Below are 110,752 nucleotides of genomic sequence, written 5' to 3'. Positions count from 1 at the left end.
ACACGGGTGGGACGTCCAAGACCGATCGGGTGTGCGTCGATACCGCGCGGGTATTGGCCGTGGTGAGTGCCGGATACGATGGCCCGGTGGAGACGCGGGAGTTGCGATACTTCGTCGCCGTCGCCGAGGAGTTGCACTTCGGGCGGGCGGCGCAACGGCTCGCGATGGCGCAACCACCGCTGTCGCGGGCGATCCAGCAACTGGAACGCCGGCTCGGAGTCGTTCTGCTGCACCGCACTACGCGCGCGATCACGTTGACCCCAGCCGGGGCGGTGCTGCTACGGGAGGCCCGGCTGGCGATCGAAGCGGTCGAAGCCGCCGAGCGCCGCACTCGCCGCGCCGCTGCCGACCGGCCCGGTGTGGTGCTGGCGACCAAGGCAGGAGCGTCCAGCGAACTGTTGTCGAAGCTGCTGGACGCCTACGCCGCCGACCCCTGCGCTGTCGCAGTCGAGGTGGTGCTGTGCGGGCCCGGCGAACCGGAAGCCCTGCTACGCAACGGGAGTGCCGACGTCGCTCTGCTCCACCGGCCCTACGACACGACGGCCGGATTCGATACCGAGGACCTGCACACCGAACAGCAGATCGTGGTCCTGCCCGCGGGACACCCCCTCGCCGACCGAACTCACCTGTCGATGGCCGAGGTCAACGCCCTGACGGACCTGCCCCTACCGCGATGGCCTCGACCCGATGGAAGCTATCCAGACGGCCCCGGCCCACAGGTTCGCGACCATACCCAGTTGACCCAGCTGATCACGCTCGGCCGGGCCTGCGCGGTCATGCCCGAGTCGCTCCGAACCCAGCTACGCCACGAGCACGCCATCGTGGCGGTGCCGGACGCACCGGCCGTCACCACCGTCATCGCCTGGCCACCACACAGCAGATCACAAGCCATCGCCGACCTCGTCCGCACGGCGACAAGCCTCTAGGCGATGGCATCCGCAAATGCCGCATACCGCGCGGTCAGGAACGTCCGCATCTGCCGATGGCAGCGCGAAGAGCTGGGCGACTGACGGCTGAGTGGTTGGGTCGCAGACAGTCTGCGAACATGATGTCGTGCTGGACATTCGCAACGACCCGGTTCTTTTCGACCTCGCTCATGACATCGATCAGCGTTGTCGGCTGAGTGGGTCCTTCGAGCTGCGATCGGGAATTGTTGCCGATGAGTACTTCGACAAGTACTTGTTCGAGGCCGATCCTCAGCTGCTGCGACGAATCACCGAACGGATGGTCGCACTGGTCCCAGAAGACACTGAGATGCTCGGTGGCCTCGAGTTGGGCGGGATCCCACTCGTCACCATGCTGAGCCAGTTGACCGGACTGCCCTCGCTGTTCATCCGAAAGGCAGCGAAACCCTATGGCACACAACAGCTTGCCGAAGGCGGCGACGTGCGGGACCGCCGCATCGTGCTGATCGAGGATGTCATCACTACCGGTGGAGCGGTCGTCGCCGCGACCGAGCAGTTGCGATCGCGGGGGGCGATCGTCGACACGGTCATCTGTGCGATCGACCGCTCGAACCCGGATATCAACCAGCTCCCGTCGGTGCAGGTGGCCGTGCGCCCCGTACTGACCAAACAAATTCTCGACACCGTGCATCAGCAGTAGGAGCAACCTGATTCGCGTCAGCGGGTGATCGTGCTGGCCGATTCGGTGAGCATGCTGCTCAGCCACTGCTGGGCGTGGCGGTGGTCAGGGGCCAGATGCTCGGCTAGTTTCGCTTCGCTCGGAGACAGGTCGGGCGCCCAGCTCGGGATCGCCAGCACCCGCATCCCTGCCGCATGCGCTGACCGAATCCCTGCCACCGAATCCTCCACTGCTATACAAGTATTCGGGTCGACTGCGAGCAGGGCCGCGGCATGCAACCAGGGCTGCGGGTGGGGCTTGGTTTGCGTCTGGTCCTCACGAGCGACCACGACCTGCAGGGAGCGGCGCAGCCCGAAATGATCGAGGGTGGCAGCGACAAACCGGCGTGGAGAAGCCGACACCACACCGGTCACCGCCCGGCTCGTGACCGCCCTCAGCAGCGCGTCCACCCCCGGGAGCAACTCGATGTGACCGGCCTCGAGCTGGTCGATCATCGCCCTCACGCAATCGGCGATGACCTGATCGACGGAATCGACACCACACACCCGGGCCAGATACTGGGCCCAGTCACCGTGGCCATGCGTCCTGTGTCGGTCGACATCGGTCCAGATATGGCCATGGCCGGCGGCGTATTGCGCCCAGCAGCGGTCCCAGGGCACCATGGTCGCGGCGAGAGTCCCGTCCAGATCGAACAGGACGGCCTCGACGTACTTGCTCATGAGGGAACGGGCGCCGTGGTTCCGGTGGCGGCGATGAGCTGATCGATCGAAATCAGCTTCAGCTCATGGGAATCGGCGAAGGCACGCAATGCGGGCAAACGCATCACCGCCCCGTCGTCGTGACAGACCTCGCTGATCGCCGCCACCGGGGACAGGCCGGCCAGCCGCATCAATTCCATTCCGGCTTCGGTGTGACCTTGACGCGCCGCGAGCCCGTCAGGATGTGCTCGTAATGGGAATACGTGGCCCGGCCGTTGAAGGTCTTCCGGCCGGGTCGCCGGGTCCGCCAGTGCGCGCAGGGTAGCGGCTCGGTCGGCCGCGCAGATGCCGGACACCACGCCCGCTACCGCATCGACGGTCACGGTGAACGCGGCCTGCTTGCAGTCCTGATTCATTGCGGTCATCGGCGGCAGCCCGAGCAGCTCGGCCCGCTCGACCGACATCGGCGCACACACCACTCCTCCGGTGTAGCGAATGAAGAACCCGAGCGTTTCAGGCGTGGCCAGTTCGGCGGCCATGATCAAGTCGCCCTCGTTCTCGCGGTGCTCGTCGTCGACCACGATCACTGGCCGGCCGGCGGTGATTTCGCTGATCGCATCATCGAGTTCATCGAAGAGATTCGCTCGGTCGTGTGTGCTCGCTGCAACGGTCATCATTGGCCTTCCTGTCCAGGTCATGGGAGTGAAATCACGCACTCAACACAGCAGGCAAGAATGAAAACCAAGATCATTGTGATCGTACGCCCCGGGGCTTGCGCACGCAGCCCCCATCAACCGCACGAAGCATCCGCTCGGCCGCATACTGCTGTTCCGGGCCTGACCTCGCGGAATATTTCGTTTGTTGTGCCGCCGCCGAGGGATGCCGTCGGCTAGTCGTCGGGGGACGCGCGGCGGTTGCGTTTGGTGACACCGCGCCGCTTCTTCGCGGAGATGCGTCGTTCCTTCGCTCCGCGCGAGGGCTTGGTGGCGCGGCGAACGGGTGGCGGGGCGGCAGCGGCATCGCGGAGTAGCGAGGCCAGGCGTTCGCGGGCGGCCGCGCGGTTCTGCAGCTGTGCGCGCTGCTCCGATGCGGCGATCGTGAGGACACCGTTGACCAGGCGGGTGGCCAGGCGGTCGAGCATCCGGGTGCGCAGCCACTCCGGCACCGAGGGTGAGTTGGCGAGGTCGAAGGACAGCTCTACCCGGCTGTCGGTGGTGTTGACGTGTTGCCCTCCCGGGCCGGACGACCGTGAGAACCGCTCGCGCAACTCGGACGCGGGTATCACCAGCCCCCGAGTCACGGTCAGGTCCTCTGCCATGATCCGACGCCACTCTCTCCGATCGAACAGCCACCTCGGCCGGGTCGGCCCAGGTCCGACTGGACAGTGACCTTGTCGTTCACGATAGCGATGACCTTGTCGGCGGGAAACAACCAGGCCGTCCCTTCGCACGCCAGGACAGTAGCGTGCAAGGGCGGCGCAAGGGTCCGCTGTCAGAGTCGATGACATGACGTGGCACAGCGGCCGACGAGCCGAGGGAAAGAACATTCTGGTGACCGGCGCCAACGCGGGCATCGGATACTTCACCGCCGAGCAGCTCGCGGCCAACGGTGCCACCGTGGTGCTGGGCTGCCGCGACACCACCAAGGGCGACCTCGCGGTACGCGCGATCCGGGCACGGGTTCCCGATGCTCGACTGCGGTGCGTGCGTCTGGATCTCTCGGATCTGTCCGCACTGTCGGTGACGGTGGGCGCCCTCGATGTCGACAGTCTGGACGCGATCGTGCTCAATGCGGGAATCCTGCTGTCCGGTCCCGATCGTCGCATGAGTGCTCACGGACACGAATTGATGTTCGCGACAAACCATCTCGGGCACTTCGCACTGGTCGCACATCTGGCACCACTATTGGCCGCGACAGCGAACAGCCGGGTGATCACGGTGGGCAGCTTCGCCGCACGGTCGGAGCGAATCGATCTCGGTGATCTGCAATCCGAGCACGACTATCGACCCAAGCGCACCTACGGGCGATCGAAGCTGGCCCAAATGCTGTTCGGTTTCGAACTGGATCGTCGCCTGCGCGCGAATGCTGCCGACATCGCCAGCATCGTCGTCCACCCCGGCGGTGCCTTGGACTCACTGACGCCGTCTCGGCCACCGCTGTTCGTTCGCACCACCGCCCAGCGCCTGCGCGGACTACCCGCGGGTGTTGCGCTACACGGTAAACACGCGGCGGCCACCACCATTGTCCGAGCCGTTCTCGACAGCGAGATAGACGGCGGGCAACTCTGGGGGCCGAGGGTTTTCGGTCTTCGAGGGCAACCGCATCGCGAAACGCCCCACGCGCACATGACCGACCACGACACTGCTGCCGAACTGTGGGCCGCCAGTGCGGCACTCACTGACGTCGATCCATTCGTGCGTCCTTCCGCACCGACTCGGCAGTGACCCATTTCGGTTCGGCACCGCGTTCAGCCACACGGAGTGGCGGCGTGCGATCGGGATGACCGCAGGGCAGACTTGGCCGGTCCAGAAGCTTCATCGCCCCCGACACCGAGGCAACGATGACATCGATTCCGGCCGGTATCTCGCTCGACACACTCTCCGAACTGCCCCGATTTCCAGCAGGAACATCGTTCGGCCCCGATATCGACGCCGCCAACGAGATTCTGCTGTCCGCCGCCGATGAGCAGACCAAACGCGCGGCGTTTCTGGACTGGGCGGCCCGGCACCAGCCATGTGTTTTCGGACGGATGGCCACCAAGTCCGGCACACCAGCGCGAGGATTGGCGATGGATCTGTGCTGGGTCGGCGAACAGACGCTCGCGGCCGGGCCGCACGCGATCTCAGCCCGCATCGCCGCAGACCGACGCACCTGGAAGGAGCGGGCCGCGCGCGGAATGAGCAGTGCCTTTCTGGTGATCTTCAACAGCCGGTGTCTGGCTCACGCCCGGCCAGGCCCCGCATTCGCCCGTCTGTGCACCGAACTGGCATCGCTGTACCTCACCGAACTGGCACCCGTGCGGCCCGACGTGATCTATACCGAGGCGATCCCGCTGCGCGGTAGCGACGGGGTGCTGCGCCTGTTCAAAGGCAGTGTGCAGCTGTTCCATACCGGTGCCCATCTGCGCCGTCATCACGACCGCCGGATCCCCGGTGGGGTGATGATCTCGGTGAACGGACCGGGACACTACGCCAATTCCCTTGTCACCCAAGGTATATGCGCGGACCTGACCGAATCTGCGCCCATGGTCCGACGTTTGGCCGCACGCTCGATAGGCGCGGGTGGTCTCGGTGACGAGCGCGCGCTGAGCACCACTTGGCACCGCGACCCCGACCCCGCCGCACGCGACACCGCACGCTGGTTCTCCGCCGCCTACCACCTCGACGTTCTGGTCCAATCCGACGTAGTCAGCGATCCCGGGGCGCGAACCGGCCCCTGCCCCGCGCACGAACAATGGTCCTGGCTGCATTTGGACTACATCGACGCCAGCGAAACCTCCCGCACCGACCCCACCCACGGCTGGTTCCACGGCGTCCGCATCCCCGAGGGCGAATTACACCACAACCCTTGGCCCCCAGTCGTTCCCATCGACGCACCCGACTTCAACTACTGACCGCCTCGCCCGAGCCCGAGCGGGCGCAGTCGGTGGACCTCACTCGCTCACCGCACGAACCGACTCGGCCGCCCACTGCCCGTGGTCGGCACAGCCCTACCTCCGAGCATCCGCGTTTCTGCCAGGCTTGCGTCGGGGCATCGGGGGCATCAATCGTGGCACCGGCGGTAGCGGTACAGAACTCGGTGAGGCCCGGAACGCCTCGATCATGAGGGCAGCGAAGCGGCGCGAGGCCGCGATTCCTGCTGCCGATGTGCCCGCATGGATGCCGTTGTTGGCCATGATCATGAGGATGAGGTCGTCCGCCACGATGTCGGGGCGCAGGTGGCCGGTGTTCTTGGCGCGGCGGATCAGTTCGGCGGCGCCGGTGAGCGAGGAGTTGCGGATCGCGGCGAAGTCCAGCGCGTGCGGGTAGGCGGACATGAAGGCTGCGGCGAATCCATGGTCGCGGGCTTGCAGCTCGCAGAGCTTCTCGACGGTGCGGCAGAAGCCGTGCCAGGGATCAGGGTCGGCGAGCCCTTCGTCCACGAGAGTCCGGCAGGCGAGCATCTGATCGGTGAACGCCTCGGCAACCAGCATCTCCTTGGTCGGGAAATGGCGATAGAGGGTGGCGGGGCCGACCTGGGCGCGCCGGGCGATCTCGCGCATCGGCACATCCAGGCCGTCGATGATGAACACCGCGCGGGCCGCATCGAGAATGCGTTCGCGGTTGTCCCTGGCATCCGAACGCAGGGTGTGAGGCAAACCAGTGGTCACCGCTCTCACTTTAGCTAAACGGACGGGGGCGTCCGTTACGGTCCCACTGGTCAGTTCCCCTCGAACAGAACACGGAGACGCCGATGAAAGCAGTAGTGGTCCAGGCATTCGGAGGTCCAGAGGTCCTCGCGGTGGTCGAACTCCCGCACCCGAATCCGGCCGCCGGAGAGCTGTTGATCACGACCGAGGCGATCGGTGTCGGCGGTGTCGACGCTCTTGTCCGAAGTGGCGCACTGGCCGCCTTCGGGATCACGCCAGGTCATACTCTGGGCCAAGAGGTCGTCGGCACTGTGACCACGGTCGGCGAGGGCGTCGACACAGGGTGGATCGGTCAGCGCGTGTGGGCGTTCACCGGTGAGGGCGGCGGCTATGCCGAGCGCGCCATCGCTTCCGCCGAGACGCTCGTTCCCGTTCCAGAGGCCCTGTCGGCTGTCGACGCGGTGACCCTCGGCAGCTCGGCCATGGTGGCCCACTTCGCGTTGCGCCATGCGCATTTCACGCACGGAGAGTCGGTACTAGTGCGTGGCGCGGCGGGCGGAATCGGCGTGGTGGCAGTCCAGCTCGCGGCTCGTGGCGGTGCGGGTGCGGTCGCGGTTACCACTTCCTCGCCTGCGCGCGGCGATCGCCTGCGCGATCTCGGCGCGACACATGTGCTGGACCGCGCCGGCTGGGGTGCGGACAACGCTCCCACGGGCTACGACGTCATCATCGACATCGCCGCCGGTGCGGATCTGCCGTCGTTCCTCACCAAGCTCGAGCCCAACGGTCGGATGGTGGTCGTCGGTGTTATGGCAGGCATGCCGCCCGCGGACTTCGGCGTGGAGATGATCAAGGCGTTCCGGCGATCGACGTCGTTCGCGACCTTCAGTGCCGATACCGTGCCCATATCCGACCGACGAGCAGCAACCGCCGAACTATTCGCGGCCGCGGTTCGCGGCGAGCTGAAAGCAGTTGTGCACGAGATACTTTCCCTGGAGCAAGCTGTGCTGGCGCACCGGAAAATGGACGCTGGCGAGGTGTTCGGCAGAGTCGTGCTCATTCCATCGGTCACCAAGCGTCGGTGAGATCGCTTGCTGCTCCGAACATCCTGTACGCGGCTAGGCGAACCTCGTAGTGAGCTCGGTCGCGATCTCATAGTGGCGCACGAGGAACGAGCGTTCGTCGAGCTTCTTGCGGCGCAGCCAGCCGGTCACCTCGGCGTTGCACTTGCTGGCGTTGCACGACCCACACGCGGGCACGACGTTGCCGAGCGTGTAGCGGCCACCGCCCGAGAGGGCCTGCACGCAGTCCTTCTGCAGCGAGGTGACGGGAGATTTGCAGTAGGCGCACCCACCCCAGGACGTTTTGAGCGCGTCCCACTGCGCGTCCGTGAGGTCGTGGGAGACGGCCGCCATCCGCTTCTTGCGCTTACGTGCGGCGCGGACCTGTTTGCTACCCCCAGTCGGCACGACGGTCACATTACGCGTTGCGATGATCAATTGGCCGGAGGCCGGGCCACTATTTCCGGCACAGTCCGCACCGTGGACACCGAGCCTGAGTCTGTTTCCCTATCCCCTGGGCCGTCGCGGACCGATGCCGCTCAGCAGGTGCTTGCTGCCGGCTTCGCGGCGAATCGGTCGGCCAGATAGGTCAGGGCCGTCGGCATTCCCAGCATGGCTTCGGTACCGTGCTCGCCGACGGAATTCTCCAGCAGCTGCACCGGAATCCCAGCGGCGCAGTATTTTCCGGCCAGCGCCCGGGCGGCACCGATCGGCGCGAACTCGTCAGCGACAGCGTGATGGAGCAGCACCGGCACGGCAGGTTCGCCCGGGCGGAACAAGGGGCTGGCTTTCCGCACCACCGTGCTCAGTTCGGCGTTGTTCGTGATCGACCCAGGCCAAGCTTCCAGCGCCGCCGCATCGAGAAACGGGTACGCCAGAGCGGCGTGGGGCACGCAATCGGCCCGGCTCGCGGCCAGCATCCTGCGGCCGGATTCGTTGAGGTACTGAGCCACATCAGCTTCGGGATAGGACCGGTCCAACCCCACCAGGCCGACCACAACCGCGCCACCGGCGATTCCACCGCTGAAGCCGGACATGGTGGCTTCCAGGTCCGCGACGACCCCGCCCAGCACCACACCGGACAATCGCAGTTCCGGGGCGTAGGTGGTGTGCGCTTGCGCGGCGATAGCGGTGGCCTGTGCACCGCCGGAGTATCCCCACATGCCGATCGGCGCCGCGGGGTCGACAGCCGCGGGCGCGAACGCTCTGGCCGCGCGGATACCGTCCAGCACGCCGTGGACATATCCGTCGGCACCGAACAAATCGGAGTCGGGACCCTGATAGTCCGGTACGACCAGAGCCCAACCCTGTTGCAGTGCAAACCGAATCATGCCGGTCTCGGCGTACGCGCCGCTGGGGACGCCGTCGATCCCACCACGCAGCGCATACGAAGGTGCGCATGTCGAGCCGACGCCGTCTTCGGCTACCTGGTACGATAGCAGCGGACGCGGGCCGTCGCCAATCCATTCTCGATGCGGTACAAGGACTGTCGCGATGTAGGCCCGGGGTGCCCCATGATTGTCGATTGTCTTGTACTGCACCTGCCAGGCATCCGCCGGCAGCGGCTGCGAGAACGACTCCGTTTCGATCACCCGCGACGCGAGCACTGTCCCATCGGCCAGGTCGGCGAGACCCGCAGGCTGGGCGTAGAACGAATCCTGTTCCGGCAGCGGCACTGCCGTAGCCCAACCCGCGCACGCCGCTACGAGCGCGAAGACCACACCGCCAACCGCCGCCCGCAATGTCGCGATCTGCACTGCCCGCATCGAATACCCCGCCCCGAGAACCTGTTCTAGGTTTGCGTTCCCGCGAGAGTAGTGCATTCGACAGGACCTGACACCCGAACCAGCGATCTGGTGACCGGGTAGTCGATGGGGATGCCGCATAGCAATATCCGACAAGCCACCTACTCGAACAGCGGCACGACATCTGGTGTTCAGGCTGGATAGCGTTGTACCCCATGGGCTCTGGACTAGCCGAAGATATTCGAGGCTGCCGGGCAAGCGAATGGGGGCGGGGCCTTGTTTGTCGACAAGCGTGACCGCGTGTTGCTGGTTGAGCCGTCGTACAAGCCCCCCGGACACGACTCGCCCCTGCGGCAGCTGCCGCCTAGCTCAGGTGAGCCGGGTGTCGGCGAAGACCACCATTGCGTCGCGGTAGTACGTCGCAAGCCCTACAGCGATCCGGTCGAAATTCTCGGCATGGCCCGGGTCATCATAGGTACGAGCCAGCGCCTTGAACGCGCCAGCGCCCGGGTCCCAAGTCGCGCGGATGAGCTGGTATGCCGTCTCGATCTCCGCCTGTACGGACGGGTCGCTCACCGCCGTCTCGGATGACATGAATTCGGCCATCCGAATCATCGCTGCGGTCGTATCTCGCTGCATCCGTTCGATGTCCTCGGTACTGAGCGAGTCGATGAACTGTTGCGACCGCTGCCGGGCCTGCTCCTGATCCGGCCAATCGTCGCCTCGTACCGCTTCGTACCGGTTCGGGTCGAAACCTTCGAAAAGGTTTTCCGGCCTGTTGATTTCGGTCACAACAACTGTTCCGTTCTGTGTCTCGAGTTCCTCGATGGTGCGGGCAAGCGTGTGTGCTACCCGGGCGAGACGATCACGCTTGTGGGTCACCTTCGCGTGGTGCTCGCGCAGCGCCTGCACGTGATCGGTCTGCCCGTCGAGAATCGCCGCGATGGCATCGAGCGGCATATCCAACTCCCGCAACACGAGAATCTGCTGCAACCGCAGCAGTTGCTCCTGCTCGTAGACGCGGTAGCCATTGCTGCGAATACCAGCGGGCGGCAGCAGCCCTATCTCGTCGTAGTACCGCAGCGTGCGCGGTGTCACGCCAGACATGCGGGCAATTTCGGCAACAGACCAGAACACACCCATCCTCCTACTTGGAACTCGACCGGCCGATCCGGCACCTCGACGCTAAACATGCACGCAACGTGAACCTCAATACCCGCGGCCGAGGTTGAATTCGGTCGGTGGACCGAGTGGTCTTCAGTCGGGTTGGTCGGCGGCGAGGAAGGGTGTCATGAGGCTGAGCAGTTCGTGCGGGCGGTCCAGCGGGATGATGTGACCGCAATCCGGAATGATGTGTCCGGTGAGGTCGGTGGCGATGGGGCGTAGCTGACGCTCCAGCGCGTCGCCGACCGGGTGGGCACCGATCGCCAGGGTGGGTACGGTGAGCCGGTCGGTCGCCACGGCGTGATCGATCTGGTGAGCGCTGGTCGGCAGTGCGCGGTAGTAGGAGAAGGCGCAGCGCAGGGCGTCATCTCCGGTGTAGGCATCGACGAACGCGTCGCGGATATCTTCCCGCACGCCCCGGCCTCGGGTGCCGGTGGTGAGGAACCACTCGATATACCGCGCCTCGTGGCCGAGCAGGACCGTTTCGGCGAGACCGGGGACGGCATGGAATCCGAACCACCACGGCGGACCCGCGACGAGGAAGTCCTCGGCGCCGGGGAGCCTGCCCAGCAGTGCTTCCATGACCACCAGCCGCCGTACCCGGTCGGGGTGCCGCAGGGCGAGCAGGACCGCGACCGGGGTGCCTGCGTCGATCGCGACCACGGCCGCGGTGGGTTCGCCGAGGGCATCGAGGATCCCGGCGATATCGGCGGCCAGCGTGCCTGCGTCGTAGCCGTCCGACGCACGGCTGGTGGCGCCGAACCCGCGTAGGTCCGGGGCAACCACCCGGTACTGCGCGGACAACGGGCCGATGATCTCGCTCCACAATCGCCAGGTGTGCGGAAAGCCGTGCAGCAGAACGACTGCGGGCCCGGAGCCTGCGATGGCGACATTGGCGCGGATGCCGTTGGTCTCGATCTGGCGCAGCTCGATAGGCGCGGCATGGAGCGGCGGCGTGCGGGACATGGGACCTCCGGTCAGTAACTATTAGTTATCAGGGAACGATAGGTAATCTCAGGTACGCTGCCTAGACGGCACGTCGACTACAGGTGGTGAGGTCCAGGTGACTACTCGATCAGCGCAGGTGAAGGCACCGGATCGCGGCGATCTGTTCGATGCGCAATGCCCGACACGTCAGTTGCTGGACCGCATCGGCACAAAATGGACGTCGATGGCGGTCAAGGTCCTCGCACAGGCCGCCCCGGATGAAGTGCGGTTCGCCGAGCTGCGGCGGCGAATGCCCGGTGTATCCCAGAAGATGCTGTCGGTGACCCTGCACAACCTGACCCGGGACGGTCTCGTTACCCGCCGAGTGGAACCGACGGTGCCACCACGCGTGCACTATGGGCTCACCGAACTGGGCTCGTCCCTGGAGGTCCCCTTGGCGGCACTGCGCACTTGGGCAGAGGATCATATGGCCGAGATCGACCGCGCCGGCGCCGTCTATGACGCACACGCCGACCCGACCACCGAATAGCTTCCCCAGCGGGCGCCTTCGCAGATCGGTCGGGCAACACACCCTCGGGCTCGGCATATATCGCTTGCGGCGAGCGCTGGAGGTACCGCACAATGGGCGGCCGAGGCCAGGACCTGCGGAAATCCGGGATCAGCGCGCTGCCTGCACGCGCGGTGGCGGGGATGCGGCGACGGGATCGGCGAGAATTCGGGCGAATGGGTGGTTCATGTTCGATGTGATCATTGCCGGCTGTGGGCCGACCGGTGCGATGCTGGCCGCTGAGCTGCGGTTGCACGATGTGCGGGTTCTCGTGCTGGAGAAGGAACCCGAGTCCGTGTCGTCGTTCGTCCGGGTGGTCAGTCTGCATGTGCGCAGCCTGGAGCTGATGGCGATGCGCGGGCTGCTGGATCGTCTTCTCGAACGCGGACGGCAGCGTCCGGTCGGCGGGGTTTTCGCCGCCATCGCCACACCGACGCCCGAGGGGCTGGATTCCGCGTACGCCTATCAGCTGGGCATTCCGCAGCCGATCATCGATCACCTGCTCGAAGACCATGCGATCGAGCTGGGTGCGCAGGTCCGAAGTGGTTGCGCGGTGGCCGGTTTCGAGCAGGACAACGAGGGCGTAACTGTCGAGCTGGCTGACGGTGAGCAGGTGCGGTCGCGGTATCTCGTGGGCTGTGACGGTGCGCGCAGTACGGTGCGCAAACTGCTCGGTGTCGATTTCCCCGGTGAGCCCGCGCGGACCGAGACGTTGATGGGCGAGATGGAAGTGGGTGCCTCGCAGGAAGAGATCGTCGCCAAGGTGACCGAAATACGCGCGACCCATGCGGTATTCAGTCTCAGGCCCTTCGGGGAGGACATCTACAGCGTCGTTGTTCCCGCCGCGGGGGTGCGCGAGGATCGCACGGAACCGCCCACGCTCGCGGATTTCCAACAGCAGTTGCGCGCGATCGCCGGAACCGATTTCGGCGTGCACTCCCCGCGCTGGCTGTCTCGTTTCGGCGATGCCACCCGGTTGGTCGAGCGCTATCGGGTCGGTCGGGTGCTGTTGGCGGGCGATGCGGCGCACATCCACCCACCCGCCGGCGGTCAGGGGCTGAATCTTGGCGTTCAGGACGCCGTCAACCTCGGCTGGAAATTGGCTGGGCAGATCCACGGCTGGGCGCCGGAAACCCTGCTGGACACTTATCATTCCGAGCGTCATCCAGTCGCCGCGGACGTGCTGGACAACACCCGTGCCCAGGTCGAACTGGCGTCCACCGAGCCGGGCCCACAGGCCGTCCGCAGGCTGCTGACCGAACTGATGGGCTTCGACGAGGTGAACCGCTACCTGATCGAGAAGATCACCGCGACCGCCATCCGGTACGACTTCGGCCCAGGCCCCGATCTACTCGGCCGCCGCCTGCCCGACCTCGACCTGAAACAGGGCCACCTCTACGACCGACTACGTCAGGGCCGCGGTCTGGTCTTGGACCGCACCGAACGCCTGACCGTCGACGGCTGGTCCGACCGGGTCGACATCATCGCGGATCCCACTGCGGCACTGGATGTTCCAGCGCTGCTGCTACGTCCCGACGGCCACGTCGCCTGGATCGGAGAGCACCAGCAGGACCTGAACACCTGTCTCTCCCACTGGTTCGGCAAGCCCGCACATGCGTCTCGATGACGTCCGCGCCATCCACACCAGTGGAGCCGGCTACTGCTTCGGGCCGGGCTGATCCCGTACGGCACCGTTCGGCCACACCACATCGACCGGAATGCCCCGCGCACGCGCCAGCGCGACCACGGTCCCGGTACCGGCACGCTCGCCGGCCTTCCCGTCCCACACCGCGATCATCCGGTCGGCCTCGCTGACCAGGACCTCGTTGGCGGCTTCATACGCTTCGCGGCCCGCGTTGCCGAAGTCCATGACCCGAACCGTCGTGGCCCGCTCGATGAGCCCGTCGAACTGCGCCAGGTGATCCGGCTTCACTTTCGACTCCCGGTAGTCGCGCGACGGCACCACCACCTCGAGCTGCCCGCCCGCGTCGAGAACCACTTCCGCGAATACGCTGTCCGCGCCGCGGGCAAGGCACGAGATGCCGACCAGACCCGGTGTGTCGGCGATCAGGTCGGCGATGGCCGCACGAACGAGCAGGACCGTTTCGGCCGAGATGTTCGTGTGCCCGGTGACGCTGATTCGCATCACACCATGATGCCGGGGCCGCGATGAACGGGTGGAGCAGGTGGCACCGAAACGACTCAGCGGCCAGGTTCGTCCGGGCGCGACGGACCGGCGTCACCGCCATCGCTGCGGGTCGGGCCGATCCTGCGCGGCCGCACCATCCGCCGACCGCCGCCGGGGCGGTTTTCCCCGCCGACACGTTTACGGCGCGACGCGTCGAAATCGATGAGATTCGCATCGCGCTCGGCATTCGCGCCCGACTCGGCGCCGGCCTGCGTCACATCGTTGACCGGCAACGATCCTGATTCGCGCTGCAACTCCGCGCGAGTCACCGGGCGGGTGGCCGCCGGATCGTAGGCGCCATCGGGAACCGGAGACCAGCGCGGAGCTGCACCGATATCCTCTTGACGTCGCCGCGGCGGCTTGGGCAGACGCACGACGTTCGACGGCGCGTCGTCGCCCTGGCGCGGACCCGTCTCGGCAGCCCTCGTCTCTGCCAACTTCTGACGCAGCCGCTCCACCGCATCGAATCGACTGTTGCCGGGTCCGCGCGCGAACCCCGGCCCTGTTTCCTGGTCCGACATCGAACTAACCGCAGACAGGCGCCGCGACACCCGCCCCGAACTTCGGCTTACTTCTAACGCTCACGTCCACATTCTGCCTCACGACCCGCTATCAGTCAGCAGCCCGCTGTGCCCACCACCTGTGGCGACCAGCCCGTGTGCCAGCCGCCGCACGCAAAATCCACGTACTCGGACACACGCAGACGACGCCGCGACCGCCGAAAATCTGTATGACCTCGCCCGTACCGACGTCGCTACTCGTGCGGCTGCGCATCCGAGAGGACCGCATCGATGGCGGATCGCAGGTCGAACACCACCTTGTATCGGCGAACCGACTCCGCTCCGGTCAGCTCGATGTCGCGGCCGGTCGCGCGCCACACGTCACGGATGGAGCCATCATCGCGCACCTCGTAGCCTTCGGATTCCGCCCAGCGATCGACGTCCTGCGCACGACTGGCGAGCGCGTTCGCGACTTCACCTCGACCACGGAACGCCTGGACGTCCTTCCAGGAAACGCTCATCCGTCCTCCTTCGAGTTCAGCTCGGACAACGCGGTCGCAACCAGTTGTCAAGCGTTGCTGACGATCTCAGAAATAGAGACCTCCCACTACTGCTCTTGTCTGCAACCTACTCGGATACAGGCGTATGGCCAGCCAGGTCGGGGACCTTCCGCAGGCGCCATCCCGTCAGTGCTCACCGGTCGGGACGGGCAATACTCTCGGTGTATTCCGCGCCCCATCGGTTCAGCTCGGACACGAAACCGCGCAGCGCCTGCCCGGTCGGGGTGAGCGAATACTCCACACGCGGTGGGACCTCGGCAAAAGAATGTCTGTTGACGATGCCGTCTTGTTCCAGCTCGCGGAGCTGACGGGTGAGGACGCGGGGGGTTACCTCGCCGACCTTGCGGCGTAGTTCGCCGTAGCGCAGGGACTCGTCGAGCAGGTGCTTGACGATGGTCATCTTCCAGGCGCCGCCGAGGACGGCGATGCTCACCTCGACGGGGCAGCTCCGCATCGCTCGGACGATCGGCGCCCGGACTTCCTCCGTGGTTGCCATACGCTCGATGATATCCATTTCGTCCATATGGACAAGATTGTGCATACTATCGATCCTGACCGTTGGTTGCTAGAAACGAGAGTAAGGACGTCGAGCCAACGCGAAGGATTCCGGTGGGTATTTCCGCAGTCGATATCGAGCAGCGCGCGATCCGGCGGGCGCCCCGTTTTCATCCCGCGTGGACGATCGTGGCCGTGGCGGCCCTCGCGCTCGTCGCGGCGGGGAGTTTCGCCACGATCGCGGGGCTGATCACCGAACCGCTGGTCGAGACGAAGGGGTGGAGTCGCACCGGAATCGGCGCCGCGGTGGCGGTGAACATGGTGCTCTACGGGGTGGTCGGGCCGTTCGCCGCGGCCATGATGGACCGCTACGGCATCCGCCGGGTGACGTCGTACGCACTGCTCGCGCTGATCGCGAGTTCGGTCCTCACCGCGATCTGGACTCCGTCGGTCTTCTGGTTCGTGCTGTGGTTCGGTTTCGCCATCGGGGTCGGGACCGGGTCGATCACGACGGTGTTCGCCGCGACCGTGGCGAATCGCTGGTTCTACCGCAAGATCGGTCTTGCTACCGGATTACTTACCGCGGCAAGCGTATTCGGTCAGTTTGCGATGCTGCCCCTGCTGTCCGTGTTGCTCGAGCGAGCCGACTGGCGCGCGCCTGTTCTCGCCTGCGGAGCTGTCGCGACGGCGGCCCTGCTCGGCGTCCTGCTCTTCCTGCGCGAGAGCCCCGCCGCGATCGGCGCGGTCCGCTACGGGGCGAACCCCGACACCGAGCCTGCCGACACCGATCGCCGCGTCAACCCGTTCGCCCGCACGATCACCGCCCTGCTCCGCGCCTCGCGCGACACCCGGTTCTGGGTGCTGGCCTCGATGTTCGCACTGTGCGGGGCGACCACGAACGGCCTGATGTGGAGTCACTTCACCCCTGCCGCACACGATCACGGCATGGCCGCCACGGCCGCGTCGGGCCTGCTGGCGATCATCGGCGTCGCCAACATCCTCGGCACTGTCTCCGCGGGCTGGCTCACCGACCGGATCGAACCGCGACTGCTTCTCGCCGTATTCTTTCTCGGTCGTGGTGTGTCCCTCGCTCTCCTCCCCATCCTGTTCACCAGCGGGTGGTCCCCCGACCTCGTCGTCTTCGCTGTGGTGTTCGGCGTCCTCGACGTCGCGACGGTGCCACCGACACTGACCCTGTGCCGGCACTACTTCGGCGCCGACAGCGCCCTGACGTTCGGCTGGATCAGCGTCTTCCACCAACTCGGCGCCGGCGCGATGGCCCTCACGGGCGGCCTGATCCGCGACCTCAACGGCTCCTACACTCCCCTGTGGATCACCGCCGCCCTCGCCTGTCTCACCGCCGCCGCCCTCGGCACCACCGGCTCCCGAATCAGATGAGCCCGCACCTTTCGCGCTTCCGTTCGGTCAGATGAGCGACTTCTGCCGTTTGATGCGGCTGCGCACGTCGCGCATCATCGCGTTGGTGCCGGCGAACCTGATGAACTTCGGGATGAAGCGGTTGACGAAGCCGACGAACTGGAACAGGTGCTCGAATCTGCGCTGATCCGCGGCGCTCCACTCGATCGCCATCTGCTCGCGGAAATGCGGCGGCAGAAAGCCCGCGGTCAGGAATTGCAGGAGGCTGCCGAACATCACCCGGATGGACCAGTGAATCATCCGCAGGTGCAGCAGATCGTCGATGTAGGCGCGGAATTCGTCATCGCACACCACCTGCTTGCACGCCTCGAGCCAGTACTCGTCGAACTCGGCCCGCGTCTTGGGCCACATGTCGGGGTGTACCTGGAGCGTGGTGCCGAAGGTGTCGGCGCCCTGGTAGAACGCCTCGAGTTCGTCGTCGGTCATCTTGCCGCACAGCAGTTGGTGCGTGTCCTCGAAGCCGATGTAGATCGCCGCGGCCACATACATCTGCAGGTTCCGGTCGAAGGCGTTGTACTTCACCTTCGAATCCGGCCGCGATCTGACCTGGCGGTGCGCGACATTGACCGCTTCGCGCATGGCCGACTTGTCCTCGTCGGTGCCGAGAACGGCCACCGCGAGGTAGGCGGAGGTGGTCCGCAGCCGTTTCCACGGATGCACCATGAGCGCACCGGATTCGACCGGACTCTCCATCACACCCGCCGCGACCCCCTGGTGTGCGAACTGCATCGCCACGTTCGCGGCCGCGCCCGCGAACATCCAGAAGTCCAAGGCATCGGCCAGCTGGGCGGGCCGTTTGCGTGGGGACCGGTGGGTGTCGGGAATATGGAGGCGAACCCGGTCGAGAGTCAGCGCATGCTCCGTCGCGGCGGATTCCACCGCTGGGGTGGCCGACCGACGCCACGCGGGTCCGGCCCCTTCGTCGACGTAGGAATCACTGTGCGGGTCGACGTAATCGGGGTCGCCAGGCCTGGTTGCCGTGCTCATCGTCATCCTTTCCCAGAGATGTGCCGCGCGCACCGAGTAGCCGAGGCGATGCACAGCAGCCCGACGCACCTCGCGAACGCGGTTCGGCGCCAAGGGTACCTCGGCACACCCTCTATGTTACTGACTATTCCTCGATTGAACAGAGAGGAAGGCGGCCTCAAAATAGGGCTTGCAAAGGATTGACACCGCAGCTTTCGATAACTAAGTTGATGCGCATTCACCAGTCGCTACGGAGCGGGCATGCACTGCGGCGCCAGGTGGACACGACTGCCGCCGATAGGTGGCATTCCGGGAGTTCGCTCCCGGAGCGCAAGGCTCGCGGCGTGGGACGTCCAGGCCCTTTGCTCCCACTGCCGCGAGTCTTGCGCCCCATCCTTCGCACGACGCCGTCGACCGACTGCTCGCCCGTCATCGAGTCGCGGAACCTCGCGAACCGCGGCGGTACCGGCAATCAGTTCGACGCCCCCGCCGACCGCACATCGCGTCCAGCGGGGGCGTTCACCGCGCAGACTCAGAGGCGTTCGATGATCGTAGCGTTGGCCAATCCGCCTGCCTCGCACATGGTCTGGAGACCGTAGCGACCGCCGGTCTGTTCGAGATGGTTGACCATCGTCGCGAGCAAGCGGGTCCCGGAAGCGCCGAGCGGGTGCCCGAGCGCGATCGCGCCGCCACGCGGATTGACCCTGGCCGGGTCGGCGCCGAGCTCGTGTTGCCACACGAGCGGGACCGGCGCGAACGCCTCGTTCACCTCGAAGGCATCGATGTCGTCCACGGTGAGTGAGACCCGGTCGAGCGCCTTGCGCGTCGCGGGAACCACGGCGGTGAGCATGAGCGTCGGATCGTCGCCGACAACGGCGAAGGAGTGGAAGCGGGCGCGGGGGGTCAACCCCAGCTTCGCCGCCATCGCCTCGCTCATGATGAGCGCCGCCGACGCACCGTCGGTGAGCGGCGAGGAGTTGCCAGCGGTCACCGACCAGTTGATCTCCGGAAACCGGTCCAGGAGAGCGGGATCGGTGAAGGCTGGGCGCAGACCCGCCAACCCTTCGACAGTCGTCCCGGTGCGTATCGTCTCGTCGGCGACGAGTTCTCCAGCGGCAACGAGCTCGGCATCAAACCCGCCGGATGCCGCGGTGGCGGCGGCCAGCCGATGCGAGCGGGCCGCGAACTCGTCGAGGACCGCACGGTCCAGTTTCCAACGGGCCGCGATGATCTCGGCCGCGATCCCCTGCCCGATCAGGCCGGCCGGATAGCGAGCGGCGAGCGGGCCACGCAGCGAGTCCTTGCCCTGAGTGTTGGAGAACATCGGCGTGCGGCTCATCGACTCGACGCCACAGGCGATCGCCACGTCGTACGCGCCGGCGAGCACACCCTGGGCGGCGAAATGCACGGCTTGCTGACTCGAACCGCACTGTCGGTCAACCGTGGTGGCAGGCACCGATTCCGGGAAGCCCGCCGCCAGCACCGCGGTCCTGCTGATGTTGTTGGCCTGTTCACCGCTCTGGGTGACACAGCCGCCGATCACGTCGTCGACGAGGGCCGGATCGATCCCGGTGCGCGCGACCAACTCTGCCAGCACACCGGCCAGCAGGGTGGCCGGATGCACCGACGACAGTCCTCCGCCGGACTTACCTCGACCCGACGGCGTACGAACCACATCGACGATGACAGCTGACATCTTGAACCTCCTGCACGGTCGCCGAGCACACGACGACATCAATCAAGTAAGTTAACTACGATTCTTACCATGGGCCATCGATAAATAGCCATATAGCCAGTGATTTAGCCTTTGTGTAGCACATCTATGTTACTCTTCATTCCGCAGCATCACGAGTTGGGGGCATGATGCGCGGGTCGCATCGGCACCGGAACGCACCCCTCAGCGGCGTCCGATGCCGATGCGATGCCCCCTCCGCTCGCAAGGACCCGCGCCAACCCGCCAGTAGACGACCGGCGAGCAGGATGCCGCGGGCGCAACCTGCGACAGCACTCGATTCGGTGCCCTATAGGCAATCCCGAATCTATGAGATATGTTACCGGTAATTCTCATCACAGCGATGAGAATGGGTAGTAACTTGATCTTCGGTGGTCGACCTCCCGAGCTCTGGAAGCCTCCACACTTCTTGCATGACTCAGGGGACGGCGATCACCCTTCGGGTCCACCCCCAAAGAACGCTCGACAACAACATCGCACCGCCAACGACGGCGGCCGGCAGGCCTGACGTCGTCCAAGGTCCCGAGGAAGGACACCGGTACCACCATGTTGCGACGGCTGGACAGGTTTCTCAGCTATGAGATGAAGGTGTCCGAATTTCTCGGCACGCTCATCATCATCGGCATCCCGTACGGACTGGTCGGGGTCATCTGGACGCTCACCCACACCAGTCATCTGCGTGACCTCCATGGGGCCGACCTGATCGTCTCGTTCCTCGGATCGATCGTGTGCTGGCCCGTACTCGTCTTCGCGAATGTGACGATGACCTGATGATGGCGCTGGTATGGGTCATCGACATCATCGTGATCATCGTCAAGATCCTCGGCGGGCGGACACAGGTCAATCCTGTTCTCCGAGTGGGCATGTGGATCGCGCTGCTCTGCGTCATCGCCTTGTGTCTGGCGGCCGTCGGCGCACTCGTCGTCCTCCTCGAACACTGGCTGAGCTCGCTCTGAGCAGCCGGGAACACAATCCCCCGCAGCAAGAAAGGATCGGTGCAGCGTGACGCCGCAACCGGCCACCGAACCGTCCGAGATCGGACGGCTCATCGACAGCGCCACCGGGCTCTGGCGACGGCATCCTCAGCAGTCGCTCGAGACTCTCGGCAGGCAGGTCCTCCTCGGTCGGGCAACGATCGCGCAGTTGTTTCTCTCTCTCGTGCAACGGCGCTTTCCGTTCCAGGAGTTCATCAAACAGTGCGCCTTCATGGCCAACGTCTCGGCGTTGCCGACCGTGTTCGTCGCGATTCCGGTCGCGGTGGTCGTCTCGATCCAGGTCGGCGCGCTGGTCAACCAAGTCGGCGCCACCACCTTCATCGGTGCGGTCGCCGGACTCGGCATCATCCGCCAGGGCGCACCGCTGGTCACCTCCCTGATGATCGCGGGCGCGGTCGGCTCGGCCATCTGCGCCGATCTGGGCTCCCGCACGATCAGGGAGGAGATCGACGCGATGAAGGTGATGGGCGTCGACCCGGTGCGCCGGCTGGTCGCCCCGCGACTGGCCGCCGCGGTACTGGTGAGCATGCTGCTGTGCGGGTTCATCGTGTTCGTCGGCTTCGCCACCGCCTACTTGTTCAATGTCTATGCCCAGCAGGGCACGCCGGGATCGTTCATCAGCTCGTTCGCCTCGTTCGCGGTGGCGAACGACCTGATGGTCGCGCTGTTCAAGGCGGCGATCTTCGGTGCGCTCACCGCGATCATCGCCTGCGATATCGGACTACACACCAAGGGCGGTCCCGGTGGTGTCGCGAACTCGGTGAACTCGGCGGTGGTCACCTCCGCCCTGATGCTGTTCGCCACCAACATCATCGTGACCCAGCTGTACAACAGCTTCTTCCCCGCGAAGGTGGTGTGAGATGGCCGCCGAGTATGTCCCGCCCGCACTGCGGCCGGTCCGCGCGATCAGCGCGACAGCCAAGATCCCTGTCCAAGCCAATCAGCGCCTCGGCCACCAGGCCATCGTGTTCTTCCAGGCCCTGATCGCCATCCCGTTCACCCTGCGTCACTACCGCAAGGAAGTAGCCCGCTTGGTCGCCGACGTCGGCTGGGGCAACGGCTCGCTCATCGTCGGCGGTGGCACCGTCGGCGTGGTCATCGTGCTGTGCGCGTTCGGCGGCATCACCGTCGGAGTCGAGTCCTACACCGCGTTGAACCTGCTCACCATGGGACCGCTGACCGGGGCCATCTCCGGCTTCGCCACCACCCGTGAGATCGCGCCGATCCTGGGCACGCTGGCCTTCGCCATCCAGTCCGGCTGCCGATTCACCGCGCAGCTCGGCTCGATGCGGATCTCCGAGGAGATCGACGCCCTGGAGTCCATCGCGATCCGGCCACTGCCCTATCTGGTGACCACCCGGATGATCGCGGCGACGATCACCATCATTCCCCTCTACACACTCGGCCTCGCAGTCGCCTACATCGCGACCAAACTGTCGGTGCTGTTCCTGGGCGGTACCACCGCGGGCACCTACGACCACTACTTCTTCCAGTTCCTGCTGGGCGGGGACGTGTTCTATTCGATCTTCAAAGTAGTGGTGTTCGTCCTCATCGCGGCGTTCATCCAGTGCTACTACGGCTTTGTCGCCTCCGGGGGCCCCGAAGGCGTCGGGGTCGCGGCGGGCCGGGCCATCAAGATGGTCATCGTCGTCATGGTCTTCACCAATCTGTTTCTCACCCTTGCGATCTGGGGCATCGACCCCGGATTCCGGATCTCGGGATAGGTCGATCGAATGATTCTCGATCTCAGCGGCCGCGGCCCCAAACCCCTGCAGCTCACGCTCGCGGGACTGGCGGTGATCACCGCGTTCGCGGTCGCTCTGTATCTGCTCGCACTGCGCTACAACGGCGAGTTCGAGGACACGGTGGTGGTCGGCGCCGACCTCACCAGCACCGGCGACGGGCTACCCCAGCGTGCCGACGTGAAGTACCGCGGCATGCTGGTCGGCGCGGTCGGCTCGGTGGAGATGGTCGCCAAGGGCGAACGCCAGTACGCCACGCTGGAGCTGAAACCTGGCCTCGCGCAGACGATTCCGAACACGGTCACCGTGCGCGTCGTACCCGACAACATCTTCGGCGTCTCCTCGCTCCAGCTCGTGGACAACGGGGGGACCGCCGAGGGGCTGCGCGAGGGCGCGACCATCCGCGAGGACACCAGCGCCGCCACGATTGCGCTGCAGTCCACACTCAACACACTGCGCGATGTGCTCGCCACCATCCAGCCCGAGAAGCTCGGCCGGGTGCTGGCCACCCTGTCCGCTGCGCTCGACCCGAGCAGCCGCGTGCCGGGTTCCACGGTGGAGCGCCTGGATACCTGGCTCACCACAGTCCACCAGATCCCCGAAATCGGCCACCTGCTCGGCAATTTCGGTCAGGCGGCAACGGCACTGAGCCAGTCGGCACCGGAGCTGGTCGGCGTGCTGGCCGATTCGGTGACCTCTGCGCGCACGCTCAACGAGCACCGCACCCAGTTGGTGGAGCTGCTCACCCAGGGCAATTCCACCATCGAATCGGTCAACGCCCTGTTCGCCGCGAATCCCGATTCGGGCAAGGAATTGGTCTCCGGCCTGGACCAGCTGCTCGGTGGCATCGCCAAGGATCCCAGCGCGCTCCAGTCGACGGCGGCCAACCTCAACACGTCGTTCCGCAGGTTGCAGCAGGTGTTCAACTTCGGCCCGCGCAAACAGATGACCTGGCGCATGGACGTGACGTTCACACCCTTCCAGCAATACACCGCGAAGGACTGCCCGCACTACGGTGCGATGGCCGGGCCCCGATGCGGCGGACCGTCCGTGCCCGAAGTCGCACCGCCGCAGGAGTATCCGGCACAGATGCTGCCGAAGCGGCTCGAGTCCGCCGGACCGGCACCGGTACTGCCGATTCCCGGTCTGCCCGCGCTACCGAGCATCACCGTGCCGACGGTGCCCGGCCTGCCGACGATTCCGGGTCTGCCCGCCATTCCGGGTCTGCCCGCCATCCCGGGGATCACCGCGCCCGCCGCATCCCACGATCCCGCGCCCGCCGCCACCCCGGCGGCGCAGCCTCGGCTGAGCGGCATCGCCGCGGTGTCGGCGCTGGTCGGCGGTACACCGACGTTCAGCCAGCTGCTGCTGCTCGGGTCGATCCTGGGCAACATTCCCATCGTCCCCGACACCGAAGGTGGTGTCCAACAGTGAAATCCACCAAAGCGCTCCTCGGGTTCAGCTTCTTCGCCGTACTGGCGACGTTGCTCACCTATACGATCTGGTCGACCCTGCAACGCAGTGTCCCCGGCAATACGACGAGCTACTCGGCGGTCTTCACCGATGTCCTCGGATTGCGCATCGGCGACGACGTCCGGATGGCGGGTGTACGGGTCGGCCGGATCGACAAGATCGACTTCACCGATAACTACATCGCAAAGGTCGACTTCCAGATCGAGTCGCGCCAGCACCTGACCGACACCACCAAAGCCCTGGTGCGATACCAGAATCTGATCGGTCAGCGCTACCTGGCCCTGGCGCCGGGCACCGGCGAGGGCACCGTTGTCCCCGCCGGTTCACAGATCCCGCTCGAGCGGACCGAGCCGTCGTTCGATGTCTCGGCGCTGCTGTCCGGATTCGAGCCGCTGTTCAGTGTGCTGCAACCCGACCAGATCAATTCGCTGTCGGAAACCCTCATCCAGGCACTGCAAGGCAACGAGGTGTCGCTGGCCGCGCTGATCACCCAGGCCGCCCAGTTGGCCAGCACCTTCGGTGAACGCGATCAGATCATCGGCGACGTGCTGAGCAATCTCAGCTCGGTAATGGCCGGTCTGGCCAACCGCAGCGATGAGCTGGAGACCCTGATCACGCAGACTCGCAGTTTGATGGAAGGGCTCTACACCGAGGGCGAATCGTTGAAGAGTTCGGTCGAACGGGTGGCGGGAGCGACGAACGGGTTGGTCTCGCTCATCGAACAGGTCAAGCCCGGCTTGGCCGACGCCCAACGCAACGCGACCACAGGCGTGATGATGCTGCTCTACAACGGCGCCGCGCTCGATCGCGCTGCGGTCGAATTCCCGGACTTCCTCAACGGCGTCGCCAGGTTCACCCAATACGGGACCTACGGCAATGCCTACATCTGCCGCCTCGACGTCTCCCTGTGGGGCGTTCTCCTGCCCGAGGGCTTGTTCTCCCAGGTCGGCGGCACCTCACAATCGGAAGTGTGCCGATGATCAAACCACGCGTTCCAGCATTTCTGCGGCACAACCGGCACCTGCGGCTCGGCCTGATCGCGGCCCTCGCGGTGCTGGTGTTGCTCGGCGGTTCGAATCTGCTCAACCAGGTCCAGCTCGGCGACAAGACCGTGCACGCCGAGTTCGCCCAGGCCGCGGGCCTTCGGCCCGGCGCGACGGTCGATGTCTCCGGCATCGAGGTCGGTGAGGTCCAGGCGGTGAAACTGGTCAACGATCGGGTGGAGGTGGCACTGCGGATCCGCAAGGACATCCGCCTCGGCGCCAACGCCCACGCGGCGATCAAGATGTCGACCATCCTCGGCAGGCTGCACATCGTGCTGCGGCCCGGTGACGGAAAAGAGCTCCCCGACAACCGGATCCGGCTCGACAGCACCGAGGTGCCGTACAACCTGAGCAAGGTTATCCAGGACCCGAAATACACCTCCTCGTTCGAGCGGATCGAACGGATCGACCCGAACAAACTGCGCACCGCGCTCGATGTGTTCAGCGCCCAGCTGGGCGATTCACCCGCCATGGCGGTGCAGGCCCTCGACAGCATCGGCTCACTCGCCCAGGTCATCAACAGCAGGCGCGACGAGGTCGACACACTGCTGAAGAGCATGGACCAGGTCTCCCAGCTGGTCTCGGACAACCGCAACAGTGTGTTGGTGCTGCTCACCAGGGGCGAAGCGATCGGGGCGGCGGTGCAGCAGCGCCAGACCCTACTCACCCAGCTGCTCGACAACGTCGCCGACATGTCGAGGCTGCTGCAGGACATGGGCATCGAGAACAACGGTGAACTCGGACCGCTGATCGCCAACCTCAACACGATGGCCGACGGCCTGACCAAGAACAAGGAGAACCTGGACCGGATCTACGAGTACGCCCCGGTCACGTTGCGCCAGTTCAACAATCTGCTCGGCAACGGTCCCTACGGCGAGATCTGGGCACCGTGGATCCTTCCGGACAACTGGCTGTGCTTCGCACAGGCCGTACAGGGGTGCAACTGATGAGGACCGAACGCACGAGCAAGCTGGCGGCGCTCTGCTTGGCCGCGACCCTCGCCTCGGGCTGCGCCCTGCTGCCCGACAGCCTGACCGGACTGGGTAACCAGGTGCTCGGCGAGCAGAAACGCATCAGCGCCGACTTCGAGAACGTGGCCGGACTGTATGCGGGCAACGAGGTCTCGGTACTCGGGGTGCCGGTCGGAGTCGTCGATTCGGTGACACCGCGCGGCAGCTACGTCGAGGTGGTGATGTCGGTCGACCGCGACGTGCGCATTCCCGCCGAAGCGATGGCGGCGCTGGTGTCGCCGCAGCTGATCACCAACCGCCATGTCGAGCTGGCCCCGGCCTATACCGGCTCAGGACCCGAGCTGGCCGACGGCGCGCATCTTCCGCTGGAGCGCACCAGGACACCGGTCGAGCTGGACCGGATCCTGGCCAACTTCGATCAGCTGGGCGAGGCGCTCAAGGGCGACAGCCAGAGCGGGCCCATGGCGAGCCGGGTGCTCTTCCCACTGCTCGACGGCAACGGCGACCGGCTGCGCGAAACGCTCGACCAACTGTCGGCGGCCTTCGAGCTGACTTTCGCCAACAAGGATCAGATCGCCAACACCATCATCGAACTCGGTGAGATCACCCAGATCGTCGCCGACAACGATCAAACCGTCCGCGATTTCAGCGGTCGCATCACCGAATTGGTCGCGTTGTTCGGGCAGCAGTCCCCCGGCCTGCAGGCGGTGCTGACCCAGCTCGACGACTTCATCACCAATACCTCCTCGGTGGTCGGCCAGAATCAGGATCAGCTCGCGGGCGCGCTCACCAAGTTCGTCGCGATCGCCGCCCAGATGCGAGCCAATGCCCGCAATCTGACCGAGATCATCGACGTCGGTCCGCTGATGTTCCAGAACTTCGACAATGCGATCAGCCGGGAACACCAGGCGCTGCGCCTGCACGGTCTGCTCGACAAGATCGTGCTCGACAGCGAGGTGGTCTCGCTGTTCTGCGAGCGCGTGCAGATGCGGCTGGACGGTTGCCGCACCGGCAAGATTTCCGATATGGGCCCGGACTTCGGGCTGACCGCCGCGCTGTTGGGACTGACGAAATGACTCTGCGCACCACGTTGGCCGCGGCCTTCTGCGCCGCCGCCGTGGCCGCATCGAGCAGCGGCTGCTCGATGACCGTGGCCGAACTGCCGATGCCCGAACCGGGCATCGGCGGGCCCGGCTATACCCTGCACGCCACATTCCGCGACGCGCTCAATCTGCCCGATCGCGCCCACGTCAAGATCGGCGGCACCGATATCGGTGTCGTCACCGGAATTTCGACGACCGCGTTCCTCGCCGATGTCGAGATGCTGATCCGCACCGACATCCAGCTGCCGCAGGGCACCACCGTGGAGCTGCGCCAGGCGACACCCCTCGGTGACATCTTCGTCGCCATGACCCTGCCCAGTGCCGAGGCCGCCGGGCCACCGCTGCGTGCGGGCGCGACCATCGGCGCCGAGCACACCGCATCGGCCGCCTCGGTCGAGCAGTTGATGATGTCGGTGTCGATGCTGATCAACGGCGGCGGACTCAATCAGGCAGCCAAGGTCACCTCCGAGCTCAATTCCATCTTCGCGGGCAAGGCGCCCCAATTGCAGCACCTGATCGGGGAGATGACCTCGGTCATCAGCGCGCTCAACGCACGCACCGGCGACCTCGACGCGACGCTCGCCGGGTTGTCGGTACTGACCGGCGAATTGGCGCGGCGCAAAGCCGAACTCGGCGCCGCGGCCGACAGCTTCCCGCAATTGATCGGGCTGTTCGCCGAGAACAACCAGGCCATCGTCGAGCTGATCAACAAGGTGGCCGTGACGATGGACGCCCTCGGCGACTTCAGCGCCACGAACGGGCCGCAGTTCGTCAGCCTGTTCCAGAGCATCCAGAATCTGATGTCCGGGTTCGCGCAGATGGGCGATGACCTCACCGGCACGCTCGAGGGCTTCCACAGCGTCTATCCCTCGGTGATGGACAGCATGCAGGGGCCGACCCTGGCGGTCGGAGCGATCCTGTCCTACCTCGATATCGGTGCGATCACCGATCCGGCCGGCAGCCGCTGGCCCGACGGCACCGATGTGCCGGCGTTCCTCGGCAGCATCACCGACGTGATCGCCAAGGTGACCGGCCGCCTCACCAGCACACCGCAGCAGCCGACCCACGAGGGGCCCCGATGAATTCACCGTTGTGGGAGTGGCTGGTTCGCCGTCGCATCGCGGTAGCCAATGCCGGTCTGGTCGTCGTCCTGGTGCTGGGCAGCCTCTACCTGGGCGGCGCCGTGCTGCGGATCGACCCGACGAGTTCGCGCTACGTTGTCACCGTCGAACTGGCCATCTCGGGTGGGCTCACCGCGGGCAGCGACGTGACATTCCGCGGCGTTCGGGTCGGCCGGGTCGATGACGTGCGGGTCGCCGGCGACGGGGTCGCGGCGGTAGCCGAGATCGAGGAGGGCACCCGGATTCCGGTCGGCGGCACAGTCGCCGTCGCCCGATTGTCGGCCGCGGGCGAGCAGTACCTGGATTTCCGCCCCGATACCGACACCGGACCCTTTCTGCGCGACGGCTCCGTCATCACCCGGGCGGACACCGCCGTGCCCGTGCAGGTGCAGTCGGTTCTGGCGAACATGACGGGCCTGGTCGGCGGATTGAACCCCGACCGCCTCAATGTCATCGTCAACGAACTCGACAAAGCGCTCGCGGGCGGACCGGACGGCTTGCGCAACATGATCTCCGGGATCAGTCGTGCGATGGCAGGGCTCACCGATCTGCTCCCGCAGACCGAGCAACTGCTGCGCAATCTGGAAGTCATCGCCGCGACGACCGCGCACGCGCAACCCGACCTCGGCACCCTCACCAACGCGGGTAGCGCCCTGTTCCAGCAGTTCTCCGCCGCCGACGCCGAATTGCGGCATCTGCTCCAAGAGGGGCCGGGTCAGCTGGCGACGCTCGGGGGCTTCATCTCCCGCACCCACGACCCGATCACGGACCTGGTGACGAACTTCGTGGCGATCACCCGGGCGGCCAAATTGCGCCAACCCGCGATCGAGCTGCTGTTTCCCACCTTGAGCCGCTTCTCCGAGGCGGTCGGGATCCCCGCCCACGACAACGCCTTCTTCACCCTCGTCGATCCGTGGCCGCGACCGACCTGCGACTACGACACTGTTCCGATCCTGCCGACACAGGCCACCGCCGATACCAGGGTGCGCCTCTACAACTACTGCGTCACCGACAACCCAGCGCTGCAGGTCCGTGGGTCGGCGAACGCACCACGACCCGCCGGTCCCGACAACGGTGCGGGACCGCCGCCCGGTGTGACCGGTGACGAACTGTCCCAGCCCTCGGTGCCCGCACCAAGATAAGGAGCACGAAAAGCAATGACCAGCGACGAAACATCTACCAGCACAGCACCATCGGAAGGGCTCGCGGACACAGTCGATGCGAAGACGGCCACCGAGGCCAAGTGGTGGGCGATGGACCGCAGAACTCTCGGCCTGCGCGGTGCCACCGCGATCGTCCTCGGCGCCTCGGTGGCGACCTCGGTGTTCCTGTTCGTGGAGAACAAGAACAGCACCGATCTCCTCGCGGCCCAACAGCAGGCCCGCGAGGCCGCGTGCCACTACGCGCCGGCCTTGGCCGACTATGACAGCAAGAGCCTCGACACCTACTTCAAGGCTGTCCTCGCGGGCGCGACGGGTGACTGGAAGAAACAGTTCGAATCCACCAGCACCGAGCTGCGCGACGCCCTCACCCAGGGTGAGGTCATCTCGAAGGTGACCGATACCCAGTGCGCGCTGCGCTCCGGCGACGAGAACTCCGCTGAGGCGATCGTGGTGATCGGAACGACCATCTCGAGCCTGGGTACCGAGCACAAGCCCAAGCCGAGTCAGCTATCGATGGTGTTCAACCTGCACAATGACGACGGCCGCTGGCTCGTCGAGAAGGTGAACTCCCCGTTGACCTCGCCTCCCGCCCCATGACGCGGTCCGGCGGATCGACCTCACGCCGCCAGGCGATAGCATGACAGGCAAGATCATCGGGAACTCACTGTCCCCGCGCGGAACAAAGGGTAAGACGACGAGCAGCCAGGCAGACGAATCCCCCGCGGATGCGCCGACTCGCCAAGTCAGGCGCAGGCCGAAGAATCGTCGTGCCCAGATCGCGGCAGAATCGGCCGCCGCCTTCGGCGCGCACGGATACCACGGTGTCAGCATGGACGACATCGCACGGCGCCTCGACATCAGTTCCACCGCGCTGTATCGGCACTTTCCGAGCAAATACGCACTGTTCCGGGAGGAACTTCTGCGATTGTCCGGGATCGCTGTCGGCGCGGTCGAGTTGCCCGCCGAGGCCGCCGACTGGGAGCCGCGCCGGCGCGTCGATCATGTGCTCGACGCCATCATCGGCTTGACCATCGCCAATCGGCCGACCGTGGCGCTGGCTCGCTGGGAGCGCCGCTATCTCGAGCCGGCCGATCTTCAGGAGTTCACCGATCAATTCGCCGCGGCGATCGCCACGCTGCGCAAGCTGATCGGCGAGGTACGACCCGAGTTGGACGGTCGAGACCGGGCGGTTCGCGCAGTCTCGATCTTTGCCGTGGCGAGCAGCATCGGCGACCACCACGCCACCATTCCGGTGAAGGCCCTCGCCCGGCTGCTCCATGCGACCAGCTGGACGTTGATCGACGCTGATCTCAGCGGACACGACAGCACGAAGACTGCCGGTTCGAGGGGCGAGCAACCGCAGCCGTTCAAACATGATCTGCTGCTGGGCAAGGCTGTCGAGCTGTTCCACGAGCGCGGCTATCCGAATGTCAGCATGGAAGACATCGCCGCCGCCGCGGATCTGTCGGCCGCATCGGCGGTGTACCGCTACTACCGCAGCAAGAGCGACCTGTTGGTAGCCGCGTTCCGGCGCGCCGCCGACCGGGTATCGGGAGCGATCGCGCCCGCGACAGCCGCCGCGGACACTCCGGCCGAAGCACTCGGCACACTGATCGAGCTCTATGTCTCCGGCTCGTTCGCCGAGCGCGCGCTGACCTTCGTCTACTACGCCGAGTTCAGTCATGTAGACCAACCCGATCAGGTGACCCTGCGCCATCTCCAGCAGCTGATCATCACCGAATGGGCGAAGTTGGTGGTGGAAGCGAGGCCGGACCTGTCCATCGGCGAGGCCCGGATCCTCGTGCACGCGGCCTTCAGCCTCGTGGTCGACCTCGGGCGCACCTTCGGTGACCATGGAATCAGTCCGCAGGAGACGGTGATCCGTTTGCTGGAGACCATTCTGCTCGGTCAGCCCCTGCCACGGTAGGCAGCGAGCGACTCGCGCCGCAATCGACAGGGGCGTCCGACCGTGACCGGTCGGACGCCCCTTTCCCCTCCGTGTCAGAGACCGAACGTCTTACCGATGATGTCGCGCTGGATCTCGCTCGTACCGCCGAAGATCGTGGAGACAAGGGCGCCACGGACATGCTTTTCCATGTCGAACTCCCGGGCGTAGCCGTAGCCACCCATCATCTGCATCCCGGCCAGCGCGACCTGCTTGGACGTCTCGGTGGCCTTGAGCTTGGCCATCGATGCTTCGCGCGCGAAGGTCTTGGTCGGGTTGGCGTCGACCGCGGCAGCCACGCTGTAGACCAGCAGTTTGGTGCATTCGATCTCGGTCGCGAGGTCGGCCACGCGGTGCCGCAGCGCCTGGAAGGAACCGATCGGCCTGCCGAACTGCTTGCGCTCACTGATGAACTGCAGCGTGTCCTCGAAGGCACGCTCGGCAGCGCCGAGGCTCATCGCGGCCAGAATGAGCCGTTCGAAGTTCAGCCCGGTCATCAGCTGACGCCAGCCGTTGCCCACCTCGCCGACCACCGCGTCCTCGGGGAGCAGGCAATCGGTGAAGTACAGGTCGTTGGTCTCCTTCTGGTTGCCCATCAGCTCGATCGGGCTGATCTTGAGCCCCGGCGTGTTGGCGGGCACATGGAACATGGTGAGTCCCTCGTGCTTGCCGCCACTGCGATCGGTGCGCACCACCAGCAGGATGTTCTCCGAGATGTGCGCGTTGGAGCACCAGGTCTTCTGACCGTTGATCAGCCAGCCGTCGTTGGTCTTCTCCGCTTTGGCGGTGATGTTGCCGACGTCGGAGCCCGCCTCCGGTTCCGACATCGAAATCGACTGCGACGCACCACGAACGATGCCGCGCAGGACCACGTCCTTCTGTGCCTCGGTACCGAACTTCGCGTAGGCACCACCGGTGATGAGGGTCGGCCCGATCGCACCGATCGGCAGCATGCCGCGCAGGCTCTCCTCGAGCAGGATGCACATGTCGACCATCGTGGCGTCGGAGCCGCCGTACTCCTCGGGCACCGTCAGGCCGAGCCAGCCCAGTTCGGCCATCTTGCCGTAGACATCGGCGTTGTGCTGCTCGGCATCATGGTCGGTGAGCGCGTCACGCTTTTCCCGGGTGCCCGCCTCACGCTTGGCGAACGCGGCGACCGCTGCCGCGAAATCCTGCTGTTCCGGGCTGAATTCGACGCCCATAGTGATTGTTCTCCCTTGTTTCGTTGGATTGAGGATCAGTTACCGGCGCGTTGACGCCACGTGGTCGGCCATCATCAGGCCGCAGAACACGCGCTGGGGTGCCTCGCCCGCGTTGCGCGGGATTCGTCGATGTTGACGATCAGATGTTTCGCCCATCGCCGCACAGCGACCTTTCCGCCCTCGGCGCCGATTCCCACCCAGCCCGGTGCGGCCACGGCGGCCACGGCGGCATCGCCGACCGGCCGACGGCCGCGAACCGCACTGGCAACGGGACGGTGGGTCTCGAGAAACTGCTTGTCAACAGCCTCTGTGACAAGGGATTCAGCCATCGGCGACTTCTTTCGAAGGAATCGGATCGCCCCGTCGACGCACCCCCGACCACCGGATCGGCCAGGGTGGGCCCAGCGATTCTCGCGCTTGGGCCGAGTTCGTTGACAGGAACACTCCAGCTCGGATAAGTTAACACCCATTCTCAATAAGTTAATCATGATTCTCGCCGGATGCAAAGAGGCCATGGGTTCCCCGCAACCGGCGCAGAACTCCCGAGCGGAGAGAGGCTCAATGCTGCGCACCCGATTCACCGAGGCATTCGGTGTCGAGCACCCCATCGTGCAGGGCGGGATGATGTGGGTCGGCCGTGCCGAACTCGCGGCCGCGGTCTCAGAGGCCGGTGGACTCGGCATCATCACCGGCCTGACCCAGCCGACCCCGCAGGCACTGCGCGAGGAAATCGCTCGGACCAGGGATCTCACCGACAAACCGTTCGGTGTGAATCTGACGATCCTGCCTTCGATCACGCCGCCGCCCTACGCGGAGTACCGCCAGGCGATCATCGACGGGGGCGTCCCGATCGTCGAGATCGCCGGCGGCAACCCGGCGACCCACCTGCCCTACCTCAAAGACGCGGGCATCAAGGTGCTGCACAAGTGCACCAGCGTCAAGCATGCGCTCAAGGCCCAGCAGGTCGGCGTCGACGCGGTGAGTATCGACGGCTTCGAATGCGCCGGTCATCCCGGCGAGAACGACACACCGGGCTTGGTCCTGATTCCCGCCGCCGCGCGCGAGATCGAGATCCCGATGATCGCCTCCGGCGGCATCGCCGATGCTCGCGGGTTGGTCGCCGCGATGGCGCTCGGCGCCGACGGCGTCAATATGGGTACCAGGTTCCTGTGCACGGTCGAATCGCCCATCGCACACGTGGTCAAGGAACAGATCGTCGCCAACACCGAGCTCGACACCAAGCTGATCTTCCGGACCTTGAACAACACCGCCCGGGTCGCCGACAACGCCGTCAGCCGCCAGGTCGTCGAGATCGAGCGTGGCGGTGGCACGTTCGACGATGTCCGCGAACTCGTCGCGGGCGCGCGCGGCCGCAAGGTCTACGAGGACGGTGACCTCGACGCGGGCATCTGGAGCGTCGGCCAGTGCCAGGGCTTGATCCACGACATCCCCACCTGCGCGGATCTGGTGGCGCGGATCGTGCGCGAGGCCGAGTCCCTCATCGCGGGACGTCTGGCACAGTCGATCGTCGAAACGGTGGCCCGATGAGCGAGAGCATTCTGGTCGAGGAAGAAGGCGGCGTCCTGCGCCTGACGATCGACCGCCAAGCACGGCTGAACGCGATCGATCTCGAGGCGATGACCGAACTGGGCGATCTCGTCAGCGCTGCCCCGGCTCGGCCTTCGGTTCGGGTGATCGTGCTGACCGGCGCGGGCAAGGCGTTCTGCACCGGCGCCGACCTGGCCGCAGCCGCGGCCGCGGGCGGCAACGAGGCCTCACCGCAGGTCGTGATGGACACCGCCAACGCGCTGATCCGCGCGATCATCGCCTCGCCGCTTCCCGTCATCGCGCGGGTCAACGGGCCGGCCGCCGGCGTCGGCGCGTCGATCGCACTGGCCGCCGATCTCGTGTACGCGGCCGACAGCGCCTACCTGCTGCTGCCGTTCACCTCGATCGGACTGATGCCCGACGGCGGAGCAACCGCGGTCGTCGCCGCGGCCATGGGTCGTGCCAGGGCCGCGGAAATGGCGCTGCTCGGCGCCCGATTGCCCGCCGCCGACGCCGCTGCGGCGGGCTTGATCACCCGGTGTGTACCCGCCGCCGAACTCGACGCTCAGATCGACGCCGTCGCCGCCCAACTCGTGGCGGGTCCTCGCCGCGCGCTGCAACTGACGAAAGCTGCCATCAACGCAGCGACGCTGACCGAACTCGACGCCGCGCTCACGCGGGAGAAGGACGGACAGATCGAGCTGCTGACCTCCGCGGACTTCCTCGAAGGAATGACCGCGATGCTGACCCGTCGCGCGCCGAACTTCACCGGCGCCGTGCATCCGATCGCCGAACCGGCCTAACCCTTCCCGCGCCTTCGAGGAGACGACGATGTCCACAGAACCCCTGCGCTCGCGCCGCAATCACTGGATGAACCAGATCGCGATCCATGCCACCACCATCCCGGACGCTCCCGCCTTGCGCTACCTCGGCAAGACCACCAGCTGGGGTGAACTGCACTGGCGGGTGGAACGGTTGTCCGACGCGCTCGATCGCCGTGGCGTCAAGGCCGGCGACCGCGTGATGATCTTGATGCTCAACAACATCGAGTACCTCGAATCGGTATTCGCGATCAACACTCTGGGCGCTATCGCGGTGCCAGTGAATTTCCGGCTCACTCCGCCCGAGATCGCCTTCCTGGTCGCCGACAGCGGCGCCGCGGTGATCATCACCGACGCGGTGCTCGCCCCGCTGGCCACGGCGGTGAGCGCCCAGTCCCCCGATCTGCGTACTCACATCGTGGTCGGCGCACCGACCGGCGACGGTGTCCTCGGCTACGAGGACCTCATCGCCGAGACCGGCGAACCGCACGAGCCGCGCGACATCGCCGAGGACACCGCAGCTCTCATCATGTACACCTCCGGCACCACCGGAAACCCCAAGGGCGCGGTCCTGACCCACCTGAACATGAGCTCGCAGGCGCTCACCTGTATCCGCGCCATGCGCTACAGCTCCGACGACATCGCCTTCTGCGCGTCGCCGCTGTTCCACATCGCCGGCTTGGGCAGCATCGCATCGTGTTTCGTACTCGGTGCGTTGACGGTGATCCATCCGCTCAAGGCGTTCGATGCGGCCGAGGTGCTCGATGCCTGGGAGAGCGAGCGCGCGACCTCGGTGTTCCTGGTGCCCGCCCAGTGGCAGGTGGTGTGCGCCGATCCGACTGTCGCACAGCGTGATCTGCGGCTGCGAGTGATCAGCTGGGGCGCGGCTCCGGCCTCCGACACCGTGCTGCAGGCCATGGCGCAGACCTTCCCGAACGCGCTCAATGTGGCGGTCTTCGGGCAGACCGAGATGTCGCCGATCACCTGCGTCCTCGACGGCGAGGACGCGATCCGCAAGCTCGGCTCTGTCGGCAAGCCGATTCCCACCATCGCCACCCGAGTCGTCGACGACGAGATGAACGATGTCGCCCAGGGTGAGATCGGCGAAATCGTCTATCGCGGACCGACTTTGATGCGCGAGTACTGGAACAACCCGCGCGCGACCGCCGACGCGTTCGCGGGCGGCTGGTTCCACTCCGGTGATCTCGTGCGCCTCGACGAGGAAGGCTTCGTCTACGTCGTCGACCGCAAGAAGGACATGATCATCTCCGGCGGCGAGAACATCTACTGCGCCGAGGTGGAGAACGTGCTGTTCGCGCACCCACGGATCAGAGAGGCGGCGGTGATCGGCCGCGTCGACGACAAATGGGGCGAGGTCCCGGTCGCGATCGTGGCGGTGGAGGACGACGGCGGCATCAGTCTCGCCGACCTGGAACCGCATCTCAACACCCATCTCGCCCGCTACAAGCACCCGAAGGACCTCGTGGTGGTCGACGCCCTGCCGCGCAACGCGGGCGGCAAGGTCGTCAAGCACGAGCTGCGCAAACTGCACGGTTCGACAGGCTTGACACCCGTGGTCACCAGCTGAGGTAGCTACGACTCCGTTGCGGGTTGCGGCGGTGGTCTCCTCCGAGGAGACCACCGCCGATCTCGATGAGCCCCCGGACGGTCGCCGACTCGACCACAATGAATTTCCAATTATTTGCGTGAATTAGTGTCGGATTTCCACTGTGTATTCACACAATAGAGCCATCGCGTTGAATGATGTTACTGTTCATTCCGCATCGCTTGTTCGGAACATGATGCACCCGCACGAGCGACCGCCGACGTAGCCGGTTCGCTCGTGCGGACCCGCCTGCCTGATACGGCCCGACTATTTGCTCACCGATACATCTATTGCCCCGCTCTATCCAGCCGACTTCGTGCCCGGCATCAGTATCGTGCTGCAGCACTACTCACCACTGAGCCGAACGGCGATGCGACGAGCAGAGCGGTTCCCATCCCGGCGCCTGGTCGGCGTGGAAAGGGATACCAACGATGACAATCCCATCCGACAGTGCCGAACGGCGGCCATCGCTGCACGATGTGGCATCGCTGACCGATCAACTCGTCTCCCATTTCATCGACAATGTGGCGCAGTGCGATATTTCGCCCGGCACGCCGATGGCATCGACAATCGGAGCAATCACCCGGATAGCCCTCGAGATCGCGCGAGGAATGCTGGAGGGATGCGACATCACGCACGAACTCGGAGAACTCGCGACAATCGCCGCCGGATTGGCGTGCGACAGCGTACCCATCGACCTTGTGCTGCGCGGTTTCCATGAAGGCATACGGATAGTTGCCGGCCAGTTGTTCGCCCAATATCAGGATTGCACTCGCGAGACTGTGATCGATGGATTCCAGATCGCCATGACGATCAGCGATCAGCTCTGCCTGACAGTCACCCACGCGTACCTCGGCGAGCACGGCGCAGCGACGTTCGGCCAGGACGCCGAGCGGACTCTCACGTCCGCCCTGCTGGCCGGACAGTGGACACCCGCCACCGCCCGCAGATGCGGCATCCCTATCGCTGACACGTACTCGGTGCTCGCCATCGCGATGCGCGCGAACCCGGACACGGGAATTGCCTTGCACTACCTGCACAGGGTGCGTAAAGCCCTGGCCCAGCACAGCGACGGGCAGGGTTTGGCCCGGCTGTCGATCGACGGTGGGACCGTTCTCATCCCGACCGAGGCGGTGGCCGAGGACGAACTCGATTCACTGGTCGAGGCGCTCGCGGGGGCGGCGCAGGTCGAACTCGTCGCAGCTGTGGTCGCCGCGCCCGCCGCCGACGTCGCGTCTGCGGCGAAAACGGCACACGAGATGCTCGATGTCGTCGAGCGACTCGAATGCGCACCCGGCCTCTATCGATTCGGCCAACTCGCACTGGAGTACCAGCTTTCGCGGCAAGGACTCGGTCTTTCCCTGCTCGGTGAATTATTGGCACCGTTGGAAAGATATCCCGAATTGCGGAAGACACTGCGGGTACACATCGCCAACAACTTGAATCGGGCGCAGACCGCGCGGATCATGGATATCCACACCAATACCGTTGACTATCGACTTCGCCGAATCGCCCGGCTCACCGGACTCAACCCGGCGCGGGCATCGGATCTGTGGCAGTTGCGGTCGGCGATGGTCGCCCAGGACTGCCGCGAAGACAACCCGAGAGAGTGACGGAGCCTCCGTAGATGTTCAGCAACATCGGGTGGAGCGAGACGATCATTCTGGTCATCGCCGCCCTCGTCATCATCGGCGTACCGAAGTGAACAGTCGCCCACTTCGGTTGCGACACAATGCTCAGAGCGTTTTCGTCGGCTGAGCCACCGGTTCGGCGGAAGGCGTCGCCGACGCCTGCTCCGGTGCCGGCAGCCCAACGTTCTCCCGGGCCGACCGCTCTTTCGCCGAATCCGCGTCCTCGGACTGCATTCGACTCACCTCGCTCTTGAAGATCCGTAGCGACCGCCCCAGCCCGCGGGCGGCATCCGGCATACGCTTCGCACCGAAGAACAGCACGAACACAGCCGCGACTATCAACCAATGCCAGACGCTGAACTGACCCATCTTTACCTCCTGTATCGACATGGTGGACTCGGAACCGATGCGGCAACGCCGACTACCCCGTTCGCTCGCAGGCGCCGCGCCGACGATGGCGTGGTCCCGAATGTGTTGTCCACACCCGGCGAAGCCACCTACACGCTCGGCCATTGTTCCGAGATCTATCAGCCGGCACGCCATGGCCGCCGCGTCGATACATCCCCTGGCAGCATTCCCACCAGCGACAATGATCGGCGATGCCGGGGCCGGCAAACGCCTGCACGTATCCAGTGCGCAGGCGGCTGATCAACTCCGCGCACATGGCACCGCCGCGTGGCGACCCGTGCCCGAGTACCACGACCCTCCGAAATATCCGCCCCACGGATGGCACTGCGGCCGGCTCTATTTGTCCTGATAGTTCGCTTTACGCACGACCAGCGCCGACTGCAGATACCAGAGCCCATCGGCCGACGAAGGATCGAAGCCCGTCAGTTTGCGGATACTTTTCAGCCGGTAATCGATGGTGTTCATATGAACACTGAGCTGTCGCGAGGTTCGGCGACGATTCAGATTGTTGTCGAGGTGCGTGCACAAGGTTTCCATCAGAATCGGATGGTCGTCGAGCGGGTTCAGTATCGCATCGAGATGCCGTCGTACAGCAGACGGTCTGGTGAGCTGGAATTCGACTGCCAGATCAGCGAAACGGAACAGACCGGGCGGGCGCTGCATTCTTTGTGCGAGATCCAGGAGTTCGCACAGCTGATCAACGGTTTCCGGAATTTTCGCCGGCGATGCCTCCGCGCAGGTTGCGGTCATATCGACGCCGGCCGCCGCGGAGAGCACGGTCAACAGCGTGTCGAGGTCCCTGACCTCTGCTGACGGAACAAGAATGATGCCACCGCGCACATCGAGCCGCGACAGCGCGCGCACCGACCCATGACGATCAAGGGCCGCCCGGATATTTCGAATCATTCGCCGGACATCCATCTGTGTAACGAATGTGTCGGGCCTGTCGTCGCTACCGGACGGAAAATGCACCGCCAGCACGGAATAGCTCTCGGCGACCTCGAAACCACTGCACCGCGTCACCGTCGACGTATCCTGCCCGGCGAGCAACGCAACCGCCAAGGAGTTCCTGGCCCGTTGATCCTCGACGACCTCGACCTCGAGCTGGTCGGTGTACGCGAGTGATATCGCGGCCGTCACGCTGTCCAGCATTTCGGTCGCCAGTTGGCGCACGACCGAGAGCTTCTGCTCGTCGGTGCCGACCACACTCGAGGCGATCAGCTCCAAACTCGTTGTGAAACCCTGACCGATCGCCTGATCGATCACTTCGCCGGGCACCTCGGTACGCGCTCGCGGCGGCCCGGCGGTGCGGTGTCGAACGGTATCGCCGCGTCTACGGGCCGGCAGTGTGGCCAGGGCAGTCCCCGGTAGCACATCAATGGCGGCCAGGGCACCGCCGTCGACGCCGCCGAGGCGCGCAGCCATGCTCTCCAGCATTCGGGAGACCAACTCGTCGGCGAGCGCCCGCACTCTGATGGAGGACTCGGCCGTGGCCGCACGGGGCCGCGCGGAATCGATTCTGGGTGAATAGTCGGTAGTCATCTTTGACTTCCTCACTGCGTTCAACGTCGCCTCACGGCAGCGATGGCTGGCAAGTAGTTTCGCACGCCGAAGACGCCAACACAAGGTTATGTTAATGCCTATTCCAGCTCGATCCAGGGCCGAATTCGTCGAGTGACGGCGCCTCGACCGCATCAGCCCGAGCGACGACGTGCTGGTAGCGGCACCAACTCGGTTATCTGAACTGCATGTAGACCGGACGCTGCCGGACAATCCGCCGCTCGGGACTTCACGAACGGACTGCGCCAAATCCGAGACAGGCCACCCCCAAAGAGCTAAGTTACTGTCCATTCATGCAAGACGAACACCTCAGGCACTGTCACCGGCCACCCCATCGGTGATGTTCGCGAAACGAGGACTCCCACCATGGACGAACCGGATCGACGCAGCACCCCTGCGCCGGACAACGATCCCGATGCATCGCACAACAACGTGCCGCTCTACGAGCGGATCGGCGGTCGCGGCGCCCTGGAGACGGTCGTCGACGATCTCTACCGACGCATCCTCGCCGATGAGCGGTTGTCGCCGTTCTTCGCCGGCACCAACCTCACTCGAACGAAGGGTCGGCAGGTCGAATTCTTCGCCGCACTACTCGGCGGACCGGTGCCCTACGTCGGCGTTTCCATGCGAGCCGTGCATCGTGGCCGCGGCATCACCGTGGACCATTTCAACCTTGTCGCAGGCCATCTCACCGATGCGCTCAGCGCAGCCGGGCTCGATCGCGATCTCACGGACCACGTGATCGGCGCGGTCGCACCGTTGGCGGGTGACATCGCCACGTCTCGGGAGTCACCCACCCCGCCGTGAACAGACCGGACGCACGGAAGAAGCCGCGACCCGGATCTCATTGCGGATCGGCGCTCTCGAGCTTACGGCGAAGCAGTTTGCCGGTGGCATTGCGTGGCAGCTCGTCTACGAACACCACATCCCGAGGGACTTTGTGTCGCGCGAGGTTCGCTTTGACGTAGTCCTTCACCTGTTGCGCGTCGCACGACGCACCCGGCGCGGGCACGACGAACGCGCGCAGACGTTTTCCGAAGTCGCGATCGTCCACCCCCACGACCGCAGCCTCGAGAATGTCGGGTCGTTCTACGAGCAGGTTTTCGACCTCGAGCGGAAAGACGTTCTCCCCGCCGGAGACGATCATGTCGTCGTCTCGACCATCGATGAACAGTCTTCCCGCCGCATCGAAATGACCGACATCGCCACTGGACTGCATTCCGTCGACGATCTCCTTGCCTGTGCCGTCGGTATAGCCGCCGAAACTCAGTGCGCTGGCGACGAATATGGTGCCGACCACGCCCGGTTCGGTGATCCGGCGGCGGTCGTCATCGTAGATCGCGACCCGGCAGCCCACAGGTGGACGGCCCACGGTGCCGGGCGCTTCCCGCATATCGCCGGGTGTGGCGACGGCTGCCACCGCGACCTCCGTCGAGGCATACAGGTTGTAGAGCACCTCACCGAACGCCAGCGCCGTGCGCCTGCTCAGGTCGGGCGAGATGGCGGATCCGGCCGCGAAGATCACCTTCAGCGAGGAGGTGTCGTATTCGGCCAGCACGGACTCGCCCAGATCGACGATGCGCTGCAACATCGTTGGTACCAGCACCAACGTTCCCGCCCGATGGTGTTCGATATCGGCCAGCGTGCGTCGCGGGTCGAATCTGCGCTGCTGCAAGACGATCGCGCTTCCCAGCGCCCAACCGAGAATCAGCTGCGAGAGACCGGTGCCGTGGAACGCCGGCGCCGCGAGCACGGTCGTACTCGCCGTCGGCAAGGGGATCCGGTCGAGGAACTGCGCCGATTGCAAGGGCGACACCTTGCCTCGCGGCGCACCTTTCGGTGTTCCGGTCGTGCCGCTGGTCAGCACCACGATCCCGCCGGGCTGCTTGGGACTCACCGGCGGTCGGGTGTGCTGGCCCGCTCGGACATCGTCCAGCGTGGGCTGCCCGTGGTCCACCCAACCATCATCCAAAGTCAGAATAGTCGGTAACTTCTTCGGAAGATCCTCGAAGCGGTGAAGGAACTCGGCGTCGAGCAGGATCGCACCCACGTTTTCGCGTTCGGTCACCGACACCAACTGCGGGCCCGCCATTCCCGTATTGAGCAACACGATGCGCGCGCCCAGCTTGCCCGCGGCGAGCAGCGACAAGACCATCCCCCGATGATCCCGGCACAGCGCGGCCAGCACAGTGCCACTCGCGATCCCCCGCGCGGCAAGGCCGTTGGCCACCGCATTCGACCTGCGATCGAGCTCCGCGAACGTCAGCGGCCCCAGCTCGTCGACGATGGCCGTCGCGGCGCCGTTGCGGCGAGCCGCGTGCGCGAACGCGGTGACGACCGGACCGAGCACTGTCGCATCCCTGGCGGTACGCAGCAGCTCCAGCGGGTGCCGAAGTTCGATCGCGCCGCTTCTGCGCAGCACTCCGACGGCAGCCAAGCCGTCGGCCATCGTTGCGACCAGGGCCGCTGACATGCTCGGGATCACCGACATGGACACCTCCGAAGTGTTCGGGTACTGGGGGACCAGCGATCGGAATCTGCGCACCGACAGCCGATGGCGATCGTAGACCTCGCCGGAATCATTAGTAACTTAATCGCCGAAAAGCATTGTGGAGGCCCCGGGCTCGGTGAGAACATGAGCGCATGAATCTCTCATCTTTTCGATTCGGAGGCCGGCCATGACCCGTTCAGCAAAAGCTGGTCGGCCGCAGGATGTCTCGGGCGACATCGCGCGCAGACACCGCTACCTCAACGGTGCCGGCGCGCTGCTGGGCGGCCCGGCGAACGTGATCATGCAGCTGAGCCTGCCCCCGGTGGGACGCGGCGTGGTGGAAAGTGTTGTCGAATCAGGCAGTTACGCGACACGACCGGCCAAGCGCGGTCGTACCACGCTCACCTACCTCGCGGTGGCGATGATCGGCACCGACGAAGATCAGGCGGCATACCGTGCCGCGGTGGGCTCCGCGCACCGGCAGGTGCGCTCGGGACCACACAGCCCTGTTCGGTACAACGCCTTCGACCCTCAACTGCAACTGTGGGTAGCCGCCTGCCTGTACCGAGGAGTCCTGGATACGGTGAACCTGCTCTTCGGCGGAATGAACGAGCAAGATGCCGACGAGATGTATCGCGATGCCGCCAGATTCGGAACAACCTTGCAGATGCCGGCCGAACTGTGGCCGGCCGACCGTGCGGCCTTCGATCGGTACTGGGACTCGATGCTCGGCGATCTGTCCTTCGACGACGAAGTCCGCACCTACCTGCTCAACTACGTTGTCGAGCTGGCGGCATGGCGTCGAAGCGTGCGCGTCGCGTTCGGTCGGGCGAATCGCTTCTTCACCACCGGGTTTCTGCCACAGCAGTTCCGCGACGAGTTGGGCCTGCCATGGAGCCCGCGCAAGCAACGAGTGTTCGAAATCGTGATGCGCACGCTCGGCCGACTGCTCGAGGTGCTGCCGGACACTTGGCGAGCTCAGCCCTTCGAGCGCTACCTGGACGACATGCGTGAGCGTAGATCTCAGGGCAAGAATCTGATCTGAGCAGACACACACGGTGCATCGGGGCCAGGTTCTCGGACGCTTCCCGCATCGCCGCGGCGACTTCGTCGACCCCACCGGTATTCGCACTACCCTGTTCCGGACAGTCCTGTCCAGAACAGCGCAACGGTGGTGTCGACCGCGTCGATCTTAGGAATCGGGCGACCGGCGTCGAACCAGTAGCGGGCCGCCAGGTGGCTGGCGCCGACGAGACCGAATGCGCAAGCCCGGGCGCGGTAGGGATCCATCCCCACCGCGTCGAGTTCGACACCGACCAGTGCCGCACATTCGGCCATCGCCATCCGTACCCGACCCTCGACGCTCGGCTCACTCGGAACCGGAGTGTCGAAGACGAGCGTGTATCCCGCACCGTCGTCCTCGTCGACGAAGTCGAAATAGGCCGAGACCGTGCACCGCACCTTGTTCTCGTACCCGGCGGTCGTCCGGAGCGCATCACGCAGCCCACCGACCATGTGGTCCAGATAGCGTTGCAGCACAGTGGAATACAGGTCAACCTTGCCCGTGAAGTGGTTGTAGAGCACCGGTTTGCTCACCTGGGCCCTGATGCTGATCTCTTCCATGCTGGCGCCATGGAAACCACGATCGACGAAGACGTCACGCGCGGCGCGGATGACGACCTCTCGGCGACGGGCACGGGCCGCGCCGCGATCCGCGCGGGTGAGGATGTGCGCATTCCTCACTTCGCCGCGTATCGCGGTCATCGAGCCGTACTCGTTCCCACCGGCTCAGCAGGCGATGCGCGGTCGATCATGCTCGCCACAGCTGGCTCCCCGACCGGGAGACAACGATATTGGGAACCACGGCGTTGGCGGACAGACGAGTGATGGCCAGCACCAGTTCAGCGATGTCCCCGGTCGTCAGCATCGCCGCGCGGTCGAGTTCGTCGCGTTTCCACGCGGTCATATCGGTATCGACATAGCCAGGTGAGATAGCTGTCGCACTGACACCGTTCGCGGATTCCTCCAGCGAAATGGTTTCGCAGAGCGACACCAGAGCGGCTTTCGACGCCCCATAGGCGGCCAAGCCCGGCTCCCCCGCGACACCGGTGATCGAGGCCAGCGCAACGATTTTCGCACCTGCGCCAGGGTTGCCTTTCGCCGTCTCGCGTAGCAATGGCAGGCAGTGCTGCACAAGGGTCAGGGGGCCGCGAACGTTGATGTCGAACATGCGGTGGTAGCCGGCGGCGCTCATCGTCGCCACCGGACCGGCGGTACCGGTGCCGGCGCAGTGCACCAAGACGTCCAGGCGACCGAACCGGTCGGCGTGCGTGTCGGCCAGGCGCAGCAACTGTTCGGGATCGTTCATGTTCGCGATCACCGTCACTACGTCGACACCGTGGTCGGTGCGCAGCTCTTCAGCAGTGCTGTCCAGGACCGCTCCATCGCGGGCGGCGAGCGTGAGGTCGTAGCCGAGTTCGGCCAGACGCCGCGCGACCTCCGCGCCGATTCCTCGCGAACCGCCGGTGATCAGGGCACAACGCCGGTAGGTCATCGCTGCGCCGATCCCGCGTCAGCCGACGCCACGATCATCGAGCGGCAAGGATCGGCCGGCTCGCCGAACACATCGGCGAGCAGGGCAGCGCAGCCCACCGGTGACGGTCCCCCACCGCGAGTTCTCCAGCCAGACGGTGGTCGAAGTACGTCGACGACGAGAGCGGACATCTTTGACTCCTCACGCGCTGTCGCCACCGGTCGGCGACAGGTCCAATAAGTTAGCCATGATTCTCGCACAGGCGGTGGACCGGCTCAAGATCCGGGATGCGCGACGAAGCAGCGGATCTTTGCCACTATGTTACTGCCAATTCTCCATAATTTCCGCCGCCAGCTCACGCGATCAATCGACGTTCTCCGACAGATCGGCCGTACAGGGAAGCAACTCAGGACTCGACCATCCACACGTACACGCCCCTATACAGTGCTGACCGCTTCTACATCAGCCAGCGAGCAACTGAAGCGGGAGCCCAACAACCGGAGCCGACGATCTCGATCCCGAGTGCGCTGTCCAGCTAAGTTACTCACCATCCCACAACTCTGAGTCCATCAGTCGGTGACCACACTCGAACTGCGCACACGCCCTACCGAATGAAAAAGTGTGCAGGTCACAGCCTTCTATTGAGGGTTCAACCCCACCTCCCCCTCTCTGCGACCGAACCGCCATCCGGCGTCAATCCGCATAACGTGGACACAGCGCCTACCGCCTGTTAAGTTACTCACTATTCTAGGCTGATTCAGTGAAGAGGATCGAGTACTCGCGCTGCGGCCTGGGAGTCTGAACGTGCTCAATGAGGAGTAATGTCATGGATAGACTCAATAGGCGCAATGCGCTGAAGGCCGGCGGAATGCTCGGCGTTGTCGGCACCATCGGATTGGGTGCGATCGCACGGGCAGATCCGTGGACGTGGTCGCCGGAAGGATCGGTGGCCGGATCCGGTTCCGGCGTCGACCCGTTGACGGTCTGGGATCCCGAAGCCGACGAACTCGTCGCCGGACTCGTCGACCGAGGCGAAGTCCCCAAGATCAACGAACTGTTGCGGACCTGGACCAAGAACGGTCAGGCGCTGCCTGCCGGCTTGCCCTCGGAGTTGCGCGACTTCATGGAGTACGCCCGCCGACTGCCGCAGTGGACCGACACCGGCAAGTTGGATACCGCGATCGCGTTCAACAAGAAGCGCGGACTGTATCTCGGTGTCCTCTACGGGTTCGCCAGCGGCATGATGAGCACCGTCATCCCGAAAGAGGCGCGCGCGGTCTATTACTCCAAGGGTGGCCACGATCTCAAAGACCGCATCACCAAAACCGCGAAACTCGGTTATGACATCGGTAGCGCGAATGCTTATGCCCCCGACGGGGAAATGATCGTCACCTGCGTCAAAACCCGACTGGTGCACGCGGCGGTGCGTCACCTGTTGCCGCAGTCCCCGCACTGGGTGCACTCCGCGGAAGAGGACAAACCGATCAGCCAGAACGACATCATGGTCACCTGGCACAGCCTGCCGACAACCGTGATGAAGCACCTCAATTCCTGGAAAGTGCCGATCCCGGCACACGAATCGGACGCGTTCCTGCACTCCTGGCAGGTCGCCGGGCACCTGCTGGGCGTACGCGACGAATACATCCCCAAGTCATGGCCCGACGCCAATGCCCAAGCGGCACAAATCCTCGACCCCATCATCGCGCCGACGCCGGAGGGCGCCAAGCTGGCCGATCGGCTCCTCAGCCTGGGCGCCAACATCGATCTGTCGATTCTGAGCAAGCCGGTGCTCGGCGCGTTCACTCGTTTCCTGCTCGGCGACAAGACCGCCGACGGGCTCTCGATTCCGCGGGAACCGGTCTGGGATCCCCTGCTCCAGGTTGCATGGGGTCCGTTCATCGCCGTGCGCGAGGGCGCGCTCAGCGTGGTCCCGCCGCTCGAGGATCCCTACTGGCTCCTCGACGAGTTCTTGCGCAAGGCCGCCCTGATCTATCTGTCCGAACTGCGCATGCCGATCAGCATCGAACTCCCGACGATGAACCGCGATATGAGCAAGCCGCCGCGCTGATCTGTCGCCGTAATTCTGTACCGACCCACTTCCAGGGAGTTCCCACTCCCCAGCAAGGAGCACACAATGCGCAACACTCTTCGTATCGCCGCGGCCTCGGTCGCGGTAGCCGGTCTCGTCGGAGCCGCGGCGGGCACCGCGGTAGCCGAAACAGGCTCATCGGCAGCCGACTCGGGTTCGGCAGCGGCCAACTCGGCGGCAGTGCTGGCCGGGCAAGGCGACATCATCGGGTTGATCGTCCTGCTCGGCGTCACTCCGTTTCAGATCCTGACCGGCGGAGTCTGCGACGTGGCGACATTGACGGGTTCGGCGAGCCCGTGCACGCCCGGAGCCCAGCACTACTGAAAGGCTCTTGTCTCGAATTGCCGCGATGACGGACCCATCGTCATCGCGACGATGGAGCGAACCGACGATGCGAGACAGTTCAGTCGAACGCGCGGAAGCACCGCCATGGACGCCGAAACCGGTGTCGGCGTCCGGGATTCGCGAGGTGCTCGACTACTTCGGGAAGTGCCCGTCGTGCGGCTATCCGGCGCGGGCCAGCACGCACACCGTCTATTACAGCGACGGATCGACCACCGCGATCGTGACCGGAATGTGCGACTCACCCTGTGGGTGGACCGGGCCGGTCGCGCTGACCACGATGACCGACCGCCGCCGGTTCGATCGGCCGGACTGACGACACCACCATGATGGCGCAGACACAGGTTCGGCGCACCGGGCGCGAGCACCGCGCCCGGTGCGCCGAACCCGCAACCGCTCACCCCTTCCGGCCTCTCTCGCCACGGCCGCCCCGCCGCTGACGCCGACCGAGGCGCGGACAATGTTGCCCGATGTCGTGGCACCGCAATGTAGTCGGACTACGCTGACCGCCATTGCCGCCCATCGATGCATTGAGGGGATCAAGCGTGACCAGCAGTGAATTCGCGTACACCGGGTGTGACAACCTGGAGGCGATGACCGAAGCGGTCAATTACAACAAATTTCTGATCGACTGCGTAGATAAACATGTCACGTCGCCGGACCTGCGCATACTGGACTTCGGTGCCGGTAGGGGCACCTACGCCGATATGCTGGCCGAGCGGCAGATCATCCCGGATTGTCTCGAACCCGACGCCGAGCTGCAGAAGCTGCTGTTGTCGAAAGGCTACAAGGTCGTCGATTGCGAGGCCGAGCCGTCCGAAGCCGAAATGTACGGTCTGATCTATTCTTTCAACGTTTTCGAGCACATCAAGAACGACCAGGAAGCGTCCGAACACCTGACCTCGCTGTTGCGGCCCGGGGGGACGCTGGTGATCTATGTGCCCGCGCTCGAGGTGCTGTTCACCTCGATGGACACCAAAGTCGGGCACTATCGGCGTTATCGCCGAACTCAGCTCAACCGCATTCTCCGTAACGCGGGTCTGGAGATCGTGGAGTCGCGCTACTGCGACCCGATCGGCTTCTTCGCCACCCTGGCCTACAAGTTCGCGGGCAGCGACGACGGCACGATCAACACGCGAGCGCTGAAGCTCTACGACCGCGTGGTGTTCCCGCTCAGCAAGCTCCTGCAGGCCGTCACCGGCAAGCTGTTCGGCAAGAACGTGCTGGTAGTCGCCACGAAGGCCTGATACCCCGTCGCCGTGACGAAGGTGGTCCCGATGACCCTGCAACAGGTCATCGGGATCCGTTGCCGCGCTGGGCTATCGATGGTTCGCGATGCTCGGTGACGCCGGGCGCTCAGTTCGTCCGGCTGCCCACCGACTGCGCCACGAAGGGCCACGACGAGCGGAGGTCGTCCTCCCAGTATCCCCAGGAGTGTGTGCCGACAGGGCGTTCGTCCAGCGTGACCGGAATGTTCAACTCGCGCAGCCGGTTGGCGAGGTTGACGGTGCAGAAGTGCACTGCCGCCTCGATGGGGCCGCCGAAGGCGAGCTGGACCGGGAGCGGGATCCTGCCGTCCTGGACACGCGCGTCCGCCGGCGTGTCGTGGGGTGCGCCGGGGATCCCGGTGCCGGTGCTCAGATAGACCTCGGTGCCGCGCAGCCCTTCGGCGTTGACGAGCGGATCATTGGCACGCCACAGGGGACCGTTGCGTGGGCCCCACATGTTCTCGATGCTCTGCCCGCCACCCCAGTTCTCGACCGTGATCCGGACGAATTCCTGGCCGATGGGGTCCGAGGTCTGCGCGCAACCGCTGAAGGACGCCACGCTGTTCCAGAAGCCGGGCTTGGCGATCGCGAGGTTCAGCACCGAGGTGCCGCTCATCGACACACCGACCACGGCGCGATTGCCGTCTGCCCGGAGGAACCCCTCGATCACCGACGGCAACTCCTCGTTGAGGAACGTCTGCCATTTGTTGCGGCCGAGCACCGCGTCGTCGCGCACCCAGTCGGTGTAGTAGGAGCTGGCGCCGCCGACCGGGGTCACGACGTTGACGTCTTTGTCACGCAGGAAACTCACGGCGTCGGTCTGTGCGTCCCAGCCGCTCTGATTCGGGCCGCCCTGGGAACCGTTGAGCAGATACATCGTCGGCCGCGGGTTCTCGGTATCGGCGGCTCGGATCACCTGCACCGGAATCGGCTTGTCCATCGCGGGCGAGAAGACGGTCACCAGCTGGCGTCTGCTGTCGATATCGACTGCCGAGACCACCCCGGCCGTCTCGGGTTGGGCGACAGCGACGCTCGGCGACAGCGCGGCCGAGGCCAGCGCGCTCACCAGCGCGGCGCTTACCGCGGCCGTACGGATCGATCGACGTGTTCTTCTCACCAGCGCGAACCTCTCGTCTACCGGATGCACTGCTCGAATCAGTGCGGGTCACCCCACGGCGGACGTGAGGCATGAAGAGAGGTTCGGACTGCACCGGCCCGCGGTTTGGTGGAGCGGCCGAAATTCCGCGGGCACAGATGTGGGCGCGAGTCAGCGGCCGAGGAACTCCTCGATCGCGGGCCAGGTGGTGTCGGCGGCGGAAACCAGTCCGAGGTGTCCGCCGCTGACCTCCACGAACTCCACCTCGGCGGCGTTGGGCAGGACATCGAGGCCGCGGCGCACCGAGGCGGCGGGCACCACCACGTCGCTGGGGCTGCCCGCCAGCAACACCCGGCAGGTGACCTTCGACAGTTCGATCACCAGATCCGAGCGCAGTCGGATCGACCCGCCGGCGAGTTCGTTGCGCAGCACCAGGCTGCGATAGATCTGCCAGTACGAGCGGCCCGGGTAGCCGGGCATGGTGGCCATGAACCGGTCGGTGGCCTCCATCCTGGCCAGCGCTTCGGTGTCGAAGGCGTTGCGGGCCAGGAACATCGGTTTGGCAAGCTCGCGGTCGAAGGCCTGGATCCGGAAGCCGAGCCGCACGAATTCCTGCGGGATGCCGCCCATCACCTTGGTCGCCACGGCCATCTCGCGACCACCGGTGACCTTGGCGACCAAGCGCAGCGGGATCAGGAACGCGGTGCGGGCCTGGTCGATCGGCGCGGCCAGGCAGGTGATGGAGGCGATCGGCAGGTCGGCGTGGGCGGCCGCGGTCAGCAGCGCGAGCACACCACCCAGCGACCAGCCGATGATGTCGACGCCACGGCCGTCGTGTTCCGCACTGACCCGCGCGATCGCCTCGGGCAGGATGTCCTCGGTCCAGTCCTCGAGGCCGAGATCGCGGTCGGCGTAACCGAATTCGCCGTAGTCGATGACGTAGGGCTGCCTGCCCTGGTCGAGCAGGAAGCGCACCAGACTCTGCCCGGGCCGCAGGTCGAAGCAGGCCGTGGTCACCGCGAGCGGCGGCACCAGCAGCACCGGATTGCCCTTCGCCCGCGTGGTGCGGTCGTAGCGCTTCAGGTGCCGGTGTGCGCCGTCGTACACCGTCGTCGACGGTGCGGGGCGGTAGGACTCGAGTCCACCGCCGAACGACACCGACCACACATTGCGCACCGCGCGCGGCAGATCGGCAACGATCCCCATCGGTAAACCCCTTACCTCACCAGTTACTGCCTGCCGGCAGACCCACTATTTCTTATCTTACCAGTGAGTAAGTTGTTGCTTCAGGCTGCGTGACGAGCCTTGTTCACTGTGCGCTCCCTGCCGTGACCGGCCGACGAGGCCGTGATGGGCCGCCCGAAGAGGACCCGGAGCACGACCCGCGCGAGGGCGCCGAACCCCCGACGGCCCGCGGGCAGCGCGAGCACGCTGCGCACCGTCCGGGTCTGCGACGGTGTCACCGCGACGCCGGTGAATCGGTCGTCGAGCCAGTTCAGGCTCAGCGGCGTCGACAGCGGCAGCAGCGAGATGTGCTCGCTCGCCCGATCGCGCAGGTAGGTCACGTGCGCGCCCTGCTCGCGGTAGCGCTGCACCAGCGCGTCGATATCGTCCACCGCGATGATCTGGTCGTGCACGGCTTGCACCACCAGCAGCGGCACCGAGGGCGCCCGGTCCCCCAGCGTGAGATCGGCGAAGACGGCCAGCATCGCTTCCATGGCGAGCAACTCGGCGATCGGGGTGCCGCTGTGCCGGTCGACGTTGTAGCGGGCCAACCGCAGCACCGCGGCGGCGGTCGTCGACTCGGCGGCCTTGTCGAGTACCGCGCGACCCTCGTCGCTGAAATGGGTGGCGACGAGTTCCTCGAACGCCGGATACACCCGGCGCAGCGCGGCGACGACGAGGGTCGGCAAGCCCGCGTGCAGCCCGCCGTTGAGGCGATGGAAGGTCGAGACCAGATCGCCCACCGGGGAGCCGAGCACGGCGCCTGCGATGTCGAGCTCCGGCGCGTAGGTCGGCGCCATCTCCGCGGCCCACGCCGTGGCCAGCCCGCCGCCCGAGTACCCCCACAGCCCGACCTGCGCCTGCGGGTCGAGACCGCCGGGCTCGAAGGCCAGGGCCGCGCGGATGCCGTCGAGTGCGCGATAGCCCGGTTCACGCGGCGCTCCCCATGCGCCGAGCATGCCTTCGTGATCCGGAATCGAGATCGCCCAACCCCTGGCCAGCGCATCGGCGAAGCACAGCTGTTCGACGTGCACGAAGGTACCGACGGCGCGAGAGCCGCGCCGCAACGCGTAGGACGGAAACGACCGCGGCGAGATGGCGTCGATCGCGCACTGGAACGACAGCAGTGGGGCACCGGGCGCGACACCGCCCCTCGGCGTCACCACTGTGGTGACGGACGCCTCGGGCATGCCGTGGAGATCGGTCGTGCGATACAGCAGCTGCCAGGCCCGCACCTTCATGCCGATCACACCGAACGCGGCGAGCTCGACCGGCCGCGAACGCAGGATCGTGCCCTCGGCAAGGGTCTCGAACCCGGGCCTCGGCGCGAAGAAAGGATCCTTGTCCGGGAGCACGGCGGCCGTGGGCGCGGACCAGCTTTCGGCCCTCATGCGGTCCTGCGCGCGGGCTCGCTGCGGTAGCGCGACACCGGTCCGTCGATACCGAGCAGCTGCCAGACGCGCTTGGCGACAGGATTCATCAGGCCGATGTCGGTCGCGAGCGCGCGGACATCGGTGAACACATCCCGCTTGATATGGCGCGAGTGGTCGTTGCGCCAGTACGCGTCTCGCATCACCTCGCCCGGAATCCCGAACTTCTCGGCGAACTCCTTCGGTGGTGTCGCGATCATCGCCAGCATTACCCGCATGATGATCGGGAAGGCCACGGACAGGACGGTTTTCGACACGACGTTCATCGTGGGCACGTTGATCCGAAGATATTCGTGCGCGAACGAGATGTGCCGGGCCTCCTCGGCCACGTGGATCTCCATCACCCGGTGCACCATCGGATGTGGGTCGGTGCCGCTGCGCAGCAACGCCTTCTGCAGGTGATCGATCGGCTCCTCGCCACCGAGCACCAGGGCGAAGAAGAATCCGGGGAAGAACTTCACCGCCGGCCAGATGATGAACGTGAGCTTACGATCGACCGAGCCCATGCCGATCACATCGCGATAGCCGATGCGATTGATCATCTCCTGGAACATCATCGTGTGGTTGCACTCTTCGGCAGCCTCGTGCGTGATGTAGCGGAATTCCGGATCACCGTTGGGCACCGACGGCAGGTACTGCATGAGCCCACGGATGAGCAGCTGTTCGAAGTCGATGCCGACCTTCGCGATGCAGGCTTGGCGCCACAGTCCCATCGCGATCCGCGTCTCGACGGGCTGGGCTTTGTACCAGGGGTGACGGCCGAGCGGGTCCACCTCGGGCAGGATCCAGCGCGGGTCGTCGGAATGCACGGCGAACTCGGGCGAGTCCCAGTCGATGTCGACGTAGGGATCGAAGTGTTTGGTCACCGAGCCTTCGGACAGGCTCTGCAGGACCTCGTGGTAGCTGGACAGCGTCATCGGTGTCTCCTCGGTGCGGTTCCACTACCCAGTTTAGTGGTACCAGCGGTACCACACAAGGGTTGACGCTACTGCGTGTTACATCTAATTTTGCGCCGTCAGTTCGGCGATCGACGTGCGCGGATCGAGCGTGACGCCGACCTCGCGCAGACTGGCGTCGATGATCGCCCAGATGGCGATCTGCAGGTAGGACGACAGTTCCGCGGCGTCCATCGGCTGCATCGACCGGCTCAACCACCGGTTCACACTGCCGTCGACGAAGCTCACCAGGCCGAACGACATCGGTTCGGCCACCGCCACCGGTGCGGACTGTGCCCGCAGCGCGCTTTCGAACACCTCGCGCACGGTACCCGCGATGGCGATCTTGGTCCCGGATACGATCGGTGAGTTGTGATCCTTGCTGGCACCGGATCCGGCGCCGAGGAAATAATGCAGGCGCGGATTGGTCGCGATCCAGCCCACGTAGGCGTCGACGGAACGCGCGATCGCCTCGGTGACGGTGCCCTCGGGGTTCAGGGTGGGGGCGAGTACCGCCATCAGGTCGTCGATGATGCGGGTGCGCAGCTGCTCATCGAGGTCTTGGCGGTCTTTGAACAGGCGGTACAGCACCGAGCGTGGGACGCCGGCCAGATCGGCGATCTCCTGGACGCCGACCGAGGCGCCTTGGGCCTGCACGGCCGCGAGGGCGGCGGCGAGGATGAGTTCGCGACGGTCGGCGCGGTGACGGTCCCAGCGGCTGGCTCTGCCGTCGGTGCGTTGTGCGGTCACGTCATCTCCTTCACCGGGTCCGTGCGGTGCAGATGCCGGTTCGGCGCTCTGCTGAATACCACGCTGTGCTGAATACAACGACGAACTGTAGTCCAGCGATTCCACCGATCCGGCCGCGCACGGGCGCCGGCGATCGCCCGGGCGCCGGGCGCTTGCCCGACGCCCGGGGCGCTCACCCCTGTGCCGCGGCGTCGCGTGGCAGGCCGAGCATCCGTTCACCGATGACATTGAGCTGGACCTCGGTGGTGCCACCGTAGATGGTGGTGGCACGGCCCGCGATCAGCTGTTCCATCGCGTGGTCGCTGCGCTCACCGGGCACCGACACCACGCCGGCGACACCGAGTTCGGCGACGATGTACTCCGAAATCGCTTGTCCCAGCGCCATTCCCAACAGCTTTCCGACACTGGACGTGGTGGATACGTCGATGCCGGACAGCTGCTTGAGCACCACCCGTGAACTGATCACGTCCACCGCTCGGCTCTCGGCCATGAGTTCGCCGAGCCGGTAGCGCGCGACCGGCGAGAGATCGCGGCCGATCGCGAAGCGCAGCAGGTCGGTATCGGTGGCGTAGGCCTCCATCTTCTGGCTCAGCGCCACCCGCTCACCGGCCAGTGTCGTCCTGGCCACATGCCAGCCGTCGTCGACCGCCCCGACCACGTTCTCGTCGGGAATGAACACCTCATCGAGGAACACCTCGTTGAACAGCGCCGATCCGGTCATCTCCCGCAGCGGGCGCACCGTGATCCCGGGGCTCGACATGTCGAGCACGAAGTAGGTGATGCCTTCGTGCTTGGGCTTGTCGGGGCTGGTGCGAGCGATCAGCATCGCCCAGTCCGAGAACTGCGCGACCGTGGTCCAGATCTTCTGTCCGCTCACCCGCCAGCCACCGTCGACCTTGATGGCCTTGGTGGTCAGGCTCGCCAGATCCGAACCCGCGCCCGGCTCGCTGAACAGCTGACACCACACCAGCTCGCCGCGCAGTGTCGGCACGACCAGTTCCTGTTTCTGCCGTTCGTCACCGTGTGGAACCAACGCGCCGACCGCCCAGGTGCCCATCAGCAACTGCGGCATCTGGATACCGGAGGTCTTGATCTCCTGCGCGATCACCACCTGTTCGAGCGGCGAGGCCGAGCGGCCGTAGGGCCGCGGCAGGTGCGGGAGATTCCAGCCACCGTCGCCGAGCGCGACGAGCTGGTCGTCCTCGTCATCGATCGCCGCGATCTCGACCAGCTCGGCCCGGACCGCCGCCCGGATCCGCTCGGCTTCGGCGGGCAGTTCCAGCTCGCTCGACAGCGTCAGCCCCGACAGCGCGTAGCCGGCCACCGCCTCGGCTCGTTCGTCACGCGCGCCGAGCTGCCCGCGCAGCGCGAGAGCGCGCCGGTAGTACAGGTGCGCGTCGTGCTCCCAGGTGAAGCCGATCCCGCCGTGCACCTGGATGCACTCCTGGGCGACCTGCACCGCGGCGTCGGGGATGATCAGCGCTGCGACAGCTGCTGCATACTCGGCCGTGTCGTCGTCGCGATCGAGAGCATAGGCAGCGTCCCACAGAACGGCGCGCGCCTTCTCCAGTGCGATGCCCATCTGGGCACACTTGTGTTTGACGCCCTGAAACTGACCGATCGGCCGACCGAACTGCACCCGGGTCTTGGCGTATTCCGACGCGGTCGACACACACCACGACATCACGCCGACCGCTTCGGCGCCGAACACCACCGCGGTGAGTGAACGCACGCGCGCCGCACTCACCTCCAGCACCCGATCGAAGGAGACCTCGACCGAATCCGCCTGCAGCCGTGCCGAACCGCGCAGCACGTCGATGCCGTCCTGCGCGCCGACGGTCAGTTCGATGTTCTCGAAGACGACCCACCGCTGTTCGCCGGCCACCGCGACGGGCGCGATGACGACGTCGGCCGACACCGCCCCCAGCACACCGTCGGCCGTTCCGCTGACGGTCAACGTGCCGTCGGTGAGCGTGCCGGTCAGGTTCGAGGTCAGGGCCACCGCGCCGGTGCGCGACCCGTCCGCCAGCCCGGCGAGCCGAGCCAGGCTCGGATTGCCCTCGGCGCGAGTGTCATCCGCGGCGGCCAGCACCGCGGCGGCGAGCACGGTCGGCACGAACGGCCCGGTGTGCAGGCCACGCCCGAGCGGTTCGAGCGCGACGGCCAGCGTCAGCAGACCGGCGCCCTGACCACCGAGATCCTCGGCGATGTGCAGGCTGAGCAGATCCTGGGCGACGAGGCCGTCCCAGAACGGCAGGACTTTGCCCGCGTCGGTCGACTCGACCGCGGCCCGGACGACCTCGGCGGTGATGGTCCGCTCGACGAAACCGGCGACCGCGTCGGCGAGGGCCAGATGGTCCTCGCTGACACCGACCCCGAGCTCATAACTGTTGCGCGCCATGGCTAGTTGGTCTCTTTCAGCTGGGCGGCCACCTCGTCGATGGTCCACGGTCCGTCGGTCTCGACGGTGCGCACGTCGTGCCAGCCGGCCAGCTCGACGATCGCTCCGCCCTGCACGGCGAACACCTTGCCGGTGATCGCGCAGTCGGCCTCGGCGAGATGGGCGACCAGCGGGGAGATGTTGGCCGGGGAGAACGCGTCGAACTCACCCTCGGGCACCTCGGCCGCGAACAACGCGCCCATGCCAGGGGTGGCCAGAGTCAGGCGGGTACGCGCGATCGGGGCGATCGCGTTCACGCGTACGCCGTAGCGTTCGAGTTCGTCGGCGGCGACCAGCGTGAGCGCGGCGATGCCGGCCTTGGCCGCACCGTAGTTGCCCTGACCGGCGTTGGGCATGAACGTGCCCGAGGCCGAGGCGGTGTTGATCACCGACGCCGACACCGGGGTACCGGCCTTGGACTGTGCCTTCCAATACGCGGCGGCGTGATGCAGGGTGGCGGCGTGGCCCTTGAGGTGCACCGCGATGACCGAATCCCACTGCGACTCGTCCATGCCCGCGATGAACGCGTCACGCAGGATGCCCGCGTTGTTCACCACGATGTCCAGCGTTCCGTACTCGCTGACCGCCTGGTCGACCAGCGCTTTCGCGCCGTCCCAGGTGGCGATGTTGTCGGTGTTGGCGACCGCGGCACCGCCGGCGGCGACGATCTCGTCGACCACCTGCTGGGCCGGGCCCGCGTCGGTACCGGTGCCGTCGTTGGCGCCGCCGAGGTCATTGACCACGACCTTGGCGCCTTCGCGGGCGAACAGCAGCGCGTGTTCGCGGCCGATGCCACGACCGGCGCCGGTGATGACCGCGACACGACCGTCGAGTTTTCCCATGAGTCTTGTCTCCTAGTTGATTTCGACGCGACCGTCGGTGATCGCGATCTGGCCCGCGGCTTCGGTTTCGAAGGCGTAGGCCCGCACCCTGGGATCAGCGGATTCGGTGGGCCAGAAGGTGGTGGTGATGTCCTGGCCGGGCAGCACCGGCTTGGCGAATCGCACGGCCAGCCTGCGCAGGCGCGCGGTGTCGCCGCCTGCGAGTTCGGTCAGCGCGGCCCACGAGGTGAACGCCATGGTGCACAGACCGTGGTTGATGATGCCGGGAAGCCCGGCCATCCGGGCGATCTCGTCGTCGAGGTGGATCGGCATCGGGTCGCCCGAGGCCGGCGAGTAGCGGAAGGTCTGGTCGTCGTCGATGTGGGCGGTGACCGACGCGGCCGGATCGCCTGCCCGATCCTCGTCGGTGATCCGGTGGGTGGGCGCGAGCTCCCCTTCACCGGGACCGGCGTCGACCTTGCGGAAGAACGCGGTCATCCACTGCTCGTTGACGAGTTCGCCCGCCGCGTCCCGGGTTTCGGCGTAGATGACGACCGTGGAGCCGTTCGGGCGGCCCACGTAGCCGATCGGCTTGGCCCGCACCACCAGTTCGTCACCGGCCCGGATCGGACGGTGGAACAGAAAGTCCTGCTCACCGTGGACCAGCTTCATCAGCAGCTCCACCGGCGCGACCGACAGCGCGGCGGGCGCCATCGAGGTGAACACCGGCACCACCGCGAACACCGGCGGCGCGATCTGACCCGACAGGTGCGCGGGGACCGGATCATTGGTCGCCGCGGCGTATTCCGCGATCCGCTCGGCGGTGACCGAGAACCGCTCTTCGTCGGTCCACTCCCCCAGGGCGGAGCCGTCGAAGACGACTCCGGCCGATTCCGAGGTGGTCATGCGGCCGAACCGACGAGCTCGGTGAACTTGGCCATCGACTCCTTCAGGTCGGCTTCGGCGTGCTTGGCGACAGCCTTGCCGATCGGGCCGACGATCATCGCGCCCTTGAAGCTCGCGTCGAACGCGGCCGAGGAGCCGGTGTCGGTGGCGTCGACCTTCAACGCGAATTCGATGGTGACACCGGCCATGCCGGCGCCGGTGATGCGCAGGAACGAGTTCGGCACCACTTCGGCGACGGTCCACTCGATCTTGTTGGCCATGTTCATCACCGACACGACCTCGGTGAAGCGTGCGCCCGCGGCGAGCTCGGCGGGCAGATCGCCACGCCAGCCCTGGTGGATGGTCAGCCATTCCTCCCAGTTGGCGAGATCGCTGAGCCGGGCCCAGGCCAGCTCGGGGGCGACGGGAAGTGCGGTGGAAACGGACACAGATGCCATGGGGTTCTCCTGGTGTGATTCGGTAGGGGAAAGTCAGCGGTTGGCGGGGCGGTAGGCGGTCACCACGACCGCGCCACCGAGACCGATGTTGTGTTGCAGGGCGATTCGCGCGTCGGCGACCTGGCGGGCGTCAGCGGTGCCCCGCAGCTGCCAGGTGAGTTCGCTGCACTGGGCCAGACCGGTCGCGCCGAGGGGGTGGCCCTTGGAGATCAGACCGCCCGACGGGTTGACGACCCACTGGCCGCCGTAGGTGGTGGCGTTGTCGTCGACGAGCCGGCCGCCCTCCCCCGGCGCGCACAGGCCCAGAGCCTCATAGGTCAGCAGTTCGTTGGTGGAGAAGCAGTCGTGCAGCTCGATGACATCGACATCCTCGGGCCCGAAACCGGCCTCGGCGTAGACCGCTTCGGCGGCAGTGCGCGACATCGAGGAGCCGACCAGGTTGATCGCGGTCGGGCTGGTGAACGTCGAGGCGAGGTCGGTGACCATCGACTGCCCGACGATCTCGACCGCGCGGTCGGCCAGGTTGTTCCGGTCCACGAAGTCCTCGCTCGCCAGGATCACCGCGCCGGAACCGTCGGAGGTCGGCGAACACTGCAGCTTGGTCAGCGGGCCGTAGATCTGCTTCGCCGCGAGGACCTCCTCGAGGCTGTATTCCTTCTGGAACTGCGCGTACGGATTGTTCACCGAGTGCTGGTGGTTCTTCACGCCGATCTTGGCGAACTGCTCGGCCGTGGTGCCGTAGAGCTCCATGTGCTCCTTGCCCGCGGCGCCGAACATGTACGGCGCGGGCGGCATCGCGAACTCCTGCAGCTCGGCCAGCGCCAGCAGGTGCCTCATCATCGGCTGCTCACGGTCGTCGTAGGTCGAACCGAGCGAGCCGGGCTGCATCTTCTCGAAACCCAAGGCGAGGGTGCACTCGGCGAGCCCACCGCGCACCGCTTGCGCCGCCAGGTAGAGCGCGGTCGAACCGGTCGAGCAGTTGTTGTTCACGTTGACCACCGGAATACCGGTCAGCCCCAGCTCGTAGACCGCGCGCTGACCCGAGGTCGACTCGCCGTACACATAGCCCACATAGGCCTGCTGCACCCGGTCGTAGTCGATTCCGGCGTCGGCGAGCGCCTTGGTCCCCGCCTCACGGGCCATGTCCGGATAGTCCCACTCCCGCGAACCCGGCTTCTCGAACTTCGTCATGCCGACGCCGACGACGAACACCTTCTGTGTCATGAACGCACTCCCGTGTGCCGTGTGTCCCGAATACCTGAGACACGGTGTCCATGTAATTTAGGTTGGACACCGCGTCCAGGTCAATACCCCGGCGAACACAGCCCGCACACGACAAGGGCCGCACCGAGAACGGTGCGGCCCTGGGGTCGTGCTGCCGAGGTCAGGTCTGTTGACCGAACCGGCGTGGTTTCTTCGCGCCCATGATGTCGGTCCACCACGATTGCAGCGGGCTCGGTTCGGGCCAATGAACGGTCGGGTCCTCTTCCTCGGGGTCTGCGGGTGGCACGTCGGACGGGTCGTCGTCGAGATCGCTGGTCATGCAGGTTCTTCCTCGAATCGATCGACGGCGCCGCAGCGGGGAGACGAGAGAAGGATGAGCCAGGACTCGAGGCCGGGTGCGGCGACGACGCGTTGGTCGCCGCTGGTCCACGGCTGACCTGTATGCGTTCAACCGTACACGCCGAGGATCAACCGTCGGTATCAATTCACGGCTCTCCACGACAATGCGAGTCACGTTCTGCAGCAACCCGTTTCGTGCACTCGGCGATTCGCACTGCTAACGTGTCCGCATCGCCGAAACGCCGGGCAGCGAGTCCGGTTTCGACCGAACTCACGTGCGCGGTGCCCAATTGTGGTGCGGCGCACTCGGTGTGAGGGCTGGTCGCGGCGAGAAGTCTCGTCGGAGAGACCGGCGAGGACCCGGCCACCACGGCTCTTCGGTCGGTACAGACGACAAAGGAACCGATGACTCCGACGCTCGCGGTCTTCTTGTTCTCCATCGCAACACTGGTCCTGCTCGGCGCGGTCGCTGTCGCGCTGCAGGCCCTGCGCAACGAACGTCAGATCCGCGCCCGCCTGGCGGCGGCCGAGCGCGATCTCCACGCCAAGAACACAGCGATGGAACAGATGTCGCTGGCCCACGCGGAGGAACTCCGGGCGTGCGAACACGACGCGGCACTCGCCGACCGCGCGGCCGAACAGCGCACCGTGGCACAGGTCGAGGCGGCCCACGAGGCGACGCGCGCCCAGGTCTCCGCCGACGCCCGCGCCGCCACCAGCAACGCCGTGCGCGCATTCGGCACCACCGTGGTGAGTCTCGGCGCCGACGTGGGCCAGGTCGTGAGCAACGCGCTGCGGGAGAACCGCAACGACGAGGTCTACGCGACGCTCACCCGGATCGACCACACGGTCCAGCAGATGATCCGTCAGGCCCAGGCCTACGTCATCGTTTCGGGCGGGCTGCCGGGCAGGCGCTGGCCGCAACAGACCGTCGGCGACGTGGTGGGCGGCGCCACCGGCCGGGTGCGCGACTATTTGCGCGTGCGCACGGGCCACTGCGAACTAGTGGTCATGAGCCGGGCGGTGGAGCCGCTGGTGCACACGGTCGCGACCCTGCTCGACAACGCGCTGCGCTACTCGCCGCCGTCGTCGTTCGTCGACATCTCCTACCAGCAGGGCCATCACGGGGTCACCGTGATCATCGATGACGCGGGCGTGCGGATGAGCCACGAGCAGATGGAGGAGGCGCGCCAGGTGCTCTCGGGCGAGCGCGTCGTCGACATCAACGCCCTCGGCCCGTCACCGCGGGTCGGGTTCCCCGGTGTCGCCGCGCTCGCGCGCCGTTACGGCTTCGCCGCCTATGTCGACGGACCCAATATCTACGGCGGCACCAGGGCGATGGTGTTCGTTCCCGCGGCGCTGCTCGTCACCGCCACCGAGGTGCACCGGCCCAAGCATGCCGAGGCGCCGGAACCGGTCGCGCCACCACCACCTGTCTCCGAGATCAGCGCGTCGGCGCCCGAGCTGGACGTGGCCGAGCTCGACCGCACCACCGGCGGGCTGCCCAAACGCACGCGCCGCACCGTGGCCCCGGCCGACGAGCGCGCCGACACCGGCGAGGTGCTCGCGCGCCCCGAGCTCGCGGCGGCCTGGCACAGCGGCTCCAGACACGGCCGCGCCGCGGCCGCACGCTCGACGAAAGGGCACGACAGCTGATGAGTACTCCGATCTCCAACAGCACCAACCGCCTCGCGTGGCTGCTGGACGACCTGGCGCTCGACGGCGTCCGCTTCGCGGTGTTGTTATCCGAGGACGGCCTACGCGTGGCGCACTCGGGCGCCATCTCCATCGACGACGCGGAGCGTTTCGCGGCCGCCGCGTGCGGGCTGCGCTCGCTGGGCAAGGTGCTCGGTGAGTTCTGCGGCGGACTGGCGAACACCGTGCGCCAGAACATGACCGAATACGACGAGGGCATGGTACTGATCACCGCCGCGGGCGCGGGCACCCTGCTCGGCGTCGCCACCACCGGCGATGTGGACCTCGCGCTCATCGCCCATCGCATGAACGAGCTGGCCGCCAGGGTCGGCCACGAACTCGGCGCGTCGCCGAGGCACCGATCCTCGACTCAGGAGTACTCGCTGTGACACTGGATGTTTCGCCGGACTCGCGCAGCGGCCAGGACCGGGTGCCGCTGTACTCGCCGGAATTCGCCGCCGACCCGCAGAGCACCTACCGCGAGATGCGGCACCGCTTCGGTTCGCTGGTACCGGTCGATCTGGTGCCCGGGGTCCCCGCCACCCTCGTGATCGGCTACCGCACCGCGGTACAGATTCTCAACGATCCCGACCATTTTCCGGCCGACCCGAAGATGTGGCAGCGCGACATCCCCGCCGACTGCCCTGTCCTGCCGATGATGCGCTACCGCCCCAACGCGATCCGCACCGCCGGCGCCGAGCACACGCGCCACCGGCAGGTCACCGTCGCGGGCCTAGCGGGTGTCGACCTGTACCAGCTGCATCGCACCGTCGAGCAGATCGCGATGCCGGTGATCAACTCCTTCTGCGCGGACGGCCGCGCGGATCTGTTGAGCCAGTATGCCTTTCCTGTCATCTTCGCCACCATCAACGCGATGCTCGGTGTGCCCGCCGATATCGGCGGGCACATCGCGACCGGCATGGCGCAGATGTTCGAGGGCGGCGACACCGCGGCCAGCGGTACGCAGATGATGGAGGACGCGCTCTACGACCTGGTGCGGCTCAAGCAGAGCGAACCCGGCGACGACGTGACGACCCGGTTGGTACAGCATCCGCAGCGGCTCACCGACGAGGAGCTGATGAACCAGGTACTCACGATGTACGGCGCGGGGATCGAGCCGATGCTCAACCTGATCCTCAATACGGTGCGGCTGATGCTCACCGATCAGCGATTCGCGGGCAGCTTGCTCGGCGGTAGCCTGTCCACCCGCGACGCACTCGACGAGGTGCTCTACACCGACCCGCCGATGGCCAACTTCTGCACCACGTATCCGCGACAGCCGATCCTGGTCGACGATGTGTGGCTGCCCGCGCATCAGCCGGTCGTCATCAGCATGGCCGCGTGCAACAACGATCCCGCGATCGGGACCGGCGATTTCCTCGACAACCGCGCGCACCTGGCGTGGAGCACCGGCCCGCACGGCTGCCCGGCGAAGTCCCCCGCCTACCTGATCGCCCAGGAAGCCATCGACCAGCTCCTCGACGCGCTGCCCGAACTCGAGCTCGCGGTGCCGCCGGAGGAATTGGTCTGGCGGCCAGGGCCTTTCCACCGGGCGCTGGCGGGCCTGCCGGTGGTGTTCCCGAGCACCGCACCGCTGGTGGTGCCCGGCAACTGAATCCGCTCGCTAGGCCGACCCGCGCGGGTCGGCCTAGCGAGTTCGGCGCTACGCGCCGTGGATGTAGGCCGGCAGGTGGCGATGGCCGTTGGAGATGAAGCTGGGCACAGTGCCCAGTTCGCTCACGGGAGCGGCCAGCTTCAGCTCGGTGAACCGCTCGAACAGCGCCGGCAGCGACACCAGTGCCTCGAGGCGGGCCAGCGGCGCACCGAGGCAGTGGTGCGCGCCGTAGCCGAATGCCATGTGCGACTGCTTCTCGCGCGTGGGATCGAACTCGTCCGCGGTGTCGCCGTGCAGCTTCGGGTCACGCGCGGCCGCGGCGTAGCTCGCCAGAATCGGGTCACCCTTGGCGAACTGGACACCGTCGATGTCGATGTCCTCCACCGCGAAACGCAACGGCAGATGCGCGACCGGCGATTCGAATCGCAGCGTCTCCTCGACCAGATCGGGCCAGGTGATCGTGCCCTCGCGCACGCCCGCGAGCACATCGGGCCGGGTGAGCAGAGCGGTGATGGCCTGATCGAGCAGATTCACGGTGGTCTCGTGACCCGCCGAGATCACCAGCAGCAGCGTGCCGACCAGCTCTTCCTCGGTGAGCTGGCCCTCGTCCTCGTCGCGCTGGACGATCAGCAGACTGGTGATGTCGTCGCCGGGCTGTTCGCGCCGCAACGCCACCAGTTCACCGAGGATCCGGTACATCTCCATGTAGTTGGCCTGCGACTGCTCCGGGGTGAGCGAGGTGTCGAAGATGCCGTCGATGCAGGTGCGCAGGCCGGGGTTCAGCGATTCCGGCACGCCCATCAGCTCCGAGATCACCTGGATCGGCAGCGGGTAGGCGAACTGCTCGCGCAGGTCCACGGTCTGACCGGCCGGGGTGGCTGCCAGCTCGTCGAGCAGTTCGGTGGTGATGCGCTCGACCTGTGCGCGCATGGCCTCGGTGCGCCGCGCGGTGAAGGCCGGCGCCACCAGCTTGCGCAGCCTGCGGTGATCGCTGCCGTAGGCGGTGAACATGTTCGGCGCCGAAACCCACAGGTACAGCGGCCAATCCGGGGGGATCTCACCGGCGACGAAGGCGGGCCAGTGCTGGCTCGCGTCCTTGGAGACCCGGGGATCGACGAGCAGTTTCTCCAGCAGCGCGGCGTCGGTGATCGACCATGCCTGCACCCCACCCGGCAGCTCGACCCTGGTGGCGGGACCATGCGACCTGATCTCGAGGTTCTCACCCTGAATGTCTTGCCCAGTCGGGTCCATTACGACCCGATTCGTCACCGTTTCCATTGTGAAACCTCTCGATCACCCGGCGCCTCGCAGACCCCGTCTTCCGAGGTCGCAGCGAAACATCTTGCTGGACTAGCCCTTACGGGCCGTTAGCGATGCTACCGGCCGAACGTCTCTGTCGCAGTGAACACTTGGAATGGGGATCACACAGTGAGATCGAACTATCGGCGCTGCCGGAACGGATACCCACGGACCGGGCTTCCGGTGTCACTTGGGCACGAGAACACCCGTCAGATCGGCTTCCCGGATGGGAGTGTCCGGATCGGCCTGCGCGCCACACATCAGATCGATGGCGGCGACGGACACGGTGGCTACAGCATTCCTGCGCAGTGTCGTCATGGAGCGGCTTTACCCGATTCCGGCCGTCGCACGCAGCGGTGAACGTTCACGGATTGACCCGACCGTTTCAGTGCCAATCTTGTACTGTCGCAGCCAGATCAGATGCTATGTCGCTGGTGGTTCTCCCCTGGGTGGGCGCGCCACTGTCAAAGTTGCAGAGGAGCAAGGCTCATGGCCGACGTGCAGACCCCGATGATCAGGACCGATATCCCCCATTCAGCACGGATCTGGAACTACTGGATGGGCGGCAAAGACCACTACGAGATCGACAAGATCGCCGGCGACGCCGGGCTGGCGGTCGACCCCGACATCTCGACCATGGCCGTGCAGTCGCGGCAGTTCCTGATCAGGGCGGTCCGCTTCCTGGCGAAGGAACGCGGCATCAAGCAGTTCCTCGACATCGGCACCGGCCTGCCCACGATGCAGAACACCCATGAGGTCGCCCAGGGCGTCGCCCCGGACGCCAAGGTGGTCTACGTGGACAACGACCCTCTGGTGCTCACCCACGCGCGCGCACTGCTCACCAGCACCACCGACGAAGGCGTCACCACCTACATCGACGCCGACTTCCACGACCCCGAACAGATCGTCGCCGACGCGCGCAATGTGCTGAACTTCAACGAGCCGATCGCGGTGATGTTCATGGGTGTTCTCGGTCACGCCAAAACCTATGACGACCTGCTGCGCATCGTGGGCACCGTGGTCGGCGCAGTGCCCTCGGGCAGCTACCTGATCTATTGGGACGGCACCGACGACAGCCAGGCCTACGTCACCCTGTGCGAGAACTACACCGGCACCGGCGGCACACCGTATGTCCCGCGCCCGCAGGCCCAGATCCGCGGTGTCTTCGACGGGCTGGAAGTAGTCGAACCGGGCGTCGTCTCGATCACCCAGTGGCGTCCGGAAACTGCCGAGGTGGGCCAGGTCCTCCCGATCTCGGCGTACGGCGCGGTCGCCCGCAAACCCTGACCCACGCCGCCGTCCGCCACCCGCGACACGCCCCATCCGAGCCCTGCTCGCATGGGGCGCGGCCGCGTGGATCGCCCGCGGATTCGGAGGAAGCCTCAGGGACAAGATATGGTGATACAGGGAGTTACAGTTAGTTTTCTCCCACCGTCTCGACGTTCCGGAGAATTACATGGGCCCCCTGTCGGTTGCACTGCGCAACGTGGTTGCGCTCTTCAGTGACGGCGTCGAGCCGTACGCGCCGACGCCGTCGGACATCGTCTACGACGAACCGCACCGCAGGCTGCTGCGCTACCGGCGCTCCACCCCCGCCACCGGCGATCCCGTGCTGCTCGTGCCGCCGTTGGCGGTGACGATCTCCTGCTACGACATGCGACCCAGCCAGAGCCTGGTGCGATTCCTGCTCGAGCTGGGACGCGAGGTCTATGTGCTCGACTACGGCGAGATCACCTACGCGGACCGCGATCTCGGCTTCGAGGAATGGGTCGACGACATCGTGCCCACCGCGATCGAGGCGGTCAGCGCGGACAACAGCCACTCCCCCGTCGACCTGATCGGCTGGTCCTTCGGCGGCACCATCAGCGTGCTCACCGCCGCCGGGCACGCCGACCTGCCGATCGGTTCGGTCACCGCGGTGGGAACCCCGTTCGATCAGCGCCGCAACGGTCAGATCTCGCTGGCCCGCAAATTCGGGCAGCTCACCGGCGGCCGCGAGGTCACCGTGCCGGTCCGCGTGGCAGGCGGCGTGCCGAAGTACGGGGTGCGGGCGGGTTTCCGCATCCAGTCGATCGACCGCGAACTCACCAAGCCCTGGTACATCGCCCGCAATATCGCCGACACCGAGGCACTGGCCCGCATGCAATCGGTGGACCGGTTCATGGACACCATGCCGGGCTACCCGGGCCGGTTCTATCGTCAGGCCTACCGGCAATTGATCATCCGCAACGAAATGTTCAAGGGCACAGTGCATCTGGGCCCGCATCGCGCGATCGATCTGACCGGACTCACCGCGCCGACGCAGCTGATCGGCGGCACCAAGGACGCGCTGGCCTCGTCGGCATCGGTCGCGGCAGGCATCGGGGTCCTCACCGGCGCGGCGCGGGTTCGGTTCACCGAGGTCCCGGGAAGCCATCTCGGCATCATCGCGGGCCCCACCGCCCGCGACACCACCTGGGCGACGATCGCGGACTTCCTCGACAGTGTGCGGTTGTCCACCCGCACACCTTCACCCACGCACTGACCCGACGGCCCCGGGGTCGATCGATCGCACCCCCGCGCGCCGCTTACGCCGCGGGCGTCACGCGCTGCGCATGGCGCGGTAGACCGCCGAGCCGACGAAGGCGCCGAGGTCATCGGGATTCCACTCGTCGCGGTGGGCGAACAGGGTGCGGACCGCGCTTTCGGCGGCCGAGACCCATAACTCCACCAGCGCCGGCAATTTGCGTTCGGCGTCGTCGACTCCCCAGGCCAGCAACGTCGGCCGGAGCAACGCCGTGCAGCGCTCGACTGCCAGCTGACGACCACGTCCGAAGGAACCGGCGACGGCGGGATCGGGGTTGCCGTAGATCAGGCGCCAGGCATCGGGGCGCTCGGCCGCCTTGTTGAGCAGGGTGCGGAAACCTTCGACGAACACCGTCTCGTCGGCGTTGGTCGCGCGCGGCGGCAACACGTCGAGCACACCCGAGATCAGAAAACTCTCCTCGCGCTGGATCAGCGCGTCGATCAGCTCGACCCGGTCGGGGAAGCAGGCGTAGATCACCGGGCGGGTGACCTTCATGTAGTCGGCGACCGCGCCCATCGTGACCGCGGCGATGCCGTCGTCGGCGGCGATGGCGAGCGCCGCGTCGAGCACCTGCGGTCTGCGCCGCTCGGGGCCGAGGTGCGCGGCCCGCCCTCGCCGCTGCAGTGCCGTCTCGCTACCCATGCGCCCACCATAGCAACCACCTCGGCATTCCTACACTGATGTACGAAAATGCTACAGTGGCGAATGAACCGTCCGACCGTGCTGGACGCCCGCAAGAGGAGCGACGATGCCCCAGGATTTCTTCAACCCGAACACCGCCGACTTCGCGCAGTTCGACCCGCAGACGCGCCGGCTGTTGCGCGCGACGGTCGACTGGTTCGAGAGCCGCGGCAAGACCCAGCTGCTCGACGACGACCGGTCCCGCGTCTGGCCGTCGGACTTCCTCGACTTCGCCAAGAAGGAGCGGCTGTTCGCCACCTTCCTCACCCCGGCGGCCGAGGCCGCCGGTGACCCGGACAAGCGCTGGGACACCGCGCGCAATGCCATGCTGAGCCAGATCTTCGGCTTCTACGGCATGACCTACTGGTACGTCTGGCAGGTCACCATCCTGGGCCTCGGCCCGATCTGGCAGAGCGACAACGCCGTGGCCAAGAAGAAGGCCGCTGCCCAGCTCGACTCCGGGGAGATCTTCGCGTTCGGCCTGTCGGAGAAGGAACACGGCGCCGACGTGTACTCCACCGACATGATCGTCGACCCGCAGCCCGACGGCGGTTACACCGCGACCGGCGGCAAGCACTACATCGGCAACGGCAACCTGGCCTCGATGGTCTCGGTGTTCGGGCGCCGTTCGGACAAGCCGATCATCGACAGCGCCGCGGCACTGCGGGGCAAGCCGACGCAGCAGGATTACGAGGGGTATCTCTTCTTCGTCGCCGACTCCCAGCACGACGCGTACAAGCTGAAGAAGAATGTCGTCAACAGCCAGATCTATGTCGCGGCATTCGATCTCGAGAACTACCCCGTCGCCGAGGAGGACATCCTCCACCGTGGCGAGGACGCGTTCCACGCGGCGATGAACACGGTCAACGTGGGCAAGTTCAACCTCGGCTTCGGTGCGGTCGGCGCCTGTGAGCACTCCTTCTACGAGGCGATCAACCACGCCGAGAACCGGATTCTGTTCGGGCACAGGGTCACCGAGTTCCCCCAGGTGCGGGCGCTGATCACCGATTCCTACGCGCGCATCGCCGCGATGAAGCTCTACAGCGCACGTGCGGTGGACTACATGCGCTCGGCCTCGCCCGATGACCGCCGCTACCTGCTGTTCAACGCCATCGAGAAGATGTCGGTAACCCGGCAGGGCCAGCGCGTGATCGAAGATCTCGCCGACGTGATCGCCGCGCGTGGGTTCGAGAACGACATGTACTTCCCGGTCGCGATGACGGCCATGTTCGGCCTGCCGCGACTGGAGGGCACCGTCCACGTGAACATGGCGTTGTCGCTGAAGTTCATGGCCAACTACATGTTCCACCCCGCCGACGCCGGTCTGGCCGCGATGCAGTCGCTGCCGGGTGCCTCGGTGGCACCCAAGGGAGCCACTCGTGCGGTCGCCGGCGCCCTGACGTGGTCGAGCCGCAAGATCACCCCGCGTCTGGGCGCGGTCGTGAAGCCGTTGCGTGCCGAATTCGCCAGCGCCGCTTACGCTCCGGTGCCCTCCCGTCACGACACCGCCGACGACGAGTTCCTGTTCCGGCAGGGCCCGAGCAGTGGCCTGGGCCGCATTCGCTTCGCGGACTGGCGCCCGGTGTTCGAGAGCTTCCGCGACGTTGCGAATGTGGCGGTGTTCCTCGAGCAGGTTCTCGCGCTGCAGGCGCTGCTCGCGGTCGCCGCCCCGACCTCGTCGCAGCAGAAGGACGTGGACTTCCTGTTCGCGTTCGGTGAGCTGTTCACCGCGGTGCCCTACGCGCAACTGGTGCTGGAGCAGGCGCGCATCGACGACACCGACCGGGCAGTGATCGACCAGATCTTCGACGGCTTCGTGCGGACCTTCTCCGCGAACGCGCTCAACCTGCACAACAAGCCGACCGCCACCCCCACCCAGCAGCGCCGGGCCCTCGACCTGGTTCGCCGGCCTGCCTTCGACGAATCCCGTTTCGAACGGGTACTCGGCAGGGCGCGCGCGCTGGCCGGGACCTACGAGATGAAGGCCTGATCCAGCAACGGGGTTGCCTCCGTGCATCGCGCGGAGGCAACCGGGGTCAGTCGGGCGGCGGCGCGTTCTCGGTGATGGTGGCCAGAGTCGCCGCCACCGACATATCGGGCTTGATGACGACGCCCTTCTCGCGGAGAAAGCCGTCGAACAACTGCACGACGGCATTGGTCGTCCGATCGACGAACAGTGCGGTCGGGTCCGGCAGCGGGACGGGATCGGTGTCGAGCCACAGGTCGGTGACGGCCATGACGAATCCGACGATGCCGCGCAGCAGATGATCGATACCGTCGGTATCGAGCGCGACCGAGGACAGCACACTGCGGCTGCGCTCGGCCAGATCGTGCGACAGGCGCCGACCGATGTCCAACGGGCGAGCGTCCGGGTCGGCGCCCGAGACGCTCTGGGTGAGGACGAGGAACCGGAACACGTCGGGATGTTCGGCGATGACCCCGGCGTAGGCGGTGAGGAACCGATGGATCGTGACCCTGGGCGGCTGCATGATGAGCGAGAGATCCGGCGCGACGGCCGCGTAGATCTGCGCGACGAGCCAGTCCGAGACCGCGCCGTCGAGCTCGGATTTGTCGGCGAACATGCGGTACAGACGCGGTTTGGCGACGCCCATCTCGCGAGCCAGCGCCTCCATGCTCAGCTGGGGTCCGTCGCGGTCGATGCACCGCACCGCGCCCGCGATGACCTGTTCGCGGGTGAGCAACCGTACGGGCGACCGGCGAGCCGGTCTAGACGATGTAGTCACTGTTCTCCCTGATCCGCCCTTCGCGTACGGCCAGGATAGCGGCGCCCGGCGAGGCACAGGCCGCCGTATCGCGGGCGGACTCCGAGGGGGTGTTGACAGCGGCCTTTCCGATCCTCAAGATATTCCCGGTACTACGCGTACCAGAAAATGGTACCGGCGGTACTATTGATTGCGCACGGAGCAACGAAGCCCCGTGCCGGAAGGAGTCTCGTATGACGCGCGAAACCGGAAACCACACTCCCGGGGCAGCGTCATCCAGAACGCATCTGGTGCGCAACGGCGACATTTCACTCGCTGTCTACGAATTCGGCCCACAAGACGGCATTCCGGTGGTTCTCGTCCACGGTTGGCCCGATACCCATCACCTCTGGGACGGCGTCGTTCCGCTGCTGTCGGACAAATACCGCGTGATCTCCTACGACACCCGCGGGTACGGCCAATCCAGCGCGCCGACCCAGGTGTCGGCCTACGAGCTGAACCGGCTCGCGACCGACTTCTTCGCCGTGGTGGAGGCCGTCAGCCCCACCGAACTCGTGCACGTCGTGGCCCATGACTGGGGCTCGGTCCAGGTCTGGGAAGCGGTGTGCGAACCGGGCGCGGACCAGTACGTCGCGTCGTTCACCTCGATCTCGGGCCCCAACCTCGACCACCTGGCCACCTGGATGCGCCGTGGTGTGCTGTCGGGAACCCCGCGTGGGATCTGGGGCGCGCTCAGCCAGTGCCTGTCCTCGGCCTACACCACCTTCTTCATGCTGCCGATCCTGCCGGACCTGTTCTTCCGGCTCGTGGGCACCGAGAAGGTCTGGAAGTTGTTCCTTCGCGCGGTCGAGGGCACCTCCGCGGAGCAGATCTCGCTGGCGCCGACCCTGAAACAGGACATGATCTCGGGGCTGCGCTTCTACCGGGCCAACATCCTGGCCCGCATGTTCGGGCCACGGGAACGACGCACCACCGTGCCGGTGCAGTTGCTGGTCAACACCCGTGACATCGCCGTGCGCCCCGCGGGCTACGACGACACCGCGAAGTGGGCCGATCAGGTCGTGCGCCACGACCTGTCGCGCGGGCACTGGCTGCCCTACTCCGACCCCGCCGCGATCGCCGGCTACGCCGACGCGTTCATCCAAGCTCAGCCCAAGTAACGACGAATGAGAGAAAAGCACATGCTCGACTTCGACATCGTCATTACCGACGGTCTCTGGTTCGACGGCACCGGCGCCCCCGCCGCCCGGCGCAATATCGGCATCCGTGACGGCATCGTCGAGGCCGTCTCCGCGACCGCGCTACCGATCGGCACCGACACCGAGGTGATCGAGGCCGCGGGTAAGTGGGTGCTGCCCGGCTTCGTCGACGTGCACACCCACTACGACGCCGAGATGCTGCTCAAGCCCGAACTGTCGGAGTCGCTGCGCCACGGCGTCACCACGGTCGTCGTCGGCAACTGCTCGCTCTCGACCGTCCTGGCCTCCAACGCCGACTGCGCCGACCTGTTCAGCCGCGTCGAAGCCGTGCCGCGCGACGCTGTTCAGGGCGCCCTCGACAAGCACCGCACCTGGTCGGACCCGGCCGAGTACGCGAAGGCACTCGATTCGCTGCCCCTCGGCCCCAATGTGGCGGCGTTCCTCGGTCACTCCGATCTGCGCACGCACGTGCTCGGGCTCGGGCGAGCGGTCACCCGCGACACCAAGCCCACCGCCGCCGAAATCGAGCAGATGACCAGCCTGCTCGACGCGGCGGTCGACGCCGGCTTCCTCGGTTTGTCGTCGATGACGAACAAGCTCGACAAGATCGATGGCGAGGAATACCGGTCGCGGTCGTTGCCGTCTACCTACACCCGCGGCAAAGAGGTGCGCGCGCTCAACAAGGTGCTGCGTCGGCGCGATCGGGTGCTGCAGAGCGCCCCCACGGTCGGCTTCAACCCCAACATCGCCAAGTTCTTCGTCGGCAGCGCCGGCATCGGCCGGCCCAAGCTGCGCACCTCGCTGCTCTCGGCCGCCGATTCCAAGGCCTACCCGCCGCTGGTGTGGTTCATGCTCTACGCCGCGCCGCTGCTGAATCGCTTCGCGCGCACCGACTTCCGCTGGCAGCACCTGCCCGTGCCGTTCACCGTCTACGCCGACGGCATCGACCTGGTGGTGTTCGAGGAGTTCGGCGCCGGTGCCGCGGCCCTGCATCTGAAAGACCAGGTCGAACGCAACGAGCTGCTCCAGAGCGAGCCCTACCGTCGCTGGTTCCGCAAGCAGTACGACAACAAGTTCACCCCGCGCATCTGGCACCGCAACTTCTTCGATGCCGAGATCATCGCCTGCCCTGACGAATCGGTGGTCGGCAAGTCGATCGGGCAGGTCGGCAAGGACCGCGGGCTGCACCCCGTCGACGCCTACCTCGACATGGTGGTCGAGTACGGTCCGGCGCTGCGCTGGCGCACCACGATCGCCAACGATCGCCCCGAGTACCTGAACAAGCTCGCCGCCAGCCCCGGCGTGCAGATGGGCTTCGGCGACGCCGGGGCGCACCTGCGCAACATGTCGTTCTACAACTTCCCGCTGCGGTTGCTCGAAAGGGTGCTGCGGGCGCAGGAAGCCGGCACGCCGTTCCTGAGCGTGGAACGTGCCGTCCACCGCCTCACCGGCGAGCTCGCCGACTGGTATCAGATCGACGCCGGTCACCTGCGCGAAGGCGGTCGAGCCGACCTGGTGGTCATCGATCCGGCCGGGCTCGACGAGCAGGTACATCAGCTCCACGAAGCTCCGCTGCCCGAATTCGGCCTCGACCGGATGGTCAACCGCAACGACCGCGCCGTCGTGGCCACCGTCGTCAACGGCCGCCGGGTTTTCGGCGCGGGCGAAGTAGCGCCCGGCATCGGCGCGGACTGGGGAACCGGGCGGTTCCTGCGCGCCGGCCACGACAACTCCGCTCCCCTCGCACAGGAGACCCGATGAAACTCCCGTTCCGTCGCACGGCCAGGACCGTGCGCGCACCTGATGTGGCGCTGCAGGCACGCAATGTGAAGTTCGACTGGACCTCGGCGCCCCTGCACTGGATGCCGTCCGAGCCCATCGCCTCGCACGTGGTGAACTCGCTGAACCTGCTGCTGCCCGAGGGCGAGCGGATGTTCTGCGCCACCTACCGCGACGCGCTGCCCTACGTGCGCGATGCCAAGGTGCGCGAGGCCATGCTCGGATTCATCGGTCAGGAGTCGATGCACGCCGAAACCCATGCCAAGGTCCTCGACCAGGTGTTCACGGCCCACCACATCGACACCGCGCCCTACACCCGCCAGATGGAGTACGTGTTCCGTAACTCCCTCGGCGCGCGCGAGGGCAGCCCGCAACAGGCGCAGACCCGGCTGGTCGAGCGGTTGGCGTTCATCGCCAGCCTCGAGCATTTCTTCGCCTGGCTCGGCGACTGGATTCTCAACGCCGACCTGGAAAAACACGGCGCCGAACCGCGTGTGCTCGACCTGTTCCGCTGGCACGGCGCCGAGGAGGTCGAACACCGCAGTGTCGCCCACGATGTCGCGATCTACTTCGGCGCGGGCTACCTGCGCCGTGCGGCGATGATGCTGATCGTCATCCCGATCCTGCTCAGTCTGCTCGTGCGCGGCACCAAGTTCCTGGTCAATCAGGATCCCGAACTACCGAAGATGGGCTACCCCACGCTGATCTGGAAGATCCTCGGGGCGATGTGGCGCGGTGCGCTGCCGGGTATTCCGGCGCTGCTGATCAGCGCCGGGTCCACCTTCGATCCGCGCTACGACCCGGCGAATGTCGGCTCCACCGAGCAGGCGATCGCCTACCTCGCCAAGTCCCCGGCGGCCAGGGCGGCGGCACAGTGACCGTGTATCCCGCGCCCGAGGCGATCCCGCCGGACCTGTACGGCAAGCACGATCACGATCCGACCACCAAGGTGATCGACACCGTGGCCAACCTGCGAGTTCGCTGGTCGACGTTGATCAATCGCCGACCGATCCTCACCAGGGCCGACGACGCCCGCTTCCCGGTGGTCGTCACCGACCGGGTGCTGGTGGCACAGGACCAGGCCGTCGTCGATCTGGGCCTGCGCGCCCCCGACGGTGCTGCGCTGCCCCGGTGGGCACCGGGCGCGCACATCGACATCGAACTCCCGTCCGGGCGTTTGCGGCAGTACTCGCTGTGCGGCGACCCGGCCGAAACCGGCGAGTACCGCATCGCGGTGCGCCGCATTCCGCAGGGCGGTGGCGGGTCGATCGAGGTCCACGACGAGCTGCCGGTCGGTACCGAGGTCGTGGTCCGCGGACCGCGCAACGCGTTCCCGTTCGCGCCGCCCGGGCGTGGTTCTTCGGCGAAACGCCTGCACTTCGTGGCGGGTGGTATCGGCATCACCCCGATCCTGGCGATGGCGCGCGCCGCCGACCGGCTCGGCATCGACTGGACGCTGGTCTATTGTGGGCGAAGCCGCGACACCCTGCCGTTCCTCGACCAGCTCGCCGAACTCTCCGGACGCGTCGTGGTGCGAACCGACGACGAGCACGGAACACCTGGTGCCACAGACCTTCTCGACGGTGTCGATCACGACACGGCGATCTACTGCTGTGGGCCCACCCCGATGACGGCCGCCCTCGTCGCCGCAGTGCGCACGATGCCGGGCATCGAGTTCCACTCCGAACGGTTCTCTCCCGCACCGGTTGTCGACGGCACCGCGTTCGAGGTGGAGTTGGCGAGCACCGGTGAGGTCGTGCCCGTCGCCGCCGACCAGACCATGCTCGACGCACTGCTCGCGGTCCGCCCCGACCAGCCCTACTCGTGTCGCCAGGGCTTCTGCCGCACCTGCGTCGTCCACGTCACCGACGGCTCCCCCGACCACCGCGACGGCGCGCTGACCCCCGAGGAACACGCCGCGGGCGTCACCCTGGCCTGCGTCTCGCGCTGCGCGGGAAAACGCCTGGTCCTCGACCTCTGAGCCCGAGTGGCCCGGTGCGCCGGACTCCGCCTGTGTCCGTGAATCGGCATCGAAGAACATCACTGTACGCGTAGTGTGCGACGTGCAATTCTGTTCGCACACAAGGAGTTTCCGTGGCGTCCTCTCTGACGAAACGCCTGGCCGCGCTCTTCGGCGCGTCCTGCGCAGCCCTACTACTCGCGGTGCCGGCGGCCGCGCCCGGTTCCGCCGACAACGCGGTTCTCGAAAGCCCGGCCACCGGATGTTCGACGACGCCGGTCCCCGACAATGTCCCGTTCGACGGCCGGTATTACCGCGTCCACGTACCCGCGGGGGTATCCGCCGGTGCGCCGCTGGTTGTCGCCATCCACGGTGGCTACGACCGACCCGAAGGAATCGAGGCGGTGTCGGGCTGGAACGCCCTGGCCGATCAGCACAAGTTCATCGTCGTCTACCCGCGTGGCATCAAGACCGAGAACAAGCCGGACGGCACGCCCGGTTGGGGCTGGAACGCCGACGCGGCCGACGTGACCCACATCAAGAAGGTCGTGACCGAGGTCAGCACGAAATACTGTGCGGCGCCGAACCGCATCCATCTGACCGGTCATTCCAACGGTGGTCAGATGGCTTCGCGCGCGGCCTGCACCGCGCCCGAGGTCTTCGCGTCCGGCGCGGTGTACGCACCGGCGCCACCACCGACCGGATGCGATCCCGCGCGCGCGGTCTCGTGGGGCGTGTTCGCCTCGGCGAACGACACCACCGTCATCGAACCCATCGCCTACAGCCACGTCATGTACTGGAGCTGGGAAAACCGTCCGTGCCAGAACGAGCAGCCCGACGGCGGCACCGACGTCAAGGACTCCCGGCACTGGGATTGCGAATCCGGCACCGAAGTGCTGTGGCGGGTCTACAACGGCGGCAGCCATTCCTGGCCGACAGGCACGCGGCGCACCGAGATGCTGAACCGGATGTGGCAGTTGTTCCAGGCCAACCCACGCCCGTAGCGACCCCGACGGAGGGGCAGGCCGTGGCGGCTCAACCGGCCAGCCCCTCCGGATCGACCAGCAAGCGCTTGAGCACCTTGCCGGTCTCACCGCGCGGCAGCGCGTTGAGGAAGGTGACGTCGCGCGGAACAGAGAAGCGGCTGAGGCGGTTTCGGACGTAAGTGCGCACCATGTCAGGGTCGAGCCCGGAGCCTTCGTGCTTGACGAGGAACGCGGCCAGACGCTGCCCGAATTCGCGATCCGGCACGCCGACCACCGCGACATCGGTGACCTGCGGCAGGTGCGCCAGCGCCTCCTCCACCGGGCGCGGGAAGACGTTCTCACCGCCCGAGATGATCATCTCGTCGTCGCGGCCCGCCACGAACAGCCTGCCCTCGGCATCGAGGTAGCCGAGGTCACCGGTGTCCATCATGCCGTCGGATTCCTCGGGCGGGGAATCGCTGACATAACCGTCGAACAGCATGTGATTGCCGACGAAGATCCGCCCCACCACACCGACCGGCACCGCCTTGTGCTCGGCATCGAGGATGGCGATCTTGGTGCCCAGCGGCGGGCGTCCGGCCGTCGTCGGTGCGGCGCGCAGGTCGTCGGGCCCGGCCACGCTGGCCCAGGAGACCTCCGTGGACCCGTAGAGGTTGTAGAGGACGTCGCCGTAGTCGTCGAGGAACCGGTCGACGGTGACCGCCGCGAGCGGCGCGCCACAGCTGATCACATGCCGCAGGCTGCTCAGGTCGTACCGCTGTCGCACCTGCTCGGGCAGGTCGACGAGGCGTTGCACCATCGTGGGCACCGCGATGAGCGTGTGCACCCCGTGTTCGGCGACGCGGCGCAGGCATTCCTCGGCGTCGAAGCCCTGGGTCAGCACCACTGTGGCTCGCACCGCGGTGCTCAATTGCAGCGCGGAGAGCCCCCAGGTGTGGAACAGCGGCGCCGGGATCATCATGGTGCTGCCGGCGTGGATCGGAATCAGCGACAGCAGCGCGACCAACGTGTCGAAACCCTTCGGGTGCGGGCGCCGCGCTCCCTTCGGGGTGCCGCTGGTGCCCGAGGTGAGCACGATCTGACGTCCGGGCACCGTCGGGACGGGGAACTTCGTGTGGCGGACCGCGATGAGGTCTTCGATCGTGATCCGGGTCGGGTCGGCGGGCGCGTCGTCGGTGAAGAAGCGCGGCAGATCGGTGTGCAGGTACTGCACCAGATGCGCCAGATCGGTGTCGACGAACAACGCCGAGAGCCGGTGCCGCTGCACGATGTCCTCGATCCGCCGCCCCGACAGTCCCGAGTTCAGCAGCGCGACGTCGACCCCGAGCTTGCCCGCCGCGACCATCGATTCGACCATGCCGCAATGATTTCCGGCCAGTAGCCCCACCGCGTCGCCCGCACGCAGCCCGACCTCGTACATCGCACCCGCCAACGCGGTGGTCCGCTTGTCGGTTTCGGCGAAGGTGGCGGTGCTGGTGTCGTCGACGAGCGCGACCTGGTCCGGGCTGTGCGCGGCGCCTGCGGCGTAGCCGCCCGCCAGATTGAATCCCCACCGGTACAGCGAGCGCAGCTGCCTGGCCGAGGTCAGCGGCGGCGACACCTGGCCCGACTGCACCCACCAGCGCACGATTTCGGACTTGCGCCGGATCGGTGCCCGGTTGCCATTGGCCACCACCGAGGTCCGTGCGCCACCCACGACATCGGCCGCGCGCCGCAGCCCGTCCTTGACCCACCCGATGATCACCGAGTTCGTCACCCCCGCGAGCGTCGGGTGCAGCCGCGGCGCCGCGAAGACGGTCACGCTCACCCGGGTGCGCTGCTCGTCGCCGGTGAGCCGGACCAGGGCGAAACTGCCCGATTCGGGGTTGTGCAGTTCGAAACTCTCGTACCAGCGACCGATGGTCAGTGCCAGCCCCGTTCGCCGCACGCCCACGGCCCGGTCCCCGATTCTGACCTCCCACACGGTGCTCCCGTCCGGCTGGAGCAGCCGATCGCACCCCCCGATCCCGGCCCACAGCCGCGGATAACTCTGCGGTTCGAGCAACACATCCCACAGAGCCCGGCGTGGGATGGAGAACTCCACGGACACATCGACGACATCACTGGGCATTGCTGCGCGCTTTCCTCAGCCCGGCCACATTGCCGGGTAGTGCCTGCTCGCCTCGGCCCCCGTGCCGTGACGGTGCCCGTCGTCAGGCACTGCACCAGAAGTCATCATCGGCCTGCCCGCCCGTGGGCAAACGAAATATCTACGGATTCTGGTCACCGAACGAACCGGATCACCCAGCAGCTGTGAGAGGTGCCAACGTGATGCCGCACGCACTGGTCCAGGTGTTCGCGGGAAGGACGGCACAATGGAGGACGATGAAACAGTGGCAGCGCGACCCCAGCTCCGATGACGGCCCGCTCGGCGACGGAGGCCACGTCGGCATCGATGACCTGCGGATCCTCAGGGAGCAGTTCGTCGACTTCATGCTCGGCTACAAGTTCGCGATCGACGAGGTGACGACCAAGATCAACATCTTGCGGGAGGACTTCAACAACACCCACGAGTACAACCCGATCGAGCATGTGGGGTCGCGGCTCAAGTCGCCCGAGAGTGTTCTCGAGAAGGTCCGTCGCAAGAACTACGCGATGAATCTGGCGGCGATCCGCGAGAACGTGCTCGATATCGCCGGGGTCAGGGTGGTGTGCAGCTTCATCTCCGATATCGGCACGATCCGGGACATGCTGGCCGGTCAGGAAGACATCACGGTCCTCGAGGAGCGCGACTACATCACCCACCGCAAGCCGAACGGCTACCAGAGCATGCACCTGATCGTGTCGATCCCGGTGTTCCGCTCCGACCGCACCGAGCTGATTCCGGTCGAGATCCAGATCCGCACGATCGCGATGGACTTCTGGGCCAGCCTCGAGCACAAGATCTACTACAAGTACCGCGGCGAGGTCCCGCCGAACCTGCGCACCGACCTGGCCCAGGCCGCCGAGGTCGCCACCCAGCTCGACGAGAAGATGGAAGCGCTCCACCGCCAGGTCGACCGGAGCGCACCCCCGAAGACGAAGCCGACCACGGATTCCCTCGACCTCAGCGTGCTGTACAACAGCCTCACCGGTGGCCACCCCGTCTACCTGCGCCCCAGCGATCCGCCGACCTGACGCCACCGGCTTCGATATCGACCTCACAACCACTGCGACCACGCCGCATTTCTGGCGTCCACGCCCTGGCGATTCCGCTACTGTCCGAGCAGATCCTCGAACACGGCGCGAAAGGAACCCGGTGGTGCTCTCCCGTCGACAGTTGATCGCCGCGGCCGCGGCCGGTGGCACAGCGGCCGCGCTGGGTGTGCCCGTGAGCCGCGCCGAGGAGCCGGTGCTCGGCACGAGCGAGTTCCAGTCGCTGGCCGCGCGCGGCTACAACCGGCGCTTCGTGGCTCGACCCGCGAAGATCTTCGTGCCTTCCAGCGCCGAGGAGGTTCGTCGCGCGGTGGCCGGGGCGGTGGCCGAGGGCTCGCCGATCGCGGCGCGCTCGGGCGGACATTGCTTCGATGATTTCGTCGACGACGACCGGACCCGTTCGATCATCGACCTCGGCCGGCTGAACGCGGTGTTCTGGGACGAGCGGCACCGCGCGTTCTCCGTCGACGCCGGCGCCGACATCGGCACCGTCTACAACGCCCTGCACCGCTGGGGCGTCACCGTGCCGGGTGGGATCTGTCTCGGCGTCGGGATGGGCGGTCACGTCTGCGGTGGTGGCTATGGCCCGTTGTCGCGGCGCTTCGGACTCGTGGCCGATCACCTGGCCGGGGTGGAAGTCGTCACCGTCGATGCCGACGGCACGGCGAACATCGTGGTCGCGACCGGCGATGGCCCAGACCGCGATCTGTGGTGGGCGCATACCGGTGGCGGCGGCGGCAATTTCGGTGTGGTGACCCGGTATCTGCTCCGGTCGCCCGAATCAGACGGCGCGGACCCGGCACACGCGCTACCGAAGCCGCCGGGCAGCATGCTCAACGCGCGACTGATCCTGCCGATCACGACCGAGGATTCGTTCGTCCGGTTACTCACCAACTATCTCGGGTTCTTCGAACGCCACAGCGCCCCCGGCAATGACTTCGCCGGTCTCTACGCGCCGCTGATGATCCGGACGACCGGCACCGGCGCGGCCGAGATGCTGATCCTGCTCGATGCCGGAACACCGCACGCGCGAACCCGTTTCGACGAATTCGTCGCCACGGTGAGCGACGGCGTGTTCCCGCCGCCCATTCTCACCCCGCTCGCCCAGCTGTCCTACGCCGACACTGTGAACCAGGTGTATTACGCGAAGGGCGTGAACACCACGCGCGTCAAGGTCAAAGCCGCCTATCTGCGCACGGCGTACTCGGCCGATCAACTCCGAATCTTCTACCGCTCCATCACCGATCTCCGTTTCCTCGGTGAGTCCCAGCTCGAATTCCTGCCGTTCGGCGGCGCGATCAATGCCGTCGCCGGCGACGCGACGGCGATGCCGGCCCGGGATTCGTTCATGAAGATGCTGATCCACGCATCGTGGCGGCTGCCGTCGGATGACGACCGGTATGTGCGCTGGGCGCGCGAGATGTATCGCGACGTCCACGCCGAAACCGGTGGTGTTCCGGTGCCGAACAAGGCCTACGGCGGCAGTTACATCAACTACCCGGACCCGGATCTGGCCGATGCCGAATGGAACACCTCCGGTCTGCCGTGGCACGCCTTCTATTACGGCGACAACTATCGGCGACTGCTCCGAGTCAAGGCGGCCGCGGATCCGGGAAACATTTTCCGGCACCGACTGTCGATCGGTCGACCGGACTGGTGACGGTGGTCAGGTGAGGGCGAGCACCCGGCACGGTCCGCCTGTGCCGCCCGCGTGGTTCGGTGCGCCGACGACGATCGTCGCGCCCGTCGCCGGGACCGTGGCGAGATTGGCGAGCATCTCCACCCCGTAGCGCCCCGCGCCGAGAAAGGCTGTGTGCGCACCGTATTCGGGATCGGCACCGCAATCCAGGCTGAGCGTGTCGACTCCGGCGCCGACGATTCCGCAGTGCGCGACGAGGTATCGCGCGGCCTCGGCGGAGAATCCCGGCGCGTGTGGTGTGCCGCGCTCGTCGAGATTGAGGAAGGTCGACGGTCGGTCGAGGCGATGTTCCCAGCCGGAATACATCGCGACGAAGGCCCGCTCGGGGATGTCACCGTGCCGTGATCGCCAGCTGTCGATATCGGCGATGGTCACCACCGCGTCGACGTCGACGGCGGCTTTGGCGCTGATATCGAGGACGACGAGCGGCGCGACGAGGTCCTCGACAGCGAGGACATCGGTGGTCGTGGCGCCGGGGATCCGATGCGCGGGCGCGTCGAGATGGGTTCCCGTGTGCTCCCAGTACCTGAGCGCGAACTGCCCGAACCCACCCGCCGCGTGCCAGGCCACCGGGACCATGGCCATCGGCGGATTACCCGGCCACACCGGCAGTTGCGGCGTGAGCGTGTGGGTGAGGTCGACGACGCCGGAGCGCGGCGCGGCGACCGCAGGGGCGGGCGCCACCGCGGCCAATGCGGTGAGGCCCGCGAGACCGAACACCGCCCGCCGACTCGGCTGCGGCGCACTCTCGTGGGCGAGACGAACGATCTCCGGCGAGCACATCGGACTCAAGATAGCCGAGCGAGCCCGGTACGGCCTCTGATCGGCGTCGATGGCAAGGCCGGGATTTCCGGTCGACCAGGTGGACCGCGTTCGCCGGGCTACCGGACGGCGCTGCGGTCGCCGTCGTGTCGTGGACTGTCCGTCGGCACGAGGGCTCGGTGCAGGCCGGTGGGACCGAGACCCCGCGACAGGCCGAGAATCATCGCGGCGCAACCGAGTCCGGAGAGGATGAGACCGGTGGCGAAGAGTGTGGGATATCCGGCCAGGTCGCCGATGAGACCCGCGGCCATCCCGGCGATGCCTTGGACGACGACGATCGCGCAGGCGAGCAGGGTGTAGTCGCTGCCCGCGTGCTCGGATTCGGACGCGTCCATCATGAGCGCGAAGACGGCGACGGTGGCGGCACCGCCGAAGATGTGTTCGGCCAGGCTTGCCGCGACCAGAAGTTCGAAGCCACCGAGGCCGAGGGACGCGACCAGATACAGCGCAATGCTCGCGGTCTGGGTGACACCGCCGATCAGCAGCGCCTGCCGACGGCCGTAGCGGTAGGCCAGCCAGCCGCCCATGGCCGCGCCCGCCAGCGCACCCGCCGAGGACAGGACGCCTTTGATCAGCGCGATCTCGCTGAGGCCGAGTCCGGCGTCGGACAGGAAGGGACCGGTGAGCGCCGCGGCCATCGAGTCACCGAATTTGAAGGCGCCGATCAACGCGATGAAGGCCAGCATGCCGGGGCGGCGCAATCGGGTCCACCAGGCGCCGAGCAACCGCGCGGGCTTCGGTGCCGGCAGCCGGTCCGCGACCCGCTCGCGCATCAGCCATACCGGCACCGTGGTGAGCACGATCAATGCCGCCATGGCCAGGAACAGTGCCCGCCACCCGGCCAGTGCGAACAACCACAGCAGGGCGCCACCACCGACGATCATCCCGATGCGATAGGCACCGACCTGGATCCCGTTGCCCAGCCCACGCTCTCGCGGCCCGAGTAATCGCACGGCCACACCGTCGGTCGCCACATCCTGGGTTGCCGACAGCAGATTCACCACCACGATGCCCGCGAACAACCATCGCAGCGAGGACGACAGATCCAGGCAGGCCAGCACCAGCGCGACCGCGGCCGACAGCAGTTGCAACACCAGCAGCCAGGTGCGCCGGGTGCCGTAGCGATCGACGTAGGGCGCCCAGAGAAACTTCAGCGCCCACGGCAGGAACAGCACCCCCGAGGCACTGATCGCCACCAGCGAATAGCCCGATTCGCGCAACACCACCGGCAGCGCCTGGGTGAAGAAGCCGAACGGCAGCCCCTGCGCGAAGTACAGCGACGACAACAGAACCAGCGTGCATGCCGTGATCACACCCGGTCGGGTGGTGGTGCTCATGGGCACATCGTCGCAGAGAGTCCACGCGGGCACAGTGCACAGGCTCGGCGTGATCCGATCTCAGCGGGTGGGCGGTGGGCTGCGAATGTGTTCGAAGACCAAGCTCGTCTCGGTCGAGGCGAATTCGCGGGTCGCGCTGAGCTCCTGGGTGACGAACTCGCGCAACGCGTCCGGTGAGGCCGCCGACACCTGGATCAAGAAGTCGACCGTCCCGGCGAGGAAGTACACATTCACCACACCCGGCAGCGCGGCGAGCTTGGCGCTGAGTTCACCGATTCGCGCCCGCGCCGCCGGCTGGACCTGGACCGAGATCATCGCCTGCAGGGGCAGCCCCAGCGCCTCCGGGGCGATGTCGGTGTAGAAGCCGCGGATCGCACCGAGTTCGCGGAGCCTGCGCAGCCGCAGCGAACAGGTCGACGCGGCGATGCCCACCCGGGCGGCCAGGACGTTGTTGGGTACGCGCGCGTCCTCGGCGAGTTCGGCGAGCAGCTGGCGGTCGATGTCGTCCAGGCTCGACGGCGACCCCCGGAACGGCTGCACGGGGCGCGGTCGGGGTTGCTGTCGCGACGCCATCACCGCAGGATACTCAGCTGAGACGCCTGATTCCGCTGATTGTGCAGAGTTTATCGCTGATTGCTGTGGTTATCGCTGATGCTCGTGTCAGAACCCGAACATCCTCGAGGAGGAGCTTCCATGCGCATCGGTGTCCCCAAGGAAGTCAAGAACAACGAGTTTCGTGTGGCGATCACACCGATCGGCGTGCACGAACTGGTGTCGAACGGTCACCACGTGATCATCGAAGCCGGGGCCGGGGTGGGATCGTCGATTCCCGACTCCGAATACCTCGCGGCCGGAGCACAGATCCTCACCGCGGCCGACGACGTCTGGGCCGGGGCGGACCTGGTGTTGAAGGTCAAAGAGCCAGTCGCCCAGGAGTATCACCGCTTGCGCGCAGGACTCGCCCTGTTCACCTACCTGCATCTGGCCGCGGATCGGCCGTTGACCGAACAGCTACTGGCGCACCGGGTTACGGCCATCGCCTACGAGACCGTGCAACTGCCGTCCGGGGCGCTGCCGTTGCTGTATCCGATGTCGGAGGTCGCGGGCTGTCTGGCGCCGCAGGTCGGCGCGCACGCGTTGATGAAGCCCTACGGTGGTCGCGGAGTGCTGCTCGGCGGTGTCGGCGGTGTCGACCAGGCCAAGGTGGTCATCATCGGGGCGGGCGTCGCGGGCCAGAACGCGGCCAACATCGCCTTGGGTATGGGCGCGGACGTGACCCTGCTCGACACCGATCTCGACAAGTTGCGGATGTCGTTCTGGCGCTACAACAACCGTGTGCGCGGCCTGGCGTCGTCGAAGCTGGCGATCGCCGAGCAGGTCCGCGCGGCGGACATGGTGATCGGCGCTGTGCTGATCCCCGGCGCCGCCGCCCCGAAACTGGTGAGCAACGACCTCGTCGCGCAGATGAAGCCGGGTTCGGTGCTGGTCGATATCGCGGTCGATCAGGGCGGCTGCTTCGAAGACACCCACCCCACCACCCACGCGGAGCCGACCTATCCGGTCCACGAAACGACGTTCTATTGCGTGGCGAACATGCCGGGCTCGGTACCGCACACCTCGACCTACGCACTCACCAACGCCACCCTGCCCTACGTGGTGGCCTTGGCCGACAAGGGTTGGGAACGCGCCTGCGCCGAAGATCCCGGTCTCGCGCTGGGCCTGAACACCCATGCGGGCAACCTCACCAACGCCGCGGTCGCCGCGGCCCACGACCTGGGGGTCCACGCAGTAGTGTGAATCGTTCACCTGCGGGGACGGGTGGCCGGACGGACGAAAGAACTGACTACCCATGCGCGACGAGCAACCGATCCTTTCTCCCGGCGAAACCTGCTGGCAGATCGCCGAGGCGGACCGGCTGGCATGCATCGTCGACGCGGCGGACTACTTCCGCCATGCCAAGTCGGCGATGTTGCAAGCCCGCAAGCGCATCGTGCTGATCGGCTGGGATTTCGACACCCGGATCAAATTCGAACCACACGGCAAGACCCTCGAAGGACCAGAGCGGCTGGGCAAATTCCTGTCCTGGCTGCCGCGGCATCGCCCGGACCTCGAGATCTATCTGCTGAAATGGAACATCGGCGCGTTCACCGCGATGAGCCGCGGGATGACACCGATCTTCGTCGTCAACTGGCTGACCGACCGTCGGCTGCACTTCGAGATGGACGCCGCGCACCCGATCGGGTCGGCACATCATCAAAAGATCGTGGTGATCGATGACCGGCTCGCGTTCTGCGGCGGCATCGACATGACTGTCGATCGCTGGGACACCAGCGACCACCGCGACGACAACGGTTTCCGGACCGCGCCGAACGGCAACCGCTACGGTCCCTGGCACGACGCGACCACCGCCGTCGACGGGGACGCGGCGAAAGCCATCGGCGAGCTGGCTCGTGCCAGATGGAAAGCGGCCACCGGCCGGGAACTGGACCCGCTCGGCGAGATCGCCGGGGACACTCCGTGGCCGCAGGGCCTGGAACCGACGATGCGGTCGGTCGATGTCGGTATCGCGCGGACGCTGCCCGAACTCGCCGACCGCGCCGAAGTTCGCGAGATCGAGGCGCTGTATCTGGCGGCGATCGCGGGCGCCACCAGGTCGCTCTACATCGAAAGCCAGTACCTCGCCTCGCGCACGCTCGCAGAGGCGATCGCGACCCGCCTGCGCGAGCGCAACGGCCCGGAGGTCGTGCTGGTACTGCCCCGCAACGCCGACGGCTGGCTCGAGCAACAGGCCATGGATGGAGCCCGCCGCCGCCTGCTGCACCTGCTGTGGAAGGCCGACACCGAGAATCGGCTCGGCGTCTACTATCCCGTCACCGCCGCCGGTGCGCCCATCTATGTCCATGCCAAGGTGTTGGTGATGGACGACCGCTTGCTGCGGGTGGGATCGTCGAATCTCAACAACCGTTCGATGGGATTCGACACCGAATGCGATCTGGCCGTCGAGGTCACCCCTGCCACCGCAGACGGTGAGCAACTGCGCGAGACCATCCTCGGCATCCGGCGCACGCTGCTGTGCGAACATCTCGACGCCGAACCCGCGAAGTTCGACGCCACGCTCGCCGAGACATCCTCGCTGGTGTGCACCGTCGAGGCACTGCGCGGCGACGGCCGGACCCTGAAACGATTCGAGCCGGCGACCGTCGAGAACGAAGACAGTCCCCTGGCCGAGAACGACTTGATGGATCCCGAGCGAACCCCGACGCGACTGTGGGACAGCCTGTTTCCGGCCCGGGGTGTCCGCACCGACTGATTCGGTTTTCCTGATCGCTGCCTACCCCCTCGACCGCCGTCAGCGATCGAGGGGATTCAGCGCGATGGCGATCGGCATTCCCGCCCACCACAGTGTCGCCGCTGTCGAGCGTGGGCGGACGCGCGCTTCGTGGCGCATCGCGGCGGCGAACTCCCTACTGAATCCGTCGCGTCCGTGGCGGGCGTGGATTTCGGCGATCTGACCGGGATCGAGGTGGTGGGCGCGCAGCCCGACGACGTCCAGGTGGGCGGCGTCGTGCAGCAACCTCGCTTCGGCGCCGTCTTCGCGCGGAGTACGCGGATCCATGTGCCGGGCGATGGCGGTATGGACGCACTGGCCCAGCTCGGGGGTAGCGCCCCGGTCGGTGACGAACGCGCGAGCCCGGTTGGCGCCGAGCAGGGCGAAACACCCCGTCGTCGCATCGTCGGGCGCACCCACTCCGACATCGTGCAGGACGCACGCGAGGTAGAGCGCCTCAGGATCGGGCGCGAGATCGTCCACTTGCGCCAAGGCCGTACCGAATTCCCAGCATCGCAGACTGTGCGCGAGCAGCGCCGGAGTGAGCACTTCCGTCGCCTCGTCGAGCGCGGAGCGACACAGCCGCGAATCCGGCGGTACCGGGGCAGGCCACCCCGGAACGTCGCCGCCGCGACGCAGCCCGCGAACGAGATGGGGCAGGGCCGTGGCCTGCGCGACCGATGCCGCACTCACAGTACGGATCTGCTGCCGTCGGCTGAGCTCGCCGTCACGCTTCATCGGGGCCGCCCACATGGGAAAGTAGATCGGCTCGGGCGATACCGAGCATGACATCCAGGGTCGATCGGTCGACCATCCGTCGCTGGAACAACGAGTAGGCACCGTTCACCGCGGCCCACGAAACCAGCACCAGCGCACGGGCGTCGACATCGCATCCCCCGCGCCGCACTGCGGCGGCGAAGGATTCGACCAACCCGCCCAGCACACCGTCGATCTGCGTCTTGGCTTTCGCCGCCAGTTCGGATTCGCTGATATCGACGTCGGTCAGCGCCAGAATGCGCAGCGCGAGCGGGTTCTCCCGATGGAACGTGACGTAGCGGTCGAAGACGGCGGCCACTTCGTCGCGCGGAATCGGCTCGTCGCCGGTCGGTGCGGACATCGCCTCCGCATGGCGGGTCGCGATGCGCCACGCCAGCGCGGCGTACACATCGGCCTTGCCCGCACGGAAGTTGGCGTAGATCGAACTGACCGCGACGTCGGCCTCACCGGCGAGCATGTCGATGGTGGTGCCGCGGTAGCCCTCTCGCTGGAACAGGATCTGCGCGGCATCGAGAACGGCGGTGTGTGTCCGGCGTTTTCGTCGGTCTGTCGGGGGTTCCAACGTCATACGAAATACCGTAGTCTAATTCCGATATCGTAGTCAACTTCCGATAGGAGTCTCGATGATCACCTCCCCCCGCACCGGCAGCGAAGCAATGTCGCTGTTCCTGCCCCAATCCCCTTTCGTCCAGCACATGGGCATCGAGCTCATCGACATCGACGAAGGCCGGGCCCGCCTGCGCATGCCGTTCCGGGACGAACTCGTCACGGTCGGCGACATGGTTCACGGCGGCGCCCTCGCGAGCTGCATCGATATCGGCATCATGGCCGCGTCCTGGGCAGGCGCGCGCCTGCCCGAGCAGCTGCGCGGCGTCACCGTCTCGATGTCGATCGACTTCATCCAGCCCGCCCGCGCCGAAAGCATCGACATCATCGGCACCCGCCTGCGCGCGGGCCGCCAGCTCAGCACCTGCCGGGTCGACATCGTCGCCACCGATGACGGTCGGTTGATCGCGGCGGGCGGCGGCACTTACAAAGTGGGCTGAATCGCCGTCCAGTCGCGGATCGCGGCGACGAACTCCTCGGGTGCGTCGGACTCGACGTAGGTGCCCGCACCCTCGACGATCACCGTCTTGTGGTCGGTGAACGTCGCTTCCAGACGCTCGCGCTCCTGCGCACGGAAGGCGATGTCGGCATCGCCCCACACGATCAGCGTCGGCAGCTGAGCGACGTCGCCGAGCCCGGCCTCGACCTCGGCGAAGAAGTCCCGGCTCGCGAGAACCCGGCCGGGAAGCACGGCGCTGGCTTGGCGCCGCTCAGGGGTGCCGAGCGCCTGACGGTAGTGCGTCATTTCGGCTGCGGTCGGCTTTCGCCGTCGATGGCCGGTGGGAATGAACCCGTTCACGAGGAGGTTGAGCCGCCGGACCAGGAAGCGGATCGCGGGGCCGCCGATGATGCGACCGAAGGCCTCGAAGTGGAGGACCCCGTTGACCGGCCAGGCCCACGTGTTGGCGAGAACCAGCCGATCGAAGACGCCCGGCCGCCGCTGCGCGACCGCCAGGCCGATCATGCCGCCCCAATCCTGCCCGACCAAGGTGACTCCCTCGAGGCCGAGCGCGTCGACGAACCCGGTGACCACCGCTGCGTGTTCCTCGGGCAGGAAGCGGTAGCCGGGCCGCGGCGAGGACAGCCCGAATCCCGGGTAGTCGAGTGCGACGCAACGGAAGTCGGCGCGCAGTGCACCGATCACGTCGCGCCACAGGAACGACCAGGTCGGATTGCCGTGCAGGAGCAGCAGAGTGGGGCCTGATCCCTCGTCGACGTAGTGCACGGTGTGCCCGTCGATCTCGACGAATCGACTCTCGAACGGGAACAGTTCGTCGTCGACCCAACCGGGCCGCACGCGCTTGGTGGTGTCGACCATGGTGGCCCCCCTCAGGGCTCGGCATCAGGGTATACTTGAGGATCTCACGTGCACTTGAGAAGATCAAGCGATGGTAGGAAACGATGCGTAGCTACGGTCAGTACTGCGGGCTCGCCCGATCCCTCGAAGTCGTCGGTGACCGGTGGAACCTGCTCATCGTCCGCGAGCTTCTCCTTGCCCCCGCTCGCTACCGGGACCTGATCGAGGGCCTGCCCGGCATCGCGACCAACCTGCTCGCCGACCGGCTTCGCGACCTCGAGGCCTCGGGTGTGGTCGAGCGGCGACTGACCGGCGAGGGCAGCGTGGTCGAGTACGCCCTGACGCCGTGGGGTGCCGAGCTGCGCCGACCGATCGAGAGCCTGATTCGCTGGTCCACACCGTTGATGGTTCGTGGTCCCGCCGACGGTGACGCCTTCCGCCCCGGATGGCTCGCCCTCGCCGTCCCCGCCTTGCTCGACGCCCGTATCGAGGTTCGTCCGTCGGCGACAGTCGGTCTCGAGATCGGCGACTCACTCTTCCAGCTCCGCGCGTCGCGCTCGGGCTTCGAGGTCGGCGCGCACGACGGCCGCGCACTCGACGCCACTGTCCGCGCTGACCCCGGCTACATCCTCGGCCTCGCCGCCGGCGCGATCACTCTCAGCGATGCCCTCGCGCTCGGGTTGGTCGCGATCGATGGCGACGAGTCCGTTGCGCGCGCTGTCTTCGCCTGACGCGGTCACCGGTTTCAGGCGCTCGCCACACCTGGTGAGCGATCGAACGGCGGGTTTAGTCTCGAAGACATGGAGTTCCGCACCAGAGCGTGTCTCGTGGCGTTCGGCTCGGCCATCGCTCTGCTGTGCGGCTGCGCCCCCAGCGAGCGGGCCGAGCAGGCAACCACCCGGACCGGCGCGTCCGGCCCCGACACCACCGTCACCGAGGAGCTCGACGCCCCGTGGTCGATCGCCTTCCACGGCTCGACCGCACTGGTGAGCGAACGTGACAGCGCCCGCATCCTCGAAATCGGTACCGACGGAACACAATACGAGGTGGGGGTCATCGAGGACGTCGAGCCGTCCGGCGAGGGCGGTCTGCTCGGCATCGCGGTGCGCGAGGGGCACCTGTTCGCCTACTACACCACCGCCGACGACAATCGCATCGAACGATTCGACCTCACCGGGCAGCCCGGCAACCTCGGACTGGGCAGCGGCACAACGATTCTCACCGGCCTACCCGCCGCCACCAATCACAACGGCGGCCGGATCGCCTTCGGACCCGACGGAATGCTGTATGCCACCGTCGGCGACGCGGGTAATCGCCGAACGGCCCAGGATCGCGCGTCCCTCGGCGGAAAGATCCTGCGCATGACACCGGACGGGCGGGCACCCGCCGACAACCCTCTGCCGGAATCACTCGTCTACAGCTACGGCCACCGGAACCCGCAGGGCATCACCTGGGCGCCGGACGGGCGGATGCTCGCCAGCGAATTCGGCCAGAACACCTGGGACGAACTCAATCTCATCCAACCCGGCGGAAATTACGGGTGGCCCGAGGTCGAAGGCATCGCGGGGCGGGCGGGCTTCATCGACCCTGTGCAGCAGTGGAAACCGTTTGAGGCCAGCCCGAGCGGGATGACGACTGTCGACGGGTTCGTCTACCTCGCGAATCTGCGCGGTGAGCGACTGCGCCGAATCCCGCTCGACGACCTCGCCCACTCGACCGAGCTCCTCGTCGGCGAGTACGGACGCCTTCGCGATGTCGCCGTCGCGCCGGACGGGTCCCTGTGGCTGCTGACGAACAACACCGACGGCCGCGGTGATCCCACCGACAGGGACGACCGCATCGTCCGGCTCGGACTCGGCACCTGAACGCGGCGAAACATCTTGTGCCGCAGGCGTTCACTGCTGGGGATGCAGCACCAGCACGGTGATCTCACTCGGTGCGAACACCCGCATCGGCGGCCCCCAGTAGCCGGTGCCGCGGCTGGTGTAGAGCTGGGTGTTCGCGTGCCTGCTCAGGCCGGAGACGACCGGCTGATCGAGTCGGACCAGATAGTGGAACGGCCAGATCTGACCGCCGTGGGTGTGCCCGGAGATCTGCAGTTCCACCCCGGCCGCGGCACTGTCGGTGACCTGTGCGGGCTGGTGGGCCAGCAGGACGACCGGTGCGGCGGGGTCGGTGCCCGCGAGCGCGGCGGGCAGGTCGGGACCGTGTCCGGGCACATCGGCGGTGGGGTCGTCGATACCGGCGACAACCAACCGGTCACCGTCGCGGTCGATGGTCCGGTGCGCGTTGTGCAGCGGCTGCCAGCCGATGCCGGCCATGTAGTCGATCCAGCTCTGGGCGTCGTCGAGGTACTCGTGATTGCCGGTGATGTAGAACCGGCCGAGCGGCGCTTCGACGTCGGCGAGCGGGGCGACCTGATCGCGGCGCTGCTCCACCGAACCGTCGACGAGATCCCCGGCCAGCCCCACGATGTCGGGCCGCTGCGCATTCACCACGTCGACGACTTCTCGCGACCATCCCTCCCGGTCGATCGCGGCGAAGTGAGTATCGGTGAGCACCACGACCCGCAGCCCGTCGAGCCCCTCGGCCAAGCCCGGGATCGCGATGTCGACGGTCCGAACCTGCGGCACCCGCCGCGCCTCGTACACCCCGTACCCCGTGAGCACCGCCGACACCACCACCACACCCAGAGCCACCCCTTGGGTAACGCGCATCCCGGTGACCCCGGCAACACGCAGCACACCCCGGACAACCGACCCGATCACCGACCAGACGAACACCACCCACAACACCCCGAGCAGCACGTCACCGGCAATCGCCGCCGGGTCGAACTGCGGCGGACCGTGCCCGAAGAACATGGCGACAGGCAGACCGACGAAGCCGGCAACGCAGACCCCGGTCCCGACCCGATACCGCAACCCACTGCGCCCGGTCGGCGCGGCAACCAGCACCCACCACGGCACCGCGAACATCACCGCCGCAACCAACACGATCACTATCAGCACTACAGCGGAGCTCACGAAGTCCCGTTCCACCCAGGGCCACCCCGTCCGGGCAGCACGCCACCCCAGATCATTTCAGTTCAGGTCGTCGCATCAGCCGGCACGGTCATCCGAACTCGTGAGGCGGTCGAGGATGTCCGCTATCGCGGTGGGGTGCAGGCGAATCCCCATGTGGCTGGTGTCGACCGTGTGGACGTCGAAAGGATTGCCGGGTGTGAGGGCGTCGGCTTCAGCGATCATCTTGTCCTGCATTTCGGGTGGGATCGCCCGGTCCCTGGACAGCCGGATGTAGGTGCGTGGGATCGTTCCCCAGGTGCTGGCGTGCACGCGCGAATCGGCGGTCAGTACAGAGGGGGAATCCGCCGGTTCCAGCAGGTTCAGGCAGGCGCGGAATTGCTCGTCCGTGGCGTCGGCCATCAGACCGTCCTTGAGCGCCGTCAGTGTGTCCGGGTGAGCCGTACGCCAGTTGACCGGCACGGTGGCGACGTCGTGGTGGCCGAGGGTTGCCAGATAGGCGGCCACGCTGGGGAGTTCGACGCAGCACCAGGCGGAGATGTAGACGACGCGGGCGAGCGCCTCGGGAATCGCGTTGCCGACAGCGCTGATCGTGGCGCCTCCACCGCTGGTCCCCACGAGCACGACCGGCCCGAACACCCTGGCTCTGCGAACGATGGCTTCGACGTGAGAAACGTTGTCCTGCAGTGTCACCGCAGCCGTCGGCGCCGGCAGTTCCGTGAATGCGGCGAGGTCCTGCGGGGCCTGGTAGGACATCGGGAAGTAGGCGTCGGCGCCGTGGCCCGGGAGGTCGACGGCGATCGCTCTGTGTCCACACAGTCCGAGTTCACGCAGGAGAGGTGTCCAGTATCCGGCGTTGCCGTGCGCGCCGTGCACGAACACGAATGTCGGTCGGCCATCCCACGGGCTCAGCAACTCGGCTCTCCTTCGGTGAACGCCGCAACCACCCACGGTAGAGGAATATCTGGCGGGTCGAGGGCAGCATTCGGCCGCGATCCACAGCATGATGGGGGGATGGCCGAGATGGTGAATGTATGCGTGCCCTGCTGATCCTGATCGTTGTGCTGGCGATCGGGCTGGTTGTGGGCGATCGGGTCGCAGTTGTGGTGGCGCAGAACGAGATCGGACGCCAGGTTGCCGCCGAGTACAACCTGGCGGAGCGACCGGATGTCGAGATCGCCGGGTTTCCGTTCCTGACCCAGGCGGTCGCCGGTACCTATTCCGACATCGACATCAGGATCGGCGACTGGAGTGGGCACAACATTTCCGTCCACGATCTCGACGTCGCGCTGACCGACGTCTCCGCACCGCTGGGCGACCTGATCAACAACCGCACGTCCGAACTTGTCGCGGCTACCGCGACCGCGACCGCGGTGGTCCCCTACGACGTCGTGCTGGGTTTCGCGCCGGCGGGCGTGGAGTCGATCTCCGACAGTCCGCAAGGGCTGCGCGCCACCGGGTCGTTCTCGGTGGCGGGGATCTCGGTGCCCGCGACGGTTTTCGTCACCGTCGCACCGACCGAGGCGGGCATCGAGGTCACCCCGGTCTCGGTCCAGGCGGCGGCAGGCGGACCGACGATCTCCCTGGCATTGCTGCGCCAATCGCTGACCTTCGTCGTGCCGCTGCAAGCATTGCCGCTCGGTGCCCGCCTGACCGCCATCCAACCGGGCGCCGACGGTCTACACGCGACCGCCGTAGCCCACGACGTGCGTTTCGACGATCTTCCGTAACACTCCTTGCCCGGTAGCACGGTCCGCCAGAATTGCCCTGACCTCGCACTTCCTCCCATCGAAGGGATAGTCAATGATGCAGGCGTCGAGAGCGCGAGTTGCCGATACACCGCCCGTCGCGACCGGATTCGGTGGTGACCGTCGACGGCGGTCGATGATCCGCGACAGCGCGTCCGTGGCAGTGCTGGCGGCGCTGGGCGTGAGTTGGATCAAGGCACAGGCTTTCGGCACGGTGGCCTTGGCGACGACGGCGCTGATCGTTCCGGGAACCGGTACCAGCGACCCCGCGGTGGCGCACAACTTCGAAAGCAACGCGTACCAGAACTTCATCGATCCCGGCGCTCGCGGCTGCACCGACAACGAGTGTCCCGGCGTCGCCTTCGTTCCCGTCCCGTATGACGCGGCGCTGTGGCCGGTCATCTCGTCGAAAGGCCCGGACGCGTCGTCGGCGAAATGGGACACCTCGGTGGCCGACGGTGTGGCGAACCTCGACGCGATCGCGACGCGAGTCATGGATTCGAATCCGGGCGCCACCGTTGTCATCTTCGGATACTCACAGGGCGCGACAGTGGCCAGCGCGGAGAAGGCTGCCTCGGCCGAACTGTCGCAGACGGACAAGGACCGCCTGTCGTTCGTACTCATCGCGAATCCGAACCGGCCCAACGGGGGGATCATCGAACGGCCGGTGCGTTTCGGTCGTCTCCCGATCGCCGATATCAGCTTCGGCCCACCCACCCCCACCGATACCGGCATCCGGACAACGGATATCGCGATGCAGTACGACGGCATCTCGGACTTTCCGGCGTATCCACTCAATGTGCTCGCCGACGCGAATGCCGTGCTGGGCACTGTCCTGATCCATCCGTCGTATCTGCAACCCAAGGGCAACGGCGCGGGCAGCCAACCCAAGGCGGGCGCGGCCGTCTACGGATACCCGGACCGCTCCGACTACATCGCGCAACAGAACTGCGCCGCGCATCCCGGGAACTGCCAGCACCACGGCGATACGACCTACATTTCGCTGCCCAACCCGCAGGGAACGCTGCCGCTGCTGTATCCGCTGCGTGCACTCGGGAAACACACCGACCACTCGGCGGTGACAGAACCCGCGGCCGCCCTGATGGAGCCCGCACTGCGGGTACTGATCGAAACGGGATACGACCGCGCGGACTACTCGACGCCTACGCCACTGCGGTTCGACCAGCCGGTGAACCCGGAGAAGACCGCTCAGCTGCCGGCCGATCTTCGGCTCGCCATCGAGCAGGGCATCGCCGACGCCGACGCGGTGATGGAGAACCCGGCACACCACGCCGACCGAACGCTGCCGCTGGAATCGGTACTGGCCAATGCCGAGGATCTGCTACCTCCGAACCCTGCGACGCCTCTCGTCCGCGCTCTCTTCACACCGACGGGCTAGCGCCACCGGTCTCAGGTCGACGCCGATCGGGTGTGCGGCGAACTTTCAGAGTTCGAGAAGTTTGACGAGGTTGATCCCCGCGTCGTCGAGCGGCTGAAGAGATTTCTCGCTGCGACCTCGAATGATCGCGCCTTGGATCGTGCTGACGATGACGCTACCGACCGACGCTGCCGCGGCGGAGTCCATGCCCGTCGAGATCAGCAAATCAGCCAGTCGGCGGGTCCAGTCGGCGAAGACAGTGGCCGACGCCGCTTGCACGGCCGGCGAGTCGGCGCCGCTCTGCGCGGCGGCCACGATCGGGCAGCCTGCGGTGAACGACGACGTGTCGAGTACCCGCTTCCAGAGTTCCACCAGTCCGAGAACGACCTGCGCCGGTGACGACGACGCAGCGACCAGCGCGTCGATCGTCGCACTGATCTGCTGCCCGGCATGCAGGGTCGCCTGCTCCATGAGTTCGTTCTTGCCGCCGGGGAAGTGCAGGTATATCGAGCCTCGGGCGGTCTTGCTGTGGGCGAGGAGCTCGGTCAGCCCGGTCGCGGCGACTCCGTGTTCCCGCATCATGATTATCGCGCTGCGGATGAGGCGTTCTCGTGGCCCCGCCACTGTGTTCATCGGCAACCCTTCCGCAATAGACCGATCAGTTCATCCTACGGTATCGTCGTCGACGATAGAACGATTGGTCTATCCACAGAGAGGGCACGATGACTACCGCAACGCACAACCCCGAAACCCCGGATTTCGCCACCATGAGCGGACTCGAACTGCTGCGCGCGGCGACCGCGATGCCCGATCGAGCCGGAATCGGCACGCTGCTCGGCATGACGGTCGAGGAACTCGAGTTCGGGCGGGTGTCGTTCAGCCTCGTCACGCGGCCCGATTTCGCCAACCCACTCGGCACCACCCACGGCGGTATCTGCGCGACCCTGCTGGACTCCGTGATGGGTTGCGCGGTTCATTCCGCACTGGATGCCGGGGTCGGATACGGCACGCTGGAGCTGAAGGTCAACTACATCCGATCTGTCCCGACCGACGGGCGCCGCCTCATCGGCACCGGCACGACGTTGCATGTCGGCCGCACCACGGCCACAGCCGAAGGCAAGGTGTTCGACGAGGCAGGCAAACTCGTCGCCCACGCCACCACCACCTGCATCATTCATCGCTGACCTCAGCCGGGGCGAACCCCGATCACCAGCGTGACCGGGGCCGGATTCAGCGATCGCGGCGGAGCACGTCGGCATCCGGGGGCTCGGCGGCACGAAGGGGCGCGCCGACGTGGTGCAGGTGGGTCAGCGCCTCGCGGTACGAGGCGATCAGGCCGGTCTCGTGGTACGGCACGCCGATTTCGGCGCAGTAGTCGCGGACGATCACCTGGGCATGACGCAGATTCGGCGTCGGCATGCTCGGGAACAGATGGTGTTCGATCTGATAGTTGAGCCCGCCGAGGGCGAGGTCGGTCACCACACCGCCGCGCACATTGCGGGAGGTCAGCACCTGTCGACGGAGGTAGTCGGGGCGGTCGTCACCGGTCAAGGTCGGCATGCCCTTGTGGTTGGGGGCGAAGATGCAGCCCATGTACAGGCCGAACAGGCCCTGGTGGACGGCGAGGAACACGAGAGCTTTGTCGGCGGGCAGGACCGCGAACAGTGCGGTCAGGTAGAGGGCGAAGTGACCCAACAGCAGCGCGCCCTCCCAGCCGCGATGTTTGACCGAACGATTCTTTAGCGCCCGCACACCGGCCAGGTGCAGGTTGAGGCCCTCCAGCAACAGCAGGGGGAAGAACAGGAACGCCTGCGCCCGTCCGATGAGACGCGGCAGACCGCGGCTGGAACGTGCCTGCTGTTGTGACCAGACCAGGATGTCGGGTGCGACATCGGGGTCGAGTTCCTCGTGGTTCGGATTGGCGTGATGGCGGGTGTGCTTGTCCTGCCACCAGCCGTAGCCGAGGCCGATGCCGGCGTTGCCCGCGATCCTTCCCACGAGCTCGGTGGGCTGACGCAGCCGGAACACTTGCCGGTGGGCGACATCGTGCATCACCAGCGCGACCTGCGCGAACGTCACGGCCATGAACGCCGCGACCAGCAGGGTCCACCACGAGTCGCCGACGAGGACGAACGCCGCCCAGCCGCCCACGAACGCGGCCCCGACGAGACTCAGCCGCATCGCGTAGTAGACAGGGCGGCGGCGCAGCAGCCCCGCGTCGGAGATTCTGCGCAACAGGCGGGCGTAATCGCCGTCGGCGCGGCGCCGCGGCGACCGTGGAGGTGACTCGGGAACCAGAGCAGGTGTCGTCATCTCCCGAAGCTATCGAGCGAATTCTCGTCGGCCGTAATCCCTTGGTATGACATCGAATCGGACTGCGGGGTGATATTCCGGACGCGCCCACGGGCCGACGCGACCGAACGGTGACCCACGGCCGCATCCGCGCCGCCCGAGCGGACGGCGCGGATTCGAGGGTTCAACCGTGACGCTTGCGGGTAAAGAAAGCTCGACACCGTTCGCGAATCCGGCGAACGGGGCGTCCTGGCGGACGTTCACAGGGTGGAGAACAGCTTGCTGAAATTGATCGAGCTCATACGGAAACCGGCACAGGCGACAGTCCCGACCGAGCCCCCGACCGCGGCCGGGTCGCTACGGGCGGGCGACATCGTGCTCACCGCCAAGCGCAGCTACCGGGTGGTCAGCACCAGCTTCGCCGACGACGCCCGCCGCGCGGGCCGGGTGGTCGCCGACACCGTCGACCTGGTCACCGGACGCCTGCGCGTGCTCGACTTCCCGAGCGCCGACACGATGGTCACCGTCAAAACGGCCTAGCCCGTCAGACCGGCCGATGCCGCACATCGGCGGGGTAAGGCTGTCGAGGCGCGGCGTAACCGCCGGTGGCGGGTCCCTCTTTCTCGATCACACGACGCTGCTCGACACTGCGCGCGCGTTCAGCGAACGCGATGTCTCTGGTGCTGAGCACCGATAGCCGGCCCAGCGAGCTCGCGGCGAAGAACAGGATCAGCGCGCCGAGTCCGTAGAAGAACGTCAGCTGCAGCAGCGCGCGCTTCAGATCCGAGGTGGCGACCGGTTCGCCGATGTCCCCGAGACGCAGCAGATCGGCCAGGAACGGCCCGATCACGAACCACGCGCCTGCCGCGACCGACAGCCAGCCACCGAAACTCGCGACCACCCGGTTCCTGCTCATCAGCATGAGCAGTCCACCGACGATCGCGACAACGCCCGGCAGAACCTGCAGCCAGCCGCGGGCCGAGGTCCAGACCCACGGCTCGTCGGGGGTGTACGCGAAATCGAAGTACGGCCCGACGAACGGGATGAGTGCGCCCCAGATGCCGAGGAGCAGCACCGCGAGCCCGCCCAGCGCGCCCCGGCTACGCGGAATACGCAATCGCCCGACGGTCCCGGTCGACACTTTCTCGTCGTGATCCACCATGACGCCTCCGATCATCGAGAACAGAAGTACGAAGCGCTTACCCCGACCGGGACCGAATACGCACCGGCGCCGAAATCACCGCATGGTCTGTGGCAACAACTCCCCGATCAGGGCTTGCACGCGGGACTTGATCTCGTCGCGAATCGGGCGGACCGCATCGACGCCCTTGCCCGCGGGGTCGTCCAGGACCCAATCCCGGTAGCTCACGCCGGGGTACCAAGGGCAGGTGTCGCCGCAGCCCATGGTGATCACGACGTCGGAGGTTTCCACCGCGTCGGAGGTCAGGATCTTCGGGGTCTGCTCGGCGATATCGATGCCGAGTTCGGCCATCGCGGCGACCGCGGACGGATTGATCGTGTCGGCGGGCGCGCTACCCGCCGACCGGACCTCGATCGCGTCACCGGCGAGATGGGCGAGGAATCCGGCGGCCATCTGGGAGCGACCCGCGTTGTGCACGCAGACGAACAACACGCTGGGCTTGGTAGTCATGGGTGGTGCCTTTCAGCCGGCCGAGGCCGGCGAAGTGTGGGTGGTGGGCTCGAATCGTTTGCGCAAGGCCAGGGAGACATAGACCAAGCCGACCAGGACAGGGACCTCGATCAGCGGACCGACGACCCCGGCGAGCGCCTGGCCGGAGGTGACGCCGTAGGTGGCGATCGCGACGGCGATGGCCAGTTCGAAGTTGTTGCCCGCGGCGGTGAAGGCGAGGGTGGTGGTGCGTTCATAGCCGAGGCCGAGGGCCGCGCCCATGGCATAGCCGCCGCCCCACATGATCGCGAAGTAGGCCAGCAGGGGGATCGCGATGCGGACGACGTCGAGTGGATGGGAGGTGATCTGGTCGCCCTGCAGAGCGAACAGGATCACGATGGTGAACAGCAGCCCGTAGAGCGCCCAGGGCCCGATCCTGGGCAGGAATGTCGACTCGTACCAGTCGCGGCCCTTGGCTCGTTCGCCGAGACGGCGGGTGAGGAACCCGGCCAGTAGCGGGATTCCCAGGAAGATCAGCACCGATTTCGCGATCTGCCATGGGGAGACGTCGATGGTGGTTTGTTCCAGGCCGAGCCAGCCGGGTAGGACCGCGAGGTAGAACCAGCCGAGCACGGCGAACATGAAGACCTGGAAGACCGAGTTCAGCGCGACGAGGACGGCGGCGGCTTCGCGATCACCGCAGGCGAGGTCGTTCCAGATGATGACCATGGCGATGCAGCGGGCCAGGCCGACGATGATCAAGCCGGTGCGGTATTCGGGCAGGTCGGGCAGGAACAGCCAGGCCAGGGCGAACATCAGCGCTGGGCCCAGGATCCAGTTCAGCACCAGCGAGCTGATCAGGAGTTTGCGGTCGCCGGTGACGGCGTCGAGGCGGTCGTAGCGGACCTTCGCCAGCACCGGATACATCATGATCAACAGCCCGATCGCGATCGGCAACGAGATGCCGTCGATCTCCACGGCGCTCAGCGTGTCGCCCAGACCGGGAATCATGTGTCCGAGTAGCAGTCCGGCAGCCATCGCGACGCCGATCCAGACCGGCAGGAACCGGTCCAGCGTCGAGAGTTTTCCCACGTCGGCCGGGTGGTCGGTGGTGGTGCTCACGCGGTCACCGCTCCGGCCTCGGTCGCGAGCACGTCCGACAGCCGCGCCAGCGCGTGCGGGACGACCCGGTAGTACACCCAGGACGCGCGGCGTTCACTGGTGAGCAATCCGGCCTCGCGCAGCACCTTCAGGTGGTGGGAGATGGTCGGCTGGGTGACGTCGATACCGGTCGACAGGTCGCACACACAGGCCTCACCGCCTGCTCGGGACGCGATCGCCGAGAGCAGCCGCAGCCGGACCGGGTCGGCGAGCGCCTTGAACAGCACGGCCAGTTCGGCGGCGGTCTCGCCGCTCATCGGTGGGCGGGTGCGAGGTGTGGCCTCACACGAGGGTGAGGCCACACTCAGCGGCAAGTCTTGATTCGACATATGTCGATATTGATCGATATCGAATCAAGAAAGCAAGCGAACGTCGAGTGAACTCGCTCGCTCTCGGATCGGGTCAGCCGCAGCAGCTCGCCCCGGAGGCCACGGCCTTCGTTTTGGCCTCGGTTCCGCAGCAGGCACCGTCAGCTTCGGCTTCGGCGGCGGTTCCACAGCAGACGTCGACTGCTTCGGCGTCGGTAAGGCCGAGTTCGGGCGCGGTGCCGAAGGTTTCGCTGTCGGCCAGCACCGTGTAGACCTCCCACCGCTCAGCGCCCGGCCCGGTCACCCACACCTTGTCCTGGGTGGCGAAGCAACAGGTGGTCGCGATCTGCTCCTCGGTGAACAGGCCCGCGGCGGAGAGCCGGGCGATCTCGCCGCGCACCTGCTCGGAGGTGTCGACCTCGACGCCGAGGTGGTTGATGGACCCGCCCTGACCCGCGTTCTCGATCAGTACGAGCTTGAGCGGGGGCTCGGCGATCGCGAAGTTGGCGTAGCCGGGCTTGCGCTTGGCAGGTTCGGTGCCGAACAGGGTCGAGTAGAACCGCACGGCGGTGTCGAGGTCGTCGACGTTGAGGGCCAGCTGGATACGAGACATGATCGAACCTCCACTTGTGTGACATATATCGAAGAACTTGTGGTGCCGAGTCTGCTCACCTTTTCGACATATGTCAATACCGCGGGTAGGGTCGGTTTCATGCCCAAGGCACTCCCCGTGATCGACATGTCCACCCCCGTCTGCTGCGCCCCTGTCGCGGCGGGGCCCGTCGATGACGCCGCCGCGCTGGAGGTGGCGTTGCGACTCAAGGCGATCGCCGACCCGGCCAGGGTCAAATTGCTGTCGCTGCTGCTGACCAGCCCGCTCGGCGAGGAGAACGGCGGCGATCTCGCCGCCGCGGTCGGCCTGAGCGAGTCCACGGTCTCGCATCATCTCGGCCAGTTACGCAAGGCCGGCCTGGTGGAGTCCGAGCGGCGCGGGATGAACACGATTCACCGTGCCCGCCGCGACGCACTGTCCGCGCTGTGCACGGTCCTGGATCCGAACTGCTGCACCTAGTTCGCCGCGCAGCGCACCGCCACGGGCACGTCCGGCTGGACGGTTGACGATCACCACGGCCGGTGGATCAGCTCCGGTGTGGGTGGCCGATAACCGGGTATAGCCCGGTATCGCGCACCTCCGCCGACTACGAGCTGACGCTTTCCGTTCGAGCGTGCAGGCAAGAGCAGGTACGCGTCGATGTGACCGAGCGAGAACAACGCGGCCGAGGAGGCGATCCACGACATGGTCCAGGTGACGCGCACGATCCATGCCCCGGTGGAAGAGGTGTTCGCGGTGCTCGCCGATGGATGGTCCTATGCGAGTTGGGTCGTCGGCGCCTCCCACATCCGCGACGTGGACGACACATGGCCGGAGGTGGGAGCTCGCATTCATCACAGTGTCGGACCGTGGCCGTGCACCGTCCAGGACACGACGTCGGTCCGTGCCATCGATTCGCCGCACAGCATCGAACTCGACGCCAGGCTCTGGCCGATCGGCGCCGCGGTAGTCCGGGTGGAGCTACGCGCCATCGATCCCACGTCGTGTGAGGCCGTGATGACCGAACGCGCCGTTCGCGGACCGAGCCGGTTGTTGCCGCACGCGGTCCAGGCGCTGCCGCTCGTGCCACGTAATCGCGAATCGTTGTCGCGGCTCGCCGACCTTGCCGAGGGCGGGTACCCGGATGCGAGAGCCGAGGGCCGGGACGGGTGACGGCCATGCCCACGAACGCAACCCCATTGATCCGAAGGAGTGCACGGTGCCTCAGCAACCACTGACCGGAAAGCACGTCGCCATCCTGGCCACCGACGGAGTCGAACAGGTCGAACTCGTCCAGCCACGCGACGCCGTCGAGGACGCGGGCGCCACCACCGCATTGCTCTCCTTGGCGAACAGCGCCATCCAGGCCATGAACCATGACGTCGAGAAAGGCGACACCTTCCCGGTGGACCGACGCGTCGCCGAAGCCGCCGTCGACGACTTCGACGCGCTCCTGCTCCCCGGGGGCACCACCAACCCTGACAAGCTCCGCCAGGACCCCGCGGCGGTCGCCTTCGTCAAGGAGTTCGCCGCCACCGGCAAACCGATCGGCGTCATCTGCCACGGACCGTGGATCCTCGTCGAGGCCGACGCCGTCCGCGGCCGTACCCTCACCTCCTACCCCAGCGTGCGCACCGACATCCGCAACGCCGGCGGCACCGTGGTCGACCAGGAAGTCGTCACCGACAACGGCTTGGTGTCGAGCCGAAATCCCGCCGACCTGCCCGCCTTCTGCGCCAAGATCGTCGAGGAATTCGCCGAGGGCAGACACTGAACTCGGCCCGGGTAAGCGGCACTTCCGCTTCGCGGCGGTCGCCTGGCGCTGGTATCGCTGTCGAATTGCGTCGTTTCGTTCGGCGTATCGGGGTATGCGGCCCGCATGACATCGTGGTGGTTCGCAGGTACGCCGACGCCGGCCCGGCTTCCGCTCGCCGGTGACATCGAGGTCGACACCGTGGTGATCGGTGCCGGGATCGTCGGACTGACCACCGCCTTGCTCCTGGCCGAGCAGGGCCGCCAGGTCGCCGTCCTCGAGGCACGCCAGATCGGCGCCGTGACAACCGGCGCGTCCACCGCGAAGATCTCCCTGCTGCAGGGAACCCGCGCGCAGGCGATCGCCCGCCGGCACGGCACCGACGCTCTGTCGACGTATCTGGCCGCGAATCAGGCGGGCTTCGACTGGTTGCTCGACTTCTGTATCGACCACCAGATCGCGACTCAGCGCGTTCCCGCGGCCACCTACGCACAGAATGCCGGCGAGTTCGCGGCGGTCCGCGCCGAGTACGAGGCCACCCGAGCGGTAGGACTGCCCACCCAGCTGATCGACGAGTTCGACGTCCCTTTCCCCACGCACGGCGGTGTCCGGCTCAGGGAGCAAGCGCAGGTCGATCCGGTCGCGGTTCTCACCGCGCTCGCGGCCGAGATCGAGGCGAGCGGCGGCTGGATCTTCGAATCGACGCGCGCACGGCGACTTCGCCGACGCGAAGGTCGCGTGGTGATCGGCACCGACCAGGGCGAGGTCTCGGCGGCGAACGCGATCGTGGCGACCGGATCACCGGTGTTCGACCGGCTCGGCCTCGCGGCACAACTCACGGCCCAGCGGTCCTACCTGGCCGCGTTCCAGGTTCCCGGACCGATTCCGCAAGAGATGTTCATCAGCGCAGGCCGGCCGATCCGTTCGCTGCGCTGGTGCCCCACCGAGGCCGACGACGTCCTGCTGGTCGGTGGTAGCGGCCACGACGTCGGCCGCGTCGATTCCGAGGCCGATCATGTCCGGGACTTGCTGGACTGGACGAATCGCTGGTTCCCCGGCGCGCGACTCCTCGATCGTTGGTCCGCGCAGGACTACCACCCGATCTCCGAACTGCCCTACGTCGGCGCGGTGCAGCTCGGTGCCGTCGAGGTGCAGTGCGCGACCGGTTTCGCCAAGTGGGGCATGACCAACGGCGTCGCCGCCGCACTGGTGTTGGCCGGCAGGCTGACCGAGCGGCAGCCCGCGTGGTCGCGAGCCTACGACGGCTGGCGTTCCGGTGCGGTGAAGTCCCTGGTCGCGGGCGTGCAGGCCAATACCGCAGTGGCACGGCACCTGTCGACCGGATGGCTGCACCTGCTCGGCACCGACGCGGGAACGACGCCGCCCGAGGGAGAGGGCAGGGTGGAGCGTCGCGGCGTGCACCCGACCGCGCTGTGCACCGTCGCTGGTGAAACCCACACGGTGTCGGCGGTCTGCACACACCTGCGAGGCATCCTCAACTGGAACGACGCGGAGAAGACCTGGGACTGTCCGCTGCACGGGTCCCGTTTCGCACCGGACGGCGCGGTGCTGGAAGGCCCAGCGACCGCACCGCTTCCCCACTGATTGTCCAGCGCGTTGCCGACCGGCTACGCCGAGCCGATCAGGTCCGATCGTCGTCGGTGGTTCCGGTACGCCGACCGAACTCGTCGCTCTCAGGAGTCAGGGTCAGTGCGTCCTGCGGGTCGAGGCCTGCCGACACGGACCACTCGCCACGCAACCGCTGGATCGCGGCTTCCTCGCCACCGCTATCGGCGAGCTCGATGTCGCGACGCCACTGAGCGATGATGTCCAGGGGATCCATGAACTTCTCCTCCTCCGACGATGTGATGACCTGCTCGCGCGGCCTACGGCCGCATCGTCGTGTTACCTCGAAATCCGCGTCCCAAACAGCCGCACGCCGATGTCGGGTCGTGGATGACGCGCTCACAGCCGGGCGATCACCAAGGCGGCACAACCGATCAGTGGTGGTACCAGCTGGATCAGGGCCGGACGCGTCTTGTCCGGCGAGGATGCGAGCAGCACCACGCCGGCAGCCACCATCGAACCGGCCCCGGCCAGCACGAGCGCGAGCCCGATTCCCTTGTCCCCGAACGCGGTGAACCCCATGCCGATCGCCGCCACGACGGCCAGGAAGAGGTTGTAGAACCCCTGGTTGAAGGCCATTTCCTTGGTGGCCTCGGCCTCCGCGGCGGATATTCCGAAGGTCGCTCGCGTCCGCGCCGACGTCCACTGCAGTGACTCCATCACGAAGATGTAGCCGTGCAGCAGCACAGCGACTCCGGTGAAGATCAACCCGATCGCGGTCATCGATCCGCCTCGCCCGGGCTTCCAGCTTTGCCTTTGCCCTGGCCCTTGCCTTTCCCCTTGCCCTTCCCTTTACCGCCGGCGTCGCTGTCGGGCTTACCGCCTTCGTCACTGTCGCCGATGGCTTCGGCTGCGCGTTTGCCGATCTGGGCGCTCTCATCGTGGTGCAGTTGCGTCGGGGGAAGTGATCGGGGCGCAGCGGCCGCTGTTCCGGCCGCCACGAAAGCGATGGTGACGCCGATCGCCAGGGCGGACGCGATTCTGTGAGTCGACAACGTGTATCCCCTTCTCGTCGTGGAAGTGGTACGTCGGAGATGAACCGATCCAGCCTATAGGCGGTAACACCCATCCGCGGGTCTGCGCGCAGCGAAGTCCGTCGCGATTGCGCACAACCATTGGAGGATCTGTGAAGACTGAACTCGACGAGATAGCCATCGCGAGCACCGTGAAGGCCGGACACCGTGCACTGCGTGTACAGGTCGGCGATCCTCGCCAAGACCATGCGACACAGGGATGGCGGTGCACGTACCGCGTTGTCGGCAGTCCCGTTCGCGAAGCTCGCGGACCGGACAGGTTGGCTGCCATCTATGCCGCGTTGATCGACATTTCGCACGCCGCGACGCTCGTCAGCTCGTCGGGCCGCCCTGACGACTCGGACCACTCGCGAGTACCCGTGCATCCTCCCCTGCCGGTAGTCGGCACCTCGGCATCCGCCGCGAAGGCCCGCGAGTTCGGTCCGCCGCTGGCGGCCAAGGCCGTGCACACCACCGGGGGTCCGGTGGTGATCACGCTCGGACGACCCCGCCAAGACCCCGATCGACCGCACACGTTTCTCTGCCCCTTCCGGATCGACGATCGCACCGAAGCGTTCGGACAGGGGATCGACGAGGTGCGCGCGGTGATCTCGGCGGTCCGCGGGGTGGGCTCCATCCTGGGGATCCCGCTGGACTGGCCCGCGCCGCGCACCGTCGCGCGGGGACAACAACGACGCTGACCAGGAAGGCAGCGGCGGTGCGTTATCGTCGGCTACCGGCGAAGAAGCAAGCTGCCCCGACCATCCATGCTGACCTGACAATCAGGGAGGAATCGTGGACGTTACCCAGCTGATCCTTGATGACCACCACGAGCAGCGGCGGCTGTTCGCGATCGTGGAACAGATCGATCGCACCGACACCGGTGCGCTGTCATCGATCTGGGACAGACTCGCGGCTTTCCTCGAGCTACACGCGCAGGCCGAAGAGGAGATCTTCTACCCCGCGCTGCTCGAGACGGGGATCGCGGCCAGGCGCACGAGCGCGGTGGAGGACGAGACGCTCGATGCCATCCACGATCACAACGAGATCAGAGACGCGGTGGCCGACGTCGCGCGTCACCACGTGGGCACCGATGACTGGTATGCCGCCGTCGCGGCGGCCAACCTCGCCAACAGCGACCACATGGCAGAGGAAGAACGCGAAGGCCTCACCGAATTCCGCCGGTTGGCCCCGGTATTGCAACGCCACCGGCTGGCTGTCACGTTCGCCGCCTACGAGGCGCGCCACTACGCCGGTGTCCGGCCGGTCGACAAGGATCCCGGCAGCTATGTCCGCGCCGTGGAGGAGCAGGAGCCCCTGGCGAACGGATCGCTCGCCGTGGGCAGTCTGAAGCAGAACTGACTCGAGACGTCGGGGAAATCGGCGCCCCTGTTTCGACCTGATGCGCTCGGGTATCGCGCGGTTGTAGATCGAACCACAGACCGCCGCCGGGAACAGGATGGCCGACCTCCTGACCGGCGGGCGGGCGGTTGCCGGGGTCAGCGCGTCCCGTTCGGGCGCTGTCCCACACGACGGCCCCGGCAACCGCCAACCACTCCGGCGCCGGAGGAGTCAGTGTTCGGGTGGGTCGGCCCGTTCGACACCGAGCTGCTGGTCGTCGAAGGCGCCCTGCGCTGATCGGCGATGTGCGAGCCACGGTCGAACCAGCCAGGTCCCGATGAACAGTGCACCGAACACCACCCCCGCTACCGCCGCCGCGACAGGGCCCGCCACGACATCGAAGAGCAGCACCGCCACTCCGACAAGTGCCACGCCGAGCAGTATCACTCCGGTGAGCGCGAGTTGATTCGACGCCGAGACCAGCCACGCGAGCTGATGCCGGCGAAACAGCAGCCGATGCGCGGCCACGGGGGCGACCAGCAGCGCGGTAGCGCAGATCGAGGCGGTGAGAACGACCAGGTACAGCACCCGCATCGACGTGCTCAACGATTCGAATCGAGGCTGGAACGGCAGCACCATCAGAAACCCGGTGAGCAGTTGAACGCCGGTCTGCACCACGCGCAATTCCTGCAGCAGTGCTGCCCAGTTCCGGTCGAGCCGCTGGATCTCGGTCTCGCCACGAACGCGCCGATTCCAGGAAGAGTCATCCATCACCAGACCCTCCTGCCTCGGCGCTCCGAATACGGTCCATCGCCGAGCCGAGAACCCAGTTTGCGGTGGTGACTCGAGAACGCGCCGCCGTCCTCCACCGAAGTGATCACCCCAGTATTCACCTCCACGACAGAAAGTACGTCGGATACTCGGTCGAATCCGTACCCCATGGGCTATTACAACAGGACGGTCACAACACCTGACAGACGAATACTCGCGTGCTCAAATGGGTACTACCAACCGCTCGTGAGAACGCAGGAACAACCGGGACACCGCGAATCCTGCCGGTGCCGAGGAAATCCCACTCGGGGTGTAGTAGTCCTACCGGATCACCGGCCACAGTCCCCGCAGCGTCGGCGAAAGCACAGTTCCAGAAAGACCGAGGAAGTTGTCATGCGCTATTCCGACCATCTCGCACTCGACTTCGTTGATCCCGTGCCCGAATCGGAACCTGAAGCACCATTCGTCCACTGGCCCGAACCCAGTCCGTTGCAGTCATGGTGGACCGAGATCATGGGCGGGATCAGGAACAGAGCTATGCAGTGATCGTGCCGGCCCCGATAGCCAGATCGACACCGACCAGGCACACCGACGTCGAGGTCGACGTGCTCGAGACCGGGCAATGCGAGACCGACGAGGGAGTCAGCGCCGTCCGGTTCCGGTGTGGTAGAGGAATCTCGAGAGCTGTTCGATGACGGCGAGTGGCTGCTCCTGCTGGACCCAGTGCCCGGCATCGGGTACCGAATAGGTACCGGTGAACTGCGCGCACACGTCTTCCGCCATGGTGCGCAGCGCGCCGGGCGATTGCCAAATACCCCAATCGCATCGGCCGGCAATGAATTGGGTGGGCACTTCGATACGTGGGACGGTCGGCGTTGCTGTGAGCGGCAGGGTGAGAGCTCTGTACCAGTTGAGTGGGCCCTGGAATTCCGTGCGACCGAATTCTCGAGCGTAGAAATTCAGTTCTTCGTCGGTCAGCCAGGAACAGCCGGCCCGCTCCTGCGGTGAGGGTAAGTGCGGCGCTACTGTTTCCGGCATGCCGACGCCCGCGTCCATGACGTAGTACCGCGGCAGGAGTGCCAAATCGGCCGCGGTCGGTCCCGGGAGTTCTCCGGCGTCCGCATTGCCCGGCCAGTCAGCGCTCTTCATATGGAAATACGCGCGCAGAAAGTCGGCGATCCCTTGCGGGGCATGGTAAATGTCTGCGGCGCTCGAGGTTCCCGCGAAATAATGCTGGTAGTGCCTGCGCGGTGGTGACAGCGCGCGCAGGGCGTCGTCGAGTTCGGTCGAGGACTTGGGGATTCCCGCACCCGCGAACGGCGCGCTCATCATCGTCAACGAGCTGATGACGTGTTCGCCGCCGAGCGTGGCCCATCCCGCGACAACAGAGCCGAAGTCGTGCCCGACCAGATGCGCCCGGTCATAGCCGAGTGCGCGAACCAGACTCAGCGCGTCGCGGGCCAGGTTGTCGGTTCGGAAGGACGCCAGGTCGGTGACATCGCTGCCCGTCGTTCGGCCGTAGCCGCGTTGATCAGGGGCGACCACATGAAATCCGGCGTCGGCCAGCGGCGCCAAGACCTTGCGCCACGAGTACGCCAGTTCGGGAAAACCGTGCAGCAGCACCACCAGCGGACGACCGGAACGGCTGTGGCCGGCTTCGAGAACGTGCACGCGCAACCCGTTGACGTCGTCGACGAAACGAGACCTCACTCCCTCCGCCAGCCCCGGAAAGTCGACATCCTGACCCATAGCGCCCTCCTCCACCCACGAATGTGGTTGCGCCGCATTCAAACACGGACGCGGACAATCCGGCCAGCGGTCGTTCTCCCTCGACCGAGTCGATGGTGTAGCTCGCTAAAACAAAGACACAGGGGGAACCGCCCAACGATATACGGCCCCCGACCACAAACCAGGTGTCAAAAACGACAAACCAACCCAGCAACCAC

At 66.4% G+C, this 110,752-nt stretch carries 115 protein-coding genes; 58 read left to right on the top strand and 57 right to left on the bottom strand.

Features of this window, described 5'->3' with window-relative positions:
* The first annotated feature begins 86 nt into the window (after positions 1-86).
* Both ACFQ9R_RS09300 and pyrE read left to right on the top strand, forming a co-directional pair.
* The gene (locus tag ACFQ9R_RS09300) at positions 87-926 is read left to right on the top strand and encodes a LysR family transcriptional regulator (RefSeq protein WP_378989870.1); all 840 of its coding nucleotides are present in this window, start codon (positions 87-89) and stop codon (positions 924-926) included.
* 127 nt (positions 927-1,053) lie between these two features.
* Entirely contained in the window at positions 1,054-1,605 is a 552-nt protein-coding gene (pyrE, locus tag ACFQ9R_RS09295; RefSeq protein WP_378989868.1) for an orotate phosphoribosyltransferase, read from the top strand.
* Between the two features lie 17 nt (positions 1,606-1,622).
* On the opposite strand, the gene ACFQ9R_RS09290 is transcribed toward pyrE, so the two are convergent.
* From ACFQ9R_RS09290 to arfB, 3 genes are all read right to left on the bottom strand, one after another.
* Positions 1,623-2,303 (bottom strand): HAD family hydrolase, encoded by a 681-nt coding sequence (locus tag ACFQ9R_RS09290; protein WP_378989867.1) that lies wholly within the window; start codon positions 2,301-2,303, stop codon positions 1,623-1,625.
* Positions 2,300-2,980, bottom strand: a complete 681-nt coding sequence (gene ribB / locus ACFQ9R_RS09285; protein WP_378989865.1) for a 3,4-dihydroxy-2-butanone-4-phosphate synthase — start codon at positions 2,978-2,980, stop codon at positions 2,300-2,302. The genes ACFQ9R_RS09290 and ribB overlap by 4 nt, the downstream gene beginning before the upstream one ends.
* Positions 2,981-3,171: 191 nt before the next feature.
* On the bottom strand, positions 3,172-3,600 hold the full coding sequence (gene arfB, locus ACFQ9R_RS09280) for an alternative ribosome rescue aminoacyl-tRNA hydrolase ArfB (protein WP_378662109.1): 429 nt from the start codon (positions 3,598-3,600) through the stop codon (positions 3,172-3,174).
* 187 nt (positions 3,601-3,787) lie between these two features.
* Here arfB and ACFQ9R_RS09275 point away from each other — a divergent pair, with 187 nt between their 5' ends.
* Together ACFQ9R_RS09275 and ACFQ9R_RS09270 are read left to right on the top strand one after the other, a co-directional pair.
* Positions 3,788-4,726: an SDR family NAD(P)-dependent oxidoreductase gene (locus ACFQ9R_RS09275; protein ID WP_378989864.1), complete on the top strand. Its 939-nt coding sequence runs from the start codon at positions 3,788-3,790 to the stop codon at positions 4,724-4,726.
* 116 nt (positions 4,727-4,842) lie between these two features.
* On the top strand, positions 4,843-5,895 hold the full coding sequence (locus ACFQ9R_RS09270; RefSeq protein ID WP_378989863.1) for a hypothetical protein: 1,053 nt from the start codon (positions 4,843-4,845) through the stop codon (positions 5,893-5,895).
* A gap of 96 nt (positions 5,896-5,991) precedes the next feature.
* Here the strand turns inward: ACFQ9R_RS09270 and ACFQ9R_RS09265 are convergent, their stop codons facing one another.
* Positions 5,992-6,651 carry a TetR/AcrR family transcriptional regulator gene (locus ACFQ9R_RS09265; protein WP_378989862.1) on the bottom strand — a complete coding sequence of 220 codons (660 nt, stop codon included), beginning with the start codon at positions 6,649-6,651 and terminating at the stop codon, positions 5,992-5,994.
* 83 nt (positions 6,652-6,734) lie between these two features.
* Between ACFQ9R_RS09265 and ACFQ9R_RS09260 the strand changes: the two genes are divergently transcribed.
* Positions 6,735-7,715 carry a zinc-binding dehydrogenase gene (locus ACFQ9R_RS09260; protein ID WP_378989861.1) on the top strand — a complete coding sequence of 327 codons (981 nt, stop codon included), beginning with the start codon at positions 6,735-6,737 and terminating at the stop codon, positions 7,713-7,715.
* Positions 7,716-7,748: 33 nt separating this feature from the next.
* Here ACFQ9R_RS09260 and ACFQ9R_RS09255 read toward each other — a convergent pair whose 3' ends face one another.
* The 4 genes from ACFQ9R_RS09255 to ACFQ9R_RS09240 form a co-directional block, all read right to left on the bottom strand.
* Positions 7,749-8,099: an HNH endonuclease gene (locus tag ACFQ9R_RS09255; protein WP_378989860.1), complete on the bottom strand. Its 351-nt coding sequence runs from the start codon at positions 8,097-8,099 to the stop codon at positions 7,749-7,751.
* A 131-nt stretch (positions 8,100-8,230) separates the two neighbouring features.
* Positions 8,231-9,457 (bottom strand): lipase family protein, encoded by a 1,227-nt coding sequence (locus ACFQ9R_RS09250; protein ID WP_378989858.1) that lies wholly within the window; start codon positions 9,455-9,457, stop codon positions 8,231-8,233.
* A gap of 348 nt (positions 9,458-9,805) precedes the next feature.
* The gene (locus ACFQ9R_RS09245; RefSeq protein ID WP_378989856.1) at positions 9,806-10,579 is read right to left on the bottom strand and encodes a MerR family transcriptional regulator; all 774 of its coding nucleotides are present in this window, start codon (positions 10,577-10,579) and stop codon (positions 9,806-9,808) included.
* Between the two features lie 114 nt (positions 10,580-10,693).
* A complete protein-coding gene (locus tag ACFQ9R_RS09240; protein WP_378989855.1) occupies positions 10,694-11,566 on the bottom strand; it encodes an alpha/beta fold hydrolase in 873 nt (290 codons plus the stop codon).
* 118 nt (positions 11,567-11,684) lie between these two features.
* Between ACFQ9R_RS09240 and ACFQ9R_RS09235 the strand changes: the two genes are divergently transcribed.
* Both ACFQ9R_RS09235 and rox read left to right on the top strand, forming a co-directional pair.
* Complete coding sequence (locus ACFQ9R_RS09235) at positions 11,685-12,077, top strand: winged helix-turn-helix transcriptional regulator (protein ID WP_378989854.1); 393 nt, start codon at positions 11,685-11,687, stop codon at positions 12,075-12,077.
* A 205-nt stretch (positions 12,078-12,282) separates the two neighbouring features.
* Positions 12,283-13,722, top strand: a complete 1,440-nt coding sequence (rox, locus tag ACFQ9R_RS09230) for a rifampin monooxygenase (RefSeq protein WP_378989852.1) — start codon at positions 12,283-12,285, stop codon at positions 13,720-13,722.
* Between the two features lie 30 nt (positions 13,723-13,752).
* Here the strand turns inward: rox and ACFQ9R_RS09225 are convergent, their stop codons facing one another.
* The 4 genes from ACFQ9R_RS09225 to ACFQ9R_RS09210 form a co-directional block, all read right to left on the bottom strand.
* Positions 13,753-14,241 (bottom strand): hypothetical protein, encoded by a 489-nt coding sequence (locus ACFQ9R_RS09225; RefSeq protein ID WP_378989851.1) that lies wholly within the window; start codon positions 14,239-14,241, stop codon positions 13,753-13,755.
* A gap of 56 nt (positions 14,242-14,297) precedes the next feature.
* Positions 14,298-14,804, bottom strand: a complete 507-nt coding sequence (locus tag ACFQ9R_RS09220; RefSeq protein WP_378989850.1) for a hypothetical protein — start codon at positions 14,802-14,804, stop codon at positions 14,298-14,300.
* A 233-nt stretch (positions 14,805-15,037) separates the two neighbouring features.
* Positions 15,038-15,304, bottom strand: coding sequence for a hypothetical protein (locus tag ACFQ9R_RS09215; protein WP_378989849.1), 267 nt, complete (start codon positions 15,302-15,304; stop codon positions 15,038-15,040).
* Positions 15,305-15,476: 172 nt separating this feature from the next.
* Positions 15,477-15,839: a winged helix-turn-helix transcriptional regulator gene (locus ACFQ9R_RS09210; RefSeq protein ID WP_378989848.1), complete on the bottom strand. Its 363-nt coding sequence runs from the start codon at positions 15,837-15,839 to the stop codon at positions 15,477-15,479.
* Positions 15,840-15,952: 113 nt separating this feature from the next.
* Here ACFQ9R_RS09210 and ACFQ9R_RS09205 point away from each other — a divergent pair, with 113 nt between their 5' ends.
* Positions 15,953-17,236 carry an MFS transporter gene (locus tag ACFQ9R_RS09205; RefSeq protein WP_378989847.1) on the top strand — a complete coding sequence of 428 codons (1,284 nt, stop codon included), beginning with the start codon at positions 15,953-15,955 and terminating at the stop codon, positions 17,234-17,236.
* A gap of 27 nt (positions 17,237-17,263) precedes the next feature.
* On the opposite strand, the gene ACFQ9R_RS09200 is transcribed toward ACFQ9R_RS09205, so the two are convergent.
* Both ACFQ9R_RS09200 and ACFQ9R_RS09195 read right to left on the bottom strand, forming a co-directional pair.
* Positions 17,264-18,262, bottom strand: a complete 999-nt coding sequence (locus ACFQ9R_RS09200) for an oxygenase MpaB family protein (RefSeq protein ID WP_378989846.1) — start codon at positions 18,260-18,262, stop codon at positions 17,264-17,266.
* 511 nt (positions 18,263-18,773) lie between these two features.
* Positions 18,774-19,937, bottom strand: coding sequence for a thiolase family protein (locus ACFQ9R_RS09195; protein ID WP_378989845.1), 1,164 nt, complete (start codon positions 19,935-19,937; stop codon positions 18,774-18,776).
* Between the two features lie 582 nt (positions 19,938-20,519).
* Between ACFQ9R_RS09195 and ACFQ9R_RS09190 the strand changes: the two genes are divergently transcribed.
* From ACFQ9R_RS09190 to ACFQ9R_RS09135, 12 genes are read left to right on the top strand one after another with little or no spacing between them, the layout of a single operon-like run.
* Positions 20,520-20,744, top strand: a complete 225-nt coding sequence (locus tag ACFQ9R_RS09190; protein WP_378989844.1) for a hypothetical protein — start codon at positions 20,520-20,522, stop codon at positions 20,742-20,744.
* Positions 20,744-20,929 carry a hypothetical protein gene (locus ACFQ9R_RS09185; RefSeq protein WP_378630924.1) on the top strand — a complete coding sequence of 62 codons (186 nt, stop codon included), beginning with the start codon at positions 20,744-20,746 and terminating at the stop codon, positions 20,927-20,929. Before ACFQ9R_RS09190 ends, ACFQ9R_RS09185 begins: the two co-directional genes overlap by 1 nt.
* A gap of 46 nt (positions 20,930-20,975) precedes the next feature.
* On the top strand, positions 20,976-21,827 hold the full coding sequence (locus ACFQ9R_RS09180) for an MlaE family ABC transporter permease (RefSeq protein WP_378989843.1): 852 nt from the start codon (positions 20,976-20,978) through the stop codon (positions 21,825-21,827).
* 1 nt (position 21,828) lies between these two features.
* On the top strand, positions 21,829-22,692 hold the full coding sequence (locus tag ACFQ9R_RS09175; protein WP_378989842.1) for an ABC transporter permease: 864 nt from the start codon (positions 21,829-21,831) through the stop codon (positions 22,690-22,692).
* 9 nt (positions 22,693-22,701) lie between these two features.
* A complete protein-coding gene (locus tag ACFQ9R_RS09170; protein WP_378989841.1) occupies positions 22,702-24,144 on the top strand; it encodes an MCE family protein in 1,443 nt (480 codons plus the stop codon).
* Positions 24,141-25,163, top strand: coding sequence for an MCE family protein (locus ACFQ9R_RS09165; protein WP_378989840.1), 1,023 nt, complete (start codon positions 24,141-24,143; stop codon positions 25,161-25,163). Before ACFQ9R_RS09170 ends, ACFQ9R_RS09165 begins: the two co-directional genes overlap by 4 nt.
* Complete coding sequence (locus ACFQ9R_RS09160) at positions 25,160-26,173, top strand: MlaD family protein (RefSeq protein ID WP_378989839.1); 1,014 nt, start codon at positions 25,160-25,162, stop codon at positions 26,171-26,173. The genes ACFQ9R_RS09165 and ACFQ9R_RS09160 overlap by 4 nt, the downstream gene beginning before the upstream one ends.
* Positions 26,173-27,273, top strand: coding sequence for an MCE family protein (locus ACFQ9R_RS09155; protein WP_378989838.1), 1,101 nt, complete (start codon positions 26,173-26,175; stop codon positions 27,271-27,273). The genes ACFQ9R_RS09160 and ACFQ9R_RS09155 overlap by 1 nt, the downstream gene beginning before the upstream one ends.
* Positions 27,270-28,382: an MCE family protein gene (locus ACFQ9R_RS09150; protein WP_378989837.1), complete on the top strand. Its 1,113-nt coding sequence runs from the start codon at positions 27,270-27,272 to the stop codon at positions 28,380-28,382. Before ACFQ9R_RS09155 ends, ACFQ9R_RS09150 begins: the two co-directional genes overlap by 4 nt.
* The gene (locus tag ACFQ9R_RS09145; RefSeq protein ID WP_378989836.1) at positions 28,379-29,563 is read left to right on the top strand and encodes an MCE family protein; all 1,185 of its coding nucleotides are present in this window, start codon (positions 28,379-28,381) and stop codon (positions 29,561-29,563) included. Before ACFQ9R_RS09150 ends, ACFQ9R_RS09145 begins: the two co-directional genes overlap by 4 nt.
* 15 nt (positions 29,564-29,578) lie before the next feature.
* Complete coding sequence (locus tag ACFQ9R_RS09140) at positions 29,579-30,181, top strand: hypothetical protein (protein ID WP_378989835.1); 603 nt, start codon at positions 29,579-29,581, stop codon at positions 30,179-30,181.
* Positions 30,182-30,221: 40 nt separating this feature from the next.
* Positions 30,222-31,511 (top strand): TetR/AcrR family transcriptional regulator, encoded by a 1,290-nt coding sequence (locus tag ACFQ9R_RS09135; protein ID WP_378989834.1) that lies wholly within the window; start codon positions 30,222-30,224, stop codon positions 31,509-31,511.
* 74 nt (positions 31,512-31,585) lie between these two features.
* Here the strand turns inward: ACFQ9R_RS09135 and ACFQ9R_RS09130 are convergent, their stop codons facing one another.
* Positions 31,586-32,731: an acyl-CoA dehydrogenase family protein gene (locus ACFQ9R_RS09130; RefSeq protein ID WP_378989833.1), complete on the bottom strand. Its 1,146-nt coding sequence runs from the start codon at positions 32,729-32,731 to the stop codon at positions 31,586-31,588.
* Positions 32,732-32,805: 74 nt separating this feature from the next.
* Positions 32,806-33,060 carry a hypothetical protein gene (locus tag ACFQ9R_RS09125; RefSeq protein ID WP_378989832.1) on the bottom strand — a complete coding sequence of 85 codons (255 nt, stop codon included), beginning with the start codon at positions 33,058-33,060 and terminating at the stop codon, positions 32,806-32,808.
* 232 nt (positions 33,061-33,292) lie between these two features.
* On the opposite strand from ACFQ9R_RS09125, the gene ACFQ9R_RS09120 reads away from it, so the two are divergent.
* The 4 genes from ACFQ9R_RS09120 (at position 33,293) to ACFQ9R_RS09105 (ending at position 38,319) form a co-directional block, all read left to right on the top strand.
* Positions 33,293-34,279: an NAD(P)H-dependent flavin oxidoreductase gene (locus tag ACFQ9R_RS09120; RefSeq protein WP_378989831.1), complete on the top strand. Its 987-nt coding sequence runs from the start codon at positions 33,293-33,295 to the stop codon at positions 34,277-34,279.
* The gene (locus ACFQ9R_RS09115) at positions 34,276-35,082 is read left to right on the top strand and encodes an enoyl-CoA hydratase-related protein (protein WP_378989830.1); all 807 of its coding nucleotides are present in this window, start codon (positions 34,276-34,278) and stop codon (positions 35,080-35,082) included. Before ACFQ9R_RS09120 ends, ACFQ9R_RS09115 begins: the two co-directional genes overlap by 4 nt.
* 28 nt (positions 35,083-35,110) lie before the next feature.
* Positions 35,111-36,688, top strand: a complete 1,578-nt coding sequence (gene fadD5, locus ACFQ9R_RS09110; protein ID WP_378989829.1) for a fatty-acid--CoA ligase FadD5 — start codon at positions 35,111-35,113, stop codon at positions 36,686-36,688.
* 449 nt (positions 36,689-37,137) lie between these two features.
* A complete protein-coding gene (locus tag ACFQ9R_RS09105) occupies positions 37,138-38,319 on the top strand; it encodes a PucR family transcriptional regulator (protein ID WP_378989828.1) in 1,182 nt (393 codons plus the stop codon).
* Positions 38,320-38,442: 123 nt separating this feature from the next.
* On the opposite strand, the gene tatA is transcribed toward ACFQ9R_RS09105, so the two are convergent.
* Together tatA and ACFQ9R_RS09095 are read right to left on the bottom strand one after the other, a co-directional pair.
* A complete protein-coding gene (gene tatA / locus ACFQ9R_RS09100; protein ID WP_378990017.1) occupies positions 38,443-38,706 on the bottom strand; it encodes a Sec-independent protein translocase subunit TatA in 264 nt (87 codons plus the stop codon).
* Between the two features lie 375 nt (positions 38,707-39,081).
* On the bottom strand, positions 39,082-40,287 hold the full coding sequence (locus ACFQ9R_RS09095; protein ID WP_378989827.1) for a PucR family transcriptional regulator: 1,206 nt from the start codon (positions 40,285-40,287) through the stop codon (positions 39,082-39,084).
* A gap of 384 nt (positions 40,288-40,671) precedes the next feature.
* Here ACFQ9R_RS09095 and ACFQ9R_RS09090 point away from each other — a divergent pair, with 384 nt between their 5' ends.
* Positions 40,672-41,112, top strand: a complete 441-nt coding sequence (locus ACFQ9R_RS09090; RefSeq protein WP_378989825.1) for a group 1 truncated hemoglobin — start codon at positions 40,672-40,674, stop codon at positions 41,110-41,112.
* 37 nt (positions 41,113-41,149) lie between these two features.
* On the opposite strand, the gene ACFQ9R_RS09085 is transcribed toward ACFQ9R_RS09090, so the two are convergent.
* The gene (locus ACFQ9R_RS09085) at positions 41,150-42,796 is read right to left on the bottom strand and encodes an acyl-CoA synthetase (RefSeq protein WP_378990016.1); all 1,647 of its coding nucleotides are present in this window, start codon (positions 42,794-42,796) and stop codon (positions 41,150-41,152) included.
* A 187-nt stretch (positions 42,797-42,983) separates the two neighbouring features.
* On the opposite strand from ACFQ9R_RS09085, the gene ACFQ9R_RS09080 reads away from it, so the two are divergent.
* Positions 42,984-43,841, top strand: coding sequence for an oxygenase MpaB family protein (locus ACFQ9R_RS09080; protein ID WP_378989824.1), 858 nt, complete (start codon positions 42,984-42,986; stop codon positions 43,839-43,841).
* An 86-nt stretch (positions 43,842-43,927) separates the two neighbouring features.
* Here ACFQ9R_RS09080 and ACFQ9R_RS09075 read toward each other — a convergent pair whose 3' ends face one another.
* Together ACFQ9R_RS09075 and ACFQ9R_RS09070 are read right to left on the bottom strand one after the other, a co-directional pair.
* Positions 43,928-44,560, bottom strand: coding sequence for a TetR/AcrR family transcriptional regulator (locus ACFQ9R_RS09075; RefSeq protein ID WP_378989823.1), 633 nt, complete (start codon positions 44,558-44,560; stop codon positions 43,928-43,930).
* 46 nt (positions 44,561-44,606) lie between these two features.
* A complete protein-coding gene (locus ACFQ9R_RS09070; protein ID WP_378989822.1) occupies positions 44,607-45,350 on the bottom strand; it encodes an SDR family NAD(P)-dependent oxidoreductase in 744 nt (247 codons plus the stop codon).
* Positions 45,351-46,155: 805 nt separating this feature from the next.
* Between ACFQ9R_RS09070 and ACFQ9R_RS09065 the strand changes: the two genes are divergently transcribed.
* The 4 genes from ACFQ9R_RS09065 to ACFQ9R_RS09050 all read left to right on the top strand — a co-directional run bounded on the left by ACFQ9R_RS09065 (position 46,156) and on the right by ACFQ9R_RS09050 (position 49,007).
* The gene (locus tag ACFQ9R_RS09065) at positions 46,156-47,397 is read left to right on the top strand and encodes an oxygenase MpaB family protein (protein ID WP_378989820.1); all 1,242 of its coding nucleotides are present in this window, start codon (positions 46,156-46,158) and stop codon (positions 47,395-47,397) included.
* 66 nt (positions 47,398-47,463) lie between these two features.
* A complete protein-coding gene (locus ACFQ9R_RS09060) occupies positions 47,464-47,742 on the top strand; it encodes a hypothetical protein (protein WP_378989819.1) in 279 nt (92 codons plus the stop codon).
* A 67-nt stretch (positions 47,743-47,809) separates the two neighbouring features.
* A complete protein-coding gene (locus ACFQ9R_RS09055; protein WP_378989817.1) occupies positions 47,810-48,076 on the top strand; it encodes a hypothetical protein in 267 nt (88 codons plus the stop codon).
* A 196-nt stretch (positions 48,077-48,272) separates the two neighbouring features.
* Positions 48,273-49,007 carry a methyltransferase domain-containing protein gene (locus ACFQ9R_RS09050; RefSeq protein ID WP_378989816.1) on the top strand — a complete coding sequence of 245 codons (735 nt, stop codon included), beginning with the start codon at positions 48,273-48,275 and terminating at the stop codon, positions 49,005-49,007.
* A gap of 109 nt (positions 49,008-49,116) precedes the next feature.
* Here the strand turns inward: ACFQ9R_RS09050 and ACFQ9R_RS09045 are convergent, their stop codons facing one another.
* The 11 genes from ACFQ9R_RS09045 to ACFQ9R_RS08995 form a co-directional block, all read right to left on the bottom strand.
* Positions 49,117-50,097, bottom strand: a complete 981-nt coding sequence (locus ACFQ9R_RS09045; protein ID WP_378990015.1) for an alpha/beta hydrolase — start codon at positions 50,095-50,097, stop codon at positions 49,117-49,119.
* Between the two features lie 198 nt (positions 50,098-50,295).
* Complete coding sequence (locus ACFQ9R_RS09040) at positions 50,296-51,330, bottom strand: alpha/beta fold hydrolase (protein ID WP_378989815.1); 1,035 nt, start codon at positions 51,328-51,330, stop codon at positions 50,296-50,298.
* An 80-nt stretch (positions 51,331-51,410) separates the two neighbouring features.
* Positions 51,411-52,739, bottom strand: a complete 1,329-nt coding sequence (locus ACFQ9R_RS09035; protein WP_378989813.1) for a lipase family protein — start codon at positions 52,737-52,739, stop codon at positions 51,411-51,413.
* On the bottom strand, positions 52,736-53,695 hold the full coding sequence (locus ACFQ9R_RS09030; protein ID WP_378989812.1) for a diiron oxygenase: 960 nt from the start codon (positions 53,693-53,695) through the stop codon (positions 52,736-52,738). Before ACFQ9R_RS09030 ends, ACFQ9R_RS09035 begins: the two co-directional genes overlap by 4 nt.
* Positions 53,696-53,779: 84 nt before the next feature.
* The gene (locus ACFQ9R_RS09025) at positions 53,780-54,463 is read right to left on the bottom strand and encodes a TetR/AcrR family transcriptional regulator (protein ID WP_378630881.1); all 684 of its coding nucleotides are present in this window, start codon (positions 54,461-54,463) and stop codon (positions 53,780-53,782) included.
* Positions 54,464-54,635: 172 nt separating this feature from the next.
* Positions 54,636-56,864 (bottom strand): acyl-CoA dehydrogenase, encoded by a 2,229-nt coding sequence (locus tag ACFQ9R_RS09020; protein WP_378989810.1) that lies wholly within the window; start codon positions 56,862-56,864, stop codon positions 54,636-54,638.
* A gap of 2 nt (positions 56,865-56,866) precedes the next feature.
* Positions 56,867-57,745: an SDR family oxidoreductase gene (locus tag ACFQ9R_RS09015; protein ID WP_378630878.1), complete on the bottom strand. Its 879-nt coding sequence runs from the start codon at positions 57,743-57,745 to the stop codon at positions 56,867-56,869.
* 12 nt (positions 57,746-57,757) lie between these two features.
* Positions 57,758-58,630, bottom strand: a complete 873-nt coding sequence (locus ACFQ9R_RS09010) for a MaoC/PaaZ C-terminal domain-containing protein (RefSeq protein WP_378989809.1) — start codon at positions 58,628-58,630, stop codon at positions 57,758-57,760.
* On the bottom strand, positions 58,627-59,067 hold the full coding sequence (locus ACFQ9R_RS09005; RefSeq protein WP_101462898.1) for an SRPBCC family protein: 441 nt from the start codon (positions 59,065-59,067) through the stop codon (positions 58,627-58,629). The genes ACFQ9R_RS09010 and ACFQ9R_RS09005 overlap by 4 nt, the downstream gene beginning before the upstream one ends.
* 33 nt (positions 59,068-59,100) lie before the next feature.
* Entirely contained in the window at positions 59,101-60,291 is a 1,191-nt protein-coding gene (locus tag ACFQ9R_RS09000) for a lipid-transfer protein (protein ID WP_378989808.1), read from the bottom strand.
* Between the two features lie 160 nt (positions 60,292-60,451).
* A complete protein-coding gene (locus tag ACFQ9R_RS08995) occupies positions 60,452-60,610 on the bottom strand; it encodes a hypothetical protein (protein ID WP_378989807.1) in 159 nt (52 codons plus the stop codon).
* 425 nt (positions 60,611-61,035) lie between these two features.
* Here ACFQ9R_RS08995 and ACFQ9R_RS08990 point away from each other — a divergent pair, with 425 nt between their 5' ends.
* From ACFQ9R_RS08990 to ACFQ9R_RS08980, 3 genes are read left to right on the top strand one after another with little or no spacing between them, the layout of a single operon-like run.
* Complete coding sequence (locus ACFQ9R_RS08990; RefSeq protein ID WP_378989805.1) at positions 61,036-62,286, top strand: sensor histidine kinase; 1,251 nt, start codon at positions 61,036-61,038, stop codon at positions 62,284-62,286.
* A complete protein-coding gene (locus tag ACFQ9R_RS08985) occupies positions 62,286-62,714 on the top strand; it encodes a roadblock/LC7 domain-containing protein (RefSeq protein WP_378989804.1) in 429 nt (142 codons plus the stop codon). The genes ACFQ9R_RS08990 and ACFQ9R_RS08985 overlap by 1 nt, the downstream gene beginning before the upstream one ends.
* Positions 62,715-62,716: 2 nt before the next feature.
* Entirely contained in the window at positions 62,717-63,940 is a 1,224-nt protein-coding gene (locus tag ACFQ9R_RS08980) for a cytochrome P450 (protein ID WP_378990013.1), read from the top strand.
* A 48-nt stretch (positions 63,941-63,988) separates the two neighbouring features.
* Here the strand turns inward: ACFQ9R_RS08980 and ACFQ9R_RS08975 are convergent, their stop codons facing one another.
* Complete coding sequence (locus ACFQ9R_RS08975) at positions 63,989-65,218, bottom strand: cytochrome P450 (protein ID WP_378989803.1); 1,230 nt, start codon at positions 65,216-65,218, stop codon at positions 63,989-63,991.
* 207 nt (positions 65,219-65,425) lie between these two features.
* On the bottom strand, positions 65,426-65,557 hold the full coding sequence (locus tag ACFQ9R_RS08970) for a hypothetical protein (RefSeq protein WP_378989802.1): 132 nt from the start codon (positions 65,555-65,557) through the stop codon (positions 65,426-65,428).
* A 171-nt stretch (positions 65,558-65,728) separates the two neighbouring features.
* On the opposite strand from ACFQ9R_RS08970, the gene ACFQ9R_RS08965 reads away from it, so the two are divergent.
* Both ACFQ9R_RS08965 and ACFQ9R_RS08960 read left to right on the top strand, forming a co-directional pair.
* A complete protein-coding gene (locus ACFQ9R_RS08965) occupies positions 65,729-66,526 on the top strand; it encodes an SAM-dependent methyltransferase (RefSeq protein ID WP_378989801.1) in 798 nt (265 codons plus the stop codon).
* 199 nt (positions 66,527-66,725) lie between these two features.
* Positions 66,726-67,763: an alpha/beta fold hydrolase gene (locus tag ACFQ9R_RS08960; protein ID WP_378989800.1), complete on the top strand. Its 1,038-nt coding sequence runs from the start codon at positions 66,726-66,728 to the stop codon at positions 67,761-67,763.
* Positions 67,764-67,820: 57 nt separating this feature from the next.
* Here the strand turns inward: ACFQ9R_RS08960 and ACFQ9R_RS08955 are convergent, their stop codons facing one another.
* Positions 67,821-68,447: a TetR family transcriptional regulator gene (locus ACFQ9R_RS08955; RefSeq protein ID WP_378989799.1), complete on the bottom strand. Its 627-nt coding sequence runs from the start codon at positions 68,445-68,447 to the stop codon at positions 67,821-67,823.
* A gap of 106 nt (positions 68,448-68,553) precedes the next feature.
* On the opposite strand from ACFQ9R_RS08955, the gene ACFQ9R_RS08950 reads away from it, so the two are divergent.
* Positions 68,554-70,476 (top strand): acyl-CoA dehydrogenase family protein, encoded by a 1,923-nt coding sequence (locus tag ACFQ9R_RS08950; RefSeq protein WP_378989797.1) that lies wholly within the window; start codon positions 68,554-68,556, stop codon positions 70,474-70,476.
* A 46-nt stretch (positions 70,477-70,522) separates the two neighbouring features.
* Here the strand turns inward: ACFQ9R_RS08950 and ACFQ9R_RS08945 are convergent, their stop codons facing one another.
* Positions 70,523-71,230, bottom strand: coding sequence for a TetR/AcrR family transcriptional regulator (locus tag ACFQ9R_RS08945; protein ID WP_378989796.1), 708 nt, complete (start codon positions 71,228-71,230; stop codon positions 70,523-70,525).
* Positions 71,231-71,442: 212 nt separating this feature from the next.
* Here ACFQ9R_RS08945 and ACFQ9R_RS08940 point away from each other — a divergent pair, with 212 nt between their 5' ends.
* The 5 genes from ACFQ9R_RS08940 (at position 71,443) to ACFQ9R_RS08920 (ending at position 77,151) form a co-directional block, all read left to right on the top strand.
* Positions 71,443-72,369 carry an alpha/beta fold hydrolase gene (locus ACFQ9R_RS08940; RefSeq protein WP_378989795.1) on the top strand — a complete coding sequence of 309 codons (927 nt, stop codon included), beginning with the start codon at positions 71,443-71,445 and terminating at the stop codon, positions 72,367-72,369.
* A 21-nt stretch (positions 72,370-72,390) separates the two neighbouring features.
* Complete coding sequence (locus tag ACFQ9R_RS08935) at positions 72,391-74,169, top strand: amidohydrolase family protein (protein WP_378990012.1); 1,779 nt, start codon at positions 72,391-72,393, stop codon at positions 74,167-74,169.
* Positions 74,166-75,065: a metal-dependent hydrolase gene (locus ACFQ9R_RS08930; protein WP_378989793.1), complete on the top strand. Its 900-nt coding sequence runs from the start codon at positions 74,166-74,168 to the stop codon at positions 75,063-75,065. Before ACFQ9R_RS08935 ends, ACFQ9R_RS08930 begins: the two co-directional genes overlap by 4 nt.
* Positions 75,062-76,168: a PDR/VanB family oxidoreductase gene (locus ACFQ9R_RS08925; RefSeq protein ID WP_378989791.1), complete on the top strand. Its 1,107-nt coding sequence runs from the start codon at positions 75,062-75,064 to the stop codon at positions 76,166-76,168. The genes ACFQ9R_RS08930 and ACFQ9R_RS08925 overlap by 4 nt, the downstream gene beginning before the upstream one ends.
* A 113-nt stretch (positions 76,169-76,281) precedes the next feature.
* The gene (locus ACFQ9R_RS08920) at positions 76,282-77,151 is read left to right on the top strand and encodes an alpha/beta hydrolase family esterase (RefSeq protein WP_378989789.1); all 870 of its coding nucleotides are present in this window, start codon (positions 76,282-76,284) and stop codon (positions 77,149-77,151) included.
* Between the two features lie 31 nt (positions 77,152-77,182).
* On the opposite strand, the gene ACFQ9R_RS08915 is transcribed toward ACFQ9R_RS08920, so the two are convergent.
* A complete protein-coding gene (locus ACFQ9R_RS08915; RefSeq protein WP_378989787.1) occupies positions 77,183-79,243 on the bottom strand; it encodes an AMP-binding protein in 2,061 nt (686 codons plus the stop codon).
* 254 nt (positions 79,244-79,497) lie between these two features.
* Here ACFQ9R_RS08915 and ACFQ9R_RS08910 point away from each other — a divergent pair, with 254 nt between their 5' ends.
* Complete coding sequence (locus ACFQ9R_RS08910; RefSeq protein ID WP_378989786.1) at positions 79,498-80,289, top strand: GTP pyrophosphokinase family protein; 792 nt, start codon at positions 79,498-79,500, stop codon at positions 80,287-80,289.
* A gap of 124 nt (positions 80,290-80,413) precedes the next feature.
* Complete coding sequence (locus ACFQ9R_RS08905) at positions 80,414-81,967, top strand: FAD-binding oxidoreductase (RefSeq protein ID WP_378989785.1); 1,554 nt, start codon at positions 80,414-80,416, stop codon at positions 81,965-81,967.
* A gap of 6 nt (positions 81,968-81,973) precedes the next feature.
* Here ACFQ9R_RS08905 and ACFQ9R_RS08900 read toward each other — a convergent pair whose 3' ends face one another.
* The 3 genes from ACFQ9R_RS08900 to ACFQ9R_RS08890 all read right to left on the bottom strand — a co-directional run bounded on the left by ACFQ9R_RS08900 (position 81,974) and on the right by ACFQ9R_RS08890 (position 84,738).
* Positions 81,974-82,789, bottom strand: coding sequence for a cyclase family protein (locus ACFQ9R_RS08900; protein WP_378989784.1), 816 nt, complete (start codon positions 82,787-82,789; stop codon positions 81,974-81,976).
* Positions 82,790-82,887: 98 nt separating this feature from the next.
* Positions 82,888-84,165, bottom strand: coding sequence for an MFS transporter (locus ACFQ9R_RS08895; RefSeq protein WP_378989783.1), 1,278 nt, complete (start codon positions 84,163-84,165; stop codon positions 82,888-82,890).
* A gap of 60 nt (positions 84,166-84,225) precedes the next feature.
* Positions 84,226-84,738 (bottom strand): Lrp/AsnC family transcriptional regulator, encoded by a 513-nt coding sequence (locus ACFQ9R_RS08890; protein WP_378989781.1) that lies wholly within the window; start codon positions 84,736-84,738, stop codon positions 84,226-84,228.
* 120 nt (positions 84,739-84,858) lie between these two features.
* On the opposite strand from ACFQ9R_RS08890, the gene ald reads away from it, so the two are divergent.
* Entirely contained in the window at positions 84,859-85,962 is a 1,104-nt protein-coding gene (gene ald / locus ACFQ9R_RS08885; protein ID WP_378989780.1) for an alanine dehydrogenase, read from the top strand.
* A 52-nt stretch (positions 85,963-86,014) separates the two neighbouring features.
* Positions 86,015-87,475, top strand: a complete 1,461-nt coding sequence (locus ACFQ9R_RS08880; protein ID WP_378989779.1) for a phospholipase D-like domain-containing protein — start codon at positions 86,015-86,017, stop codon at positions 87,473-87,475.
* A gap of 39 nt (positions 87,476-87,514) precedes the next feature.
* Here ACFQ9R_RS08880 and ACFQ9R_RS08875 read toward each other — a convergent pair whose 3' ends face one another.
* The gene (locus tag ACFQ9R_RS08875; protein ID WP_378989778.1) at positions 87,515-88,231 is read right to left on the bottom strand and encodes an HD domain-containing protein; all 717 of its coding nucleotides are present in this window, start codon (positions 88,229-88,231) and stop codon (positions 87,515-87,517) included.
* Positions 88,221-88,838, bottom strand: coding sequence for a TetR/AcrR family transcriptional regulator (locus tag ACFQ9R_RS08870; RefSeq protein WP_378989777.1), 618 nt, complete (start codon positions 88,836-88,838; stop codon positions 88,221-88,223). The genes ACFQ9R_RS08875 and ACFQ9R_RS08870 overlap by 11 nt, the downstream gene beginning before the upstream one ends.
* A gap of 55 nt (positions 88,839-88,893) precedes the next feature.
* On the opposite strand from ACFQ9R_RS08870, the gene ACFQ9R_RS08865 reads away from it, so the two are divergent.
* Positions 88,894-89,316, top strand: a complete 423-nt coding sequence (locus ACFQ9R_RS08865) for a PaaI family thioesterase (protein WP_378989775.1) — start codon at positions 88,894-88,896, stop codon at positions 89,314-89,316.
* On the opposite strand, the gene ACFQ9R_RS08860 is transcribed toward ACFQ9R_RS08865, so the two are convergent.
* On the bottom strand, positions 89,301-90,194 hold the full coding sequence (locus tag ACFQ9R_RS08860; protein WP_378989774.1) for an alpha/beta fold hydrolase: 894 nt from the start codon (positions 90,192-90,194) through the stop codon (positions 89,301-89,303). The two genes, ACFQ9R_RS08865 and ACFQ9R_RS08860, sit on opposite strands and share 16 nt — an antisense overlap.
* An 83-nt stretch (positions 90,195-90,277) precedes the next feature.
* Between ACFQ9R_RS08860 and ACFQ9R_RS08855 the strand changes: the two genes are divergently transcribed.
* Together ACFQ9R_RS08855 and ACFQ9R_RS08850 are read left to right on the top strand one after the other, a co-directional pair.
* Entirely contained in the window at positions 90,278-90,904 is a 627-nt protein-coding gene (locus tag ACFQ9R_RS08855; RefSeq protein ID WP_378989773.1) for a winged helix-turn-helix transcriptional regulator, read from the top strand.
* Between the two features lie 69 nt (positions 90,905-90,973).
* Complete coding sequence (locus ACFQ9R_RS08850) at positions 90,974-92,038, top strand: PQQ-dependent sugar dehydrogenase (protein WP_378989772.1); 1,065 nt, start codon at positions 90,974-90,976, stop codon at positions 92,036-92,038.
* 30 nt (positions 92,039-92,068) lie between these two features.
* Here ACFQ9R_RS08850 and ACFQ9R_RS08845 read toward each other — a convergent pair whose 3' ends face one another.
* Both ACFQ9R_RS08845 and ACFQ9R_RS08840 read right to left on the bottom strand, forming a co-directional pair.
* On the bottom strand, positions 92,069-93,196 hold the full coding sequence (locus tag ACFQ9R_RS08845) for a metallophosphoesterase (protein WP_378989771.1): 1,128 nt from the start codon (positions 93,194-93,196) through the stop codon (positions 92,069-92,071).
* Between the two features lie 75 nt (positions 93,197-93,271).
* Positions 93,272-94,108, bottom strand: a complete 837-nt coding sequence (locus tag ACFQ9R_RS08840) for an alpha/beta fold hydrolase (RefSeq protein WP_378989769.1) — start codon at positions 94,106-94,108, stop codon at positions 93,272-93,274.
* A gap of 119 nt (positions 94,109-94,227) precedes the next feature.
* On the opposite strand from ACFQ9R_RS08840, the gene ACFQ9R_RS08835 reads away from it, so the two are divergent.
* Together ACFQ9R_RS08835 and ACFQ9R_RS08830 are read left to right on the top strand one after the other, a co-directional pair.
* Entirely contained in the window at positions 94,228-94,923 is a 696-nt protein-coding gene (locus ACFQ9R_RS08835) for a DUF2993 domain-containing protein (protein ID WP_378989768.1), read from the top strand.
* 154 nt (positions 94,924-95,077) lie between these two features.
* Positions 95,078-96,340, top strand: coding sequence for a PE-PPE domain-containing protein (locus tag ACFQ9R_RS08830; protein WP_378989767.1), 1,263 nt, complete (start codon positions 95,078-95,080; stop codon positions 96,338-96,340).
* Positions 96,341-96,385: 45 nt separating this feature from the next.
* Here ACFQ9R_RS08830 and ACFQ9R_RS08825 read toward each other — a convergent pair whose 3' ends face one another.
* Positions 96,386-96,952: a TetR/AcrR family transcriptional regulator gene (locus tag ACFQ9R_RS08825; protein WP_378989766.1), complete on the bottom strand. Its 567-nt coding sequence runs from the start codon at positions 96,950-96,952 to the stop codon at positions 96,386-96,388.
* Between the two features lie 89 nt (positions 96,953-97,041).
* Here ACFQ9R_RS08825 and ACFQ9R_RS08820 point away from each other — a divergent pair, with 89 nt between their 5' ends.
* Positions 97,042-97,503, top strand: coding sequence for a PaaI family thioesterase (locus ACFQ9R_RS08820; RefSeq protein ID WP_378630826.1), 462 nt, complete (start codon positions 97,042-97,044; stop codon positions 97,501-97,503).
* A 46-nt stretch (positions 97,504-97,549) separates the two neighbouring features.
* On the opposite strand, the gene ACFQ9R_RS08815 is transcribed toward ACFQ9R_RS08820, so the two are convergent.
* Positions 97,550-98,632 carry a fatty acid desaturase family protein gene (locus ACFQ9R_RS08815; RefSeq protein ID WP_378989765.1) on the bottom strand — a complete coding sequence of 361 codons (1,083 nt, stop codon included), beginning with the start codon at positions 98,630-98,632 and terminating at the stop codon, positions 97,550-97,552.
* Between the two features lie 258 nt (positions 98,633-98,890).
* On the opposite strand from ACFQ9R_RS08815, the gene ACFQ9R_RS08810 reads away from it, so the two are divergent.
* A complete protein-coding gene (locus ACFQ9R_RS08810; RefSeq protein WP_378989764.1) occupies positions 98,891-99,151 on the top strand; it encodes a hypothetical protein in 261 nt (86 codons plus the stop codon).
* 4 nt (positions 99,152-99,155) lie between these two features.
* On the opposite strand, the gene ACFQ9R_RS08805 is transcribed toward ACFQ9R_RS08810, so the two are convergent.
* The 5 genes from ACFQ9R_RS08805 to ACFQ9R_RS08785 all read right to left on the bottom strand — a co-directional run bounded on the left by ACFQ9R_RS08805 (position 99,156) and on the right by ACFQ9R_RS08785 (position 102,323).
* Entirely contained in the window at positions 99,156-99,773 is a 618-nt protein-coding gene (locus ACFQ9R_RS08805; RefSeq protein WP_378989763.1) for a hypothetical protein, read from the bottom strand.
* A gap of 75 nt (positions 99,774-99,848) precedes the next feature.
* A complete protein-coding gene (locus ACFQ9R_RS08800; RefSeq protein ID WP_378989762.1) occupies positions 99,849-100,262 on the bottom strand; it encodes an arsenate reductase ArsC in 414 nt (137 codons plus the stop codon).
* A gap of 12 nt (positions 100,263-100,274) precedes the next feature.
* Complete coding sequence (gene arsB, locus ACFQ9R_RS08795; protein WP_378989761.1) at positions 100,275-101,363, bottom strand: ACR3 family arsenite efflux transporter; 1,089 nt, start codon at positions 101,361-101,363, stop codon at positions 100,275-100,277.
* Positions 101,360-101,731, bottom strand: coding sequence for an ArsR/SmtB family transcription factor (locus tag ACFQ9R_RS08790; RefSeq protein WP_378989760.1), 372 nt, complete (start codon positions 101,729-101,731; stop codon positions 101,360-101,362). The genes arsB and ACFQ9R_RS08790 overlap by 4 nt, the downstream gene beginning before the upstream one ends.
* A gap of 73 nt (positions 101,732-101,804) precedes the next feature.
* Entirely contained in the window at positions 101,805-102,323 is a 519-nt protein-coding gene (locus ACFQ9R_RS08785) for an ArsI/CadI family heavy metal resistance metalloenzyme (protein WP_378989758.1), read from the bottom strand.
* A 99-nt stretch (positions 102,324-102,422) separates the two neighbouring features.
* Between ACFQ9R_RS08785 and ACFQ9R_RS08780 the strand changes: the two genes are divergently transcribed.
* The 4 genes from ACFQ9R_RS08780 (at position 102,423) to ACFQ9R_RS08765 (ending at position 105,660) form a co-directional block, all read left to right on the top strand.
* Positions 102,423-102,782, top strand: a complete 360-nt coding sequence (locus ACFQ9R_RS08780; RefSeq protein WP_378989757.1) for an Rv2640c family ArsR-like transcriptional regulator — start codon at positions 102,423-102,425, stop codon at positions 102,780-102,782.
* 225 nt (positions 102,783-103,007) lie between these two features.
* Positions 103,008-103,475 (top strand): SRPBCC family protein, encoded by a 468-nt coding sequence (locus ACFQ9R_RS08775; protein ID WP_378989756.1) that lies wholly within the window; start codon positions 103,008-103,010, stop codon positions 103,473-103,475.
* Between the two features lie 46 nt (positions 103,476-103,521).
* On the top strand, positions 103,522-104,076 hold the full coding sequence (locus tag ACFQ9R_RS08770; protein ID WP_378989754.1) for a type 1 glutamine amidotransferase domain-containing protein: 555 nt from the start codon (positions 103,522-103,524) through the stop codon (positions 104,074-104,076).
* A gap of 105 nt (positions 104,077-104,181) precedes the next feature.
* Positions 104,182-105,660 (top strand): FAD-dependent oxidoreductase, encoded by a 1,479-nt coding sequence (locus ACFQ9R_RS08765; protein ID WP_378989753.1) that lies wholly within the window; start codon positions 104,182-104,184, stop codon positions 105,658-105,660.
* A 37-nt stretch (positions 105,661-105,697) separates the two neighbouring features.
* Here the strand turns inward: ACFQ9R_RS08765 and ACFQ9R_RS08760 are convergent, their stop codons facing one another.
* From ACFQ9R_RS08760 to ACFQ9R_RS08750, 3 genes are all read right to left on the bottom strand, one after another.
* Entirely contained in the window at positions 105,698-105,898 is a 201-nt protein-coding gene (locus ACFQ9R_RS08760; protein WP_378989752.1) for a hypothetical protein, read from the bottom strand.
* A 122-nt stretch (positions 105,899-106,020) separates the two neighbouring features.
* Entirely contained in the window at positions 106,021-106,404 is a 384-nt protein-coding gene (locus tag ACFQ9R_RS08755; RefSeq protein ID WP_378989751.1) for a DUF1304 domain-containing protein, read from the bottom strand.
* Complete coding sequence (locus tag ACFQ9R_RS08750) at positions 106,401-106,676, bottom strand: hypothetical protein (RefSeq protein WP_378989750.1); 276 nt, start codon at positions 106,674-106,676, stop codon at positions 106,401-106,403. The genes ACFQ9R_RS08755 and ACFQ9R_RS08750 overlap by 4 nt, the downstream gene beginning before the upstream one ends.
* A 299-nt stretch (positions 106,677-106,975) precedes the next feature.
* On the opposite strand from ACFQ9R_RS08750, the gene ACFQ9R_RS08745 reads away from it, so the two are divergent.
* On the top strand, positions 106,976-107,395 hold the full coding sequence (locus tag ACFQ9R_RS08745) for a hypothetical protein (protein ID WP_378989749.1): 420 nt from the start codon (positions 106,976-106,978) through the stop codon (positions 107,393-107,395).
* Between the two features lie 94 nt (positions 107,396-107,489).
* Positions 107,490-108,056, top strand: coding sequence for a hemerythrin domain-containing protein (locus ACFQ9R_RS08740; RefSeq protein WP_378989748.1), 567 nt, complete (start codon positions 107,490-107,492; stop codon positions 108,054-108,056).
* A gap of 210 nt (positions 108,057-108,266) precedes the next feature.
* Here the strand turns inward: ACFQ9R_RS08740 and ACFQ9R_RS08735 are convergent, their stop codons facing one another.
* Both ACFQ9R_RS08735 and ACFQ9R_RS08730 read right to left on the bottom strand, forming a co-directional pair.
* Entirely contained in the window at positions 108,267-108,806 is a 540-nt protein-coding gene (locus ACFQ9R_RS08735) for a DUF6328 family protein (RefSeq protein ID WP_378989747.1), read from the bottom strand.
* Between the two features lie 642 nt (positions 108,807-109,448).
* A complete protein-coding gene (locus ACFQ9R_RS08730) occupies positions 109,449-110,555 on the bottom strand; it encodes an alpha/beta fold hydrolase (protein ID WP_378989746.1) in 1,107 nt (368 codons plus the stop codon).
* Positions 110,556-110,752 lie beyond the last annotated feature (197 nt).

The sequence above is a fragment of the Nocardia sp. NPDC056541 genome, from assembly GCF_042794235.1.
In the GTDB taxonomy this organism is placed as follows: Bacteria; Actinomycetota; Actinomycetes; order Mycobacteriales; family Mycobacteriaceae; genus Nocardia.
This window is presented reverse-complemented; position numbering and strand designations above follow the sequence as displayed.

Excerpts from the sequence above, each read along its gene's own strand:
- ACFQ9R_RS09075 (WP_378989823.1), bottom strand. The coding sequence starts at position 44,560 with ATGACCGCGATACGCGGCGAAGTGAGGAATGCGCACATCCTCACCCGC.
- ACFQ9R_RS09090 (WP_378989825.1), top strand. The coding sequence starts at position 40,672 with ATGGACGAACCGGATCGACGCAGCACCCCTGCGCCGGACAACGATCCC.
- ACFQ9R_RS09060 (WP_378989819.1), top strand. The coding sequence starts at position 47,464 with ATGCGCAACACTCTTCGTATCGCCGCGGCCTCGGTCGCGGTAGCCGGT.
- ACFQ9R_RS09160 (WP_378989839.1), top strand. The coding sequence starts at position 25,160 with ATGATCAAACCACGCGTTCCAGCATTTCTGCGGCACAACCGGCACCTG.
- ACFQ9R_RS09015 (WP_378630878.1), bottom strand. The coding sequence starts at position 57,745 with ATGGGAAAACTCGACGGTCGTGTCGCGGTCATCACCGGCGCCGGTCGT.
- ACFQ9R_RS08835 (WP_378989768.1), top strand. The coding sequence starts at position 94,228 with ATGCGTGCCCTGCTGATCCTGATCGTTGTGCTGGCGATCGGGCTGGTT.
- ACFQ9R_RS09030 (WP_378989812.1), bottom strand. The coding sequence starts at position 53,695 with ATGACGCTGTCCAGCTACCACGAGGTCCTGCAGAGCCTGTCCGAAGGC.
- ACFQ9R_RS09065 (WP_378989820.1), top strand. The coding sequence starts at position 46,156 with ATGGATAGACTCAATAGGCGCAATGCGCTGAAGGCCGGCGGAATGCTC.
- ACFQ9R_RS08820 (WP_378630826.1), top strand. The coding sequence starts at position 97,042 with ATGACTACCGCAACGCACAACCCCGAAACCCCGGATTTCGCCACCATG.
- ACFQ9R_RS09250 (WP_378989858.1), bottom strand. The coding sequence starts at position 9,457 with ATGCGGGCAGTGCAGATCGCGACATTGCGGGCGGCGGTTGGCGGTGTG.
- ACFQ9R_RS08875 (WP_378989778.1), bottom strand. The coding sequence starts at position 88,231 with ATGAAGCGTGACGGCGAGCTCAGCCGACGGCAGCAGATCCGTACTGTG.
- ACFQ9R_RS08765 (WP_378989753.1), top strand. The coding sequence starts at position 104,182 with ATGACATCGTGGTGGTTCGCAGGTACGCCGACGCCGGCCCGGCTTCCG.
- ACFQ9R_RS09115 (WP_378989830.1), top strand. The coding sequence starts at position 34,276 with ATGAGCGAGAGCATTCTGGTCGAGGAAGAAGGCGGCGTCCTGCGCCTG.
- ACFQ9R_RS08990 (WP_378989805.1), top strand. The coding sequence starts at position 61,036 with ATGACTCCGACGCTCGCGGTCTTCTTGTTCTCCATCGCAACACTGGTC.
- ACFQ9R_RS08815 (WP_378989765.1), bottom strand. The coding sequence starts at position 98,632 with ATGACGACACCTGCTCTGGTTCCCGAGTCACCTCCACGGTCGCCGCGG.
- ACFQ9R_RS09140 (WP_378989835.1), top strand. The coding sequence starts at position 29,579 with ATGACCAGCGACGAAACATCTACCAGCACAGCACCATCGGAAGGGCTC.
- ACFQ9R_RS08855 (WP_378989773.1), top strand. The coding sequence starts at position 90,278 with ATGCGTAGCTACGGTCAGTACTGCGGGCTCGCCCGATCCCTCGAAGTC.
- ACFQ9R_RS09020 (WP_378989810.1), bottom strand. The coding sequence starts at position 56,864 with ATGGCGCGCAACAGTTATGAGCTCGGGGTCGGTGTCAGCGAGGACCAT.
- ACFQ9R_RS09225 (WP_378989851.1), bottom strand. The coding sequence starts at position 14,241 with ATGCGAATCAGCGTCACCGGGCACACGAACATCTCGGCCGAAACGGTC.
- ACFQ9R_RS08900 (WP_378989784.1), bottom strand. The coding sequence starts at position 82,789 with ATGTGCTCGCCGGAGATCGTTCGTCTCGCCCACGAGAGTGCGCCGCAG.
- ACFQ9R_RS08955 (WP_378989799.1), bottom strand. The coding sequence starts at position 68,447 with ATGGGTAGCGAGACGGCACTGCAGCGGCGAGGGCGGGCCGCGCACCTC.
- ACFQ9R_RS09220 (WP_378989850.1), bottom strand. The coding sequence starts at position 14,804 with ATGTCGGACCAGGAAACAGGGCCGGGGTTCGCGCGCGGACCCGGCAAC.
- ACFQ9R_RS08785 (WP_378989758.1), bottom strand. The coding sequence starts at position 102,323 with ATGTCTCGTATCCAGCTGGCCCTCAACGTCGACGACCTCGACACCGCC.
- ACFQ9R_RS08860 (WP_378989774.1), bottom strand. The coding sequence starts at position 90,194 with ATGGTCGACACCACCAAGCGCGTGCGGCCCGGTTGGGTCGACGACGAA.
- ACFQ9R_RS08950 (WP_378989797.1), top strand. The coding sequence starts at position 68,554 with ATGCCCCAGGATTTCTTCAACCCGAACACCGCCGACTTCGCGCAGTTC.
- ACFQ9R_RS09070 (WP_378989822.1), bottom strand. The coding sequence starts at position 45,350 with ATGACCTACCGGCGTTGTGCCCTGATCACCGGCGGTTCGCGAGGAATC.
- ACFQ9R_RS09085 (WP_378990016.1), bottom strand. The coding sequence starts at position 42,796 with ATGTCGGTGATCCCGAGCATGTCAGCGGCCCTGGTCGCAACGATGGCC.
- ACFQ9R_RS09270 (WP_378989863.1), top strand. The coding sequence starts at position 4,843 with ATGACATCGATTCCGGCCGGTATCTCGCTCGACACACTCTCCGAACTG.
- ACFQ9R_RS08880 (WP_378989779.1), top strand. The coding sequence starts at position 86,015 with ATGCGCGACGAGCAACCGATCCTTTCTCCCGGCGAAACCTGCTGGCAG.
- ACFQ9R_RS08850 (WP_378989772.1), top strand. The coding sequence starts at position 90,974 with ATGGAGTTCCGCACCAGAGCGTGTCTCGTGGCGTTCGGCTCGGCCATC.
- ald (WP_378989780.1), top strand. The coding sequence starts at position 84,859 with ATGCGCATCGGTGTCCCCAAGGAAGTCAAGAACAACGAGTTTCGTGTG.
- arfB (WP_378662109.1), bottom strand. The coding sequence starts at position 3,600 with ATGGCAGAGGACCTGACCGTGACTCGGGGGCTGGTGATACCCGCGTCC.
- ACFQ9R_RS09145 (WP_378989836.1), top strand. The coding sequence starts at position 28,379 with ATGAATTCACCGTTGTGGGAGTGGCTGGTTCGCCGTCGCATCGCGGTA.
- ACFQ9R_RS08930 (WP_378989793.1), top strand. The coding sequence starts at position 74,166 with ATGAAACTCCCGTTCCGTCGCACGGCCAGGACCGTGCGCGCACCTGAT.
- ACFQ9R_RS08935 (WP_378990012.1), top strand. The coding sequence starts at position 72,391 with ATGCTCGACTTCGACATCGTCATTACCGACGGTCTCTGGTTCGACGGC.
- ACFQ9R_RS09260 (WP_378989861.1), top strand. The coding sequence starts at position 6,735 with ATGAAAGCAGTAGTGGTCCAGGCATTCGGAGGTCCAGAGGTCCTCGCG.
- ACFQ9R_RS08790 (WP_378989760.1), bottom strand. The coding sequence starts at position 101,731 with ATGTCGAATCAAGACTTGCCGCTGAGTGTGGCCTCACCCTCGTGTGAG.
- ACFQ9R_RS09150 (WP_378989837.1), top strand. The coding sequence starts at position 27,270 with ATGACTCTGCGCACCACGTTGGCCGCGGCCTTCTGCGCCGCCGCCGTG.
- ACFQ9R_RS08965 (WP_378989801.1), top strand. The coding sequence starts at position 65,729 with ATGGCCGACGTGCAGACCCCGATGATCAGGACCGATATCCCCCATTCA.
- ACFQ9R_RS08775 (WP_378989756.1), top strand. The coding sequence starts at position 103,008 with ATGGTCCAGGTGACGCGCACGATCCATGCCCCGGTGGAAGAGGTGTTC.
- ACFQ9R_RS09040 (WP_378989815.1), bottom strand. The coding sequence starts at position 51,330 with ATGGGGATCGTTGCCGATCTGCCGCGCGCGGTGCGCAATGTGTGGTCG.
- ACFQ9R_RS09190 (WP_378989844.1), top strand. The coding sequence starts at position 20,520 with ATGTTGCGACGGCTGGACAGGTTTCTCAGCTATGAGATGAAGGTGTCC.
- ACFQ9R_RS09000 (WP_378989808.1), bottom strand. The coding sequence starts at position 60,291 with ATGACACAGAAGGTGTTCGTCGTCGGCGTCGGCATGACGAAGTTCGAG.
- ACFQ9R_RS08975 (WP_378989803.1), bottom strand. The coding sequence starts at position 65,218 with ATGGAAACGGTGACGAATCGGGTCGTAATGGACCCGACTGGGCAAGAC.
- rox (WP_378989852.1), top strand. The coding sequence starts at position 12,283 with ATGTTCGATGTGATCATTGCCGGCTGTGGGCCGACCGGTGCGATGCTG.
- ACFQ9R_RS08760 (WP_378989752.1), bottom strand. The coding sequence starts at position 105,898 with ATGGATCCCCTGGACATCATCGCTCAGTGGCGTCGCGACATCGAGCTC.
- ACFQ9R_RS09275 (WP_378989864.1), top strand. The coding sequence starts at position 3,788 with ATGACGTGGCACAGCGGCCGACGAGCCGAGGGAAAGAACATTCTGGTG.
- ACFQ9R_RS09290 (WP_378989867.1), bottom strand. The coding sequence starts at position 2,303 with ATGAGCAAGTACGTCGAGGCCGTCCTGTTCGATCTGGACGGGACTCTC.
- ACFQ9R_RS08830 (WP_378989767.1), top strand. The coding sequence starts at position 95,078 with ATGATCCGCGACAGCGCGTCCGTGGCAGTGCTGGCGGCGCTGGGCGTG.
- ACFQ9R_RS09245 (WP_378989856.1), bottom strand. The coding sequence starts at position 10,579 with ATGGGTGTGTTCTGGTCTGTTGCCGAAATTGCCCGCATGTCTGGCGTG.
- ACFQ9R_RS08985 (WP_378989804.1), top strand. The coding sequence starts at position 62,286 with ATGAGTACTCCGATCTCCAACAGCACCAACCGCCTCGCGTGGCTGCTG.
- ACFQ9R_RS08870 (WP_378989777.1), bottom strand. The coding sequence starts at position 88,838 with ATGACGTTGGAACCCCCGACAGACCGACGAAAACGCCGGACACACACC.
- ACFQ9R_RS09210 (WP_378989848.1), bottom strand. The coding sequence starts at position 15,839 with ATGGCAACCACGGAGGAAGTCCGGGCGCCGATCGTCCGAGCGATGCGG.
- ACFQ9R_RS08970 (WP_378989802.1), bottom strand. The coding sequence starts at position 65,557 with ATGACGACACTGCGCAGGAATGCTGTAGCCACCGTGTCCGTCGCCGCC.
- tatA (WP_378990017.1), bottom strand. The coding sequence starts at position 38,706 with ATGGGTCAGTTCAGCGTCTGGCATTGGTTGATAGTCGCGGCTGTGTTC.
- ACFQ9R_RS09185 (WP_378630924.1), top strand. The coding sequence starts at position 20,744 with ATGATGGCGCTGGTATGGGTCATCGACATCATCGTGATCATCGTCAAG.
- ACFQ9R_RS08890 (WP_378989781.1), bottom strand. The coding sequence starts at position 84,738 with ATGGCGTCGCGACAGCAACCCCGACCGCGCCCCGTGCAGCCGTTCCGG.
- ACFQ9R_RS09135 (WP_378989834.1), top strand. The coding sequence starts at position 30,222 with ATGACAGGCAAGATCATCGGGAACTCACTGTCCCCGCGCGGAACAAAG.
- ACFQ9R_RS09010 (WP_378989809.1), bottom strand. The coding sequence starts at position 58,630 with ATGACCACCTCGGAATCGGCCGGAGTCGTCTTCGACGGCTCCGCCCTG.
- ACFQ9R_RS09120 (WP_378989831.1), top strand. The coding sequence starts at position 33,293 with ATGCTGCGCACCCGATTCACCGAGGCATTCGGTGTCGAGCACCCCATC.
- ACFQ9R_RS08995 (WP_378989807.1), bottom strand. The coding sequence starts at position 60,610 with ATGACCAGCGATCTCGACGACGACCCGTCCGACGTGCCACCCGCAGAC.
- ACFQ9R_RS09200 (WP_378989846.1), bottom strand. The coding sequence starts at position 18,262 with ATGAGCACGGCAACCAGGCCTGGCGACCCCGATTACGTCGACCCGCAC.
- ACFQ9R_RS09035 (WP_378989813.1), bottom strand. The coding sequence starts at position 52,739 with ATGAGGGCCGAAAGCTGGTCCGCGCCCACGGCCGCCGTGCTCCCGGAC.
- ACFQ9R_RS09215 (WP_378989849.1), bottom strand. The coding sequence starts at position 15,304 with ATGAGCGTTTCCTGGAAGGACGTCCAGGCGTTCCGTGGTCGAGGTGAA.
- ACFQ9R_RS09005 (WP_101462898.1), bottom strand. The coding sequence starts at position 59,067 with ATGGCATCTGTGTCCGTTTCCACCGCACTTCCCGTCGCCCCCGAGCTG.
- ACFQ9R_RS09170 (WP_378989841.1), top strand. The coding sequence starts at position 22,702 with ATGATTCTCGATCTCAGCGGCCGCGGCCCCAAACCCCTGCAGCTCACG.
- ACFQ9R_RS09105 (WP_378989828.1), top strand. The coding sequence starts at position 37,138 with ATGACAATCCCATCCGACAGTGCCGAACGGCGGCCATCGCTGCACGAT.
- ACFQ9R_RS08800 (WP_378989762.1), bottom strand. The coding sequence starts at position 100,262 with ATGACTACCAAGCCCAGCGTGTTGTTCGTCTGCGTGCACAACGCGGGT.
- ACFQ9R_RS09175 (WP_378989842.1), top strand. The coding sequence starts at position 21,829 with ATGGCCGCCGAGTATGTCCCGCCCGCACTGCGGCCGGTCCGCGCGATC.
- ACFQ9R_RS08735 (WP_378989747.1), bottom strand. The coding sequence starts at position 108,806 with ATGGATGACTCTTCCTGGAATCGGCGCGTTCGTGGCGAGACCGAGATC.
- ACFQ9R_RS08825 (WP_378989766.1), bottom strand. The coding sequence starts at position 96,952 with ATGAACACAGTGGCGGGGCCACGAGAACGCCTCATCCGCAGCGCGATA.
- ribB (WP_378989865.1), bottom strand. The coding sequence starts at position 2,980 with ATGACCTGGACAGGAAGGCCAATGATGACCGTTGCAGCGAGCACACAC.
- ACFQ9R_RS09130 (WP_378989833.1), bottom strand. The coding sequence starts at position 32,731 with ATGGGCGTCGAATTCAGCCCGGAACAGCAGGATTTCGCGGCAGCGGTC.
- ACFQ9R_RS09125 (WP_378989832.1), bottom strand. The coding sequence starts at position 33,060 with ATGGCTGAATCCCTTGTCACAGAGGCTGTTGACAAGCAGTTTCTCGAG.
- ACFQ9R_RS09240 (WP_378989855.1), bottom strand. The coding sequence starts at position 11,566 with ATGTCCCGCACGCCGCCGCTCCATGCCGCGCCTATCGAGCTGCGCCAG.
- ACFQ9R_RS08940 (WP_378989795.1), top strand. The coding sequence starts at position 71,443 with ATGACGCGCGAAACCGGAAACCACACTCCCGGGGCAGCGTCATCCAGA.
- ACFQ9R_RS09195 (WP_378989845.1), bottom strand. The coding sequence starts at position 19,937 with ATGTCAGCTGTCATCGTCGATGTGGTTCGTACGCCGTCGGGTCGAGGT.
- ACFQ9R_RS09095 (WP_378989827.1), bottom strand. The coding sequence starts at position 40,287 with ATGACTACCGACTATTCACCCAGAATCGATTCCGCGCGGCCCCGTGCG.
- ACFQ9R_RS09055 (WP_378989817.1), top strand. The coding sequence starts at position 47,810 with ATGCGAGACAGTTCAGTCGAACGCGCGGAAGCACCGCCATGGACGCCG.
- ACFQ9R_RS08755 (WP_378989751.1), bottom strand. The coding sequence starts at position 106,404 with ATGACCGCGATCGGGTTGATCTTCACCGGAGTCGCTGTGCTGCTGCAC.
- ACFQ9R_RS08805 (WP_378989763.1), bottom strand. The coding sequence starts at position 99,773 with ATGGTGGATCACGACGAGAAAGTGTCGACCGGGACCGTCGGGCGATTG.
- ACFQ9R_RS09155 (WP_378989838.1), top strand. The coding sequence starts at position 26,173 with ATGAGGACCGAACGCACGAGCAAGCTGGCGGCGCTCTGCTTGGCCGCG.
- ACFQ9R_RS08730 (WP_378989746.1), bottom strand. The coding sequence starts at position 110,555 with ATGGGTCAGGATGTCGACTTTCCGGGGCTGGCGGAGGGAGTGAGGTCT.
- ACFQ9R_RS08895 (WP_378989783.1), bottom strand. The coding sequence starts at position 84,165 with ATGAGCACCACCACCCGACCGGGTGTGATCACGGCATGCACGCTGGTT.
- ACFQ9R_RS08910 (WP_378989786.1), top strand. The coding sequence starts at position 79,498 with ATGAAACAGTGGCAGCGCGACCCCAGCTCCGATGACGGCCCGCTCGGC.
- ACFQ9R_RS08780 (WP_378989757.1), top strand. The coding sequence starts at position 102,423 with ATGCCCAAGGCACTCCCCGTGATCGACATGTCCACCCCCGTCTGCTGC.
- ACFQ9R_RS09080 (WP_378989824.1), top strand. The coding sequence starts at position 42,984 with ATGACCCGTTCAGCAAAAGCTGGTCGGCCGCAGGATGTCTCGGGCGAC.
- ACFQ9R_RS08915 (WP_378989787.1), bottom strand. The coding sequence starts at position 79,243 with ATGCCCAGTGATGTCGTCGATGTGTCCGTGGAGTTCTCCATCCCACGC.
- fadD5 (WP_378989829.1), top strand. The coding sequence starts at position 35,111 with ATGTCCACAGAACCCCTGCGCTCGCGCCGCAATCACTGGATGAACCAG.
- ACFQ9R_RS08865 (WP_378989775.1), top strand. The coding sequence starts at position 88,894 with ATGATCACCTCCCCCCGCACCGGCAGCGAAGCAATGTCGCTGTTCCTG.